Source organism: Haloquadratum walsbyi J07HQW2 (assembly GCF_000415985.1).
Taxonomy (GTDB): domain Archaea; phylum Halobacteriota; class Halobacteria; order Halobacteriales; family Haloferacaceae; genus Haloquadratum; species Haloquadratum walsbyi_B.
Genome location: NZ_KE356561.1, coordinates 2973193 through 3088535, shown reverse-complemented (window position 1 = coordinate 3088535; position 115343 = coordinate 2973193). Strand labels below are relative to the sequence as shown.

The window sequence follows — 115343 nt, the reverse complement described above, 5'->3', positions numbered from 1 at the left end:
ACGACGGTCAACAGATATATTCCACATTGAGGGTAATTCAACGTTTTCTATCGCGGTGAGCATCGGCAAGAGATAGAAGCTCTGAAATACAAATCCAATTCCTGACCGCCGCTCTTCTGTTAGTTCGTCTTCTGTGTAATCTGTTACATTATTCTCATCGAGAAAAACGGTCCCATCTGTTGGTGTGTCGAGAAGACCAATCATATTCAGCATCGTGCTTTTGCCAGAACCAGATGGTCCGATAACGGTTACCATCTGTCCACGATCAGCATGGAAATCAATTCCTTTGAGCGCTTCAACGGTTTGCTCACCACTTTGATACCGTTTAAGAACGTCGTGAAGCTCAATGACACTCATTGTCTTACACTACGCCATCGATACGCACCTAATGCAGTAACTAGCATCACAACGACAGCACCTATTGGAAGGAGTGGAAGACTACTGAGCAATCCACCACTATTTGTGCGATTATCGCGTTCATCACTGGATGATTGAGCTACTGCCGCTGCGTCCTGTGCTTCAACTGATGTATTTATACGCCCTGAAGATAACGGAATCTGCTGAGTTTGCTGAACGCGGTCTCCCTCGACAACATAGCCGACATTAACAGGAACTGCCTCAACACCTGGCTGCACAGATGCAGTGAGCTCAAACGTTGCGAATTCACTCGACTCTACCTCACCAACAAAATATTCGCCCGATGGTGACACGGGAGTTGTTGAATCAGTATCGGCAACGCTAAGTAAGACTCCATCAGCGTTTGTACGACCAAGATTTGCAGCATCTCCAGTGACGGTTACTGTTGTGCTAGTTTGTGTTGTTTCAACACTTGTCAGTCGGATTTCTCCAAGCGCCTGATCGGTTGCTGCAGACACTGAACGTGTCTCACCAGCGGTCTCATATCTTGCTGTGAATTCCAGTGGTCCATTAACATCACTTTCAGGTTCAAATGCAATAGACCGGCTTGTTTCGGCTTTTAAATCTGAGAGCAGTTTCTGAGCAACGATATCTCCATCTGCTGCTGCCTCAACTGTAATATCACTCAAGTAGGTATTCCCAAAGTTGGTGAGTTCAACAGTCGTTGCACCTGATTGATTTGCGTCAGTGCTCACAGAGAGATCAACATTGACGCGCGGACGTTCAACAGTGATTGGGATTGTCTCAGCCGTTCGGTGTGTGACTCCATCACTAGTTTGATAGATTACCGTGCCGATCAATGAATGACGTCCAGGCGATTCGAAATATGCATCATACTGGAATGTCTGCTCGCTGCCGGATGCAATTGACCCACGTGTTCGCTGTGGTTCTTCGATTCGAGCGTCATCAACGGTAAGTTGAACGCCGGTTATTGCTTCATCATCACCGTTTGACACGGTAACATTGATTGGTGTAAGACCTCCGGCAGCGACCGTTTCAGTTTCTGATGATAAAAGCGTGCTATCACGCTCGACAGAGACATATACTGGTTTTTGAATAGAAAACACGCTGCCGGTGTCTTCCTGACCATACATTGTAATCATGAATCTCTTTTGCCCTGGCTCATCGAATGTGACAGAAAATGGCACTGTGACCGATGTCCCTGCTCCAAGTCTTCCAATATCATCGACGTTCTCATCAATTGATGGACCGTCAATCGTTACCTGAGATATCTTCACGCTACCAGCACTTGTTTCGGAGTTCCTGAGTTCTGCATTGATCATGACAACATCACCCGGGGAGGGGTCCGTTGGTGTCACATTGATCGACCCAATCGTCACATTCGATTGTTGAGCAGTCACAAGCGGCGTGACTCCCGTAGTTATGATAACAATTGCTAACGTCAAGAATAATAGATTGCGCGCCTGCCAGCGAGTCATATAACACCTCGCGATACACATAATCGTTCAGATCTAATTATAGTATTATCTAATTGTTGGTATCTTATGATGTTATAAATCATGTATAGGTTGGAGGTGAAAAAATGATTAGCTGTGTTGTCGTGACAGCACTATCGATATGTACTCGCTCGGTGCTATCGAGTATTTTATGCTCACTCATTATTATAATCGGTCTAACTTGGGTATCAACAATAACACTATTCAAATAAATGAATACACTGAATATTTATATTCAATTCGAAGAGTTGCACGGATAGCAACATCCGTGTTGTTTTAGAATTTGAACTGTTTGCACTGAGTGATCAGGCAGTTCTCACGGCGTTGAGTGACACACTGTAGGATCTATCTAAGATTTTAGCAGTTTGTAGGCGCTAAGCCCCCGTTCTCAAGGAGCGAGCCGCAGGCGAGCGAGTAGAGTACGGGCGGGGGCGGGGATACAGCGCCGCCATCATCTATCTTACACTACCTTACTACCAACCCACAAACTCATAACTTTAAGTTTCAACAATGTATATACTGATTGGATGAGTAGACACGAAATCGAAGGCCACGAAGTCATCGACGGAGAAGTGACAGCCACTGGGAATGGAGCTCACGTTCTCGTTCCCAAGCGATGGCGTGGCGCAGACGTGAAAATCGTCCGAACCACAGAATCAGACGAGTAATCTAATCCATGCACTACGCTTACAGGTATCGACTCCACTACACCCAACCGAAGCCCAGCGCGAAAAGCTGGACTCTTACAGAGATACCTGTCGGCAACGGCAACTGTACAACCACGCGCTCACCGAATTCGAGCAGATACCCAACTCAGCATCAGCAGGAACACTCACCAACCGAGTCAGGCAACTCCGCGACCAGCTTCCAGACCTCAAAAACTGGTGGGACGAGCTGACCGACCTGTACTCGACGGTGTCGCAAGCCGCTGTGACGTGATGCGATGCGATGCGATGCGGATCGAAGACAACATTAAATCCCTGCCCTGCCCTGCCCTGTCCTGGCTGAGCTCACACAGAACGGCTACAACGTCGGGAGTCTCAACTGGCAGTCGCCGAGCGAGTTCAGGAGTTTTACATATGTGCAGTCTGGCTTCGAGTTCAAGTTCGAGTTCGAACAACAAAAACGGTCAGACCGTCCTTTCACTCTCAGTTTCGAAACTCGTAGACATTCCAATCACATCACCATCCACCGTGAAGTTCCCGACGGCGTAACCGTCAAAGAGGTCAGTATCAAGAAAGAACGAACAGGTGAATGGTACGCTTCGTTCGCCGCTGAGGGCAAAGGAGAACCAGCCAAGCTTGAAAACCCTGACCGTTGTGTTGGAATCGATGTTGGGATTCTCAAGTACGCCCACGACACGGATGGGCGTGCTGTCGGCTCCCTTGACCTCGACCTCGACCTCCAAAACGAACGAGAGCGACTCACGCGAGAACAGCGCTCGCTCTGTTCACCTCCTCAGACAGTTCTGACGTTGTGGATGTACAGTGCGTCGTTGAAACAGGAAGCGGAAGCGGAAGCGGAAGCCCCACCCTCACCCTCACCGGAGCCGCGTCAGCGGCTGAGTAGGGTGGGGTAGTTCACATTGCCAGACTCAGGCTTCTGACCTAGGATTCATCAGACCATGTCAACTGCATCGAGTGACGCTGAGGTCGGATGAGATTCGAGAAATGACTCGATTCGAGTGAGTGCGGCTTTTAAATCATCCATTCCGGATGCATATGAGACTCGTAGATGACCCTCACCACCGTCTCCAAAGACACGTCCGGGAACAAGTGCAACCCGTTCTTCATGAATAAGTGCCTCTGCAAATTCTTCGTCGTTTTCCCATCCTGGTGGGCATTTTGGAAAGACATAAAATGCGCCTTTTGCCTCAAAACAGTCCATGTCAAGTTCGTTAAATCGTGAAATAACAAATCGTCGGCGACGATCAAACGCCTGACGCATTTTTTCGACAGCCGGCTCACATGAATTAATCGCCTCCATCGCCGCTGCTTGCGCGGTCGTTGGTGCTGAAAGCATCGTGTACTGATGGATCCGATTCATTGCATCAATAACATCCTGTGGACCGAGTGCATACCCTAACCGCATTCCTGTCATTGCATACGCTTTCGAAAATCCACTGAATACGAGGGTTCGCTCGCGCATCCCTGGGAGTGTTGCAATCGAGACGTGTTCATCATCATATCGAAGTGCAGAGTAGATCTCATCCGAGAGGACAAATAAATCATGTTCACGAACAAAGGTGGCAACATCAGCAAGTTCGTCCCGAGTCATTACCGCGCCAGTAGGGTTATTTGGATAGCAGAGAACAAGCGCTGATGCCTCTGATGCATTGGCAGCGACAAGGTCGTCGTATGTGAGTGTAAAATCAGTTTCTGCACGTGTTGGCACCGATCGAACCTCACCACCAGCAAACGTCACCGACGGTGCGTATGAAATGTACGATGGTTTAGGCACAGCAACAGTCTCGCCTGGATCCACAAGCGCTCGCATCGCGAGATCAATCGCCTCACTAGCACCAGCCGTGACGAGAATTTCCTCATCGGGGTCATATTCAAGCCCATACTGTTCGACATGACCGGCGATATTTGCCCGAAGATCACTCCGCCCTCGATTCGCGGTGTATGATGTCTCTCCGCGCTCAAGTGCATCGATCGCTGCGGAACGAGCCGCCCATGGTGCGGAGAAATCTGGTTCACCAACACCTAATGATATTATATCATCCATCTCATCTGCTAATTCAAAGAATCGGCGAATCCCAGATGGCGGCGTCTGTTTTGCTCGTTGTGACAGACGATGCATGTTGTTGGTGCTGTTTACTTCACCGTTTACCTGCTCCGATTCGACCGATGATGCTGGATGACCTTGTTGGTCAGTCATGGTGACACAGCAAGTCTATCATCTTCATCATTATTTTCGAAGTAAATACCACGTTCTTTGTATGTTGTCATTACAAAATGAGTTACAGTTTGTGTTATTTCCGGAATCGGTGCAATCTGCTCGGAGACAAATGTAGAGACATCATGCATTGACTCCCCTTCAACATCTACAGCGAGGTCATAACTTCCTGAGACGAGTCGAAGTGAACTAACCTCAGAAAATTTGGCAATACGGCGTGCGACCTTCTGATATCCTGTCTCACGATCAAGTTCTACGTTTAACTCAACTTTTGCACGAACATGATCCGTGTCGAGGCAGTCCCAGTCAACAACCGCTTGGTAACCACGGACAGCACCCTCAGATTCTAACTCATCAATAAGCGAATCGACCGTTGCTGCCTCAACACCAAGCTGACGTGCAATATCATCTACGCTCTGTCGAGCGTCATTCAGCAACAGGTCAATTAGTTCCTGCTTCGACGTCATACAGGTTTGAGGAGTGCCGTCTTGAAATGGTTTGCTCATAACGATTATGGAGGATTATTAGTTGATTAGATGTAGCTTCGGATGACCACCCTATTGATCATATCACCTACAATTGAATCCCACAGTGATTACAACAGGAATACGGATCATATTAATTATGAGGATAATAAACGCAAATCCACCAATGAGAGGTTCTAACGGACAGAATACACATCGTTTTAACCCTCAGTTCATCTCTAATATGATACAATGGTCTTAGTTGAATCCGATTCTGAATTGTCACACGGTGATCCTGCACCATTTTTTGAGTTACCATCGGCTGCTGGCGACACGGTTGCATTGGATGATTTGATTAGTTATGATGCGCTTCTCGTCGTATTTACGTGCAATCACTGTCCGTATGCTGAAGCGAAAGTTGATGAACTGAATCACTTAACGGAGACATACCCATCGCTCGCTGTTGTCGGTATTAATCCAAATGACGCCGAAGCATATCCTGAAGATAGTCTCGATCGAATGCATGAACGGGTTGCCGCTGATGAGATTAGATATACAGCGTACCTTCGCGATGAATCACAAACAGTTGCTGATGAGTATGGAGCGGTATGTACGCCAGATCCGTTTTTATTCAATCGGACTAACTCTGATGATGAAGATCGATTTGAGCTCGTTTTTCACTCACGAATTGATGATGCAATGTCACCCGGCGAGACTGTGAGTGCTTATGAGATGCGGACAGCTGTTGAAGCTGTGCTTAATGATGAACCAATTCCATTGACGGAAACACCGTCACAGGGATGTTCATTAAAATAGTGTGATATCTAATACCGGATGGTTACCGGGAATTGAGGAGAAAGCCCCGTGCTTTCGCGCGGGGAGGATGTCAACTGGGTATGGATCATAGGTGCATTATTTAATCACAATAAACACGAATTCTATATGTGAAATAGACAGGATAGCTCAGTGACACATTCAATAGTATAATCGATAAGTATGACCCAACATGAAGCGAGTGTGATGAGACAGTTTAGAACACATATTAATTTTTAATCAGAATTATCTGCTGCAAGCAAGGATGCAGCCTGTGTAAGCGCCTCATCTGCGTTCTCCACTGCAGCGGACTTCTTTGCTGGGTATGCTTCGACCTTCGCACGAAGCGTAATCCCCTCTCCACGACGTATCATTCCACCGAATGCAGCCTGTTTATCCAATCGGAGGAATAATTCGGTGTTTTCTGTAACGCGTTCATCAAGCTCTGATTGAAGTGTTTCAAATGAGGGTAATCGTGCAAGTTGCACGAGAACATGTCGTATCGCATCAGCTGATTCCACACGAGTAGAAAACACAATAATCCGATCACCATGATGACCACTACTTTCCGTCCGAGTGAGAGGGAAGTCCTCAGGGAGAAATGTTTGGAGTGCAGAATTGACGCGCTTTTCATCCTCAGTCTCATATGAGAATGTGCGTAAATCAATATAGTGAAACGGTATCTGAGGCATATCACCATTTTAGCCTCACCGTTGAAAAAACTCGCCTACTCGGACGCAGCGCTACTCTCATCCGTGCTTACTTCAGCTTCAGCAGGGTCAAGTTGATCTGCAGAAATGCCAACTTCTTGACCATCGTCAAAACTAACAGTATATGTTGCATCCCCAAACATCGTTTCAACAACCTGTGTGATTGTTCCAGTCTTGCCGTCGAATTCACTGTGTTTGTCGTGTAACACCACGCTATCGTCTTCGTCAAATTCCATATTGTATTCAGGACATGCGTCGGTAAAAAATCGACTGGTTCTGTTGTCTCCTTATCTAGTGCATTTTGCAGATGCGTAATAACATTGTTTAGCACTTGCTAAGCGGACTCACAGATACTCGAAGCGGTACCATCATCATTCAATAACCGCTAAATGACCAGGGTAGCAAAGACCAATCATGCAGTCAACTCGGCGTAAATACCTTGCTGTGGTCAGTGCTGTTGGTGGTGGGGCGATAACGGGATGTCTCGGTGGGAACAACAGTGGTAGCAGCACGAGTAATGAGATTACGGGACCACTCAGTTGCGATGTTGGTGCTATCGAGCGTGTTTCATCGCTCCCAACGCCAGCCCGCGGTCCAAGCGATGCCCCAGTGACTGTTGCTGTGTTTGAGGACTTCGCATGTCCTCACTGTCAGACATTCACCCTAGAGGTCACACCGAAGATTGTGTCAAATTACGTTGACCGAGGAGAGGTTCAATATCAGTATTTTGACTTTCCTATCCCAGTATCACAGTGGTCTTGGCGCGCCGCATCCGCAGCCCGTGCAGTTTATTCACAGATAGGTGATGAGACGAACGATGCGACGTTTTTTGATTTTATGACGCAAATTTATGAACAACAATCTGAACTGGAAAACAATGGGTATCAAATTCTCCATGATACCGCATCCACAACCGAGGTTGACGATTGTTTTGTTGCCGCTTCTGCGAAACAAGAGCCATATCGACCTGTTATTGAGAATGATCGCCAGCAAGGAATTGATCGTGGTGTTGATAGCACACCGACTCTTTTCGTCAATGGAAATGTTGTTTCGGGAACCGATTGGTTAACCGTTGAGTCTGCCATCGAAGCTGAATTGTGATGACACTGCATCGATCCTAATCAGCTACTGTCTTTGGATTGACATCCTCCTGCGTCTAAAGACGCAGGTATTCTCCTCGAATCTGTATAACTTGATTGGGCACAACTATATTCGAATTTTACCAGCGGACACGGCGGATGCCACAGGGCTTGACCCCGAGGCAGTTCACTGGTTGCACACAACATCAGTTGAGCCCAGGAGTTGATCCACGGGGAGTTGGCAACGCGCGGAGTGACCGTGGTGGTATAAGGAAATTTCCACGACGCTTCACGAATATATACTCTAAAATTCCATTATGAACCCGTTGTCTGATTGTCGGTATCTCGGTGAGGTCAGTACCGTTCATCGCCTCTCGGACGTTTTCGAACGTAGATATCTCTCGTTGAAGTGATGGGAAGTGAAGGCTTGCTTCGCCATCATCGGTTGACTCAAAGTGTCGCCGCAGTGTTTTGACTGTTCCATCCTCTTTTCTATTCGCTCGTGCAGCCTTCTGTGCATGCCCGATAATCGCATCCTCGCGAGCCGCTGTTTCAATATTTTCAATAATATCTTCACTAACACCGTTACTTGCTCCAAGATTCACACCAACTCCATCAACACGGTCCTCAGCCGCGTGTGTCGGTGAGAATATTTTTGCAATCCGATCGCTGTTGTCCAGCTCGGTGTACCAATCATCAAGCCGCATACGGAGATTTGAGACATGTTTAGTCGTTCCGCCGGCAAATGGTCCCGTCCTGATAGTCACGTGTGATTCTGTGGCTTGGTTTTGCCGAAAGCCGACTTTAAACCCCATAAATAACGGTGAATTTTCTGGAACCGGATTTGAATCTGGAATCCCCTTGAGACTATCCTGTTTTTTCGCTGGTAGCCCGGGTCCAATAAATCCGCTTCGACGGTCACTGATGCGAAATACATCCGTCAATGCTGATTCAAAATCAATAGTGTTGATGCGCGGTCGGTTTCCGCGGAGTGCCTCCTCAGCAGCGAGAATAACATCTGCTCGGTCAGACACTAAGTGTAAAAGCGCATCCTGTCGATCAAATGTCGGTGTCTCAAATGATGAAAGTGCACGGGGCTCGGGAAGGGTTATTGACCCCGGAAGTGATGAATCAAAACGTGAAAAGTATCGTGGAGAATAGCCAATTGAATATATAAGTCCTGCATGGCTTCGTTCATACGCTTGATCCAGCGTCTGAAATGTCGATTCAATGATTTTTCTTGCGTTGGTATTCGGTGGACCAGACCGCGGAAGTGTGAGATATAATAGTAGCTGATGTTTGGGGAGGACGTGATTACCACTATCGTCAGTTCGAATTCTGTCGTTCCATGCGTGCTGTCGGGTAGGAAGTGATGACAATTTATCTTTTGTCGGACCACGCGGTACCGGCTCTTCAGCACGATCAAGACATGCTGCAAGGGCTCCAACACCACCGGCAGCGACAGCACGTTTTAGTAGCGACCGACGGGTATGTTCATGATCATACCTTGGTCTGTCTTCCTGGCTGTGTTCACTCATATGTATGATTTTGATTCGGTATTATTCGACAATCATAGTTCATTCGGCTTTTCTATATTCCCTGAAGTTATTTTATGTATCGTTATATCGTACTCTTAAACGTGATTTTCAGGCATTAGATCAGATAACGCCTGCTCATCAAGCCACTGACAGAGCTTCACGAGTTGTTCTGTTGCAGATTCAAACATCTCTTCGCCCTTTTTAGCCGTCGCATCAGTTTGGTCTCCAAGAACACCGTTCTCTGTGTTATCGGCAGCATCGTAGTAGGTTCGCGCTCCGAACTTCCGTGTATTGTCATCAGTGAACTCTGTAAGCCCATTATCTCTTGCATCTGCAAGGCGATCATTATTGACCAACTCAGGTTGAAGATACTGAATCATGGCTGTTTCTTTTGGTCCACCGTGGGGACCGTTCTGCTCGAACAGGTCATCAACAAGTTTTGGAATGCTCTCATTCCACATCCATTCAATTGCATACAGTGTTTTATCATCACGGAGACGACGCCCGACCTCACGGAGGTGTTCAACATTTCCTCCGTGTGCATTGACGTACACAATCCGATCAATACCATGATACGCTAAATTCCGCGTGAAAGATTCGACGTAATCACGAAAGACTGGGGCCTCGACCCACATCGTCCCATGAAACTGCCTATGGTGTGGGCTGACTCCAATATTAATCGTCGGGGTGCAAAGATAGTCTGTTCGGTCGGTAGCCTCATGTGCAAACGCTTCTGCGATGAGGTGGTCTGTCGCCAATGGGAGATGTGGACCATGCTGTTCTGTTGAACCAAGCGGAACAACTGCGAGTGATTCTTCATTAACATATGAATCCAAATCAGGCCATGTCTGCTCGGCGACGCGCATATATTGTATAACACAGACCATCGGGATTCAGTTTTCGGTCTGAAGATTCGATACTGACTGTCAATCTGATGCTATCCGATATTCTCAGATTATATAATGAATATTATTACTGTCGATAGATATCACATCAGTCTCTATTATCAGGCTGCTCTTCGGGTGATCTGGAGCACTATCCTCCCATAAGTTATAGAGATAATTGATAGTGGCAATATGATGGGTACACATTTTATACACGAAAAATTTATACCATGGGCTACCCTAGATACTAATATATTATGACCGAATATTATGACTACGTCCTTGGCCTGATCCCACTTGCACTGTTTGGACTTTCGGGCGGGCTAATAGAATTTGGACTGACGCTCCCACAAGCAGTGCCGCTTGCAGCGGGAGTCGCTGCTGGTATCGTCGGGCATGCACTCTTCATCAATGGACCTGTGTCTGCCACCCTTAATACACGATCTGACACTGACCGCTCTCCATCACAATCAGCGACCTCAAGTCGTGGAAACGATAATATGCCGATGAACGCTGACTGAACTCGCTCGCAACACGTTATTTTTCGAATACGTAGAAGATGCGGATTGTACAACGGTTATAGAAGATACAAGATTTTGAACCCCGCCCCTGCGGGGATACAGACCAACAACACCTCCACCTCCACTAACCACGATCGACGCCACTACTGGATATTCTATTCCACACCCAGTCCGGTCGTACTGTGAATATACAACCTCTCATAACAGGGTATGAACACGGCTCAATGCCGATGCTGGAGACAACCCGCGCCTATCGAGCAACAATCCTCAACCACTCCCAAGTGAGCGATGACCACGACCTCGACCAGTGTGGGTTCTCTGCGTCGGCGTCCAAACTGTGGAGCGTCGCCCGATACTACACCCAAGACTGGTGGGACGAAGACGGCGAAATCCCCAACGACAGCGAACTCAAATCTGGACTCAAGAAACACGAACGATACAGTGACCTCCATTCTCAGTCAACTCAGCAAGTTCTTGAAGAGCTTGCTGAGTCGGTCACCAGTTGAGTTGGTATAACACACGCCAACGCGCAGACGAGAACGCCAATCCACCGTCCCGTCACGTGGAAACAGAGAGGTATCAAGCACGATTCCAAGCACAACAAGCCCAGTCTGAGCAAAGGGTTCACTCACAAGTCGAGTCGTCACCGTCGGTTCGGATTTCATCCTCTGTGAGTACGAAACACGACCAGACGTGACTATCGAGAGCATCCAGCAGGTCAGCACCGTCTGGAACGGCGACCGCTGGGAACTCCACTTTGTCTACAAGGTCGAGAGACCCACAGAGGGCGCACCCGGAGACAACACGGTGGGTATCGACCCCAGCATCACATCACCAACTACCTCGCCATCGTCTACGACAATGGTGATGCGGAGTTGTATCCGGGGAACGTGCTGAAGCAGGACAAACACTACTTCACCCGTGATGAGTGACACCGAGGGCGAGAACGGCCCGTCACGCCGTGCGCTCTGTGCCCGTCAGAAGTTGTCCCGTCGGAAAGGCCACTTCCTTCACACGCTCGCGATACATCATTGTGCATGCGTCGCCCACGAGGTCGGTCGCATCGCCATCGGTGAATTGAGTGAGATTCAAGACGATGAGAACGGCAACGGCGAGTCTCAAAACTGGGGTAAGCGTGGAAGCAAGAACAGGAACAAGAAGCTCCACGGGTAGGAGTTCGACCGTTTCACGACGCTGTTAGAGTACAAGGCCGAAGAATACGGCATCCTCGTTGACCGGGTATCTAAGCGAGATACCTCAAAGACGTGTTCGTGTCGTGTTGTGGGCGGAAGCGTGAGGCGAATCGTGTGGAGCGACGATGAAAATGAACGCAGACGTGAATGGAGCAGGAGCAGAGAGCAGTGAATATTCGCAGACAGATAACTCAGAATCCTCCGCCCCCGACTCCGACGGAGAATATAACTAACGGTCGGTTGGGTTGGCACGGTCAGTAGCCTCCCTATTCAATCAAACCTCTGGCTCTGCCTCTGGGTAGTTTCACCTGAGGGAATAGGTAAGTTGCGATACGAATCGTAATATCCCAAACTGTCGGGAATCCTCGCCGTTTACTTTAGGGCGGGGAAGATGTCAAATCAGCATCTAGTAGAAACGCTCGCGTGTGATCCAGTTAGATTATGCGAATGCATGCCACTGTCCACCCGCGAATAGGTGTAATGATAGGTATACGTGGGAGCAGATGTTATTATTGGAGTCGATATCGAAGCAGTGCCGCGATACCGCCAAGATTTCGAAGTCGTTGTCCAGGGTCAAATTCTCCTGAGAGAACCGTCACTGATCCGCCTTGTTGCTCAACGTTCTCAAGAACAGAGTCGACATCTGTTGACCAATCACCGGTGCCGCGTCGTTCCTCTCTAAGTCGGTCATCGACAACAAGCAGATCATCAACAGCACCGAACTCAGCTGCTTCGGCTACTTCATCGATTCCGTATGAAACCTTTTCACCAGTTGCGATTCCCTCCATCAGTTCATCGATTAACTCAGCCTCAGCAGAAATACGCGTCTGCGTTTGCACCTCATCAACAGCTCCGCGTTTCAGTACTTCATGAACGCCACGATCACCAACAGCTGCGGTGTCGACAGTTGTCAATCGATCTGTAACTTCTGGGTAATTCGATTCAATGTAGTCTTCAGCGTCTTGTTTAGTGAATCCTGGTCCAGCCAGAATAATTGCATCAACGTCCATTCGGGCAAGAGCAGACGCTAACTCTGCGAACAATTCTGTTCGTGGCTGTGCGTACTCACCTTTTCCTGTCGTAGCAGTTCGCGAGAATCGCTCCTCGGTTCCATACTGAGCAACGGTGTGGATATGTGCCTCACCCTCCTCAACGGTCGCAACAGCGACATCAGCGTTTTCAGCCGCTTCTTCAGCAGCCTCAATCCGTTTTTGCTGATCGGGGGCGAATCTCTTTGTCACGACGATCTCATCATGAGACTCGACATTGAGCGTGTGATAATGTCCAAGTTCATCCTCACGAGAACAACTAACAATTTCACCCCCCACTCGCAGTCGATTTGCGAATCGAGCAAACTCAACATCCTCTACTTGGATTGTGACGACGAGATGCTCACGCTGTCCGCCGGTATCTCGAAGATTTTCATCATTGCGCTGGATTCGGCGAGTTGTGTCACCGCCAACATGATCACCTGGCTCTAGCACGTGTGAAAGGTGCCATAGGTCATCAACGTTCTCGGGGACAAGCGTCCACTGCTGCTTTCCCTCCTCGCCGCGTCCGCGACTCGGAATGCGCATATTAGTGATTTAATACTGCCAGACAAAGGTGCTACTATTCATCCACAAGATCACTTCCTCCAGGTGGCAGGAATTCTTGTATTTTGTCTGGACTTGCAATTTTACGCACAAATGATTCATCATTAAATCGATCGCGAAACTCTCGATACACTAATTTCCCGGCATCATTCTGCGCATAACGACCCGGTCGAACTCTGATTGTCGTTGGGACTCGATCCTCAATAGCCGATGGCGGACCGCCGATTACTTGTGTTTCATCCGCACACTGCAGTCCAATCGCCACTTCCGCAGCAACATCACGGAGATACGTTCTATCGCCTCGGATTACAAAAGACCCCTTCTCAATATACTCTCCTGATTCTGGAGTTTTCGAAACCTGATCTGGCGTGACGACATATGCATCATCCGCATATCGTCCCTCCTTCCAGATTGACGAGTATGAAATAGCGAACTGTGCTGCTTCACGCCGCGTTTCTGCTGTAAGCTCAATTGGCTCAGCCGGCTCTGATGGACCACTTGCTTTAAGAATCGTAATAGGTCCACCGCGTGCTTCCGTGTGGAAGAACCGATCATGTTTACTCAGGTATTTTTTGACGAGTGTCTCATTCTGATCGGCATTGCGCCCTCCTACGACAAGGTATCCTGTCGATGTGTGAAACCATCGAAACTGTTCATACCAGTCATCACTTGTCCGTAGTGGGATCGATGTCATTGAGAGCCATGCATCATCTGTCGGAGCCATTCGACTCGGATCGTCCGCATTGGTACGTTCACCCTGGGTAGTGTCTGTGTTATCGCCACCAGGTTCATTATCAGGGTCCTCATCGGCACGATCCCATGCATCGCGACGTTGTTTTACCGACTCAAGTTCTTCACGTGTGTTCTCAATGGCAGTAAGTGCACCTTCTTTTTTATTTTCGATTCGCTTGGCTTCTGTATAGCGCTGATCAGCGTTTTTTTCAACACCAACATCAACGTCAACTGGGATGCGCATATCATCAATTTCAACGGTGACCATTGCCTCAGCACCGTCAACATTGACAACAGCCGCAGCAGCATCAATTCCACGTTCAGCTCCTGCTGCGAATGTTTCGCGGATCTCCTCCCATGAAGTATCTTCAGCTCGTGCTGCCTGAATCGTTTCAATTATGTTATCTATGAGTTCATAATTCCCATACAGTAGTTCTGCGCGCGCTCGTTCTGCCTCAGCACGCTGTTCAAAATCATCGATTGCTCCTTTCTGTTGTTCGATGATTCGTTGTTTCTTTTCGATCTCTGACTCAAAGTCAGGGCGCGTCTTTCCGGATTCCTCTGCGGCTGGATTTCGATCAACTTCTCGAAAGTATACATCGAGTGCGCCATTGAACGTCTTACGTGCTGTAGCGTCGAGATTCTGTCGTTTACGCTCCTCAAGTGGGAATGGGGTTACATCAATGACGGCATCATCGTCATTAGTGTATACTCGTGGTTCAAAATCTCCACTTCGAAGTTGCGTCCCTAGTGATTCAAGCGCATCATGAACTGCGCGATAGGCGTCGTCTGAAGCATTCGTAATCTGCATTGCTTTTTCAACGCCAGCTCGTGCGCACACTTCCTCAGCGTAGAGTCCACCGAGATTCAATTGTGTTGCGAGTGTTCGAACGATATCGCTGTCAGATTCATCCATCAGACGGGTAAATCGATCATACGTTATCTGAAGTGGATTTACACGGGAATCCGGGAACTCATATTGTGTTCCAGGAGCAACTGTTCGTGATTTCAACCGAACCGTCTCAAGACTTTGGATAACCTCACCGACCGAATCAACAACAGCGACGTTTCCCTCACCAAATAGCTCAACGATAATGCGCGTCATTTCCTCACCGCGTTCAAAGCTGAGGATCATAATGCGGTCAAATTCAAACTGTTCAACATCAACGAGATCTGCCCCTGAAAGTCGGTTTCGAAGCATCATCGCAAAGTTTGGCGGTCGCTCGGGAGCATCTGGTACATGATCAGGATCGGCTGTGTGTATGCGCTTCTGTTCACCGACCTCAATCAATAACTCAAGCCGCCCGCGATCAAAATCACGCATCCGAAATCGAAGCAGGTCCTCACCATATCGGTATGTCTTATCGACTTTTGCACCCGTATATTGACCTAATTCGGTAACGAGAGCAGCGATATCAACGCTCGTTAGTTCCTGCTTCGGGTCCATATGCAATATCATCCTAGCACATTCAAAAACCGACCGTTCTGTTTGTTTTTATTATTCACACAAAGAGAAACGCTCCGAATCAACGACTTCTGGGGGAGTGAATAGTGCATCTATAGGTTTTGGTACACGCACAGGCGCACGTTCTAGTATAAATCAAAACGTAAGTCTATTTCATCGGCTCCTCTATCAGCAAAATAGATGGCTCGCAGTTTAATCGTAGTTGCCAGTGTTGTATGTATTCTACTTATTTCCGGGTGTTCTGCACTAACTGCCCCAGGACCAGACAATAGCGCATTTGAGTCACTCCCTCAGTCTGATCTCAATGCAACCGATATTACTGATGCACATATTGACGGTCTAACAACAGCTGAGTCATATGTTATTCAGACACAACAACAAACCGTAACAGAGACCACGAACGTGAGCGTTACACAGCAGGTCGAAAGCACTCGTCGCGTTGATCTTAGTACAAACCGGGAGTCGCTTATCGCAACGACAACACAGCGACAGGAAGTGCAGATCAGAGTCACAGCAATCTCAGATTCAGCCACAGAGTCGTTCAGTTCAAAGCACTGATCAGTTTTACAACGATAATGGGACAATATACGTTAATCAAACACAGTCGAATCAGTCACAGTACGCGGTTCAACAGGGACAACAGGCGACTGTCAATACAACCGCACAACAATCACTCATCGAGCGGTTAATCAATACAATCGAATATAATCGCACTGAACAGACACAGCGCAATGGTACAGCAGTTGTTCGATATGAATTACAGTCAGTTACTGACGCAGAGAATCTCACACAATCATCAACCGCTACGGTTCAAAACGCTAACTCAACACTTGTAATCGATGAAAACGGTGTTGTCAGGGAGCTACGACTCGATGGTCGTTTTAGAACTGACAGCCGAACACTTCAGATCAGGTTTAGCACAAACTACAGTCGACTTGGGGAGACAACAGTTTCTGAGCCACAATGGACTGATAACGCGAGACAGACAGATGAAGCAACATGATCTTGCAGCAAATAGCAATATAGGTAGCCACTCTGTACTTTTCCACTTGGATTCATTCATCAATGTAACATTGAACAATGTCAGTTGAATTAGCAACAACAAGTAAGCAGCGAGAAGATGCGTTCAACATACGTTATCGTGTATTTGTCGATGAACAGGGTGTTGATGAAGCAGTTGAGTGGGATGAATATGATGATCCCACAGCCCCTACTGCTCATTTTATCGTTTACACCGAGTCACAGCCAGTCGGTACCGCCCGGCTAAGAGCATTAAATGAAACTGACACAAGTGATGTCGATTCAAACTCTACCGATGCTGATATTGGTATACATGCCACTGAGGAGTCCGGTTGTGCTTTTGAGGAGACAATTACAGAGACTACCACGATCGGAAAAGTTGAGCGAGTGGCTGTCCTTGCTGATTACCGAAATCAAGGGTGGGGAACACGTCTCATGCAGGCTGTTGAAACACATGCACACCAATGTGGACTCTCAATGCTTCGGCTTCATGGACAGACACGTGTCGAGTCATTCTATCATGACCAAGGATATGAGACAATCAGTGATGTATTTGAGGAAGCTGGTATTCCACATGTCTCGATGGAAAAAAGATTATAATTGACCGATTCGTGCCGTCCAATATAAAGAGTGGCTATCACTCCCTCGTGCTCTTTTTAAAGTCCGCAGGTAAGTATATGAGAACTTTTGGATGTGATCACTGTATTTACATCACAGTTGCTTTGCGACGTATGGTCCATCCTGATGATACCCAAGTTTCTGTCGGTAATACTGTCGAGCACCGATTCCAGAGATAATTGCAAGCGAATCATATCCAGCTTCACGGGCAAGTTCCTCAGCATGACCAATAAGTCGCTTTCCATAGCCTTTGTGTTGCCAAGCGGTGTCATCGCTAGATTCAGAGTCATCCGATGCTGCCCTAATTCCCGCCTCAGATCCGTATACATGTAGTTCTCGAACTACAGCAGCATTTTCAAGTTCACGACGGACTGTTGCTCCTGGGAACCGAAGTCGACAGAATCCAATGAGTAGGTCTGCATCTGAGTCCTCAAACGTGAGGAAATGCTCAGTTCCACCAGCCACGTCATATGTCGTTTCATGTAATTCGATATGCCCAGGGTCAGGGTCAGTTTCATTCAATCCTGCTTCACGTGCCCTGATATCACGAATTTCGATTCCTTTCTCATCAGCACGCTGACTTGCTAGTTGTCGCAGGTTTGACTTCCATACACCGGCATCAATGAAGTCTGCAGGGATGTCACGTTGGACACGCTGAAGACGCGTATACTCTGGGATCATCCCCATTACGTCTGCAATTACCTCTGCTGCTGTTTCATTATCAAGTGGCTCAAAGTCATCACGTCGCCACTGGTCATACACACGGGTTCCGCGTACGACGAGTGTTGGATAAATCTTCAGGTAATCGGGTCGATATTCGGTGCGTTCGAAGAGTTGTCGGAAGTCCTCGAGGATCATTTCTGTCGTCATCCCTGGCTGTCCGGGCATCATATGGAACCCAACTTTGAATCCCGCATCGCGGAGTCGCTGGTTTGCATCGATTGACGCCTGTACACCGTGTCCTCGGTGCATCTCGCGGTTGATTCGTTCATATGTCGTCTGCACACCAACCTCAACTTTTGTTGCGCCGAGATCAAGCATCCGGTCAATTTGCTCTGGGTCGCACCAATCTGGTTTCGTCTCAAAGGTTGTCCCAATGTTTCGAATGTCTGCAGTCTCATTTTCCGCAATAACATCCTCAAGATATCGGAACTCGACGTCCTCCGGGTCAGGTTTAAATGACTCATCAGATGCCGGATCCGGCATCGAATCAACATCATAATCATTCATTGCTTCAAGAGCACGTTTAACAAACCACTCCTGATAGTCATGACTCCGCGCGGTCATCGTGCCTCCCATTATGATCAGTTCGACCTTATCAACAGGGTGTCCAATATGTCGAAGTTGCTCAAGCCGAAGTGTCACTTGACCGTATGGGTCATACTCATTTTGCTGACCACGTGCTGCAGCGGGTTCATGTCCAGTGTAGCTTTGTGACGAATCAAACTCACTTGCAGGACCGCCTGGACAGTACAGGCATTTTCCGTGCGGGCACATATGTGGGGATGTCATTATTGCAACAGGTGAGACACCCGATGCAGTTCGGACAGGCTTCCGTCGCACAACCGATTTAACATCATCGCGATTCGCCGCAGAGGAATGTGCAAGAATCTCTGTATTTTTTGGCACCTTCGGTGATCCATACTGCGAACAGGCATCTAATTTTGCCGACTCAAGATTATCACGATCGATATTACCTGCAATAATCTGCTCGATAAGGTGTTCACAGGTACGACGGAATGCGTCTGTTTCCGTTGGGTCGGGTTCTGAATCTGTTTCAGTGCTCATTATTGATCTCCCGTGGTGATTGCGTGGTATCTCCTGTTGATACAGCAAAAAGTAAAATGAGAGCTACAATCGATATGCTGATACATCAGATATTGGCTACCAGACTCACCACTATACTGGCAGGTAGTCATTCGTGGACGTATCAAGCAATTACTCATATTGATATTCGCGCTGTTTTGAGGTTAAGCGTGTCGTTCGATGTGCATTCGATTATCGGAAAGACACTGTGAGTCAATGATGATATCTACTTCTTAGGACAGGCGTCAAATCGTGTCAGTTCAAATAGATTATTTCATCTCGACATCGCACGTTCACATATCGACAGAATATCGTTGTTGATGAGCAGAGACCGGGTATGCTTACAGTTGACCCGATAATTTAGTCATTAATCTGAGCAACAGCAGCATCAACAACAGCATCAACAACGGATTCGCGTGCTCCAGCGAGGAATTCAATTCGATTTTGTCGGACTCCAACAGCTGTTACTCCACCTTCGGGAACTGCATCCGCTGCGGCTGAAGCAACCGCCCGAACATCAAGATCAGTCGTTGCATGCACGAACAGTTCATCAGTTGAGTACACAACTGTCACTGATGACTCACTCCGTGTTTGTCGATGTAGTGTTTCTGAGAGAAGTGCTGTTGGTGGGAAATCAAAGCGATGGCTGTATGCATCCGCATCAAGTCTAATAATCTCAGTATTACCAATACGATGTGTATCAAGATTTGCTTCCGCTGTTTCAACTTCAGCGTCAAGCTTGAGTCTGAACTGTTCAGAAACATGTCCAGCAAGTCCGCCGTCATCTTCAAACATGAGGTCAGTGATTAACTCACGCTTATCTTGATATGATTGGTAATATGCCTCCAACGCAACGGCTTCACGCAGTTCACGTGTCTGCGTGGAATCGTATCCAGCCGCAGCAGCGCGGTCAACATATGCCGATGGAGCTTCTGTTTGATCCCAATAACTTACAGCGGGGAGATGTTCAAGTTCAGACGCAACTTCACTGTTGATAGTTGCAGCTAGGTTTGAACCAACTGCTCCAGTTGAGATAGAGAGTTCACCTAGAGCGTCATCAGTTGCTGTGAGTGGCGACACGATATTATCTACTTCTGTGAGGATTGCCTCATCAAGATCACCGGCATCGACAACAATGCGTGGGGCGTCATAGACACCAAGTAACTCAATGCCGTCAAGTGAATCAGTAGTTCCGCCTACACCGACAAGAACGACTAGCGGCAGTTTCTCATTGTGTCGTTCATTATCCTGAAGCATCTGCGTTACGTCATTTGTTGCCGTGTCCATTCCGTAAACAGGGTCATCAAGCGGTCTTCGAGTGAAGAAATGATATTGTGCGTCTGCACGGTCATGTTCTCTCTTGACCAGTGGGAGCACGGCTCGTTCGATTGCTGCCCCAGCAACGTACCCATCAGCTGTTGCAGCGTGTCGAACGACAATAGGGCGTGATTCCAATACGGCTCGGCGGATTTCTGTTGCAGCATCAACAAACTGTGAACTTAGCGCTGAAAGCGGATCGTCGGTCGCAAGGACTGTTGCCGTATCAGGACGAGCCTCGGCGGTAAGTGCATCAACAAGACGTTGTTCGACGATTTCTGCTTCGGCGCCGGTAAGCGCCGTGAGCTCATTGGTTTCAACTTGAATCTCGCCACGTCGTCGCTCGACTTCGCCATTCAATCGGACAACATCGCCCTCTCCAACATCAGGGTATGCACGGACACCAGCCTCAAGAAAGGCGGCACATTCAACAGCCCCTGATTCATCTCGGAGTTCAAATACCGTTGGACCACCGGTTTGTCTAGCTTCAACAACCTCAGCTTCAATTTGAACGTCACTTCCAACCCGATCAGAGAGTGAGCCAATAGAGACTCGTTGTTTTTGATCTTCGATATCATCTGATAGTTCGGATTCAGACTCAACTTCACTCTCTGCGGTCGCACCCGAAGCAGACTGAGATTGGTTTGCTAGTCCATTGTTATTTACATCTACATCGGTTTCATTTTCGCTTGAGGATGATGATACAGATGTGGCGTCGGTTGTTGTGCTTGAGTTTTCGGTGCTAGCTGACACCGTTTCTGTTTGTGTGTTTGATTTTGTTTCAGTCTCTGTTTGTATTCCCGTATCCGTAGTGACTGTTTCCCCAGATGACTCCTGTTCAGTATGTGTATTAGTGTCGGTTTCAGCACCGGCAGATACAGTATCATCTGCATCTGTTTTTGAGGTATCGTTGGTATCTGTCGCTGCGGGTGTCGGTTTGATTGTTGCCGCATCTCCGTCGGACCCGCCGCGTGAGACAGATGGAGTTGCGGTAGCTTCTGTAGCTAACCCAGCGTCTGCTTCGTCATCGGGGTCAGGTTCAACAGGTTCGCCATCATTTGACCCAGTTGGATCGTGAATCTTTGATCCTCGGAACTCAGATGGTGACTGTCTGATTGACCAGCCAAGGTCAATATTTCCGTTATCGCGAACGTTGTTGACTTGAACAAAAACGGTATCATCAGACTCCCAATCGAGAGTCTCAAGTCGGCGATCAAGTTCGCTTCGATGCAGTAATCCAGTAACCCCTGAAGCCAAATCAACAAAGACACCAAAGTCTGCGAATCCATCGACAGTTCCACGGTAATATCGTCCCGCGGTCAACTGCTGTGGGGAATCTCCCCTGAAATCGAACCAAACATCCTCTTCATGCGTAATAAAATCCATTAATTAACTAGAGCGGTCCATCACTAAAACGACTGTCGAATCTCACTCATCGACATCGTGACACCTACACGGTGTATATCTCAGTAGGAAACCGAGGACGTGAAAACAGCATTGAATTAAGAAGAACGGGTTTGATTCCGAGGTAGGTCCACTGTGCTTGTCTTTTACTCGCTGACAGAGTTAAGTTCTTCAAGACAGAAGTCAGTGTTTTTTAGAGTTTTAGTATATCAGAGATAAGATACTGTAATATGATTATAAAATCCCGAGAGACTGAAACACATCAATACCAGCACTGATACCACCAAGCGCAGACCCAAAAAGCAGCGTCGCAGGAATGCCTGCAGCGATGACTGCGCGCACTGTGCTTGTTGCGTGTACTTCTCGTATCCCAATAATGAGCAATACAGCTGCATACGCTGTACAAATAACCCGGATGGCAGAAATAGGAATACCAGCAACAATACATGGTGCCGCTGCATATGCAACTATCTGTACCGTCTCACTAACGCCCGCTCGACTTGGCACAACAAGGATTAATAGGACCGTCTGAAGCGCAGCAGTGAGATGTAATGTTGCCGGCGCAATCAGGAGCATAACCGCAATGACTGTAATACCGGCTGAAATCGTTGAGCTATCACTCAGCCCAGGGATTTGTGATGGATTGCCAGCGAATAGTCCACCGACGTATGCGGTTGCAACAATGATCCCAAAGACAAGACCTGGTGCTTGGTCGCCGGGTGAAACAGCATTGGCGAAGAACTGTCGGGGAGTGAGTATAACACCAATCCATGCTTGCATGACACCACGTAATCCGCGTTCGCGTCCACCTGTCGGTGTCTCAACCCAAGTCGTCACATCTTGAACTACTCATACTGGAGGCTATGACAGTTACGACATCGTGCTTCATAGGACTCATCGGCACCAACAATGATTGTTGGATCATCAACGTGCGCAGGTGCATTATCAACGAGTCGCTGATTTCGGGTTGCGGGCTCTCCACATTGCGTGCAGATTGCTTGCAACTTATCGACGTACTCCGCGACCGCCATCAGCTGTGGAAGCGGTTTGAATGGTTCGCCACGATATGTTTGATCGGTACCAGATACAACGACGCGATAACCATCATTCGCTAATTCTTCACAAACAGACACAAGCTCGGTTGAGAAGAAATTCGCCTCATCTATGGCAACAATATCGATGGGGTCGTCTTCAGACGGATTCAATTTATTGTTACCAGTCACTTCTTCAGTATCTGTGGATTCAGTGGTCATCTGATGATTCTGCATTCCCGCTTGAATTTCATGCTTAATCTCCCAGATACCATCTCCCTCATTCGGAACAATAGCTGCCTCCCATTGTCGACCAGCATGTGACCCAACAGTCGTCTCTCCGTATCGATCATCAACAGCAGGTTTGAATACAGCAACCGACTGACCAGCGATTTCGGCTCGTCGCAACCGACGGAGCAATTCCTCAGTTTTGCCTGAAAACATTGACCCCGTGACGACTTCGATCCAGCCGCTGTTAGTGATCGCGTGCATACCATTCTGGGTGCGACCAATAGAAAAAATCCTTACGAAGGTGCTTACATGTTGATGTGAATAATCAGTAGGAGAAATTTCTCTGTCTCAATCAACCGCTGAGACTGGTCCTATTCTAAATCGGTTCAATACGAACTCCTGGATCATTATTCAATTATATCGGGAGAGATGTGTGCTCGATGCTGTACAGCAGCCTGGTTGAATTCTCATGCGTTAAGAGTAAATATGAATGCTTAATCGTATGTGCAGTTACGCGTAGTCACATCCATGGTATTACTTGGAGCTGAATGCCTGCGATACGACCGTAGATGGCGATGATATATCAATATCGCTGACACGATTATCCGCAATGTCATCAACAACAGCATCGGAGACGTGTTTCCCATTTATTAAACACATCGGCATGCCAATGCCAGGATCTGTGAATGACCCCGCGTGATACAGTCCAGAGATAGCGTCAGACCGGTGAGCGGGTCGGAAAGGACCGGTTTGTGTTAGTGTGTGTGCTAATCCCAACGCTGTGCCATCTGGGTAACCCATCGCCGCAAATTCGCTCGTGCAGGCAGTTTCTTCGACAACAATTCGATCTCGAAGATCAACACCGGTGTGATCAGCAAGATCTGAAAGAACTTTTTGACGATATTGTTCACGAACGGCGTCGCTATCAGTAAGTCCGGGCGCAATTGGCACAAGAACGACCACTGTCGAATGACCATCAGGGGCGACTGTTGAATCAGTCTGTGAGGGTACGTTGACATAATATGACGGATCTGCTGGCCACGTTGGGTCATCAAATATCGACTCAAAGTGTGATTCCCAGTCAGTTGGGAGAATAAGTGTATGATGCTCAAGCGAATCAAGCTCACCCTCAACGCCCAGATACAACAGGAAAGCTCCCGGTGCATATGTTTGTGATTCCCAATATGAACTATCGTGATCAGACACGCCTTCAGGGAGTAAGTTGCGATCAGTGTATGCAGGTGGGATAGTACTCACAACCCGGTCTGCGATGCGAGCATCCGTATTAGTTTGCACACGGACACCATCGCCATCGTTGACAGTACTGAGTCCGGTTACAGTAGTATTCAGTTCAATATTCACACCCAACTCACGAGCAAGTGTTTCGATACCGTCGACAACACTCGCAATACCACCCGTTGGATAGTATACACCCATATTGAAATCAACATGACTCATCAATGAGTATAATGCTGGAGTATTATATGGTGACCCTCCGAGAAAGACCAATGTATACTCAAGTAATTGCCGAAGTTTTGGTGAGTCAAAGTATGAGGCTATGTGATCGTCCATTGACCCGATAAGAGTAATACCACGTGCTGCTCGGAGCAACCCAGGGTCAACCCAATCACGCAGACGTGGTCGGTGTTTGTACACAAACTCTTCCATGCCAATTTCATACGCGTTCGCAGCCTCCTCAAGATATGTGTCAAGTGCTGCACCCGCACCAGTTTCATATTGCTCAAAGAGTTCGCGTTGACCTTCTCGGTCAGCTGGTAATGTTGCCGTGTCACCATCTTTCCAGAAGACACGATAATTAGGGTCTAATCGTGTCAGCGAGTAATACTCTTTAGGATCATGTCCAAATTCATCAAAGAAACGCTCGAATACGTCTGGCATCAAATACCATGATGGACCGGTATCAAACTGAAATCCTGATCGTTCGATACGCCCAGCGACGCCACCAAGCGTATCCTGACGTTCAAGCATTGTAACATCAACACCGGCGTCTGCAAGATAACAAGCCGTTGAAAGACCACTGAATCCTCCGCCAATAACAATTACAGATGTCTCCTCAGATGTGCGCGTCATATTATCACTTTCCGAAAAAACAGATTGCGATCCAAATGAAATATCCATTAACAATTATATATTGTGTCGTCTGGGAACTATCATCGGCGCCTCAGTATTACGGTCGTTCATGCATAGTCAAAACAGGAGTCAACGCTGAATTCGATCCAGTCACGATGGGTATTTTGAACCAAAGAGTGTTTGAGCACTGGATGCATTAGCTACAGTGCATGACAAATGCATTATTTATCGTTACTGAAGAAGGCTACTGGGGAGAGGAGTGTATTGAGCCCCTTACAACGCTCGATGACGCTGGAGTTTCAGTAACCGTTGCAACACCCACAGGCGAACACCCGGTCATTGATGATCGATCAATTGACCCCGATGAGGTTGGTTCAGAATATGCTGATCATCTTTGTGATGTTCACGAGAATGATCCTCGATTGAACGATCCTGAGACACTCGCATCGATTGATGCAAGTGAGTACGATGCTGTCGTGTTCCCCGGAGGTCATGGGACCGAATTTGACATCACTCATGATCGACACGCCCGAGAAGCGCTTCGAACTGCGGTTGAGAATAAAAACGGTGTTGCACTTGTTGTGTGTCATGCCGTTGGGATTCTTGCGTTCACCCGCGGCTCTGATGGATCAATGCTCGTTGCTGATCGCAGCGTAACTGGATTTCCAAATGCGTGGGAAGAAGGAATCGTTGATGATGATGACCGCATGCCCGACGGCCGAAAGCTTCCATACTGGGTGGAAGATGAGGTCCGAGCCGCCGGCGCAAAGTGGGATGCTGAACTTGATGCTGATACGAGTGTTACAGTCGATGGGGATCTAATTACCGGGCGTGGACCTGGATCAAGCAGTGAGGCAGCACAAACGTTGTTGGATGAATTGGGCGTTGAATCGCCTGAAGCTGGCGCGAAAGCCGACGACTGAATTATAATTGGATCGAATTCGAATAATAATTCAATCTATCTCAGTTTAGAATATTTTATTGCGGCTTGTTGACTTCCGTCTCAGAGCCGAGTTTCAGTTTCACTTCACGAGGTCAGCAAACACAAACTCAGCACTACTGCCAAGTGGATCTGTGACTTGTCGCGTACGGATATTATCGAATCCAGCGTCTTGGAGGTATGTGAGCGTCTGATCTCGTCCAGGTGTGGAAAACAGCATTTCTCCACCCATCCACCCTCGACGAACAGTCTCATATCGTCCGCCTGGAAGTGTCATAAGAAGTGTCCCACCCGGGCGGAGAACACGTGTGAATTCATCGAATACGTCAGGATGGTTACTACGAGGAACATGAAAGACAGCATGATAGGCAGTAATTGCATCGACAGAATCACTCGCGATTGGTAGTTCCGTCATCTCCGCTTGAAGCAGTCGTGCTTGTGGGACAATGTCACGTGCAAGCTCAAGATTCTGCCGGGCGACATCAAGACCAATGTTAATACTTGACTCAGAGAGATTGTCTAGCGTTCGTGCCCCATCACCACATCCAACATCAAGGATGGTCGCATCCTCATCGACCATTGATTGGAGATCAACAACGAGATCTGCATCGGAACCATTTGGATCACGGCGTTGTGCATATGTTTCAGCGACATCTTCCCATGCACGGTGCACGGCTTTTCGATTCATATTATCTGTATGGATTGAACGGAGTTAATTTGCCTGCCAGAACATCACTAATGAGTTGATTATACCGCGTATGGATCAAATGATGGTCGTGTATCAATATCAGAAGTAGGGTCAACCGGGCAGTCATACTGTTGGTAAAATCGTTTTCGAAGCTCCGCAGTTGAGTCGGTGAACAACATAGCAACACCGAATGGTATCTCATGATTGCTTGCATCCGGGCGAGCAGGATCGATAAATAATGCAGTAACGGCTGGGTCATCCGTCCCAGGCACAGATTGTAACACCGACTCAAGCGGAAGTGTGCCAGTAAGAATATTTGGAATGAACGCATCATTAGGGAGTGTCTCCCGAGGTTGGACACAGCAAGCTCCAATAGGATCTCCCGACTCAGCATCAAGATCAGAGCTAGATGGAGCGTTTTCCTGGTCAAGTAATTGTACACATTGTGGTTCGGATTGTCCAGGTTCCCAGCAGGTATCAGCAACCGCCGGGAGGGTTGCATCAACAACAAAGTCCATACGCACGCTATCAATACGGTCAATAGCTGTCAACCGCCACGCTTCTTCATCATCTGCTGGATTGCCTGAGACAGTCGCCTCAATCAAGTCACCAGTTCGGAGCGTGTCAACTGACTGTTGAATCGTTTCATATCCTGATTCATAAACCGTATACAGTCTTGGCTCATCGACTGCTTGTAGATTGAGATGTGGTACTGACGGAACAACACGATACACTCGAAAGCGACCTGATCGCTCAACCATGGGATATATAGAAAAGATACGTGATGACGGCGTATATGTGACTGGATGGGACACTCACACTGTCGCATAGAATAAACGAATATTCACACAATTTGATGTCAATTGACTGTCCTTGAGATAGCAGCTATTCAATTAACAGTTACTCGGCAAAATAACTTGTAAAAAATCCAGAAAGAAATGCTGAGATGGCAACTGCGAGGACAACATCATTCAGATTCCATGTGTCATCGTTATCAGCCATCACAACTGTTGCTACCACACTAATGACGGTCGAAACAATTCCATTGATAATATCGGTTTGCAGTGACATAATTGAGTTATTGCAGTGGACTCACATATATCTACATATGTCTACGGGCGGGGCAGGTCGAGCGCCTCGGGACTTGACCCCGAGGCGATTCACATGGGAAGGTGATTGAGTTGTTATTATCATCATGATACGGTGGATCAATCTACAGAGAAAGCAGGCAGAGTGCCTCGGGGCTTGCCCCCGAGGGTGAATGCCGTAAGCTCGCTTAAACGTGTTCCGTTCGCTCGATAGACTGCTCAATCGTCTGGCTAGATACCTCACCAGCCGTTCCAATGTAGTACGAGTCTTCCCAGAATCCACCGCCCCAGAAGTATGTGAGACGGCAGGCATCGGGACCTGTGGACGGCCCGACCGTGACCCACCACACCGTTGAAGGAACCCAGACCGATGGTGTGTCGGGTGTGTTCGACCAATCCACGGAAAGAAGCTCCAGGTCCAGGGCTTGACCCCGGAGCAGTTCACTATGTGATGTGAGGATACGGTCACATTGGTTCATATATTTCCAGTGAGTCTCAGGCAACGAGAGCCAGCAAAACGCCGGGCGGACCCAACCTGACAGACATGATATGTAAATATGAAGATTGGATGTGGATGCTATCCAAATCAGGATACACTGTATCGAAATACTGCCATTGTCATCATCGACGCAGAAAATGTATCGCAAGAGCACAGAAGCCGCAGCATTAAGAAGTATTACGTATATGTGAAATATGTGGCTGACTCACTGCTCGTGTACGACGGAAGTAACCCGGCGTTTCGTGCGGCTGCGACGACAGTAACGTGTCGTCTCTCTAATATCCGACCAGTACGGTGGGAATCTGAATCAGTGCAGCGAATCCTAGAAGCACAATTCGACGCTTGCCCATTTATATTCGCGCTTATTGAAGATGAGACAATCTATGTTGGCGCTGCAACGATACGGCGTGTTCTTGAAGAATATGATGTTTCAACACCGCTGATAGAGACACTCGAGGGGATATATCCGGTTGCAGCCGGACCATTTGGTCGACTTGTGCACGGTCGTGAACCGGCAAATATCAACGGGTGTTTTCCATTGAAGTCTGAAGCAAAAAACCATCTCACATCTCTACAACAACGTCAGAAAATTCCTGTCAGGGAGGTAGATGCAGAAAGCGGTGATATTGGTGATGATAATTCAAACTGATTCACTATGTCTGATGAAAGTGAAAATTAAATTATCGCACTGCTCTAAATAAAGTATATTATTCTGATTCACTACGGATATATCATTTCCGTTTGATTTGGTTCAGTTTCGCGCGACAGTCGCACGAAATGGATCTGCTTCCGGACGACATGAAATCTGTCGTGTCGAGGCGAACCCGCCTGCTTTGCAGTACCGGTCTACGAGGTCATGTCGTTCATCCATCGAACCTGCCCGCCATGCACGCACAGCTTTCGTCGGAAACATTCGATTAGTAAAACTGACAACCAGTACACCATCATCATCATCAAGCACCCGAGCGAACTCATCAAACACGCGACCTGGATACTGAAGATACTGCACTGAGAGTGCACATGTGACAGCATCAACAGAATTGTCCTCTAATGGAAGGACTTGATTTTGATTCAAATTCTGACAGAACCACTCATCAAGCGCCTCATTTTCCTCAAGTTCAGCTGCGTTGAGTCCGTGACCAATGACATGACCGTATGAAATGTCATCTGGAAGATGTGAGACCCAACTGCCCATTGCATCGAAGATGCGATCGTCGGCTGAGAGAACTGATGAATAAGTATCGGTGAGTTGCGACAAGAATCCATCATCCGCGTGCGTTACGAACCGGGGGGTATCATAAAATCCAGTATCAGACCGAGGATCACGTTTTGTCCGCTCCCGTTCGGAGAGAAGCGGTGATGTGCTCTGTGTCGTCATAAGGTTATTATGAAGTCAATCGGTTTGAGTCAACTGGTGTTTGACAAAATGTCTATGAATATAGAATGGAGAAATCATATCATGACGATAAAAATTTGTCCAACCGAGAAAAGTAAATGAATATGCGGCAGCCGACACTTCGTAATCAACTCATCGCTGCGATTAAGGCCGACCAACAGGGGTTTCGACAAACTCTCTCAGCGCTTATTAGCGACGGTCATCTTAGTGAAATAAATCAGGATATTCTTCAAGACGATATCGATGAGACTAGATTAAATCTTAGTGAGGACGCAGACCCACGTGAGACGATCCTACAATGGCGTCTTCAGGTTCTTGATACTATCCAATTTGGACTCACACTCACTGGACCGACGTACCAAGATAACCCAATTCGGTATGCAAATCAAACATTTCGAGAGATAACCGGCTATAGTTTATTACAGCTTCGTGAATCAAATCCTCGAATACTACAGGGTCCGAAAACGGAATCTTCAGCGGTTGACACGCTGCAAGAAGCAACACAAATTTGGGAACCAGTGACAGTCACACTATGGAATTACCGTCGCGATGGAACGCCATTTCGAAGCCGTCTATCCATTACCCCACTTCGGAGAGGTGATGGCATGATAACGCACTGGCTTGGCGTGCAGACTGTTGTTGACCCACCAACTGGTGTTTTATCACCAAACTCAAAACTAGAGACAGAGACAGAGATAGCTGCTGAAGACACGTCCAATACCGACACGATCTCTCTTCAAAAAAGCCAGAGCGAAGTCAGCTAGAAAGGGACTACATATCGCGTGAAGTGTCTCGGGGACAAGCCACAAGCCGAGGCTTCCTAATTCTACGACGGAACTTGCAAGACCGATTCTATCTCACAGCGGTTCGAGTCCCCACAGGCGTCTCTGTGGAGGCTCCCACTCCGAGTGAGAGATGATATGATCCTTCGAGGGTCTGAACCGAACGTGTTTTTGAACGGTAAGCCAGACTAGGTGACCATCATATCATAGTTAGATGATTGATTATGATTAACTGTTAAATTTTGGAGAATAGTGTCGGCTTCATCCACGACCACGGGGTCATGGTCATAGTCATATCCATATCAATATCAAAGCCCCGTAGCAGTCGTCTTCGTATTTCTGTAAACGGTCACGGGTCGGGTGACCCGTGGAACTCTCGCTGAAATCTCTATATTATCTAGCTATTATCCGGATTCTGTTGTAGCCGAACGATACCTATCGTCAGTTGTGTTGGCTTCAACTTGTGCATCCCATAGCGCTGCATACGCTCCAAATTCTTCAATGAGCGTTTCATGTGTACCAGATTCGATAATTTCGCCATCATCTAACACAATAACACGATCAGCATCCCTGATCGTGGAGAGTCGGTGAGCAATGACAAATGCTGTCCGATCTGCAATCAACCGATCAATACTCTGTTTGATTTCTTCTTCGGTTTCGGTATCAACATCGCTCGTTGCTTCGTCAAAGATAATGATCGATGGATCATTGAGTAGTGCGCGAGCAATTGCAACGCGTTGTCGTTGCCCACCAGAGAGTTTGATTCCACGCTCGCCGATTTGTGTATCATATCCTGATGGGAGACCAGAGACAAATTCATGTGCAGCCGCTGCTTTCGCGGCTTCAATAACCGAATCACGACGCGAGGACGTATCTTGACGCTCAGCAGTAAGTACATCGCTGTCACCATATGCGATATTCTCAGCAACCGTTCCTGAGAATAAATATGGATTTTGTTCAACAACAGCAATCTCATCACGAAGCGCTTGAAGATCGTATTCGCGAATGTCCCGACCGTCAATACGGACCGCTCCTGAATCAACGTCATGAAGACGAGAAACCAGTTTCACCAGTGTAGATTTCCCGGCTCCAGTCGCACCAGCAAGTCCGACCGTTGTTCCTGGTTGGACATCGAGTGATATGTCTGTAAGCACTGATTCGCGATCTGTGTAGCTAAAGTGTACGTTCTCGAATGTTACTCGTCCATCGATTTTATCTGGAATAACCGGATCCGTCGGTTCAGTGACTGTCGGTGTCTGCCCAAGAAGACCGAAAACACGTTCAGCACTCGATTTGGCAAGTTGGTATTTATTTGCAGATCGCCCGATCCGTCGCATCGGTGAGTAGAGTCGGCGAAGATATAGGAAGAACGCTGCGAATGCACCCGTTGAGATAATCGCTTGTTCGCTGGCGGATGCGGTGATAATTGAGCGTCCACCGATGAATAATACGAGGATGAATACAATACCAGTAAGCAATCGAAGCCCAGCAAAAAATGCCCGACGGATACGAAGTGCAGCGACTTGTTCATCATGGTAACTGCGACTCTGTTCGGCAACACGGTCACGCTCAAACGCATATCGATTGAATACCTTGACAACAGCAACCCCACCAAGGTTATTTTCAAGTCGGGTATTAAGTCGAGAAACTGTTTCTCGAATTGATTTATATCGTGGCTCAATCCATTGGAGAAATCCAGCACTCGCAATACCAATCAGCGGGACAGGTGCAAGTGCGATGAGCGCGAGTGTTGGCGCATAATACCAGAGAACGACAGCAATGCCACTGACAGTTGCAACAACTCGAATGAGTTGTCGGAACTCTGTATTGAGGAACTGCTCAAGACGATTGATATCACTATTAAGAATTGATAGCATTCCTCCAGTTTGATGCGATGCGAAGAAATCCATCGAAAGATGCTGAAGATGATCATAAGTGTCGTTTCGAAGGTCACGTTGGATTTTCTGCGCTGATGACTGAAGCAAATAGCGTGAGCCAAAGCGACTGACAGAGCGAATGAGGTATGCTAATGCGGCGATTACTACGAGTTGTTCAAGAACAGCAATTCGCGCTGTGGTGCCTGTGATTTGTCCCGCAGTGAAGAGTCCGAGATCAGACAATAATCCAGGTTCGCCGCTGCCAAGAACAATGCGATCAATTGTTGTGGCAATGATGATAGGTGGGATAAGCCGGGCAATGCGGGTACTGATTGCGGCAAGCACACCGAGCAGAAGTCGAATCCAGTAGGGGCGTGCATATGCGAGTAGATTAGTCATCGGGTGTCCGTCAACATGCTGGCGAATATCGCTAAATCCGCCATCATCGGTATTCTGATCCGTCACGGCTGCAAAATATGATACTGGAAAACAAATATCTGCAGTGAATCGCACATAGTGCGCAGATATGCGCCAGTGTGTTTATTCTGATCTGTCATGTTATCTGAAGTGGATAAACGAGATATGAATTTGAACATCAATTTATTTTAGCGTCCTTTTCTTTGTCGTATCGTTTTCGTTCTTGAGTTGGATGGTTTGTGATGTATACTTTCGTGTGATCAGGAATATCATCTGTGACCCATGAATTGGCGCCAATACTAACATGATCGCCGACGGTTACTGAACCAAGAACTTTGGTTCCAGCACCGATAACAACATGATCACCAATATCGGGATGTCGCTCGTATCCCTTCTTGAGCGCATGTTGCGTTCCCTCTTGTTCCTCAAAATGAAGCGCCCCAAGAGTAACATCCTGATACAGGCGTACCCAATCACCGACAGTCACGGTTTCACCGATAACAACTCCTGTTCCATGGTCAATAAAGAAGTATTCGCCAATCTCAGCACCAGGGTGAATATCAATACCTGTTTGGGTTTTCGCATATTCTGTTAGTTCTCGGGCATATTCAACTGCACCTTCTTCATAGAGAATGTGTGCAACCCGCTGCATTGCAATCGCAAGAAATCCGGGATATGAACGAATGATCTCGGTGTAACTTTTTGCAGCAGGATCGCCTTTATATGCAGCTTCAGCATCACGTTTCAGTAATGTTCGGATCTCTGGAAGCGTATCAAGAACATTTGTGACGACTTCATTTGCGTTAACATCTGGATATGGACAGATGCCTGCATGAAACAGATCGCCAAGCTCATCAAGCATATCAAGTATGGCTAATTCATCACGAACAAGTTCGGGCGCGTTCCAGCAGGTTGGGAAAAACAGCTCTTGAAGATATGCAATCTCTCCACGGCGATGTTCACGCTCCGGAAAGCAGACAGAGACATTTGTCGGGTACGGATCAGCATCCGACTGGTAGGCCTCAAACAATTTCTCGTTGGCGTCGCCAGCGTACCGATATTCCATATTAGCTATATTTACTGCGGAAGTATGATATTAGCGTCTGTAAACAACCCCGGGCGCGGTGACCCGAGGGTTTTGTAATTTCCTCAGCCGTGCGGTGCGCTCGCACTCCCTGCTCGGCAAGCGAGCGGGATGAGGGTGGGCGGCTTACACGACGCGCCCCGACCCGACACCCGGACAAACGCACCAACCGAACCTGCGGGTGGGTTTTGTAAGTCCGGGAATTCGACTCGTTACCGTCGAGTGTCGCCTTTTCGCGCCACACGATATTCACCGATGCGTTCCGGTCGGCGTGGTCTTGCACCACGTCACACTCCTCGTTCGGACACCGGCACCGCCGACCCTGCCGATACCCACGCTCACCATAGCACGAACATGTCTGTGAGTTGTAGTAGGCAGCCACCGTATCTGTCGGAATCTCTCGCCACGTCGCCTTGTACGACACAAACGTCTCGAATTTATCGAACGGCAGTTTGTACAATTGGCGATTCATGTACGACCCGTACTGCATTTCCTCGCGGATACCGCTCATATCCTCGAACACGATGACTGGGTTCGAGAACTGGTCTGCGAACTCCACGACAGCACGAGAGAGACGATGTAACACCCACTCGGTGAACCTCTCTTCGTTGTCACCGAGTTTCCGGTGGATACTCTGCTTCCCGTGTTCCTGACAGCGTTTCGTGATTTCTATCGTGACTCGTCGTTTCAATACACCAATAAATAGTGTTCGTATACAGCATTCACGGAAGCCTTTTGTTATTCTCTCTCTGAAAATCTGGATATATTCGGTGACATTACCGGATTATAGGAGTTATCATCGGACATGCATGAGGTTATGGTCGTTACAGATGAGTCGACATTCAGACAAACAGCAGTAGAGGCGCCTCCAGGCGCACGCGTCCCAGTCGAAATAGAAGTGACTACTGAAGATCCGTTTACTGCATACCGGCAAGCGAGGACAGACGCCGGTGATGGAATATATTTAGCGACCACCGGCGGACAATCTGGGTGGGGATATTTTGCTATTGATCCAGTTGAGCGGATTCAAGTGAGCGGATCAGCAGTATCAATTGCACAGCATTCTGATAACCAAGGTGATATAGCTGAAAAAGATACAACAGAAAGCCAAACTCAGGGACCGACTCTTGATGAGCTTGATAGTATTTTGTCTCGTGAGAGTCTTGTTCGTGGTCCCTGTGCCATCCCATATCCTTGTGGTGCGTTTGGATGGCTCTCATATGACATTGCTCGGGAGCTGGAGTCGATTCCACAGACAACACCACCGAGTGATTTGCCACGAGTACAGATTGGAGTTTTCGACCGTGTCGCTGCATGGGAAGAGCCACGTTCGGATGGACCTGTGACAATGCATATAACGGCGTGTCCTGTCGTTGATGCGGATGCAGATATAGGAAATATATACCAGCGCGGACTCACGCGTGCACATGACCTTGCATCTCAGATTGATACCGGTAGCGCGTCGGTAGATGAGCCAACGGTGTCTGTTCCAGATAATGAAATGACATTCAAGAGTGAATGTGGAACAGCAGCATTTGAAGACCGCGTTCGACAAATTAAGGAGTACGTCCGAGATGGGGATACATTCCAGACAAATGTTTCACACCGCTTGAGTGCACCCGCTGCAATTCACCCTGTTACCGCTTTTGATGCGCTTCAAGAGGTGAACCCTGCTCCATACTCTGCGTTAATTGAGTTCCCTGGGGTTGACCTTGTCAGTGCAAGCCCAGAATTATTACTATCGGTCAACGGCAATCGAGTAAGTACCGAACCAATCGCCGGAACACGACCACGGGGTGAAACATCAGCACATGATGATGAGCTTGAAACAGATCTTACAGAGAATTCTAAAGAACGTGCTGAGCATGCAATGCTTGTTGATCTTGAGCGAAACGATCTTGGGAAGATCTGTGAGTACGGAACGGTGAATGTCTCTGAGTATCGACGTGTGGACCGATATTCCGAGGTAATGCATCTTGTCTCACTTATTGAAGGGCAACGCCAGTCACAAGCAGGAATTGCTGATGCCGTCGCAGCGGTTTTTCCTGGTGGAACAATTACCGGTGCGCCAAAGCCACGAACAATGGAACTTATCGATGAAGTTGAGACAACACGCCGGGGACCATATACTGGGAGCATTGGAATCTTTGGGTTCGACGACCGCGCGGTATTAAATATTATAATTCGAACACTCGTGCGGCGTAATGATGAATATCGTCTCCGTGTTGGTGCTGGAATCGTTCATGATTCTATTCCCGACCAAGAATATCAAGAAACGTTAGATAAAGCACGAGCTCTTGTGAGAGCTGTTGATACAGCACTTGGTGAACAAGGGTCGCTTGCTGTTGGCACAACAGGAGACTCAGCGGGTGAATCAGCTGTAAGACAGAGTGCATCAATACATTCAGAAGGTGATGGAATCGAAAGCGGTGACTCAGTATGATCCTTGTTATCGATAATTATGATTCATTCGCGTATAACCTAGTTCAATACGTTGGAGAGTTCGATGAGGTCACCGTGCAGCGTAATGATGCAGTTGATTTGGATGACATCTATGCATTAGACCCCGATGGAATCGTTATCTCACCAGGTCCTGGGACGCCTCAAGACGCTGGGGTGTCGATAGATGTCTTTGCTGAACTGGATTATCCAGTCTTAGGTGTTTGTTTAGGTCATCAAGCACTTTGTGCAGCACATGGTGCACCAGTTGGACATGCGCCTGCTGTTGTCCATGGAAAGTCATCAGCAGTCCGGCATGATGGAAGTGCTTTGTACGATGATGTATCCGATCCGTTCGATGTCGGGCGGTATCACTCATTAGCAGTTGAGCGCCAGGATGTCCCTGCACCGCTCGTGGAGACGGCTGTGACGGACGACGAACAGGGTGTTGTCATGGGCGTGAGACACCCTGATAAGCCACATCATGGCGTTCAATTCCATCCCGAGAGTATTCTTACCGATGCAGGTAAACAGTTGGTTAAAAACTTTTGTACGTCAGTCGCAGATTAATATACCCGCATCATATTGTCTGTCTGGTACAAATGTCGTAATCTCGGTATCACCGGGTTTGGCAACATTTGACATCCTTCCGCGCCTGAAGACGCGGTATTCTCCTTGTATTTTATAATAGACAGCAGTGGTCAGATATGTCTCAGATCTCCGATCAGAGTAAGCTGCATTGTCAACATATGTGACCTGGCATAACTCAATACAAAAAGACAGAATCCCACCGGTTATCTAAATTCAAGGGAAAGGCCCCTTCCTCAAGGAGTGACCGAAGTGAGCGGGTAGCGAGTATGGAGGAGAGGGGATACGCCCGAAAACACACACGATAACGAATAGTCTGACATATGATACATATACTCGACAGAGTATAGGGAAGCTCAATTCAGTTCTGAGTTGTCTGACTCGGAGGAGGGTGTCAAGTCGAGTCGAGTAGAGTCGAGGAGAGCGGGCTGTGGACGCCACACCACGCCCCACAATGAAGAAACCCCTCTGAGCGTGCATCTCGTATCTGCATCTGGATCTGGGCAGACATTGACGGAAGCTTCGGTTTCGCTGGAATCCCCGTCGGTAAGGAACGACCGGCGACGAGCCGTGAGTGGGTAGATCGGGGGAGTTCACAGGGGTTTACTGCTATCACAGGAATACGATACTGTGTTTTATTTGTATCCTGAGATATAGATGTGCAATCAGGATAGTAACTAACACAATGTTGAGTATAGATCAGGGGCAGTATCAGCAAAAATGGTGGTGAGACAAAGAGATTATATGTTTCCATCAGATGGATTGAGATGGGTAACGCCCAAGATAAATTATGGCACAGCCTGACTCATCCAGTCTAGCAGAAGTTCTTGATCGCGTACTTGACAAAGGGATCGTCGTTGATACCTTTGCACGCATTTCACTCGTAGGTATAGAGATTTTAACTGTTGAAGCACGCGTCGTGGTTGCTTCAGTTGATACCTTCCTGCATTACGCAGAAGAAATCGCAAAAATTGAACAAGCAGAACTCACTGTCGGCGCTGAGGCGTAGCTGAAAAGCCATCAGACGTCGTCCAAAGTGAACTGTGAGTCAATCACCAATTTCCAAATTTTTAATCATAGCTTATAATCACAATCATAATCATGAGTGTAATGAAAAAACGCGACGAAATAGAGACAGCCTCTGAAGAGTTTACAGCGATCCAGCGCGAATTTGCCGGGTATACTGATGAATTCGCAGCGGACGTTAAGACAAAACGCGATGTCAGTGAGTATCGTGCTGCGTTTGAAACATTTGAGACAGATCTTGTAGAAGCAAGGGAGGTGTTTATGCAGTATAATGATATATTCGATGCAACGGTGGCCACATTCCTTCAGGATGTCTCCCGGCATCAGGACGATATTGCTGATCTTCGTACTGCATTTGAGAGGTATCAAGTCACATTTGATACTGATGTTTCTGAGTTACAGGATGTAAGTGACCTTCTTACAGCAATCGATGAGTTTCAGACCGCAATTGTCGAGACAGGCGCGGAGATTGACGCATATACTGACGCATTCGATGCTGATGTTGCTCAGATCCAAGATGTAAATGACCTTCTTACAGCCATCGCATCGGTTGAGGACGCATTTGATGATGTTGAAGATGCATTCGGTGCATACGCTGAAGCATTCACTGCAGATATCGACGATATCAACGCTGATGTCGCTGCAGAACAGGAAGCATTTGCAGCCGTCAATGATGCATTTGAGTCGTATCAATCAGAATTCCACAACATCGAGGTACAAGCGGTGATTGATTCTGTCGGTGCATTTGAAGACGACATCGAGGAGTTTAGCACCAATTTCGAGACAACAGCCGAAGAATTTGCCACATACGTCAAGATGTTCTATGGTATAGCGGACACTGAGGATCATGATGATGTGGATGTGTCAGAAGAAGAACCAGAACAGGCAGAACAAACTCAGGTAAACACAGCGGGTGATGAGGGAAACGTGAGGAGGGCTGAGGCAGGGTCTGACGCAGTCTCGACCTCAGCCGAACCTGATACTGAGGTTGATATTACCATTGGTGGAGATGCGACTGGAGATGCTGACACTGATGCTGATGTTGACATCAGCGTTGATGCTGAGTCGGGATCAAGTGATACGGCAGATACCCCCACTGAGTTATCGATTGATACTCCAGATGGTATGGTCACATGTCGCGTCTGTGGTGAACATTACCATGCAATCACAGAACCGCATCTACAGACGCATGGAATGTCGATTCAAGATTATCGTGCGGAGTATGGTGAAGATGTCCCACTCCGACCAGATGACGAAACACAATGACAGAAAACTCTCACGAGCGGAAGGTACGTGGATCACAAATTCGATCATCGCGTGAAAACAAGAAACGTCGTCGTGAAGACAAATCTATTGAGCGTATGAAACGAGCCGAAAGTGATGGTGGCTCAACTTCCACATCAACAGCAAACCAATCACGAAGGTCCACAAGCCCCGGCGCCGAGGGGCTTGAAGATGAATTCATTCCGAAAACACGTGATTTCATTGAGACTGATGCAGTAAATGATGTTCGCCAACGAATGCAGCGATGGCTTACTGTTGACCGTCCAGTTCATCTGATCGGTCCGACAGGATGTGGAAAAACTGCGCTTGCGATGCACGTTGCCCGTGAGCGTGATCAGCCGGTTGTGTGGATCAACGGTGACGCAGAACTTTCGACAAGCGATCTTGTTGGTGAGTATGCTGAAAAAGAGCGCATCTCAGAACGTGATCAGTATATACACAATGTATTGAAAAGTAAAGAAATAGTCAAAGATCGGTGGGTAAATAATCCACTGACACTCGCTGTTGAAGAGGGTGCCACACTTGTATATAATGAGTTCTCACGAACCAAACCGGTCGCAAATAATGTTTTATTATCTGTCTTCGAAGAAGGGGTCTTAGAGCTTCCAGGACAACGTGGCGAATCACGGTATGTTGATGTCCATCCAGATTTCAGAGCAATATTAACGTCAAACTCTGTGGAATATGCTGGCGTGCATGAACCACAGGATGCGTTATTAGATCGGCTCATTGGCGTCTATATGGACTTTTACGATCTTGAAACGGAGGTTGAAATCGTTGATTCACAGATTAACGGCGATATCGATATTGAAACAAAACAGCTCGTTGAACTGATTCGGAAGTTACGCGACCGACTTGAAATTAATGTTGGGACACGAGCGGCAATTATGGTAGCTGAAGGCGCAAGTACGGTCAACACAGTCGATAAACGAACATTGATTGAGCTTTCTGTCGACGTACTGGCATCAAAAGTCGCTCAGTACAGTGAGGTACAAACGCTTCGAACAGAGATTGAGACTGTCGTTGAGGACACCGACATTAAGTTGTAATAGCGGCTGACAGGAGTCACAACAGCAAAGAGACCGAACAATGTCTGAAGAAAATAAACACGAGGGCGAGACTGAGACAGTAGCTGATACTGAAACCGTTGAACCCATCGGGATTATAGAAGCACAGGAATGTGCGAAGACGGCTGCTGAGGAATTATTTGATCATGATTTTAAATCTGTGATTAAGGCTGAAACAAATGATAATAACGAATGGCGAGCGGTGATTGAACTCGTTGAACGACGTGCCGTGCCAGACACACAGGATATCATCGGTCGATATGAACTCAACCTTACTACAACCGGAAACGTAGCCGGGTATGAGCTACTCGAAAGGTATCAACGCGGTGATATGAAAGAAGAAATATAAGATTGGAAACTAGCAAATACTGATTAGCTGAGTCATTATGATAAGTATGAATATAAACAGAATCCCCACGGGATTAATTCATCAGAATACCCATACGCTTGTCAGCAGGAGAGATACTTTGAAGTTCTCATCCGTGCAATCGTGGAGAGAGGCGTTAGTTGTGTACTCAGCTTTCGATCATCAGTCACCAAAGTAGGTACAAGATCATCATATTAGATACTAACAATAATTAAAATGAACCATCATAAGATCGAACACCGTGATACCGCCTCGACAACGCGTAAATGTTAGTAGAATATTATAACCAATTTAGCAGTGAAGCGATGCAACGATCGTCATATCATACTACCAATAACACATGAGTGATAATATATACACATACGGCGTCATCGAACAGGAAAATATTGAACTCGCTGCTGATGGGGTTGGCGGTGCAGATGAAATATATACAGTTGAGTATCGCTCATTATCAGCTGTTGTCTCCGATATCGATACCACGGATCCAGAGCGGACTGATGAGGCTGTTACAAAGCACAATGATGTACTTCAACAGATTCTTCAGTATGATGATGGTCGGACGATTGTCCCGATGAGTTTTGGAATGGCATTTAAAAACGGACGAACGCTAAAGGGAGTTCTTCGGGGAGCACGGCGGGCACTACGCAGTGCATTAAATGATATTGACGGGACAGTCGAGTTAGGAGTGAAAGTCGTCTCAACAGGTGATGAGTCGATTGACCAATCATCACTCCGTACAGATCTTAGTGAACGTCTGTCATCAGTAAGCATCAATGCAACTGATGATGATCTATTCAGTGATAGATTAATCTTGAATCGATCATATCTTGTCGAACGCGCAGATCGATCTGTGTTTGATGAGACAATCGATGAAATCGAAGCGGACTATGGGAACGATGTGACGATTCAATATACTGGACCATGGGCGCCGTACAATTTCGTTGATATTCATATCGGCGCGGACCAGCAAGCGGGGAGAGGAGGTCGGTAGTGAATGTTAGTCGTTGATGATCTATTGATTAATCCATTCTTATCACTACTGGATATTCTTCAGACGATGGCACTTGATGAACTGTACGACACTGAGGGTATTCGTGATGAACTCAAAGAAAATCAACTGTTATATGAGATTGGTGAACGTTCTGAAGAAGAATATCGTGATCGTAAACAGGAACTCGAGTTACAGCTCAAATTAGCCGATGAAATTAAATCACAGATGGGAGATAAAATTGAGGTGAAGAAGTAATGTCACCAGATAAAAGTAATAATCGTGACAGCAGTGTCGATAATGACTCTTTCAATAGTGATACACAGTCGGGGATATTTCTTACAAAGACACTCAGTCGGCTTCAGACAGTCATCAAAGAACTCGCAGAAATTGAGCAACATGAGGATGGACATCGGCATCGAGCGGGGACACTCACCCGCGGGCGGGTTGCGATTAGCTACGACTATGACGTTTCTATCGGGATTGGCTCACAATTACAAACGGAGCCGAAAGCGGAAGTGAAAATAAATGATGTTTCTAGTGATATATCTGATAACAGCGAATTGCAGGCTGATTCCGCACAACCTGTTCCACATGTCAATGTTCGATCACAGGAAGATGGATTGGATGTCATTGCAGATTTGCCGGGGGTGGATGCAGAGATGGTTGATCTGCAGATCAGTGCAGATCGAGACGAGCTTATTGTCATCATTACTGATGAATCGAATGAAATCAGTGCTACAAAGCACGATGAAAGTCCCAACGCAAGCGAAGTGACACGCCGGGTTGGGATTCCAAGTGGGTTTCAGATTGATAATGTCCACTTTAATAATCATGTCCTCACTGTGCATCTTCACGAGGAACAGATATGAAGGAATTCGACTGTGTCGACATTGATGATTGTGAGTGTAGCAGTAATTACATTGATTACCACACCGACAGTAGAAAAGTAAATAATACTGAAATCAACATGAGAATCGAAATTGGAGAATAATATATGACAGATATGCATCAGCGAAAGGCAAAGCAAGCAATTAAAAAAGCGGAGCAAAACCGTGATAAGGCGCGTCGAAAACTGCTTCAGCAGCGTCAAAAGCTGGCACAGCGACGAAAAAAGAATCGACAACAATCCAGAGAGGCACAGGGTCGTAATGATGATTCAATAAATAGAAATCCCTCAGTTTATTCAACTGTTCCAAAGCAAAAAACGAACAAGCAGAACGCAGCTCGAAACGCTCACTCAACTGTCCCCACAGCACCGCAGTATTCACAGATTCCCCCAAGTGACCGACTCTTTGGTCTTCGGTTCTACCATGCTGAGGAATCTATTGACCCTAACGATGGTAAGTGATCCAAAGCCAACACGCTCTCAGGGTGATCTCGCGGAGATGCTTGAGATGTTGCTCGATAAAGGCGTTGTAGTAAATGCTGATGTTGCGGTTAGTATCGGTGATACCGAATTACTTGGTATCGAGCTTCGAGCAGCAGTTGCATCCTTTGAGACCGCTGCGGAGTATGGACTTGAATTTCCAACAGGAACCGACATGAGTCGTGTCAAGAACGCTGCAAATGTAGATGATAACTCTGAGATCGGCATCGACACAGGTGCAACGGCGGAGTCCAAGATGAGTGCAGAGCATTCCGGCAGATCAAACAACTCATCAGCTAAGCCAGATGCTGCTGATTCAGTGACGGTATCGGAGTCAGGGGAACATGCAATGGAGTCCTCAAGAAGAGAACGCGGTGGCGGTGACGGTGAACACGACTCAGACTCAGACTCAGACTCAGACTCAGACTCAGACCCAGAACGTGAGTAAAAATGGAACTCACACTAGATAATGGGGACAGCGATGTCAGCGGTGGTATTGTTGCGCTCGTTGTGAGTGTCGTTGAGTTACTGATTGAGGCGCTCGAACAAGAAGCGGTAAGACGAATGGAGTCTGGGAATCTGTCGGATGCTGAAATTGAGCGATTAGGACAACAACTCCAGGCACTTGAGACAGAAGTTGAGCAGCTCAAACAACGCGAAGAGATTGACGATGATGTGACTGAATTCAAACGTGATCTGGATGACCTGGTTCGGAGCGCAGTTACACAACCGCACACACAACAGAGTGATGAAATGACAGAAACGATGGAATCAGATGAGTTTAGATCAATATTCGACAATATACAGGTTGAGGATCCATCCTCAAATGATACCCAGTCACGATAATTGGGTGTGGAACCACAGAATATGATTGAGCAAACAAATAAGATAGGTTAGTATACAGGAGAGACAACAAATAGACCTATGCGGACAAAAGGACACGCATAATTAAATAAAATGCATCAATGACTGATGATTCACTTTCCACCGCCGATGAGAGTAACAGCAGGGAAGGCGAGCCACAGGCAGACTCAATATCGAATGACGTTGATAACGGACGGTACATCTACTGCTTAGTCGATTCAGCGTCACAGGCGTCTGGTTCTTTATCTGATGATAAAATTGAGGTAGACGGAATCGACGGATCATCACCGGTGACTACCCATATAAATGGGGACGTTGTTGATTCAACTGGTCGTGTCGGTGCTGTCGTGCATTCATGTACGCAGACATATGAAGCACCGAAATTAGCCACCGTGCAGCAACGGATACTGAGCCATCAGCAGGTCGTTGATGCCGCTGGGTCGGTGTATGGCACACCGCTTCCTCTTCGATTTAATACAGTCTTCGAAGGTGGTGATGAGAGTGTTCGAACATGGGTGCATGATAATTATAATCAGATATATTCAGCGCTAACAAGGCTGTCTGAAACATGGGAATATCGGATCGGGCTTATTTGGGATGCAGACCAGTTTGAATCAGTGATAGCTGAAACTGATGAAGAGTTACAGCGAATTGAAGATCAACAGACGACCGCAGGCGAAGGAAAAGCATTTTTACTAGACAAGCAGTATGAGCAACGACTCGCCACGCTGCGCAACGAACGCCGGGAGGAATTAATTAAGACATTACAGGCAGGTGTTGAGTCACTTGCGGTAGAAATGACTAACCAAGGCAGTAGAGATGTCGACATTGGTGGATCGAGTGGTCGTGATACTGCTGCATCGGGTCATGAAGATGCAGGTGGCACCACCGGAGAATTAATCGAACGAGTAGCTATTCGGATACCGGCGGATGCAGAGGATGACCTTGGGGACCAGTTGGACGAATTTGTCGAACGCGACGGTGTCAGTGTAACTTTCACAGGTCCGTGGTCACCGTACACGTTTGCACCGAATATTGGATAGTTACACGTACTGATACCATTCGATTTGATTTAAAAGCGTATGAAACCAACAAAAAATGATACACACGCGATTGTTGAGTTTATTGATGTGTTGCTTCGAGAGGGTGCAATCATTCAGGCAGATGTGATTATTACTGTCGCCGATATCCCACTTATTGGAGTTAGTCTTCGAGCGGCAATCGCCGGAATGACGACAATGACAGAATATGGAATATTCGAAGAGTGGGATGCTGCCCACAGGACACGGACAGAACGGTAGATGCTGGTTTATACTTAAGATAATTGTATTAAATTAATGATTATTTTTGCCTAATCGATGAGTCATATCTAATTCCATCCTTCTCCCGTTGGTGATACGATCTAAGGGCTGAGTGTGGATGCAGCGTTGGATTATCTATCAGGCAGCCCCATCGTTTGTTGATATAGTTCGAGTATTATTGTGCTAGCTCATATACTGAGTAAGAATGACGAAACTGAAGACTATACATCTTCCTCGATCTGATCATAAGGAGACGATTACTGACAGTAGTGTGAGTGTGAGTGTGCGTTTTTTCTGAAGAGCACAGCATATCACTCAACCGCCAGACTGTGTCGAAGTATGGACTCAACGATTGTACTTTTATACAAATCACATGAATCAACAAACGCATGAAAGAGATAATTGATACAGATGATGCACCTGCCGCAGTCGGCGCATACAGTCAAGCAGCAACAAATGGTGACATACTTATCACAGCCGGACAATTGCCGATGACAGCCGATGGTGAATTGCTCGATGAAGCCTCCGTTGCAGAGCAGACCACACGGTGTCTTGAAAACATTGCTGCAGTTCTTGAATCAGAAGACCTCACAGTTGCAGATATTCTTAAGACAACTGTCTTCCTTGACGATATTGGCGACTTTGATGCGTTTAACGAGGCTTATAGTTCATTTTTCGATTCAGATCCACCGGCTCGAAGTGCTGTTGGTGTTGAAGCTGTACCAAAAGGCGCAGCCATCGAGATTGAAGCGATTGTAGCTGTTGAATGATGGTTACAATATAGATTATTTATGTCAAACAACGTATACGAATACAATGCTGAGTCATCTCGGTTTAATTAACAATTACTGAGACAGTATGTCATTGAAGCGTGATCAGCAAGGAGGCACGTATTTGCGGATAGCTGGACATACTGGTGAAGTGCCTTGGGGACAAGCGCCAAGCCGAGGCTTCATCGTTTTAGCTCAACACCGCACCCGCACCCGCAGGCGAATTTCAGTCAACTCCTCCCGACCTCAATCTTCTCGTTTTCGCTGAGGAGTCGGCTGAAAGTAACACCCGAACACGCAGTGCGCTGTGTCCGTGGGAGCAGGAGTCGGGGCCTCTCCTCCACCAGCCCCCGGTGAAACCCCCGTCCCGTCGCACCGCCAGTTGCGGATGGTGAGAGAGGCCACATTTCCAGACTGTCGCAGCCAGCAGTGGATGAAGATCTTTAACCCGTCTGTGAGGTTTTCTGACTGCATCTCTTGAGAAGATATAGACATGTAGCCTCATAACTTAACTGAACTGTTCATGTCGGCTTCACCCACGGTCACGGGGTCACATCAGTACACAGTATCAAAGCCCCGACTCCCGACTCCGAGGCACTCGCCTTGATTCTGTAGAATTGAGTTTGGTATATTTTACTAGAAGAGTCCAGTGATATCTCCATCAGCGCTGATATCCATATCTGCTGCCGCAGGATCAGCAGGAAGACCAGGCATCGTCAGCACATCGCCGGTGAGTGCAACAATAAACCCAGCACCAGCAGACGGGTAGAGCTTTCGAACAGTAAGAGTCCATCCAGTTGGTGCGCCTTTTTCACTGGCGTCATCAGTTAGTGAGTGGAAGGTTTTTGAGAGACATACTGGAACCGTATCAAATCCGAGTTCACGCATGTGTTCGATATCATTCTCAGCCTCTGTAGAGTAATTGACGCTTCCAGCACCGTATATTTCGGTCGCAACAGTCTCAATTTTCTCCTTGATTGTTGCATCAGCCGGATACAGATACTCGAAATCATCTGGATTACTTGATTCAACAGCATCCATAACACGTTCTGCGAGTTCAACACCGCCCTCGCTACCCTCCGCGAAGACCGTGGACGCTGCAGCTTCGACGTGGAGATCATCTCGACAGTGATTAAGGACAGTTTCAATCTCAGCGTCAGTATCATCCGGGAAGCGATTGACCGCGACAACGACCGGAACGCCAAACTTCTGTAGATTGGTGACGTGTTTGTCAAGATTTGCGAATCCTGCTTTCAGCGCATCAGCGTCGGCTTGATTGATTGTATCGATATCTGCCGGCCACATGTCGAGACCGTGGTATTTGAGCGCACGAACAGACGCGACGAGGGTGACTGCATCAGGAGTCATATCACCAAGTCGACAGACAATATTCATGAATTTCTCTGCCCCGAGATCAGAGCCGAATCCAGCCTCAGTAACGAGGTAATCACCCATACCGAAGGCGGCTTTATCAGCAATGAGTGAGTTAGTCCCGTGTGCGATATTCGCAAACGGACCACCGTGTACGAACGCAGGCGTTCCCTCGATGGTTTGGACGATATTTGGTTCGATGGCATCGCGAAGCAGCATGGTAACCGGACCAGTTGCATCAATATCGTCGACAGTGATTGGTTCCCCATCATTTTCATATCCGATGATAATTCGACTAATACGCGCTTTGAGATCCTCAAGACCACTTGATAAACAAAGGACAGCCATTAATTCGGAAGCAGCCGTTAGGAGGAATCCATCTTCGCGTGGGGTGCCACCACCCTCGCCACCAAGTCCAACGACCGTTTCTCGGAGTGCACGATCATTCATATCAAGTGCTCGAGGCCATGAAATGTCATTGACATCGACATCGAGCTCATCACTTTGAGATAGTTTCGCATCAAGCATCGCCGCAATAAGATTGTGTGCAGACGTAAGCGCGTGTAGATCACCGGTAAAATGAAGATTGATCTCCTCCATCGGGAGCACTTGAGAATATCCGCCGCCAGCTGCCCCTCCTTTCACACCAAACACTGGTCCAAGTGACGGTTCACGAATAGCGATCATCGCTTCTTGATCGAGATGATTCAGCGTTTGTCCTAATCCAACAGTTGTTACAGTTTTTCCTTCACCCATTGGTGTTGGCGTCATTCCGGTTACCAACACAAGATTATTTTCTCGGGTTTGAGCTTCCTCACGGAGATTATCAACAGCATCGTGTGACAGTTTTGCTGTGTACTCACCATAATATGAGAGATCGTCGCTCCCGAGATCCCATGGCTCAAGCAAATTCCAAATAGGAGTCATATCTGCATTCTGTGCAATCTCATAGTCTGTCGGAAATCCGCTATCCTCGGTATCGCTTGCTTCGTCTGTCATCTACCTCAAGATTCAATCATCACTGCCTAAGAGTGTTGGCGAAAGTTACAGAACAAACAAAAACGAGTTTATCGCTCCTATTTCTACCACGTCATGTAATACATCCTAGATAATGAGTATAATGGAGTATGCAAGTGCAGTATCAACAATGAGGTGACGCACGGAGGCGACAATGTAATCACGGGTCAATCAACGATACGTGGTATGGACTATCACGAGGCTGCCGACGTACTCACTGGACTACAACAACGTCGGCCAAAACTTGGGGTCGAGACAACCACACGAATGCTTGCACATCTTGATGACCCTCACGCTTCAATCGATTGCGTACAAATCGCTGGATCGAATGGCAAAGGAAGCACTGCGCGTATGCTTGAACAGATTCTTGATGATGCCGGTCTTCGAGTTGGACTGTTCACTTCACCTGGATTGAACGGGTTTCGCGAGCAAATTCGTGTTGAGGGACGAACAATCGCAAAGCAGCATGTAAGTAAATATGTTGAACGGCTGAACCCGTGTCTTGAGACACTCAGAGCTGATAATGATGAGCCAACACATTTCGAAGCGCTCACTGCCGTTTCGCTCGCACACTTCGAGGCGATGGATGTTGATATTGCCATCTTAGAGGTTGGTATTGGTGGTCGATATGACGCAACAAGTGCTGTTGACCCGATTGCAAGTGCGGTGACAAGTGTGAGTCTTGAACATACGGAATTACTGGGTGAGACCGTCGATGTGATTGCGCGTGATAAAGCACAAGTCGCCCCGAAGGAAGCGCCTCTAATCACCGGAACAACGGGTGATGCACTTGCTGCGATTCGTGAAGAGACAGATGTGATTACCGTTGGAGGTGGAAGTGGAATGGAAGTGGAGATGGAGATAATAACTCTGAGGCGGATATTGTAGCGACGGAAACAGGGATGCCCTCTCCAATTGAGAGTGCTGTTTCAATCGTTGGTCCTGAGTGGGCAGTTGAAACACATACTCCACTTGTCGGGGCTCATCAAGCGACTAATGCGGGAATCGCCGCAGCGCTTGCTCGACAGGTGCAAGATGTCTCGACTGAAGCTATCGAGACAGGATTACGCGGGGCAACGTGGCCGGGTCGATTTGAGCTGATGTCGCATGATCCCCGCGTCGTTCTTGATGGTTCGCACAACCCCGGGGCGACAGCAACACTTGGATCATTACTGGAACGATATGAATATGATGAGCTACACGTTGTCTTCGCTGCGATGGAAGACAAAGATCATGAGGCAATGGTGCACTCGCTGCCTCCAATCTCAACTGCGTACGCAACAGAGCCAGCTGTCGACCGCGCAGAGAAAGCAGATACATTGGCATCTATTCTTGACGCAAATGCAGAAACGGTCGAAACCATCCAGTCAGTTCCCGAGGCGACAGAGGAAGCAATCGAGGCAGCTGGAACTGAGTCGGGTGCTCTTGTAGTGGTAACGGGATCATTATATGCTGTTGCAGAGGCTCGTGACCGATGGACACGATTAGTTGTTCCTATCAACCAGTCATCGGATGTCGCTGCTGGCGTTGATGATGTAAAAACTAACAGTAATCAAACAAGGAATCGAGTACACCCAGCGTACGCAGAAGCAACATTTGAGACAGACACAACGGAGATAACCACACAATGCTTTCGAACGACTCTCCGCCCGACACAAGCCGAAGTGTTTGCCAGTCATGTCAATACCATCGGTGGATTTAGCCATCAAACAACAACTGGGAGTCCACAGAAGCTCACGGCGGTTGTTTTTGGAGGAACAACGAAAGAGTTGCGTTCACTTTCTAACTCGCTTGCTGATGCTGGCCACGGATTACGTTATCTTGGGACACAAATACAGCGACAACTCACAGAACCGGCATCTGCCTCTGTGTCTATGTCTAGACTTAGTGACACACGAACCACAGTAATGGGCATCTTGAATATTACACCAGATAGCTTCTACGATGGCGGTGAATACAATACAGTCGATGCAGCCATGGACCAAGCTAGTACAATGATTGATGCTGGTGTCGACATTCTTGATGTTGGAGGCGAGAGTACTCGACCTGGAGCAGAGCCTGTCTCTATTTCTGAAGAAATTGACCGAGTTGTACCAGTGATTGAGGCGTTGTCCGATTTAGCGGCACCAGTGTCCATTGATACGCGGAAGGCGGCGGTTGCCGATGCTGCGCTATCTGCAGGAGCTGATATCGTCAACGATGTTTCTGGGTTCGAAGACCCTGAGATGCCGTTTGTTGTTGCCGAGCATGATGCTGAATTAGTGCTTATGCACAGTCTCTCAGCACCGGTCGACCCTGATCGACGTGCAACCTACGATGATGTTGTTTCGGATGTTATGAATGAACTTACCGAGCAATTAGTCCGTGCTGAACGAGCAGGCATTCAGCGTGAGCAGATCATTGTCGATCCAGGATGTGGATTCGGGAAGTCACCAGCGGAGTCATTTGAATTGGTTGACCGGATTGGTGAGTTTGAAGCGCTGAGATGTCCCGTGTTAGTCGGACACTCGCGAAAATCAATGCTTGCAAGAATGAATCAGCCAAATGATGAACGGCTTTCAGCAACAATCGCGGTGACCACACTCGCAGCAGACCGTGGAGCCGATGTCGTGCGAGTGCATGATGTTGGAGAGAACGCGGCTGCAGTTCGGGCAGCCGCTGCCGCAAAGCAGCCACATCGGGCTGAAGACAATGACACAAATACAGATGATGCATAATAAGGGTAGATCGTGGTTATAGAATCCATATTTGAGCAACTGCTTGCAGGACCCGGGATTCTCCGCACTATTTGTGCATTCTTCATCGGCGTTGGTGGTGGGGGCGCTGTACAGTATCAGTATGGGCCGCGACTTGAGATTGCGCTTGACCGATCTATGACACAGCCACTTATTGCGAGTATATATGGATTCATTGCATTTGGTTTGGTCAGTTTAGCTATCGTGTACGCGTACACACAACTCGCCCAACTCAGCACTGGAATTGGAAGTATCACAAATATACTAGCAGCCGGTGGTATTGCCGCACTCATTATTAGCCTTGGAACACTCACTGGAGGCGGGTTCGCTGTGCTTGGGACTGGGTTGACTGAGACGATTGAAATGACCGATCCGTGGATCTCACTCGGAGTTATTACGGGCGTTGCTGCTGTTGGGTGGACTATACTTCCTGCCTTACTTGCTGCTGCTGTGTGGGGGATACCTGCAGCGGTTGGAATTGGTGGCTCTGTCCGAGTATGGATCCATGGACCAAATCAGTGAGCTATCAGTGCCTTTGAGCAATCAAGTACCTATGAGATAGCGTCCCGGAAGTTCAGTACGATATTCTAGGTTCATAGTAGATAAACACGATAGTGTTTGACATCCTCCTCAGCTTTTAGGCGGAGGAATCCTGAGCGTGAGTGTGAGTGTTGGAGATTTCAATTTTAGGGTTGCAGTCCCACCGAGCATCCAGACAGGAAGAATCTGAAGGGATGCTCGTGGACTGTGGCGAGTAGAGTGTAGTGGGACAGGACTGCTGGCGATGGGAGTGCCAAGCCCCGGTCCCCGGGACTCCACTCCTATCCTCCGTCATAGCGGACTCCCAGAGTTGGGTTTGCCTCGGGAACTCCAGCAGACCTCAACGACGGACACGGACACCGACACGGACTCGGAGTTCCTGTGAGTTGTGCTTCCAGCAGTCAACTCCAGTCAGTCAACTCCAGTCGAGTATTCTGTGAGAATACGCTGGTTATCGACTGGGTCCGATTCGATTATTGCTTGGTTGCTTGGCTTTGGGGCGGGGCGGGGCGGGGCAGGGCGGGCAGGCCGCCATCGGAGGATTCAGCAGAATCACTCTATTCTGGCTTGATTCGTCTCTTTCAGATGATTGCCTGCCGCTTGAAACGATGGATGGTGAAATCTCGGGCTGGCTCTCACACCGTGGACTGTTACTCGGGTGTCGGATTCATCCTATCCTGTCCTGTCCTGCGGCTCAAGACGCAGGTATTCTCCTTGATTCTCTATAACTATGCAAGATAGCTTCTGGTACTATTCGGTGAAACAATATTTATGAGATCCTGATATGTCAATTCCAGAGCGATCTATTTGAGTTCAGATTTCGTTTTACTTTTTTCAGACAAAATAACAGAATATTTAGATAAATCAAATTATATGATATTAGATTGTTACTCATCCAGCACAATGTAGATGGGATATATAAAATAGGGTATTATTTGTGATAACTCTATGCTATTGTGAGGTCGCCAATCTGCTCAGTCGCTACTTTCGACGTCTGCACCTCCGCCGACGTCCTGTGGATCAACGCCAGAAACAACTTCAACATCATCTGCGTCTTGTGCACGCTCAGCGAACTGCTCTGAGGAGAGTATCTCATATTCATTATCAAGTCCAAGATACACCGTATAACACATTAGCACCAGAATCACCGCGAAAGGAAGTCCAGTTGTGATTGATGCGGTCTGCAGTGCGCTCAGACCTCCACCGACGAGCAACGTCGCCGCCACGGTCCCCTCCGTAACTGCCCAGAAGATTCGTTGTGTCTTTGGAACATCGTGTTTACCACCAGACGTGAGATGATCAATAACGAGTGACCCAGAGTCTGAGGAAGTGACAAAGAATGTGATCACAAGCGTTGTTGCGATCAATCCTGAAGCTGCGCCAAGTGGGAACTGATTGAGCATCGCAAACATCGCAACTGTTTGTCCCTGATTCGCCACTGCAGAAGCAATACCGCCAGCACTTCGAAGCTCAACCCAGAGAGCGGATCCGCCGAATGTCGAAAGCCACATGAATGAGAACAATGACGGAAGAACGAGCACACCCATCACGAACTCACGAACAGTCCGTCCTTTCGAGATTCGAGCAATAAACATGCCAACAAATGGCGACCATGCAATCCACCAACCCCAATAGAAGATGGTCCAACTACCCATCCAGCCTTTCACTGTGTATCCACCTAATGCGGCTGCACCGCCAATTGTGCCGGTGAAGTAGCTCATATCAAGAATGTTTCCAAGATATGCACCAAATCCATCAGCGAATGTGCCAAAGATGTACACTGTAGGTCCGGCGATGATGAGGAATCCAAGAAGTCCAAACATCAGATACAAATTCAGCGTGCTTAAGCGCCGAACCCCATCATCAAGTCCTGCAGCCACAGAAGCGGTTGCAATGAGTGTGATTCCAGCAATAAGTAATACCTGTGGAACTGTCCCAGTTGGAATACTAGCCAATCCAAGTGTATCGCCAAGAACATATGAAAGACCAGTATTAACCTGCGATACACCAAGTCCAAGCGACGTTGACAGACCAAATAGCGTTGCGAAAACTGTTACAAGGTCAATTACGTGACCAGGCCATCCATAAATACGCTCGCCAAGGAGCGGCCAGAAGATTGATCTGAAAGTCAGCGGAAGTCCGCGATTAAATGAGAAGAACGCAAGACCAAGTCCGACAAGCGCATAAATAGCCCATGGATGAAGTCCCCAGTGAAAGAACGTTGTCGCCATTGAGGCAGTTGCGGCCGCGGCCGTTCCTCCAGCAACATCAAACGCAGGTGGAACGACCATGAAATCCGATGCGGAGCTACCGAAATGCCACATTGGTTCTGCAACACTGAAGAACATCAGTCCGATTCCCATTCCGGCACTGAATAACATCGCCATCCAAGAGAAGTCACTAAACTCTTTTTCAGCCTCAACACCACCGATTCGAATATTTCCGTATTTACTTGCAGCGAAATATATAACAGTGATGATGAACAGGTTCACTGAAGTGATATAGAACCATCCGAAATTGCCATTGACGAAATTGAAAATATTATTATAAACGCTCGCTGCCTGATCGCCAAGCGCGATTGTTGCTGCAACAAATGTAATAATCACCACAAGTGAAATAGGAAAGACAATTGGGTGAATATCAAATCCAAGGCGTTGGATATTGGTGTCGCCTGGCTCACGGTCGGAGTCAGGATGAAAGAGTTCAACCTGCAACCCATCGGACATCTCGTCATCTTTACTTGCCATACTGTACCTCCAAAATTATTCGTCCGTATTGTTGATTTGGTATCATCGTTCGAGTGTGTTGGAACATCTACAGGTGTGATCTAAATGATAGTGTGACATCACTTCTCCCAACGATTGTTGCTGAGAGTATTGTACTGACAATCACCAGATCACATCTCACACCAAGCCATCAAGCCATATGTTATACAAGCTCACTATTAGGCAACTGTTTATCTTTGATAAAACTTTGGCTTTTTAGCGTCTGAATTAGTTGATTTCGACATTCTCGCTGTTCGATACTATATGATTAGTATGATATCTCATATAGTGCAGGTGTAGTTTATATTGGTTATATCAAAACAATATCAACATACAGTTCATTCCATATCATTGTTAATATCTGTCATTAATTGTCACAGTAGCAGATTAAAAACTGCGACAATAATCCATTTTCACCAACCCTCACACTTTTATTATTACGTCAGTCACTGCATCGACATGGTAGAGTTGTTTGCGACACTTGCTGCAGGAGCTGTTGTTATTTTGTTTGGTGTTGGGTTAATTGCTTTATCAGGTGGTGATTTTGCTGTAGCCGGTGTCACGTTTCTCAGCGCCAGTATTGTAATCTATTTTAGAGAAACTCGGTTGATTGATGATACAGGTGGCTAACCAGTTCATATGAGCTGATCACTGGTTACTCTTTGATTACGCATCCGAGCAAGCATTTCTATCATAAGAGCACTGGAGCTAGCGGGTCTATGAGAGTTCAGTCGAAACATGCCTGAATCTTCTCATGTTTTAAGATATACATCAGTATGAAGATCAACACATTGATTATAGTACTATTCAGATATTATCTGCGCTCATTCGGTGAGTAATCACAGGCGTCGTTGATGATCGGAAAACTTTCTCTGCGGTTCCACCAATAAGTGACCCAACCTTTCCACGATATGCTGACCCCATTGCAATAACGTCGATATCTGCCATCTCGGCGTAATCAGTGATTTCCTCGCTTGGAGATCCAGTCCGTGTCACTTCTTGACAGGTAACATCATGAGCCGCTGCTAACTCGCAGGCTTCTTCAAGTACTTTCTCGGCATACTCACCGTATTCTTTTCGAACTTCCTCTTCGTTATCACGGATTGACAGCGCACGCGGAACACCAGGCAGATCAATGACGTACAACGCATGAACCTGAGCATCAACAGCGGCAGCTAGTTCAATTCCGTTTGTCGCTCCTTTTTTAGCTTCATCACTCCCATCATATGGAATTAAAATGGTATCATACATTTTCGATTCAATCATACCGATATGGCGCATTCAATAATAACCTTCCGCAGGTACCCCAGAAAATAAATAATTTTGATCAAATCAATTTGTTCACTCTCAAACACAGGGGCGATGAAAACGAATATCAGATTTGCCTTTCAGATCGTATCGTTGAAACTCCCGAGCACTCAGTGTGCATGTTAGATTGTCACTCAACAGTTGCGTGTGACATCTTGCACCGGATATCCAGCAGATTCGATCGCATCAACGATTGTGGCTGCATGCTCAGCACCACTTGCCTCAACGGTGAAGACAAGATATGCCTCACCGACAGCAAGATCAGAAACAGATCGATCATGACGGACATTATGAATATTCGCTTGCTGGTCAGCAATGATACCTGAGATATCAGCCATCTTACCAGGATGGTCATTAATCCGTACCCGAAGGCGGATCCGTTGACGACGCTGTGTCAATGCATGGACCAGGACCGTTTGGAGACCTGTCATATCTAGATTCCCGCCGCAGAGAAGTGGCACTACAGTCTCATCGCGTACATCAATATGATCACTCAACATTGCTGCAACAGAAGCCGCACCAGCGCCTTCAACGACCTGCTTTGCACGCTTCATCAACAAGAGGATTGCCCGAGCAATTTCGGTATCAGACACGGTCACAACTTCATCAACGTTTGTTTCAATCAGTTGAAGAGTCCGATCTGAAATTCCGCCGGTAGCAATCCCATCAGCGATAGTGTCGACTTCATCAAGCGTCACTGGAATTCCCTTATCCAGGCTTTCATGTACTGTTTCTGCACCGGTTGCTTGCACACCAATAATCCGTGTTGATGGTGAAAGATGTTTGATCGCCGTTGAAACGCCGCTAATGAGTCCTCCACCACCAATGGGGACAATTACCGTGTCAGCGTCGGGTTTGTCGTGATACATCTCAATTCCAAGTGTCCCCTGACCGGCTATAATATCGGTATCGTCATACGCGTGCACGAATTCTGCATTACTTTCCTCAACGGCAGCTTTTGCATGAGCCATTGTCTCCTGGAAATCCGTGCCGATGAGTTCAACAATTGCACCGTAGGACCGTGTTGCATCCACTTTCGCCTGCGGGGCACTTTCTGGCATATAAATTGTCGCATCTGCACCACACTTTGTTGCTGCGAGCGCAACACCCTGTGCGTGATTTCCGGCACTCGCAGCAACAAATGAATCAGCACCTGTTTTGACAGCCTGAGTAATCTTGTTATATGCTCCACGGGTTTTGAATGATCCCGTCCACTGGAGATGTTCCATCTTAAGATACACCTCCGCATCAACAAGGTCACCCAGTGAAGTGCTCACTTCAACGGGTGTAGATTTAACAACTGTTTCATCATCAAGTCGTTCGCGTGCCTGCTCAATGTCAGAATAGGTGATTGGAAGCGACTTTTCTGTGCTATCGCCACTGCGATTATCGCCTGTGCCCGGTGGTGCCGATGTCATCTGTGTATTTTGGGGGTAATTATGATCGCTGGTTATCGGATAATCTTCTCTCGTTCTTGATCAAACAGTGGTTCATCACGCACTGTGGCTTCGTAGCTTTCACCTTCACACTGTATTTGGACATTGGTGCCGGCGTCGGCGTACGCTGTCGGGAGGTATGCATATACAATTGATTCACCAATCGAATATCCAAAGTCAGCAGCTTGTACATATCCAATCGCGTCACCACCACCATGAATCGGGCGACCACTCGAAAGGATGTCCGTTGAATTATCGAGAGTTATTGGTGTTAGGATACTATCGATTCCTTCGCGACGGTCAGCCTGAACACCCTCTTTACCGATGAAATCAGTTTCAAGATCTACAGCAAATGAGAGCCCCGCTGCATCCGGCGTTGCTCCGGTATCAATATCAGTGCCCCACAGCGCGTAGCCCTTCTCAAGACGCATCGACTCTAGTGCCCCGGCACCCATCGGTCGAACGTCAAGATCTTGTCCCGCTTCCCACAGTGTTTCCCAAAGTCGTTCGCCATACTCGACAGGAGCCCATAATTCCCAGCCAAGTTCACCAACGTATGATACACGCAGTGCTGTAACCGGTACCTCACCGACATACATCTGCTTTGCGCTGAAATACGGGAATCCGTCATTTGAGACATCCGCGTCCGTAACTCGCTGTAATAATAATCGAGACTGTGGACCCCATAGACCAATCGTGCTTTTAGCACCCTCCTCAACGTGAACTGAAACAGTTTCAGGTGCGTGTTCCCGAAGCCACGTTCCATGCACACCAGGTGAACTGCCACCGCCGGTAGTTACCATATACTGTTCATCATCAAGACCAACGACGGTGATATCCGCAAGGATACCCCCACCTTCGTTCAATAATAATGAGTATCGAACATCGCCTGGGTCAACAGCAACATCATTGCTACACATTCGTTGGAGATATGACTCAGCATCAACACCCTCTACCATGATGCTGCTGAAGGAGGTCATATCAAACATTGAAACTGCATTGCGGGTATGTAGATGTTCGGCTCCTGTAATCGGGGATCGATTGATGCTTTCCCAGCCGTCCTGCTCTGGAATTGCCTCATCATACTCAGCAACGAGATCAGTGTTAGAGTCATACCACTGCGAGGTCTCCCACCCGCCTGATTGATAGAATTCTGCACCTAATTCTGCTTGCTTATGTGAGAATGGGCTTGTCCGGAGACCACGGTGTTCGCTTGGCTGCCATCGCGGTTCAACGATACTATAGACTTGTTGATAGCGCTTTGCTCCTTTATCAACGAAGTACTCGGGTTCGCCGACGTGTGGGGCAAATCGTCGGACATGAATACCACTCGTGTCAACAAGAGTATCATCTAGTCGAGGCACACCGTTTTCCATCCATTCAGCAACAATACGACCATATCCACCGGAGTGTGTCCACCAAATTGCAAGTGCACTCCAAAGACCGTCAACCTCAGCTGTTGGTCCGACTGCGGGCATTCCATCGGGAGTGAACACAAAGATTCCGTTCTCTGTTGCTGCATACTCTGCATCTGCTGTTGCCGGAAGGAGTTCATCAAATGCTTGTTTGGCTGATTTTTCACGGTTAGGATGTGTTGGCTCCTCCCAGTGTTCGCGAGTAAAGCCACGGACTGATGCCTGCGAGTCTTCGGTATTCGTTCCCATAGACTGAGGATTAACCGAGAGTGTTTCGTGATTATACGATCCTAATCCAATTGCATCCCCGTGGGTGCGGAAATAAAGTGAATTGTCCTGATCGCGACCAACAGGACGATTCGGACCTTCACTCATGTGCTCCTGAATATCACGGTTTCCTGGAATCTCAAGTCCCTCAGTGTTTGCACCGATATTCGACTCTGTCGTTGCGAGTTCAGCCATTGGCTCAGTAACGACATATTGATGTTCAACTGGAGCGATCGGGAGATCAACGTCTGCTAATTGTGCGGTTTGATATCCCCAGTTGTTTGTTGCAATCACACAGCGGTCACACTGAATCCGACCTCTATCAGTTTCGACAGCTGTAATCCGTCCATCTGTCACAGTGAGGTCAATGACTTCGGTATCACCGTAGAAGTCAGCTTCCGATTGTTCAATGTACCACTGTAAGGCTGCGATTCCATCAACTCGACCATCAGTCGGTGAGTAGTAGCCGCCAAGAATCTCATCTTCATTTATTAATGGGAGATATTCAGTGACTTCTTGTGGTGAGAGTAACTGCGGCTCTGGGAGTCCGTATGATGTTGCCCACTCGACCCGACGACGGAGGAAATCCATCCGGTCCTCACTACGAGCGACTTCGATCCCACCGACCTCATCATAAACACCAGCATCTGAAAGGAGTCGACTTGTATAATGTGCCGTCTTTGTTTGCAATTTTGACGGTGACGTCTGAAACATAATTCCTGGTGCATGCACCGAGGACCCACCAGTGACCGGTAATGGTCCCTGGTCAACAACAGTGACATCCTCGGCACCAAGTTCACTCAGATGATACGCAACGCTACATCCAACAGCACCAGCCCCGATAATAACGGTCTGTGACCGGCTAGGAAGAATTGAATCTGACGTGTTCATTTATTTCGTCTGTCGATGATTCTGTCAGAAGTATAAAGACAACGATGATACCGAATTTACCGATTGAGCTATGATCATTAAAACTCGGGGTGACAGTTTGGTAAGACGATGAGTCGGTCACATCGCTATCGGTGGATTGAGCGAGATTCGAGAAGACGAGAACGGCAACGGTGAGTCTCGAAACTGGGGTAAGCGTGGAAACAAGAACAGGGACAAGAAGCTCCACGGGTGGGAGTTCGACCGCTTTATTATATTGCTCGAATACAAAGCTGAAGAACACGGCATTCTCGTTGACCGCAAAGTGAGCGAGACACCTCAAAGACGTGTTCGTGTCGTGTTGTGGGCGGAAGCGTAAGGCAAATTGTGTGGAGCGGCGATGAACGCGGACGCGGACGTGAATGGGGCAGGAGCAGGAGCGGTGAATATTCGCAGATAGATGACCCAGAATCCTCCGCCCCCGACTCCGACGGAGAATATAACTAACGGTCGGTTGGGTTGGCACGGTTAGTACCCTTCCCATTCAATCAAACCTCTGCCTCTGGGTCGTTCCACCTGAGGGAACAGGTGGTTGCGAATCGTAATACTCCAGCTGTCGGGAATCCTCGCCAACAGGCGAGGAGGATGTCAATGCAAATGTTAGATATCCAGACGCACTACTTCCCAATTTTCAAGCAGTGATCTAAACAACTGATAAAGGTGATTTAAGATAGTTTACCAGCGGTCACGACGACCGTCAGATAGCTTACTCCGAGACAGTTCACACGAGTGGTTCTTCGCGGACTGTCGCAGCATACCGGTCGCCCTCAAATAGGATTTCAACGTCAGTTCCTGGCTCGGCATACTCTGGCGGAAGATAACTGTAAGCCACGCAGGCACCAACGGTGTATCCGTACTCAGCACTGTGGACATATCCAAGCGTCTCATCGTCATCGACACCGAATACTGGTCGATTATCAAGGATGGATGCATCTGAGTCATCAAGAGTCATACAAGCAACTTGTTTTGCACGCGTGCCCCCATCAGCTGCAGTGGCTGGCTGGTTCTGTTGCTGTCGTTGTTGAGGCTTGATTGAATCCTTACCAATAAAGTCCGTGTCAAGATCAACAGCCCATCCAAGATTTGACTGATACGGTGTGTGTTCCGTGTGGAGATCCTCGCCCCACAGGCGGAAGCCTTTCTCAATACGGAGTGCATCAAGAGCACCATTACCATATGGGCGGATCCCGTACTGATCGCCCGCATTAAGTAATATTTCCCAGAGCTGTTCGCCATACTCCGATGGGGTGTATAATTCCCAGCCAAGTTCGCCAGCATATGATACCCGTAATGCGGTCACTGGAACATTCTTTACATAGAACTGCTGACTGGTGAAGAACGGGAAGGCATCATCTGAAAGGTCCACGTCTGTAACCTCTGAAAGGACTTTTCGTGCGTTTGGTCCAGTGCAAACCATCGCTGCGAGGCTTGAGGTTGCATCGTTGACAATGACACCCTCTGGAGCGTGGTTACGAACCCACGAGACATGGTTATTTCCGACTTCACGACCCGTTGTAAGGATTAAATAGCGATTTCTATCAGTTCGAGTTACAGTAATGTCAGCACGCACACCACCGCCTTTGTTGCACATTAGCGTGTATTTCACCTCACCAATATCGAGACTCATATCATTCGTACAGAGTCGCTGGATGAACGCGCCGGCACCGGATCCTGCAACCTCCATTTTGTTGAATGAAGTCATATCATGCAGTCCGACGTTTTCACGAACATTCAGAGCCTCTGCACCCTCAATTGGCGACCAGTATCTACCTTCCCAGCCGTTTCGTTCTGGGATTTCATCCGCATACCGGTCAACAAGATCAGCATTGGACTCAAACCATTGTGGTTCTTCCCACCCAGCTTCAGCCCACAGTTCGGCATCAAGCTCCTTATGTGAGTGATACATTGGTGTCCGACGGATATCACGCTGCATGTCAGTCCATACCCATTTTGGATGCATCACATTGTAGACAACGCGGTATTCCTCAGCACCAATATCGCGGGCAAAGTCCCAGCTACCCTCATGTTCATCGAATCGGTTGACATCACAATGAGAGACGTCCATTGGACCATCATCAAGCCGGGGAACACCGTTTTCCATCCACTCTGCAAGCGCCTTTCCAGCACCACCAGCGTGGGTCACCCAGATTGCAGCAGCAGTCCAGAGACCTTCATACTGTTCGACAGGGCCCATCACAGGAAGCCCATTCGGCGACTCGGCAAACATACCATTGTATTTGAATTCTAACTCTGAGCCGTCGGTCGCCGGCAGTAGCTCATCGCTTGCCTGTCGAGGAGCCTTGTGTGGTCGGTCTGGATGCGTGGCAGTGTTCATGTGCTCTTCGGTAAAGTCATGAATTGACCCTTGCTCGCCGTCAGGATCGTTTGTGCCTAACTCCTGTGGGTCAGGGACGATTGGGTCATGATTATACGACCCAATGCCGTATGAATCACCGTGCGTCCGGTAGTACATTGCATTATCTTGATCGCGTAGAATCGGTCGGTCAGGACCAACTAACAAACGTTTTGCTTTCTCACCGGAAACGTTCTTATAGTTATCGAAAAGCGGGTGATCAGTGATATCGACATCATTATTCGACAGTTCATCGAGCGACTCTGTCATCGTGTATTGATGTTCGACTGGTGTGACTGGAATATGAACATCAAGTTTCTCACCAAGTTGACGAGCCCAGATATTAGTCGCAACAACGACCTCATCACACTCAATCCGACCGTTTTCGGTCTCAACTGCTGTGATTGAATTGTCTGTGATTTCGACATCTTCTGTCCGAGTGTGCGGGACAAACTCTGCACCGCGGTCGATTGCCTCACGAGCCAGCGCATCACATGCAATGACACCAGATACCTGCCCATCGGTTGGTGAGTAATAACCACCAAGAATCTGGTTTTGATCGACAAGTGGTAGCCGTTCTGTTACCTCCTCAGGCGAGAGGATTTGTGGATCTGGAATCCCCCATGCCTTTGCGTGTTCGACACGCCGCTGAAGAAACGCCATTCGTTCTTCACTACGTGCGACTTCGATCCCACCGGTTTCATTGTACGCTTGTTGCCCGTCGGCGCCCTCAAGATCTGAGTAGAGGCTCCGACTGTAATTAGCAAATTGTGAGAGTTCTTTTGACTCCGCAGTCTGGAACATGATACCTGGTGCGTGCGTGGAGGACCCACCTGTTGTCGGCATCGGACCTTGGTCTACTACAACAACGTCATCACGACCAAGTTTTGTGAGTTGGTAAGCAATATTGCAGCCAACAATACCGGCACCAACGATGACTGTACCAGCTGATTCGGGAATACTATCACTCGGATCCATATATCGAAATGTGACGGTGCAGCGCACAAATAGATGTTGCAAATATATCGCTCTTACACAAAATAACAAGTATCTGTTATGATAAATAGAATAAATTTTATTATTCTACCTGTGATTGGAGTACCAACTCATACAATAGGTGCGTGAGTGCCGATTACTATTCTCACCAGAGCATCTAATATCTTCATTCTTCAAAGATAGTATCTTATAGATATTGTATGCTTCATTTAAACACACGATTGACACACTGAAACCTACTCACGTGGAGTGACATCATGATCACGAACAGCATCAAGCAATGCGCACAACTCATCAGTTGCTTTATCGAGTAATTCTGCTCCTAATTCAGCACTCGCTTCACGGGGGTCTCCAACAACGCCATTATCGGTAAACTCATTTGAATCAACAGCAAGGTTGACTTTGCCCTGCCAATCACCCCATCCATCAGTTGCATCTGTTGCTGCTTCCGTAAGACGGTCAGTATGTACAGACTCCGGACGAGTGTGCTCTAGTAGTGACGTCTCAATTGGTCCTGCATGTCCCATCGAAGAAGTGTGATCTCCAATAGCCTCAAACCAAGTAAACGGGACCGCATATGCATTGTCATGACGAATGATCTGTGCGGTGACAGCTTTGAGTGCAGGTATATTGCCGCCATGTCCATTGACGATTACGACATGATTCCACCCATGACTGGCAAGACTATTCACAATGTCCCGGACATACTGACGAAAAGTCATTTCATCTGTCCAGAGTGTCCCGGTGAAGTTACGATGCTCTTCAGCAATGCCGACAGGGATTGATGGGGCGACCATGACCGAGTCAGAATATTCCTCAGCGGCATTGCTTGCGATAGATTCAGCATCAAACATATCGGTTCCAAGGGGGGCATGGGGACCATGTTGTTCGGTGCTTCCAATTGGAACTAACCCAAGATTTGTATCGATTGTCTCAAGATCGGTCCATGTCTCATCCTCAATATGCATAGTGATACTGCGGATGCAGGAGTTAATTACTCTGGGAAGTTGCGAGCATGCTATGGCGGTTATGATATATCAAGTGAGATTAATTATTATATTAATATCATGATCACGGACTGATGACCGTCCAGAAGTTTTTGTCGCCCACGGTGTTGAAGTTAATATGGGAGTCGAACCGGCGCGACACAAAGTTACGACGCGTCAACTTGGTCAAACGCCAGCAAGGGATGTCTCAGTAACAGTCCATCGCTATTGCGGCGGCGATGGTCCCACAGTCTACGTCCAAGCCGCACAGCATGGAATCGAACTCAACGGTCCTGCAGCCCTTCGTCGACTACATGATCGATTATGCGATATGAAGCTGGCAGGGACGGTGATTGTTGTTCCAGTCATGAACCCATTAGCGTTTGATACTCGATCATATGCAACACCAGATGAATATGATTCACAGTATCCAAATGTAAATCGAGTGTGGCCAGGAGCCGACGATGGAAGTTTTCAACAACGGATTGTAGCTGAATTATGGCCATTAGCAGTTGATGCCGACGCTGCAATTGATCTACACACAGGAACTCCCTCGATGCTCGAACATGTTCGCGTTGTAGAGAATGATGATGAAGCAACCGCATTAGCAACCGCTTTTGGGACGAACTATCGGCTCATCGGCGACGGACCAATAAGTAATGAGTCCACTGGAGAGGGGTCACCTAAGCTGGCGAATGAAGATAATACCTCAGACGCTGATGATAATATACACACGACACAAAATGGAGAAAGCGGTGGATATCCACAGTCTGTAGAAACATTTCGAGTTGCAATGACACGTGCTAATGTTCCAACGATTACCGTTGAACTTGGAAATAGCCGCACTATTGATCGTTCTGTCGCCGAACGCGGAGCTATCGGCGTCTGTCGGGTACTAGAACACCGTGGAATGCTCACTGCGTCGGGTGTGTTAGCTGATCAGCTCCCAGAACCACCAACACAACGTCAGCTCAATGATGATATTCCGGTCTCTGTGACGCCGGCATCCGGTTTGTTCGAACCGGCAGCCAACTGTACTGTCGGATCCGAAGTTACTGATGGGCAAAGACTTGGTGTGGTTTATGACCCAACGACATTCAAAGAACAAGCAACGATTACCGCACCTGAATCAGGTGTCATCTACTCATTATCTCACGGCGGGACAGTCTTTGCTGGTGAACGTGTCGCAAGTGTCGCAACCCCTGTAGAGAGCACTACAAGTATAGATACTTGAATGCCTTCATAGTTTATCACATAGTGTTAGGGGATCACACAGTATGACATAGACTGTACATGTCGATAAGCTTGCAGTCATCGTTCAACGCTCTCTCACGTGTGATCGAACAGTTCGAGTCTGACGGTAACGCCGTGCGACGAGTTGAAGCGGCGACACCGACAACAAAATCAGAAACAGGGGCTCAGCCGTTGACTGCAACGATATACACACCACTGTCATCACAATTGCAGCCACTAGGGACTAATGATGAGAGTACGGATGTCGACTCTGACTCTGAAGTTGATTCCACCCGAATTACAGCTGAAATGACAGATGGACGTGTATGTATCTCATACATGCTTCCATCGTTACGACCACCGGAGATTGATATCTCAGTAAAAATACAGTCAGTCGACGCAGAAGTATCAGGTGATGAAATTATCCTTCGCATTGAAGTAGACATTGGTGAACGTTATGCGAATAGCAACCCTACATCTGATGAGTCTACTACAGCTGAGTCTCGGTTAGATAATCGTGATCACGGCGATGAATCTGACACTGAGAACTCACGAATGAGATATAAGAGTCACAAATCATCAGATTCAGCGTGGTCCCCCCCGTCAGCTGAGGGCGTATTCGGTGGGTCGATAACGAATTCAGAAATGAAGAAGAATGCAACCGATGGCTTAATGACTGCTACTGATACCGTCGAAGGGCGGGTGGATGACAGCGGTATTACAGTCGATGATGAGTTATCGCAGGTTCGTAACGATTCAATCCCTCCGTATGAAGATGAGACGTATCTTCAACGGTTGTATGAGACATGTGATACATTTTCTGAGATGAGTGACAAGATCGAACTTGATGTTGCAGGTGAGACCGTTCGACGGTATATGATTGAGGCCGATGTCCACTCACCAACACGGTATAATGATACTGTAGACGGTGATGCTGAAAGCCCAGAGACGGAATCCAACGATGAAGAGACTGAAGCGGATGGCTCAACATCAACTGACAGTGTGCACATTAAAGATAACTGTACAAATGCTGATAGTAGTCCGTCGACTGATGTGAGCGCTGATTCAGCTGATCAGATGAGTGTTGGCACTGATCATAATGAGCAAAGACATACACCACGTCCAGATGCAGTAGACAACATTACCGGGACAGAGACATTATCAATCCCAGATGAGCAGCTTGTAACGGATGGGGCAGGTTTACCGAGTGAACTCGAGGTTGATGATTTGATTGATGCAGTCGTTGGTGCACGAACAGTGTATGAGGTACAACGACGACTCGGGATTGAGTACAGACAAACACGAGATTTACTTGATCAGTTAGATATTCTTGACCTTGTTCTTAGACGGGTATCAGGCGGACCTGACCCTGATTGTGGTGTGAGCTATGAGGCAATCGCGACACGGATTGAACAATACACACAAACTTGAGAATCCCACGGCACCGCTGCGCTGCACTTCGCTGGATTGGATATTAAAATTTGCAGTCCACCACCTCTGCCCGAGGTTGGAATCCTCGAGAGAGGTCGTGAAGATAGACTCCGGGCTGTGCCAACCAGCCGAGCCGAGCTGGTACTCCTCTCTCCACCCAAATCAGGTGCAGACTCGGAGTTACTTTCGTCAGTAATGTCGAGACGGATGTTCTCCGCCCCCCGCCCCACTCACGTCGGCGTTGAATGCTGCATCGCAGTTATCACAGACGTACAGAACAGACCGCGCTCAACGCGTTGACTCTTGTCTTCCCTCCCACACACGCAACACGTCTTGCTCGCATCGCGCTCAGATACTTCGACGATCTCGATGCCTTCGACTTTCGCCTTGTAGGTGAGACTCTTCTTGAAGCGGTCGAACGCCCACCCGTGAAGATCAAGATTTTCGTGCTTGCCCCAGTTCTTCGAGCTGCTGTTCTCATCTTCACGGACGCCTTCCAGGTCTCCGACATTGATGCGTCCTACTTCCTTCTCGACACGTCGTCGGACAGTGTGTTTCGCCAAGGAGTGGGACAAGTGGGTGCGGCGTTCCGCCCACTTGTGATGTAGACGACTGACCCTGTCACCACCGCTGTCGTCGCAGTTGGCGATTTCTTGCGGGAAGTAGCACCGGTCCTGTTTCAACCGGTTCCCGGGGTAAAGGTCAGCATCCTCAGTGCTGTAGACGACGGCGGCGAAGTTGCTGATGCCGAGGTCGATGCCTGTTGTCTCGTTTCCGGGAGCGGTGGGTGTCTTGATCTCGTCTTTACAGACAAGGTGGAGTTCCCAGCGCTGTTTTGTACTGTCGTAGACAGCACGAACTTGTTGTAGGTTCTCGACGGTGACGCCGGGGCGTGTCTCGTATTCGACAATGATGTACTCCCACACTTTGGAATGTTCCTTGTGATTCGCGCCTTTCGAGAGTCGAACACGGTTGTTCATGATGTCGTGTTTGATACCATTTTGCTTCCACGTCACGGTGGAGCGGGGGTGCTCTTCGTGCGGCGGCCGTGATCGTTGTACTGACATCCTCCACACGGCTAAAGCCGTGGGGTTCTCCCACTGGGGGTTGAGTCCACGAATAGCGAGAGGCTCGCAGGTTCGTCGTCACGTGGGACGATGACCTGCGTGTCGGGCTGTGCCAGTCCAGCCCCCGCTTTGGACAGCGGTTTCGAGAACTTGCCCAAAGCTCGTTTCCCGATATTCAGCGCACCGTTCTTGTCCGCGTTGTCGTCCAGTCCACATTCGGGACACTCGAAGCGTCCCTGCGTTGCTCGGACATCTTCACAGGCACAGCGGTTGCACGTCTTCGACGTGTCGTATTCTTCGACCAACTGTACGTCGATGCCTGCGTTGTGGGCTTTGTACTCGATGTAGTCAAGCAGGCAGGCGAACGGCATCTTGTGGGTTTTGTCGGTGACGTACCGCCCTTTGTCGTTGTCTCTGCGAATCCCACCGAGATCGCCCACCACGATAACAGCGTTCCGTTCGTCGGCATCTTCCACGATGTGGCGAGCAATCTTGTGGAGATGGTCGTCTACTTTCCGTGCTTCGGCGTCTCCGATACGTTCGACCACCTGCTGGCCCTGTCGAGGTTTTGCTTTTCCGATTTGCGGAGTTGCTTGTAGTGTTCGCGGATGCAACGGACTTCTTCGCCGTAAAACGTCGTTTTGCGGTCGGAGAGGAACGCGCAGGTAGCAGGTAGCAGGTAGCAGGTAGCAGGTAGCGACCCACCGTGGCCCATGTCGATAGCCAGTACGTCGTCGGACTCGTCTTGGACGGTCACAGACCGTTTGACGACGAGATGGACGTCCCAATCACCGTCACAACACACCAGTTCGCTGTCTCGGTCTCGAAGGTTCCCGTTACGGACGAGTTGTTCGTCCTTCCGCGGAACGTGGGCCGGACACCAGATGGAGTTGCCCTGTCCTTTGTCGGGGTCGTAGACCGGGACTTTCATGCACCACGACGAGAGAACGGTGTCTTCGTCATGAGACACATCGAACACGTCGTTTCGGAGGACGACGGGTTGTTCCGTCCCGGACCGGGATTGGGGTCTTTCTGCTGTTGTACCTTCGACGCCTGCTGGTCGGTTGCCGAGTACAGGTTGGCGTCTCCGTCTCCGCCGTGGACCGCCGTCTGGAACGTCTCATATTCACGGGTGAGCAGGTTAGATTTCCTGTTGGTGAGCGAGTGGAGTGGAGTGGAGTTTGACTCGCACCGTGGTTTGGACTGTCTGTTGCATGGTTATTCACCTGTTTTGCTTGAGCGTCGATGGACTCCTCAATGACTTCGCTGGATACATCGCCAGCACCTGAGACAAAGTACGAGCGCGTCCACAGCGACGGCAAGCCAAAGTCGAACTCGTCCCGAAGCTGACGTGATGAGTAGGCTTTGACCTGTTGCATGATTTTGTTCGGGGCAAGTGTCGGGTCGCCCGTGATGAACAGATGTACGTGGTCGGGACAAATCGCCAACTCCAGTGTCTCCAATCCGAGTTCGTCGGGTTTCTCCTCGATGAGTTCTTCGAGACGGCCGCGTACCTCGCCTCCGAGTACTGACTTGCGGTACTTTGGACACCAGATGAAGTGGTACTGGAGTTTGTGGACGTTGGTACATTCCCGGTCGAATCCACGAGGCATCGTCAGTATCTAGAATTCTCTCAGCTAAATGTTACACAAACATCTAACCTCAGACGTGGCTACGAGCGTGGATAGATTCCCAGCTGTCGGGTTCATCCACACGCGTAACCGGGTGGGCTTTCGCCTCGATACCGCTGTAATTGCGTTTGCGGTAGCCGGGCAGATTGTCTCGATCGTCGTCGGAGCCGTCCCACGAGTTGAAGGCTTCAGCGAGCTCCTCCAGAACACGCTGACTGGACTTACTGTGCAGTCTGTTGTACTCGTTGTGGGTCTTCAACTCGTCTTTGAGGTCTCCGTGATCGGGATCGGGATCGGGGATTTCACCTGCTTGATTCCACACTTCGCGGGAGTGGTATTTAGCGACATTCCAAAGCTTGCTGGCACTCCACCCGTGCCCGTGCTGGTCGAGCATCTCCTCTACCTGCGACTGTGAGTGGTTGAGAATGTTCGCTCGGTGGGTGCGGTGGACTTCCAGCATCTAGAACGCTCTAATAAACGATAGTTGTGCTTTAAATGACCGTTCTGGCTGAGAACGGTAGCATATCCAAGCCTACTATTGATGATTGATGATGGATTGTGGAGTGGGTTGTCGGATTTATTCCGCGCCTGACGACGCCAGGTATTCGTCTTAGTATTTATAAATGGGTTTGTAAACTCACACATAAAGCGAAGTATGAGTATGTATGACGTATCAAACATGGCACTTGGAGCGCAAAGCGCCGTTGATCAAGATGGCGTAAGCAATCTCCTGCGAGGGGCACGGTTTGAGTTGATGCCATTCGATAGCTTCGGTGACGAGCTGGAATCACTGCCAGCCGGATCGAGCATCGCGATCACAACATCACAGCAGTTAGGCATTGAACAGACCGTTGAGCGTGCGGAGGAGGCAGCAGTTCAAGGATATGAAGTCGTCCCACATATTGCTGCACGGTATGTCGAAGATAAGACACAGCTTGCGTCAATCGCAGAACGGCTCAGCGATGCCGGCGTTAGCGACGTGTTTATTCCAGGTGGAGACAGGGAAGAGCCCGCTGGCGAGTTCACGTCTGCATACGACCTATTAGAGGCACTTGATGAGCTTCCACACTCATTTGAAGAGATTGGAATTACAGGTTATCCCGAAGGACATGATTTTATCGGAGAAGAAGAACTTGCGACGGCGATGGATCGGAAGGCGCCACATGCGACATATGTCGTGACACAGTTGTGTTATGATCCAGAGACAATTCTCGAGTGGGTTGAATCTACCCGTGAACGTGGGGTTGATCTCCCGATTGAGATTGGTATTCCTGGTGTGATGAACTATCAAAAACTCCTCCAGATCTCACAGAAGGTCGGAGTTGGCGATTCAATCAAGTTCCTTCGAAAGACAACTGGTATTTTCGAGTTTGTTCGACAGCTCGTCGGCTCACGAGGAGTATATAAACCGAATGACCTCATTGATGGACTTTCCCCGTATGTCGAAGATGAGTATTATAACATCCGTGGTGTCCACATCTATACGTTCAATCAAACGCCTGATCTTGAATCATGGCGACAGACCCGACTTAGCTAGAATCAGAATAATATAGTGACAAAATAGCCACGAAACTGTCCTTGTATCAATGTGAACTACCCCGACTTACTCGCTCACTTCGTTCGCTCCTTGAGAAAGGCATTTTACTCTTGAATTTAGATAATCTTGCTCTTATCAGTAATTTGTGGATAGTATATTTAATTAGTAGTTACCTCTGCGGGCAGTGCAATCTTTAGCGTAGTTATCTCTAAACAATAGCCCACCGCTATCTCAGATCGCTTCTTGAGGAATGGGACTTAGCCTACAGGGCTTAAACAGTGCCACCAGGCTCTTTCGATATGGCTGTTAGTATATAGATGATGTCAACAGAGTTTGATCCTGACCGTATTCAGACGGTAACATTTGATTCGTATAGCACACTGGTCGATGTTGAGGCGGCTGAGCAAGCGCTCAAAGAGCGCGTTGAAAATCCAAGACCAATCTCACAATTATGGCGATCGCGCTCACTTGCATACACCTTTGTTGCAAATCAGATTGACGCATATCAGCCATTTTATGAAGTGAATCGAGACGCACTTCAATATGCACTTGATGCGCACGATGTTGCGCTATCATCAAGTGAGCGCGATGAAATCCTTGCTGTATATCATGAGCTTGATGTTTTTGATGACGTGCGTGATAGTATCAGTCGACTTGATGCAGCCGGGTATAGCTGTTATGTTCTATCAAATGGGAACCCCGAGATGTTATCTACAATGGTCGAACACACCGGAATTGGGGATAGTATATCCGGGACAATCAGTGCTGCAGAGGTATCGACATTCAAGCCTGCTGCGGAATTGTATCAACATGGCGCAGCTCGGACTGGCACGCCGATTGATGCAATCGTGCATGCCACTGCAGGATGGTTTGACGTTGTTGGCGCTGTACATGCCGGTGCACAGGCAGTTTGGGTTGACCGGAAAGAGAGACCATCTGAGCCGTTCGGTCCTGACCCGCATCTGACAGTCGAGACCCTCACCAAGATGTGTGATGCTCTCGGTGTCTGAATATGTATACTGAGTTTCATTGATTCATCGATTAGCTGCATTACTACACCAGAACAAAATATGATAGAGCAGTCATAGCATGTTGGTGACGAAAGATGAATACCGTCAGATTGCATGAATCGCAATATGGTACTTCCGGATGTTTTTCTTGCGCCAATAGGGCTCCTGGCGCTTGCAGCACTCATACCAATTCTCATTGTCTATTTCATTCAGCCGGATCCACGTCGTGTTGAGCTGCCGACGGTTGAGCTGTTATTTGAAGATACACAACAAGACGCCTCGCGACCACTGTTTGACCGACTCAAGCGGAATCTGTTATTGCTGCTGCAGATTCTTGTCGTTGTCTTGCTTGCAGTATCAGTCGCTGGACCATATATCTCTGTTGCAGAGTCACAGACTGTGTCTGAAACAATAGTTGTAATCGACGGTAGTGCAAGCATGCAAGTTGATACCGACGATGGAACGCGATTTGCAGCCGCGATAGCCGCTGCAAGAGGAACCACGAGCAGCACTAATTCCGTCATTTTTGCTGGACCAACACCATCGGTTGTCCTTCGATCTGGCGGCGCATCAGAGGTACAGACAACACTGGCAGAGTTACGCCCGACTGATGCGCCTGGAAATCTCAATGCAGCAATCTCACGGGCCACTGCTATTGCTGGGGAGAACGCACGGGTTGCGGTATTCAGTGACTTCGCAGGTGACCGTTGGCGTCAGGCTGTGCAGTCAGCGCAAGCACGTGGTGTACAAGTATCACTTCAGCAATTTGATGGTGGAGGGTCAAACGTCGGTATCACCGCGCGGTCATTCAGCCGATCAAATGTAACACTAACCGTGCAGAACTTTGCTGACAGCGAAGTCACACGTACTATCACACTTGGATCAACTCAGACATCGATGAGATTTTCCCCTGGCGGTGTACAGCGAGTGACGCTTCCAGTCCCCGCTGGTGGCGGTCGTGCTCAACTGACACCAAGGGATGATTTTTCGATTGATGATGTCGCGTATATTGCGGCGCCATCAGACCAGCGTGTGGATGTATTGTTGTTAAGTAATGATCCGAATAACTACTTGACGACGGCATTGTCTGTTATTGAGGAAGTATCACTAACGGTTGCACAGCCACCGACAGCGGTTGAAAGAAACTATGATGTGATTCTTTATAGCGATCTTGAATCAGAACGCCTTCTTGAGGGGAATGTCGAAGCAGGGCGTGATGTTCTCGCCGATGGTGGAGGTGTTGGCGTTATCGCACAACAGTCGCCACCGGCGGCATATCGTGATCTTCTATTAATTGATCCACGAGGGACAGGATCAAATCCAACCCTTGATCAATCACAGCAAAGTGAACTTACACGAGGGATTGCATTCACGCCACCAGAGACATACTTATCTGGGTCATTAACCGGAGGGCAATCGCTTTTGAAAACGACAGATGGAACACCGATCCTTGCGACAGAAAGGCGAGCAAACGGGCGAGTACTGTATTATGGAAGCGTTGTCGATAATGATCCGTTTCGATTTAATTACCAATATCCAGTCTTCTGGAAACGTGCTATATTCTATCTTGCCGGGCGTGAGCCGTTATCAGCAATCAATCAAAATACAGGTGCGCAGTTACAGTTTGAGAACGTGACCACGGTTGAGACGCCAGATGGTGATTCTATCGAGGGACAAGTTATCCCGCTCAAACAGACCGGATTTTACTCTGTTGGCGGGTCTCAGCGTGGTGCATCGCTATACAGTGCAACCGAGTCAGCAGTGACAGTTGAATCACTTGATGAGCAATCCTCTGATGTCGACGCGCAGACGCGTGAGCAGGAGTCACAGGTCCCTCGTCCGCTTGGGTGGATGATTATTCTTGGCGGAATCACTGTCGTCATTGGAGAGGTTGTGCTACTTCGGCGACGAGGTGATTTATGATGATATATACCAGCACACTGACTCATATTTCCCCGCTTGCTGTTCGAACGTCGTTCGGTGATATCGGTGTTGGGCTTAATCGACCGCTTGCGCTCATTGCCCTGCCGGTTGCAGTTGTAGTTATTATTGGACTGATTCGGTACCGTGCGTCTGGGACTGCCTCAGCTCGAAGTCGGCGACTCCTTGCTGTATCGCGAATCATTGTTATTGCATTACTCATACTTGCAGCTGCTGGTCCGTTCACTGTGATCACGATGGAAACGACGGGTGATCCATCTGTGTCATTACTTGTCGATCGTTCAAATAGCACTGCTGTTGGTCCAAATCAAACGGAAGAATTAGTTGAAGGAATTGAAGATGAAGGAATACCAGCGACTGTTTCGACGATTGCCCGTGGAGAGCGCTCACCGATTGGTGATGGGGTTGCTGCTAATCTTCAGGAGAATGGGTCGGTGGTCGTTGTTTCCGATGGGCAGACAACCGATGGGCAATCATTATCAGCGACCGCAGAATTCGCACGGTCAGTCGATGCCACCATCAGTAGCGTAACATTCGAGTCAACAGAGACTGAGCGATATATCACACTCACAGGTCCATCGAAAACGAGTGTTGGTGTTGAAACTCAGATTCTAACCAGAGTTCGTGGTGTCGAAGCGACTGATCCAGTGACAGTGACAGTCAGTATCGATGGTGAGCAGGTTACAGAGGAAACGCTTGATAACGGAACTGGACGCGTTCCTGTCAGGCATACATTTGAGTCGGTTGGCGCACACGAGATTACTGCGACAATCGAAAGCGATGACACATACTCGGAAAATAACATCGCTCGCTCAACAGTCCGTGTTGTTGAAAAACCAACAATATTGTACGTTTCACAACAAGACTACCCACTACAATCATATCTCCAGCAGTTGTATACCGTTGAAACGGCTAATGAAGTCCCTGAAACATTGGATCCTTACTATGCGGTTGTCGTTCAGGATACGGCAGCAGATGATCTTGGGAATGTGGAGCGACTCCAACGATTCGTTATCGATGGAAATGGTCTCCTCATGGTTGGAGGTCCAAATGGCTTCGAGGGTGGTGGATATGATTCATCATCAATTGGGACGATACTTCCAGTCCAAGTTGGTGAGGGAACGCCAGGGAGCGCACGTGTTGTACTCGCAATCGATGCGTCCGGAAGTACTGGAAGTGGAATGCAAATTCAAAAAGCAGTCGCACTCAGCGCACTTGATCAGTTAGGTGACTCAACAGGTGTTGGAGTCGTTGGGTTCAGACGACAAGCATATGCGGTATCTGAGCTCAAGCAGCTCACTGAAAATCGCGATGCAACACGTCAACGTATTCGACAGCTTCGCGCCGGTGGGGGGACAAATATCGCGAATGGGCTCCGTGGTGCAGAGGAGATGCTCAATGGACAGCGCGGGACAGTCATACTCATCAGTGATGGTGTTGACGCTCAAAGTCGGGCAACGGTTGTTGCGGAGTCACTTGGAAGACAAGGAGTGCGCGTGATTACTGTCGGCGCAGGACAGCGTGTAAATGAGCCGCTACTGCAACAAATTGCCGATATTTCTGGCGGGACATACTTCCAGGCGAATGAGACCGACCGTCTTCGGATTTTATTCGGCGGAAGTGGTCGGCAATTTGACGGGGAAGGGTTGACAATCGTTGATTCAGGACATTTCATCACGAGTGGTACTGAAGTGACAGCGACCCCTGATCAAGTAAATGATGTATCTGTTCGCCCTGGAGGAACATTCCTTGTTGCTGGCTCAAATGGGGATCCAGCAGTCGCCGCATGGCGGTACGGACTTGGACGTGTTGCGACCATCACAACATATCAGTCGGGCGGCGGTCTTGGTGGACTTCTCAACGAACCAGATTCATTGCTTGTTACGAAGTCCGTCAATTATGCAATCGGAAATCCAGAACGAAAGACAACGGGGATAACCGGCGCTGAGGACACTCGCGTTGGCTCACCAGCTACAATTACATATCGTGGGGATGCTCCGCCAGCAGATGCATCAATCTCATTCCGCGCAGTTCGTGATGGCGTTTATCGGGCAAGTGTCACCCCTGAGACACAGGGATTCAAACAAGCCAGTGGAGCGACATATGCTGCAAATTATGCTGCTGAGTATGCCGGGTTTGGAACGGCGCCAGCCCTGCGCGACGCAGTTAGATCAACCGATGGTCGTCAATTTGAACCGAGTGATACCGCTGAGATTGCAGAGTTTGCACGTCAACAATCAACGCGAGTTCGTGATGTTGAACAGCAATGGGGATGGGTATTTGTGACCCTTGGACTCATTGTATTTGTCACTGAGGTTGTAATTCGGCGGGTTCAAATATACCAGGGTCGTACGCGACAGGAGAGTGGACTCACATGAGTATAATTGGGCGATCAATTAATATTGGATTGGTGCTGATACTGTGTCTGACTATTGCTGGTACTGCCGGAGCAACGTTGTTTTATCAAGAATCAGTCGAGGGGCTTGACACAAAGAACAGTCAGCTTCAATCACAAAACGAACAACTTCGAAGTGATCTATCAGAAGCTCGAACGGATCTACAGGAAACGAGACAAAGAGTACAAGAGCTGAATGAATCATTAGAGACAGCGCGTGGTGACGTGTCACAGGTGTCTGGAAATCTCCAACAAACCGAACAGCAACTGTCAGAGACACAGACTGAACTCGCGAATGCAAAACAAGATCTTCAAGCTGCAGAGCGTCGGGCTAATTCGCTCGAATCAAGGGTCCAAAACCTCCAGTCAACTAATCAAAACCTCCGAGGCGAGGTTGATGACCTCCAATCAGAGGCTGAAAATCTACGAAATGAAGTGTCAGATCTTGACGGGCAGGTCTCAGATCTCCAAAGTGAGGTTTCAAGTCTCGAAAGTAGAAATGATGAGCTTGAGAATCAAAATCAGCTCCTCAGAGAGCGGCTTAATGATGCCTGTCGTGCTATTGAGGGTGATAAGCCACCTGCATGTCGGTGATATCAGATAGTATGACTACTACATTACACGAACCATCTAACACGAATTTATTGACTACATGACAGACGACAACGACCCACCTGTTGATCAGGATCAACATACAGATGGAAATGAGAATCACAATGGTGATCCTGAGTCAGCGCACTTCGACTCCGATCCGTTCGGAATCGATGAGAATCCTGATGATGGTGTCGACACAGAAAACTCAGCGCAAGCGACTGGTAATGAAAGGACCGATAAAACTGTAAATACAGACACTAATGCGCTCACTGGTGGGGTGAGTAACAATTTAGATACAGAGACCACTGATGTGGCACCCGACAATCGTCCTGGCGATGGCATAGAGACCCAGCAACAACAGATCAAGCGCGCACTCAGTGAGATTCGCAAGGAAGGGCTCAAAATCGCAGTTATTTATGCAGTTGTCGACGCTGCTATTGCAACACTTCTTGTAAATGCCATTTCACTGTTTGTGGGGATTCCGTCAGGGATCCCAGCTCGCGTTCCGATACCATCAGGAATCGTGACAGTGCTTCAAGATATCGCTGGAATCGCAGTTACAGAACCAAGTATCGCGACTGGAGCAGTACTTGGAGTTGGTGTCGGATTAATCATTATTCCTATTGAGGTTGGAATTCGAGTCCGACGTCCCTTGGTCGATCAGTTTGCAGCCGCGAATCCATCACTGCAGGAGTCCTTGCGGACCGCTCGTGATGCAACTGAAGCCAATCGGCAATCAACAATTGTCAAACGATTATATGATAATGTGCTCACTGGACTTAATCAAGCCTCAAGTCTTGGGCTAATCGACCTGCGACGGGTTGCAACGGCTGTGGTTATTCTTGTGATTCTCAGCGGAGCAACAGTGCAGTTAGCAGTTGTTGATTTATCACTTGATGAATTTGGAGCAGACTCAACGGTAACTATTGCTGGTGATCGTGAAAGAACTGAATATTCTGGATTGCAGAATGGGTCTTCAATTCTTGGTGAGGAAACAAGTGTTCGCGAGGGACAACAGACACAAAATGCAACTATCTCGACGAGTGGATCTGATGGTGGAGAAGATAGAAATCGTGATTCACCTACCGCGTACGCAAACAGTGGGTTTAGTGCCGAGGATGTCCAGACTCAACAAGCTGCTTTTGAAGGCGAGGAGGCAGTTCAAAATGCAGCACTTATCAGGGAATACAATCTCGAAATTCGGCAAAACAATGATAGAGCTGATAGGTGATACGACGACATCATCTAACCGATCACGGGTCAGGTGACCCGTGGAACTCTCGCTGAAATCTTTAGAAATTGAGTGAGCAAATGATTTTATTATGTTGAGCTACTCAGATGAGCAATATCGATTACGCGTAATGAATCTGACATACTGACTCACTTGTTCGTGAGCTTCAGATAATTAGATGAAGGTTCAGGGATCCCTACTGTGGTCATTTGCATGATAGATATGTTACGCTCCGATTAGATTATATATCTATACTATATATTTACGATTGTCATTTGCCCGGTTTTTGAGTATAATAAGATATCCACGATAGTATATTAGCCAGAATTGAATTATAGCCACTTGTAATGCCTGAATCAGAATTAAAACCAACATCGATAATATCAGTAAGCGTGACAGAAACACTGAAACAGTCAAACCGATGAGTGAGACTAATATCGACGTCGATGTCGACATCGACGGATTACAGGATCGTCTTGCTCGCGTTCGTGAAGAAGTCAGTAAGCGGATTATTGGACAAAAGTCAATTGTTGAGCAACTTTTAGTATGCATTCTCGCAGATGGGAATGCGCTTCTTGAGAGCAACCCTGGTCTCGGGAAGACAACAATGATCCGGACAGTTGCTGACGTGACCGACTTAGATTTTTCACGCGTACAAAACACGCCGGATTTGATGCCATCAGATATCACCGGGACCGAGATAATCCGTGAAGCAGGTGGCGAACGCGAGTTTGTCTTTGAACAAGGACCAATCTTTGCGAACGTCGTTCTTGCAGACGAAATTAATCGGGCAACGCCGAAAACACAGGCAGCATTACTTGAAGCAATGCAAGAAAAACAGGTAACAGCAGCCGGTGAGACATATGACCTCCCTCGTCCATTTTTTGTTCTTGCAACCCAAAACCCAGTTGATCAAGAAGGGACGTATCCACTTCCAGAGGCACAGACGGATCGATTTTTGTTGAAACTTGTTTTAGATTATCCGTCGGCAGGCGAAGAGCGTGATATCGTCACACTATATGCAGAAGGTGAATCGGTTCCACCTGTTGACCGCGTGCTGACGCGTGATGAACTTTCGACGATACAGTCACTTGTTCGGGAGGTACCTGTTGCGGATGACATTCGTGATCAGGCAATCGAGCTTGTCAGATCCACACGAACCGCAAATGCGGTTGATTTCGGTGCCAGCCCACGTGCAAGCATGGGACTTATTCAAACTGCAAAGGCGCGGGCATTCCTTCAGGGTCGTAACTATGTTTCATGGGATGATGTGGCGACAATGGCACGTCCGGTGTTGCGACATCGGATTTTGCTCGATTTCCGTGCTGAGCGTGAAGGCATGTCGAGTGATGATGTGATTGATGATCTACTAATAGAATATACGTGATTGACCCAACATTTCTCTCGGAGGTTGACCGATTTGATGCGAGTCTCGAACAGGAAGCAACGGGGATTCAACGTGGAGAACAGGAATCACCGGATGTTGGTGAGGGACTTACGTTTAGTGATTATCGGCGATATTCGCCAGGTGATGATACACGACTCATCGACTGGCGACTTTATGGACGAACAGGAGAGTACTATATTAAGCAATTTGAAGAAGAACGAAGCTTAACGGTTCATATACTTATCGACGCGAGTGCATCGATGGATTATGGCGATAAGGATATAAATACACATAAATTTGAATTCGGAGCGAAACTTGGATTAGGATATGCATATCTCACTGCCGAAGCGCATGATGATTTTAAATTCTCACTATTTAGAGATAGACCTGAACGGATTGACGCTGGGACATCAACGCGCGGAGAGGTGCTTGGATTAATCGATCGGATCAATGAAACAACTCCAAGAGGAGAGACTGACTTTGCCACGGCATTGGAATCATACGTCGGATTAATCAACTCACGATCACTCGTCGTTATCATTACAGACTGTCTGGGTGACCTCGATGCACTTGAAGATGGACTCGGATCTGTCTCACAAAATAATGTTATTCTCATTCAGTTACTTGCACCAGGAGAGGTTGATCCTGACCCGGCTGGTGATACAATTTTTGAAGGGATGGAGTCTGATGTGAGCCAGCGGACGTATTTTGGTGGACGTCTTCTTGAGCGCTATCGTGATCGTATTGATGCATTCATTGATGATGTAGAGGCTCGGACACAGCGACTGCGGATAACGCACGCATTTGTGCCGACAGATCAGGACTTTTTTGATGCATTTGCAACAACGTGGATCGGATAGGTCGTGATTTTTGAATATAGACACAATGATAAAATATTGAATCAAGATATCGAAAATTGTACGCGATGTTATTTTCAGTTGATACAATTATATTAGTCATACTGACACCGTTCACTCAGAAAGGCAATGATCACTATCTATCATCTCAGAGACTATCAGGAGTGATACAGCAGTGCAACTGCCTGCGCGCGAGCGCTTTCACAACGGTCAGATGGCAGGGTACGTCAGACGCAAGTCAGACAATGGCAGATAACACACACAAGAGTGGCACATTTCGAGGCGAAGATATTTAGCTTTTGTCGCGGTCGATGTAGATATGCAGCGAGAGGATCCAGGCGCAATCTTCCGTGAGATATATCGTCAGCTTATCGGTCCGATTGAGGATCGACGTGAGGTATATCTCGGATTTGGTCTGTTCTTTATTGGTGTCGGATTGGTCCTCGTGTCGATTGTCGCGTTCCTGTGGAGCACGACATACCCGAGTGCTGATCCAGTTAAATACGTTTTTCGAGAGATTGCCGTGACAGCTGGTGCAAGTGGAATCCCCGTTATCTTACTTTCGACCGCCGTGTTATTGCCGGTTTCGCGGCGCGTCGACATTATTGGGACGGGAGGTGTTATTACGTGTTTATTCGCAACCACGCGGTTTGTTGCAGTATATCCACGAGCTACAGCGTGGAATCAAAGTAGTAGTTTTATTGTAAGCGTCTATGCAGTCGGTGCTGTCATTGTATTAACAGCTGCCGGAACGGCTCTCTCCGGGTATCGCATTGAGATGGTCGCAAATGCAACAGCCACACAGAAATCAGAAACGAGCGACAGCGAAGCAACGAGTGAGTCCGATAACAACGAAGATGAGATTTCAGATGAGCGCGTCGAACGACAGATTGAGAACGCGATGGCAGCCGCCGAACTCAATTGGGGCGGCGTTGAGCGTGATGATGGTCAAACACTCCAGTTCACAACCAACGAGGACGAATATGATGCGCGCAACGTCACAGAAGCAGGGGTAAAAGAGTCACGCGGCGGAAGTGTCGACGATGCTGTTGAGGGATTACAGGGTCTTCGAGGCGATAAACGTGAGACCGAGAGCGGATCAGACACCTCTGAGCAGGCAACAGCATTGTCAGATCTCAGAGCGAACCTCGATGAGTCGGCAGATAAAGTCGGTGAAAATGAACCGCGGTCGGACACAGATTATGATGGACCAATCAAGCCATCACCACTCAAACCGGCAAATCAAGGTCCAATCCAGCGGATTCGACGGTTCATCCAGTCACTCATCCGATAAGCATTTACTGACGGTGTGACTGTATTTTAGTATCATCTTCACTCTCAGTATATCCTGAGCTTGTCTGAGCGTCGCCAAATAACAATACTGCTTGGGTGAATCTATCTTAACGGGTCTTGATATGAGAATAAACGGTGAAGGTTTTTATCCATTCATTCTGAGTAAGTGATATGGCCAAAGGCCTAGATGTCGGTACAATGAACATTCTGTCTGCTGAGCCTGAGGACGACGGAACGAAATTTGTTCAGCAGCGCAACTCGTTTGTTGAGATCGAATACAGCGACATGGCAGAACAGATGCTGTCGCGAAGTCAAGTACTCCATATCCGTAAGGAGGATAAGGTGTACGTCGTCGGCGACGACGCCCTCAATTTCGCGAACATATTCAATAAGGAAACACGCAGACCAATGGAGGTTGGGATCCTCTCAAGTGATGAGTCATCAGCAATTCCGATGATCAAACTGATTACGGAACAGGTAACCGGAAACCCATCAGCCCCAGACGAGAAGCTATTCTTCTCCTCACCGGCGGATCCAATCGATTCAGATGTATCAACATTATATCATCAGAAGACGCTCGAATCGATGATTTCGGACATGGGATACGATCCAGAGCCGATCAATGAAGGGATGGCTGTTATTTACAGTGAACTTGCAGATAACAACTTTACGGGACTTGGGGTTTCATTTGGTGCCGGTATGACGAATATTTGCTTGTCATACTATGCGGTACCCGTCATGAAATTCTCCGTTGCCCGCGGTGGGGACTGGGTTGACCAACAGGCTGCACAAGCAACCGGGACACCAGTTGATAAGATAACATCAATAAAAGAAGACGACTTCACGCTTGATTTCACGACTGATGTTGGTGGTGTTGAAGGAGCGCTCTCAATTTATTATGAGAATATGCTCAACTATGTTATCAATAGGATTGCCGAAGAAGTTGATGAGGAAGATGTCGAAGAGAATCTTGACGTACCCGTTGTTGTAACGGGAGGGACTTCAAATCCAGACGGATTTGAAGAGTTATTCGACAAGCATCTCCGTGACGTTTCAATTCCGTTCTCTATCAGCGATGTACAAAGTCCTGATGACCCACTATATAGTGTTGCTCGCGGAGCGCTTGTCGCTGCTAGATCTGAAGAGGAATCTGATAGTTCAACTGTCAGTCAGCCATCGCCTTCTTCTGAGTGATTGGAACATAATAACATTGGTCTGAATTCAATACCGCAGATATGATGCGATTCCGGGATTAGCTGACTCAACAGAGTATGTGCTTGCCGCCTCATCACCAGGATATGTGGATGAGGACATTCTGCTCAACTTTGATATAGATAATGTAGATTTCTGATATGGTCGATTTGAAATTTATTTTGAGATAATAATAGCATACCAGGTTCGTATATGCCATTCAGTCAGTGTTAATATTCGCAGAATCTCGGACTGTCCAGCGACTGCTAGTTTTATAGACGAAATATAATACTGATGTATACGTTCTATGATTAACTATCGGATTCGGAGTCAGCGCATTGAGTTGTGTCACTCTCATCGTCATCGTCATCGTCATGATCATCGGCATCCTCATCCTCATCGTCATCGTCTGTATCCTCGGGACTTGTATCTGAGCCTACATCAGAACGAGACTCAGTGTCTGTATTGACATCTGGGTCATCATCGGCATCAATAGACCCATTTGTATCTTCTGGGTTAGTGTCAGAAGCGGCATCGTGGAAGCGGTCAAGTGCATCATCCCACGTTTCCGACTCTGGCTCGGCTGATACTGGCGATGTCTCGATATCTGCAAATCCACAGTGGTCACAGTACACAGCTGTTGACCCACCGTCGATGGAGATGCTTGTGAGCTCTGTTCCACAACGCGGGCAGTCCATAGATGGTTCTTCTATTCCATGGTACTTCTTGTTTCTCCCCATCATCTCAGTCAATAATCAAGTATGAGTAGAATATCGGTTTGCTCAGATGGATCATTACTGAACTGCTCTGAGGTCAATCACTGAGACAGTCTGTCTGGTTTCTCTGTGAATAACCGCTTCAGGTTCGTCTCATAATTGTAATATATTGGAGCTCTAATTGTGATTTCTAAAGTCATGAGCTTTGGTTTTCATTTAGATCAGTCTAAATTTGTGATATTATGGATACGGGACACACTCTTGACATCCTCCCCGCGCTGAAGCGCGAGTATTCCTTCGCGGGACAGCACGCCGTGTGTCCCCGACCCTGGAGGCACCCTGACCAAGACCACACGGTCACGGGGGTCTCAACCGTGGGTTGTGAGTCGTGCGTCGGACCTCGTTTGAGGCGCGATGTGTTTGAGTATCCGCTTGCACCTCACAGACCGTGCCATCGACCCGACTCAACCACTGCCACTGGGGTTGAGTAGCCATCCGACGCAGGGTTACTGTTTGATGTGATGATGGGGACCAGATCCTAACCCAACTCAACTCCAGTTTTTGTCTGACGTGCTTGCGATGCGGTATGCTATTAGCTATCATAAAACCCGTTGTTGGAGTCTCTACTGTCGATTCATCCTCGCGCTAAAGCACGGGCTTTCTCTTTGTACGGTCCAGCCTGGACCGTAAGATGATCTCTGAGAGCTGTCGAGCGGGGTCTGACAGCATTAACATAAGTAGCCTCTCTCAACAGCCAGTGAGAGCGTAGGCAGGTATAAGAAATATTGCTCTCTAGTATCTAGTATCCAGTTTCAGTTTCAGTCCTGCTCAGCAGCGTTCACCTGTTCGCTCGCTGTCTGTTCTGGATATGATACATTATCTTGAGGCTCAATCAAGAGAGTGCGATCAAGGATGTCCTCCTCAATGGACATGCCTAGCTCACTGCCTGATTCAACACCGTCTTTCGTTGCATTCATTAAGATAGTTTGTGCATCACGGACCGCTTCTTCTGGGCTAGGTGTAATCTGGTCATATGTGCCGTCGCTGTTCATCACCCATCGTCGTCGATTATCGGTGAGTGTCACCGCAAGGATATATCGAAGTTGTCGGCGGATGTGTGGGGCATCCACCGGAGTGACTGCCTCAACACGATTATCAAGATTACGTGTCATCCAGTCTGCAGACCCAGTATACCATGTTGGGTCACCACCATTTTCAAAGTAGAATATTCGTGAGTGCTCAAGAAATCGACCAACGACGGAATGAACTGTAATATTATTACTCACATCTTCAATCCCTGGTCGAAGGCGACAGATGTCTCGAACAATCAGGTCAATGTCGACACCAGCCATTGATGCCTGATACAGTTCGGCAACAATGTCAGGATCTTCAAGTCCATTTATTTTCACCACGATACGGGCAGGGCGCCCAGCACGTGCATGTTCTGCCTCGCGGCGAATACACCGGACAAACCGTTCACGCATTGTCACAGGGGCAATCAATAATTTCCTGAATTGATCACTGAGTGTTGGACCGGTAAAAGAATTAAATACCTTCGTAAGATCCTGTCCCACATCGTGATTAGAGGTCAACACGCCAACATCAACGTATCCCTTTGCAGTCTCAGAGTGGTAGTTTCCGGTTCCAACGTGTGAGTATAGCTGTACACCATCCTCTTCTTCTCGAACGACTAACGCAGTTTTTGTATGAGTTTTCAGTCCAACAGTACCATAAGCAACGTGAATCCCTTCCTCTTCGAGTCGGCGTACCCATTCGAGATTATTTTGCTCATCGAACCGGGCTTTAAGTTCAACCATGACGGCGACTTGCTTGCCATTATCAGCAGCGTCGATTAGACTCTGGATGATTTTTGAATCACTTGCTGTTCGATAGATAGCAGCCTTCACTGCGAGCACGTTGGGGTCATGCGCAGCAGCCTCCAGAAAATGATGGACGGTGCCATCAAATGAGTGATATGGGTGATGAACAAGGATATCATCTTGTTTAATTTCAGTAAAGATATCTGTGGGTTCATCACGAGGGTCAACGCCTGGTCCACGCATAATTCGGGGGTGGGGTTGTGGCGTCCATGATGGGGTTTTGAGATCTGGACGATTGATCTCAGTGAGCTCGAATAACGAGCGGAAATCAATCGGACCCTGACGATAGAATATCTCCGCATCGTTCACATCGAGTTGTTCTTTCAGTACGGATACTGATTGCTTCGGCATATCAGCTGCAACTTCAACTCGAACGACTGTTGCGAATCGTCGTTGTTCAAGTACCTCCTCAATCATATTGATGAGATCCTCAGCGACTTCCTCGTCGCGTCGAACCTCCGCGTTACGAGTGACTTTGAACTTCGAAACATCAACGATATCAAGATTTGGCAGGAGAAGGTCAAGATTTGCCTCAATCAAGTCCTCGATAAGAATATAGTCATGCTCCGTATCAGGAATGTCAACGAATCGTGGTTGATTCTGCGGGATTTTGATTCGGGTGAATGTGAGTTCTTCATCACTTGTTTCACGTGAGAGAACAGCGAGTGATAGCGAAAGATTCGAAATAAATGGGAAAGGGTGGGCAGGATCAAATGCAAGCGGAGTTAATGTTGGTAGCACAGATTCTTCGAAGTAATCTCGAAGTCGTGTTTGCTGTGATTCAGTGAGTTCGTCGTGTGTTTGAATATGAATACCTTCGTCCGCAAGCTGCGGTTTGAGTTCATTTTCCCAGCAGGCAGCCTGTTCACGAAACAGTGGTCGCGCTGTATCGAGGATATCAATCCATTGTTCGCGGGGGGTCTGACCATCTGGTGTTGTCTCCGTTACCCCTGCCTCGATTTGTTGTTTCAACCCACCAACTCGTTTCATGAAAAATTCGTCTGTGTTCTTTGTAAAGAATGCGAGAAAGCGCGCACGCTCGAGTAGTGGATTGCGCGAGTCTAATCCCTCAGACAGCACACGTTGTTGGAATGCAAGTTCTGATAACTCCCGGTTTAAAAAGTACTTCTCGTCTGTAATATCAATAGAGCTCATGAGTTGGGTTCGTAATCGAAATGCGCCTATATTGGCATAAATTTCTGACGACTACTTGATTGTGAGTTTATCTTTTACTCATATTTGTACATACTGCAATGATTTCTCTGTGGCAGGTAGTCACCCCAGTTAGATATTCTGAGGATTAACTTTGAAATCTAACTTGTATTGGTCGCTAGTGAGCTATCAGGATGACTTATCAAGTGAATAAATATATTGTATGGTACATGCGAAGAGGTATCTAAACATGCTTGTGATCAATATGATAAGTCTCTACCAGTGTTGTCAACTTATGGGAAGCGCAATTCAAAAACCACTACCGAAGATCAAGACTGACAGCGCATGTCGCTGCGAGGAGGGGATGGTGACTGCTCCCACAAAGGCGCGGAGAGCAGCGGTGAGGGCGTACAGCGGGAATTGTACTCACAGTTCATAGCGGGTACTGCACCGCCATTTATTATATCTGTATGTAGGTTTAATAATTCACCAGATGGTTCTCTCAACTGGAAACAGAGGATGAGATTCGACAAAGATTGTCTGTCTATCTAATTATTAATTGGGTTTATCTGAATGGCATTGGGTAGGGATAGTTCGTAATTTTGAGGTTTAGGAGATGAAATACCAACTTCATATGCCAATTGTGAAGTAGTTCACATATCGTGTGTGAGTGACCCATCAACACCATCGGTATCAATCTGAATTTCAAATGAATCATGCACAATCCAGAATTCTCGTTTGTGATGACCATCAGACATAGGATTGATCCGAGCATCAACGATGCCTGCGTCAGTGAGACGGTCAAGCCGTCGGTATGCGGTCGGTCGAGACATTGAACACGCCTCGACAAGGGTATCGACCGGCTGTGGATCCGAATTAAGTGCACATAACAGCGCACAAACGTACTCATCTGCAAGGAGATCGATTAATTCTCCACTTGGTACGGATGTTTTTTTATTAGTGGTCTGGAGACCACCCGATTCATCAAGCGAACCAGTTGGATATGCATTTGTCGTCATCACACACATAATAGATATACTCCATCCAAATGCTGATGGAAATACTGACTGTTTGTGAACTGTTGTCACAGCTATCAGTATTGATTATCCAAGTTATTGGGTCATCTGAGGGGGTGTCACATATTTATATTAAATGACGGATCAGTTGTTACATAGCATTAGAGCATCATCAAGCGACTATTGCGGTCATAGTTCAGTAATATTACCATTCATCTGAGCTACTCACCTTCACGAATATCGGTCAAGTCCTCGAACGCAATCACAGGGCAGTTGCTCTCACGAGCTTCCGCGACCAACTCGTTGCTGAGGTGGTGTAGGATCAGTTTGAACCGCCCCTCCTCTTTGCGCCCTATAGACTGGATATTCTGGTGTGCCCAGCGCGTGCCGCACTGCTGAAGCTCACCACGCCGTTTTTTATTCGCGTCGCCAGTGGTCAAACTCGTCGCCCGTCCAGAACGTGCCTGTGCTGGTGACTGCGAGGTTGTTTACGCCGAGGGCAACCCCGACTCGAGAACCGTTCCGCTCTCGGTAGTCGCCTGTTCCAACCTGTCGGACTCTACTTTCGTTTTGCAGTGGATATGAGACATCCAGTCACAGTCTCGATAATGCAGTTCCGCACCTGTGGTTTCGTATTCGTCTGAAAACAGATACTCCGATTGCGGTGTCTCACTATTCTTCTCGGGCAAGATATAGTCGGCTTCAATGCGACCGTCTGTGGTGGCGAGGCTCACGTAATCGTCATAGAACGTGGCGGTTCGGTGGTCGTAGAGTAGACGACGTGAGGGCTGTGAACCGTGGTTTGGACGCTGACGCTTTCTTGCCTTGACTTCTTTCCAGTGTTCTACAACGTTTTTGCAGGCTTTTACTGTCTTGTTCCGCGCGGCCTGCACCAGCCCACCATTGAACCTGTTTGTTTTTTCTCGTACACCGTCATAGGTTTCGTCGTCCAACTGTGTCTTGTTGGTAGTAACATACTTATCTTCAAACGCGTGGTCCATAACGTACTGAGCGCACCAGAGAAATGTGTTGACGGTGGCTTCGAAGAGTGCGGCGTCGGTACTATTCACATCAAGCGCAACAGGTACGCTGCGCTGCAGTTTGATATTTTATATGTATGACGGTTGGTTCTTATCCGGTGGGGAATCAGCGTGCTACAGTGGCGTTTTTTGAATTAAGATTGTCGGCTTCATCCCACGATCAAAGCCGTTGGTTTTCTATAATGTTGATTGAGACCACATAGATTGAATGTTTCTGTGGTAGAAACAGATGATTATTATTTAGACCAGGCAGAAATAATGTGAAGGCGTGACAAGCCATCCTGCAACCGCGCAGTTTGAGCAGGTCAGATGGAGATCTTATATTGAGATTAATCATATCTATGCTGATACTCATACTCCACTACTATCCACTCGAATAGCAGGTGGAAGAGTAATTATGCAGTATCGCACACCTGTACGACCATTCAGGGAAGCGAGTCGAGAATCAACGATCATCGGGTAAAATAGCTCAGCATATCCATGAACATTGGATCATCTCAGAAACAGAAGGATGCAGCGAAAAAAACAGAGACAACGACACCGACGAAGACGGAGACGGAGACGGAGACGAGAATGGGTGGTGACCGTGACCGACAAATTCTGATTGCTGGCGATGGTGTTACTGCGACGCTGACGGCTGGATTTATCAAACAAGCCGGTCTGAACCCACTGCTCGCAAGCGTCGGTGCGGACCCTATCCGAACGGGGAGTGTCGTTTTTTGGAAGCCAGGATTGCAGTTACTTGAGCGGATTGGGCTTCGGCGCCCGATTGAGCGGCATGGGCACGGGTTGAGAGAACTCGTCTATCATGACACGACAAAGTCAACAGAGAAAGTGACTGAACTCAGTAAGACAACCTCAACGGAGCCATCGCTGGTTGCGATTTCACGCTCAGATCTTGAGGATATCTTTGAGTGGTCCATCCGAGAACGTGTCGAGACAACAGATAGAGTCGTGAGTACAATAACAGGAACAACAGACGATGGAGCAGGTCAAACCTCATCAGATTCCACAGCGTGTGCGAGTTTTACTGACGATATTACCGAGCGATTCGACGCGATTGTGGCTGAACATTCCGGTGTGCTTGCAACGAAGACAAACGCTGAAAACTCATACGGCAATGTACATACATGGTCATTTAATTGGCCAGCAACGACACCCGCTCCAGCGAACCCAATTGAACTATGGGATACTCAGACTGCTGCATTTATCATTCCAACTGGGACCGACGTGTGGGTCCGACTTGTGGCTCGAGATGACACCTCAGCGGAGGCAGCAATCGGAGTGACGAAGTTTAAATCACGATTCGGGAAGCTATTCAATACAGTTACAGACCCCTTTGATGAGCTTAATCAGCATGATATTCAATATGGACGAGTGAGCGATAGTCATCCGGTATCAATCGCTATGGACGGTGTTGCACTCGTTGGAGCCGGTGCCCGATCAGGCGTCCCAGGAGATCGATTATGCCCAACGCTTGGGTGTGAAGACGCATGGGTTCTTGCAGATGAACTTGCATACGGTCCTGAGGCGGTTGAACAGGCACTATCAAGATATGAGCAGCGACGACGACAGCGGATGAAAGAACTTGTCAATGCAGTTCCAACATCCCCGTCCCGACTGCCAACAGATTGCTCAACATTTATTCGCCGACTCGCTGGACGTCGGACGATTGCGTTTGGAAACGTATTCGAGTGTTCAATCCCAGCGTCAGTCCAATCAAGTATCGTTTGATCACTCACACCAACACGGATAAGATGTGAACTACCTCGGGATCATGCCCTGTGGGATTCGCCGTGTGGTTCTGTAAATTAGTTCACAACAGGAAATTCGTAGACTTAACCGCATGAAATCCTGATAGACAAATTTTGACCATCTCAGGAGACCTCTAGTGAACTAAAATGAATTATGCTAAATCCCTTATTCGAGTTTCAATCTCGATTCAAAATGCTGAGCTTTGCCTCGTATTTTTGTATGAGTCAATATAGATAGCCTCCGGTTGGTCAGAGGGTAATCTCAGTTGACATCACAACTACATGGGTGTATCAGAGTATTATAGATAGATGTCAACGACACCATCCTTGACTCAGCCTGACGAACAAACAAATGACAAATCTGAATCTGAATCCCAACCCGATCATGACGGTAGAGATGATTCGGTGGATATACAGGAACAACAACAGCCATGCAGTGAAACAGCAGATATTATCACGACAACGGTAACGACGGAATCTGGGGACACCGGTGCGCCCCCACAGCTTCGACTTGTTGACGATGAGTTCGCTCGTGCGATCATCACAACGCTCTGTGATGGTGCAAAACGAGGACGGGAAATAGCATCTGTCTGTGATGCCTCTCGACCAACCATTTATCGTCGACTGAATAGACTTGAATCGGCTGGATTCGTAAAAACAACGCAGACAACCGGACCAGACGGACACGAATGTAAGGAATTTCAACTTATTCGGCATCGACTAACGGTCTCAATTGACGATGGGTCAGTCGTTGTTCGGGCACACCCACAGACTTGATTTCCACCCACGACTGAACTCGTGGGATTCCTCTTGTGGGAGTCTCAGTCGATCTGATACACTCCAAGAGCTACACTCCCGCTCCCGTTCCCGCTTGATGCGGTACTCTGGGTTGTGTATTCCTCGGTGGTTGTTGTCTCCACAAGGGAGGGCAGGCTATGATTTTCCCGCCAGTCATGGTTGTCCCAGTTGAGGGACACGGCACGGACCGTGTCATCGACCCAACTGTGGTGTTTTGCTGTCTCAGGACCGACTTTGACGCTCCCAAGTCAACATATCCCTCACCTCAAACCCGCACGGGCACCCAACGCCAGCGAGTCCTCGTGATGAATCGCCTCTCCGTATGTGCCACAGTCACAGTCGGGACACGTACTGGTCGTTACGGACATACGTGCGAAGCACTGCATTCGTCCGTCGTCTTCGGTGCCCCAGTCCAGTATCCCGGCGGTGATGGTTTGTCTTGGAGTTTTCCAGTGTAGTACTTTTTATTATCGGACAAGAAAGACCGCCACTCTTTCGAGTTCTTGCGGAGGATTTGCTGGGCGACACTACTCTACTGCTGAGAACGGCTTTGATCTTGCCTTCGAGACTGCCTGTGCCGGCGTCCCAGACGCTTTTGTCTTCAAGGAAGTGTTGGTGTGGCGTCGAGCGTAGTTTGTCTCGTTCTAGAGACTCCCAGTCACAGTCCCAGAAGCGTCCAACCACTGAACGAACACCTCACGCTCTGTGACGGAGCGTGGGCGAACGGTGAACTGGTTGGCTCGCTTCATTATCATAGATTACGCAGTATTTGTTTCTAACCGTATGGTATGGATTAGCGTTGGAGGCTCAGGCCTACTATCGAACGTGGATTGTGGAGTGGGTTGTCTGATTTATCTCACAAGTAAACTCGTGGGCTTTCTCCGTGAGTTTCTGTAACTCAGTATATACTGACCGATCATATACGTGCAGTTAGCACAATTTGAGTTGAACTAGTTTGTCTTATGCACTCACGACGCTCACAATTAATCTCAACTCTACAGTATGTCAAGTCGTTATTCCAACCGTATGATGAGTCACGTTCATCTTCAGTCAATACTCTATGTTTTCTTCAGATATACACATGATTTGTGGAGGATAACGTAGATCGCTGTAGGATCCCGATAGTTACCGCTGGTTTCCATTATTAGTATATCAAGTAGCATTGAGTTCCGCCAATTAAGTGAACTACCCTACCCTACTCACTCACTGAGACGGTTGTATCAGTTCGTTCCTTGAGGGTAGGGCTTCCGTGCTCTCGCATTCGACTGTCTGCTTCTACGGCAGTATCTGAAAGCAGTGCATCACGGTGATACTCGCCCTCAGAGATACCAGTCTCCACAGACATTCGTTCGGACTGTCCCAGCCCAGTCCTCACTCTTTCTCTTCAAACTCCACTCCCAAACGCTCTAATCCGAGTCGCTGAACTTCCAAAGACGCATTATACTCCCTGTCTACTGTAAGTCCACAGCTTGGACAGGAATGTTCTCGAACCCACAATGGCTTGTCCGACTCGACACCACACTTCGCACACCGCTTTGTCGTCCCTTCTGGTAGGACTTTCACGAGATGGCACCCATTCTTTTTGCCGTGTCGCTCGAATGCTTGGATTGTCGCATACCACGACATTGCAGCGATATTCCGAGCATTTCTATCCTGCTCAGTCATCGCAGCCACATCCAAATCTTCGAGAAACACGGCATCGTATTCTTGGGTGTCCCAGTGAGCAAGCTTGTCACGATCACGATAATCCTCTTCGTCTCTTCGATTTGTCAATCGCTTATCTGCTCGTGCTAGCGACTGTCGAGATTTGTTCCAGTTTTCGGATTCGTACTGCTCTGCTTGCGAGAAAGTGAGCGGTGTCGTTTCTCAACTCGCTCACGGTCTCTCACCTCACCTCGTCTAGTCGAGCAAAAACCCGATTATCTGAATCGTGAATGAACGTGGTAACACCGAGGTCAATTCCAACGGTATCCTCTACACAAATACTGTCGGCGGCAGGTTTGTCTGGATAGTCAGCGTCGTATTCGACAACAATACTTACCGTCCAGTCGCCTGTCGCCTGTTGTCTGCTTTGTGAGGATAACTTCGGTGATGTCAGCGTTATCTGGGAGCTGTCGATGGTAGTCCAAGTCGAAATCACCAATCTGTGAGAAGTGTCCAATAGCGTGACCAGACTGACCCGTGTTAGTATCCACGTCAAAGCCAGACTGGTTATAGTTGATGCTATGCTACGATACTCTCGTGGTGCTTTCCAGTTGAGACTTGAGACGACCAACATCGAATCTACGTTCTTCGAGCGAGTCGAGAACACTGTCGCTATGTTTGATACGACGAACTGCCATTTGAAGGCATTTCGAGCACACTCCTTTCCACTCAGACCATTTGTGCTTCCATTTGGGAAGCATATTCTGCATCGTGTTGTACGATGGCTTGTTATACTCAGGTGCGGGCCTATACTCTTGTGTGAGTGCGTGGTTATGGTTATATACCTCTCGGCAGGTTTGAATAGCATTCCAAGCACTCTCAGCAGTAGTGGTGTCCTCTGGCACTGCTCGATATTTGAACGCTTCTTCGACCACTGATTTGACGTAAGGACTGCTGTTAGTTGTATTTTTGGGACAATCAGTAGACGGCTGTATCCCATCCCCTCCCTACTCACTTACCGCTTTCGCGGTTCGTTCCTTGAGGAAGGAGACTTAGCCTCGTTATTGTTAAAACGTCGTAATCATGACTGATTCTTGAACAACAACTCGAAGATCCCGTGTTCACCAAGGCGAATATGCTTATTTACTGTTGGCTGAGTGATCCCAAGTGTCGCGGCGACTTCTTCACCACTGCTCTCACGAGGCCAGTCGAAGTATCCCATTGTGTGGGCAGTCTCGATTGCTTCAAGTTGTCTGTCTGTGAGTCGTTGTTCAAGTTGGCTTCGAATTTCCTCTGGTGTTGAGCCTGTTTCATGATGCTGGCGTTGTGCTGTGAGTTCAAGTCCGGGGAATGCTTCTAATATGCGTTCAACAATCGTTCGTGTGTTCGTTTCCTGTGGAAGTTCAATAATGAGTGTTGTCTCTGCTCCTTCAGCACGGCACTGTCGAAGAATGCCACCGCACTCGGATACCAGCGATCCAAACCATGATGAACCTTGTCGCTCGATGACAACTGCATTGTCTCGTTTTGTGACGGTCTCTATATTGCCGGTGAATGTATTCTCCGCGGTCTCAACGAGGGTTGATGGAGTATCATCGAATATCGTATAATACACACTGACAGACCCATTTTGGCGTCTCACTGTTCGATCGTGACGCACGCGCCCATCAGTTTGTGTAGCAACGCGCGCAAAGGGGAGATTCATCTCATGTCCACGAAACTCTAATTCAATTGTTTCATCAGATTCAAGCGCACGCTGGCGTTCAAGTGCGGTGATCGCATACCCAGCTGAGGTACCGAGTTGTGAAAGAATATTGACTGTTCGGTCATCGAAGGCATCAGCACCGGTAGCCACAATTGTGAGGACGCCATACGTTATCCCCTCATATGAGATTGGAACCGCACAGACTGCACCGATACCTTGTCGAAGGAGGACCCGTCGCCAGGATTGCTGTCGACCGGTCTCGACGAGTCCACTGACCGCTACATCTGAGTTTGTCTGCCATGCTTCAATCGTCGGGTGATTCTCAGTCATTATATTATTTTGAGTACTGTTGTCACTTTCAGAGTCTGACAGCTCCTCTTCAACATGTAAGTATCGCTCGACTGTGTCAGTCTCAATCCCCGCTGCCGTCTGGACACTAAGTTGGTCGGTTCCGACCGGTGCTGTCGAGACCCAAGCACCACTGAACGGGTCAACATCGACAAGTTCGCTACACACTGCCTCATATGTACCTGTTCGCGATGACTGTGTGGTAATTGCCGCCTCAACTCGCTGTGTCAGTTTAGTAATTGACTCAAGTCGGCGGGCTCGTTCTGTCTGTTTATCCAGTGCTGCCCGCTGTGATTCAAGTCGCTGTTCACCCCGAAGTCTGTTGAGTGCTGCTTCAAGTGTCGCCGCAAGAATACTTGCAATATCAAGATCGATATCTGCTGACTGCCACACAACTAGAACGCCATTACGCCCGAGAGGAAGGACTGCAGCCGTCTCGAATGTGCCTATATCAAGACATGGGGTTGTCTCAAGATCGACACGCTGGACAGTTTCATCGACAAATGTTTTCCATACGGGCGATTCAGCGGCTGTGAGTGACTGTAGAGAATCAGCCGCCGGGACAGAAGTAGCAGGACCAGTGGCAATTGGATCAAGTGTTCCTGTATCATCATTATAATGATAAACAGCCGTTGCAGGCAGATCAAGCACTGATGCAGCAGCCTCAACGGCAATCTCACCGGCATCATCAACAGTGTCGGCAGTGGTCAACTCTGCTGTTGCATCATGGAACGACTCGATTCGTTTCTGCCGCTGCCGTTGGGCGGTAATGTCACGACCGACGACGACAAGACGTAATCTATCATCGTCCCACTCTGTTGGATAATAATCTGAGTGTATCCAGCGAACTGACCCATCAGGACGAATGATACGATACTCGCGGCTGTATCGATCAGCATAGTCACCAGCTTCCATCTCATCGACGATTTGTTCTTCCCAGCGACGATGTGATGTACGGTCATCTGGATGGAGTGTTTCGAAAAAACCCTCTTCATGAACTTCATGCAGTTCTGAAAGTGTTCGTCCCCAGATATCAGCATACCCCGAACTAATTATTGCACGTTCTGAGTCATCAGTTAACAGATTCCTTGGCGTCGATAAGAAAATTGCCTCATCAATTCGATCAATGATAGCTTGCAATCGACGCTCGTGCTCATGAACCTGCGCAGCTCGCTCAACGCGGTCAAGTGCGGTTGCTGCATGTCCAGCTAATACCTGTGCAGCATCGATAAGATATGATTCATATGTATCACGTTCATGATCACCTGCAATCAATAGTCCATGACTCCCGATTGGGATGGCAATAGCGGCGGTGAGTGGATTGCCTGAGCGGTGGTTTGGTGGTGAGTATGCTGTTGTCTCACCCTCGCTGAATATGCTGTATTCATCTGATTCCGTGTGGAGTATCTGTAATCCGGATATGTCTGCTATTTCACATGCCGTGTCGCTGTTGGATTTGATTGTCTCTTTAGCGGTGAAATTACGATTATCCTCACTCTCGATACCGACAGTGTATTTAGGGGCATCACCACTCGCATATAGTAAAATATCCTCAGCAATCGGCAGGTCATCACCAACCGTGTTGTCTACTATTGAGTCTCGTTCAGAAGTTGGATGAATCCAGCATGTAGTCAATGGAAGATTCAGAGCGTCACGAACTGTCTTGACAACAATCTCATGGATCGCAGCTTTTGATTCCGCATCTTGAATATCATCGATAGCACATTGAAGATTCTTAACCAATGTTTCCCGGCGTTTACGTCCTGTTATCTCCTGTGAGGTCGCAAGATAGCGGGTCTCCCCATCGATTGTCGCTGGAGACCCTTTAATGAGCATCACACGTTCGTTGCCGTCAGCATCCTCTACTACCCACTCATACTTTCTTGACGTTCCAGAATCCATGACCTGGTCAATGATTTCAGCCCCTCGCTTAATCGAGTATGAGTCATCATCAGAGGTTATCCATTCAGCAGTATTGAGGAGCGTTTCGCGATCGTATCCCAGCGTTGAACATATCGTATCATTGACCTCAACTATATCCTTCGTCTCGGGGTCATGAATACTAATTCCTGCACTTACTTTATCGAATATTTCACGGTATGTCTGCTCACTCTCACGAATCTGCTCTTTACGTTCTTTTCGGTCAGTGATGTCACGGACGCTTGCAAGAATCCGTCGACATCCTCTGATTTCAATCGCTCTAAGATGGACTTCAACGGGGAATATTTCACCATTTGATCGTTGTCCGCGCCACTCAAATAGGTTGGACTCGCCGATATCAACCTCTTTGATACGGTTTAATGCCTGATCATAGCCAAATTCAGGGTCATCCGGAAGGACAGTATCAAATGGTTTGTCCTCAAGTTCCTCTCGATCATAGCCGTACATTGAACAAAATTGCTGATTGACCTGAAGAATGTCGCCTTTTTGTGGTTCATGCAAGACAAGTCCGTCTGAGATACTTTCAAATAGCGTCTGATACGAGTTTTTGAGTTGTCGGCGTTCAGTTATGTCCTCGGCAAAACCAACATACCGATCTGGACCAACATCAGTTACAACCGGATACCCGGTCGCCAGAATCCATCTGATGTCACCGTCTGGACGACGAATACGAAATTCAAACTCATAATTATCTGCAGGATTTCCCGCACGGATTTCTTGACGCATTTCCTCAAAGTCCTCTCGAAACGTTTCGCGATCGCGAGGATCGATTCCATCGATAAACGCGGTCGTATCATCATACAGGGACTCAATACTACGACCCCAGATCTCTTCATATGCATCACTTACATATTTAATCTCTGAAAAGTCTGCATCTACCACATAGATAATCTCATCAACATTCTCAGTCACTAATTGGAATCGTCGCTTTATTCTATCAAGCTCCATTTCCTGACGTTTTCGGGCGGTGATGTCTCGTGATACCGTATATACACACCGACCATCATTATCTTTACCAGGCCAGATGTTTGTTGAGAGCCATCGTGTTGTTCCGTTTGCAGTCTCGACTTGCCATTCATGATAACTTGGATTCCATTCGTTACCAGCCTGAATGATAGCAGACTGGATATCAGAGTGAGATTCTTGTGTCTTGGTGTGGGTATAATTATCACCGCTGATATTGTCTAAGTTGGTATTACCGTTGACATCAGTCTCTGTGGTTGATGATGATACCGCGAGTTTTGATATGAGTGATTCATTATCATTCGTTTCAGAGTGATACCCAAGTATATCAACAAAAGCGTCATTGACCTTCCGAACAGCACCTGTCTCTGGATCGTGTGTGGTGGTTGGCTGGTCGAATATTTCAACGACATGTCCGGACTCAGGGTATTGCTGTCTTCTGTCAGTTATTTCTTCGCCGGTGAGTATAATAAACTGATCAGAGGGTTGAATCGGGCAAAGGGTCGCAGAAATCCATCGCGTGCTATTATCTTCACTAATCGGAGTTAATGCGAGATCGCCAGTTTGCTGCGTTTTTGACTCGGCGACTGTCGTGAGTGTCTCCGCGAGCGAATTAAAATCATCAGTAGCTGATGTGTCCCACACCGACTGAAGAGCACGACCAGAACACTGTGAGATGTCGATTGAATTATTTTCGGAACCAGCCGTGTCCTGTCTATCATCATTATGCGTAAGTAGCTCAGCAAACGCATGATTGAGTGTAGCGATAGTACCGGTCGTTACGTCAATGATGGCAGCGGGCGTACAAAGATGCTGAAACCCAATAGCTGATATTTCTGTAGATCGTGCATGAGAGGCTGATATTGAATGTGAGTCCTCAAAGACAGAATCCTGAGTGGTCTGTGATGAAGATGTAACTGATGTATCCGTCATTTCAACTGCACTTGATGACTCAGGAGCTGTATGTGGTGCAATATGAGTCGAAGTGTCAGTGGTTATGTTTAAGATGCGCGTGATGACAAGTTCCGGACGATTGAGGCATAATTCTCGAGGGAAGAATGTCGTTGCACCTGCATCAAGAGCTGTCGTCATCGTCTCAGTTGACGAATCATCCGCAAGAGCAACAATCGGGAGATCAGGATATCGCTCTCGCTGGAGTTGAATAACTGCATCATAATCCGCAGTACAGAGTGATCCGCGCTCGATAAGCAAACAATCAACCGTAGTTGTTGAATCATTATATGTTATTGCATCACTATCCAACGTATCTGAATTCAGATCTGAAGATGAAACCTGAAATGACGTTTCTGTCGATGATGAAGATGCAGATGCATCTGTGTCTATGTCGACGGTTGCTTTTGTGTCATCGCTAGGGCTGTCCTCGGTTGTGTTGGCTGAATGACCACCAGATTTGATACCGTATTCCCGTAGGTTAACTGGAAATGGGATTATTTCGATTGGGTGTCCAGTTGTATCAATCGAATTCTGTAGAGCGGTTATAATGTGTTCATCTGCAACAGTCGCAAGACGCAACGACTGAAAGCTCGGTTCCATGAATGTTTGAGGCTATATTCCTGAGAATAAAAGTCATTTCATCGACAGGATATGCAACCTATATGCTGGTGTATCATTGATATTGTGTCGTGAGATTAGTTCGGTATTTATCATATAATCCCTGTAAACATGCAGTTTGCAAATGACCTCTAAATATTGTAGGGCGGTTCTACAGATCATAAAGCGAGTGGCTTAGGATTTGACCCCAGAGCAGTTTATAGTCCGTCGTTGACGCTGGAACCTGACATCTCAGTGTATTCAATTTTATTCAACATCGGTTATAACGTCTTCAATACGTTCACGAAACTGTGTCATGCGGGCGGTGAGATCACTACACATCGCAAGTATCGGATATGTGATATCGTACTCTCGATAAAAGTATGCAGTAACATCTGTCTCTGCCTGCGATACGTTGTAAAACTCTCGCTGTTGGTGAATCGTCTCCTGACGTGTCTGTGCCGTTGATTCACAGTGATTACCGAGAATTGAGAGGCGATTATGATGCGCATCAAGCGCACCAAAGGATTGTGAATCAAAACTGACGTTCGTGAGTGCAGATACCTCTTCATCAATCGGGATTAACTGATTGGCTGCAGTTTCAATTGAATCACGTTCACGATCACATGATTCAATATGGCTTTGCCGTTCCGATTTGGCAGTCTCAATGCGGTCATGTAGTGCCTTCATAACAGTTGGTCCAAGGCATTCAGGCGTTGTGAGTGCCGTAGCAATCTCAGAGCCAAACTCCTCACAAATGCTTTCAATATAACTATCGCCATATTCGTCCGTATAGAATGAGAGATTCATGACCGTATCTTCATATGCAGACCGAATCAGATTCAGACGTGTGGTCGTCTGTGATTGTGCATACTCCTGAGGTGTTTTCATTACACCACCCGGGGTACCTGTTTGTGGATGTGATGAGCTTACCGATCGTTGATTTGATATACGCTCACCGAACGCAACAAACGCGTCATACTCTGCCTCTGTCCGGGCACGCTCATTCAGAAGTGTCTCAATAATGTCATCAAACACCTCAGTGAATGATCGATCAAAACAGATTGTTGGTGACGCCATCAATATTGAAATCATTGACGTAGAGTGTAATAACAGAATATAATTCTACTCAACTATACCATATTTACATATATACGTCTCATAAATATATATAGTATATTATATTGGAACTTGCAAGCAATAGCTGAGTATACTTATAATATAAATTGATTTACTACAATTCTGATATTTATTATGTGATAATGTATGTTAGCCGAGATTCATATGTATTTATTGAGTGTTAGAATGCTATTACAGAATCGAATAAAATAAGAACCGAATCACTCGCCGGGCGGTTCCGGTGATGAGGCTGGTGGATTTGATAGCCCAGAATCAATGATGAAAAATTAACAGATGTTGAGAGGTCAGCCACGGCATCTGAGACTCTCGCAACCGAAATTAATATGACTAGAATTCTACAGTGTTTCCACTAACTCTGACATTAAAATAAATGCTCTGGAGCGAAAACACAGAAAGTCAATACATCAAGAAGTATACTATAGAGACGTTCGGCTAATGACAGTATTCAAATAGGGGAAATAAATATATGACTCGTAAATCATTTCGCGAATCGATTGAAGAACTCCGTACGTCGGTCTTAGACACGGCTGAGTTGGTTATCGATCAACTCACCAAAGTCCTTGATTGTCTTAAGACAGGTGATAAGACGGTAGCTCAAACGGTTATTGATGCTGATGATAAAGTTAATAATCGATGTCTTGAGATTGAACAAGATTGTATTGATCTGTTCGCACTACAGCAACCACTAGCGGGAGATCTGCGTTTGATTGCGGCTTCATTTAAGATCGCTAGTGATTTAGAACGAATTGGTGATTTGGCAGTGAACTTAGCGGAATACAGCCTTGCTGCCCGGCGGTCATTCGACTTAGAGATTACCGTGGTATCAATCGGGCATGATGCGATAATGATGTTAAATGAAAGTCTCCGTGCGTATGAACACGATGATGCAGAAAAGTGTCAAGCCGTGGTGGCTGAGGATGACAACATCGATACGCTGTGTTTACGTGCTAGTGAAGCGTTGACACGTAGCTTGGTTGAGCACGCGCACAAAGAAGAAGAGAATGACGGTGAAACTGATGTATGGAATATCGAACAAATCCTTGATGATGTGACGCGATTGTTATTGACTATTAGAGATATTGAGCGGATTGCTGACCATGCAGTGAATATCAGTGCGCGTACACTATGGATGATAAACAATGATTCATCATTGATACACTAATTTGAGTCGCCCATCTCATTGTCGATCATTGGAATTCTTATGATTCAAAGATAATGAAATAAATTCAGTAGCTCTGCGACTATCGAACGAGCGTAGCTGAGGGAAATTCTATCTTTTTTAAACAAGGGTCCCGCCCTTTGCCGGACGTGAAGCCGACAACTCCAATATGCTCTACCGTCGGTTGCAGACCGAATACCGCCGTCATTGACATCCTCCCGCGCCTAAAGACGCGGGAATCCACGAAGTGGATATTCAGGTTGCGCGTTTCCTCGGGCTTGGGGTTCAGATACGCTTTCGCGTGACCCCTCAACAGTCACCGTCCAGTTGTGACCAAGGACGTGCGTTCCATCGCGTGTAGCTCTGTCACAGGAGCCTTCCACCCCACATACAGCGGGCGTCAAAAACGGCTGGTTGTTCAACCAGCGAGGTACACGGTTCGACTCGCCCGAAGCGTTAGCCCGTGCATGGTTCTCCCTCTCGTTGTGCAATGTTCTCTGAAGCATTCAAATCAGAATGGCGTTCTCGCCCACACTCCGAACATGAAAACTGATCTCCATCACGGGTTCCCATCGAACCACATGCTGAACACTGTTGGCTGGTATTGAACGGATCAATTTTCTCGACACGAATACCAGCACGTTCGGCTTTGTACATGATGAACTGTTGGAGTTGGACAAACTGCCACGAATGAACACCTGACCATGAGCTATTCTCCCGGATATCTTCGAGGTCTTCAACTTTCATCACAGGATCCTCGAACTGTTCCGCGAACGTGATAAGACGACGAGAGAGTGTGTGGTTCAAGTCCTGAATCCGACGGGTCTCTTTATTACCCACGCGGTTGCGTGCATGAAGTGCACCCGCTTTCGAAAGCGAATCGCGTAAGGACCGATATTTGCGTCGAACGTATTTCGCCTCACCACCTCACCGGACACCAGCATCGACTCACCTTCATCATAGGCAGTCACACCGAGGATGTGCCGTTCGCCAATATCAACACCGATAGGTGTCTCACCTGATGCTTCGGTATCGTACTCGATATTGACCGTGCAGAACCAGTCGTCTCCACGGCGGTAGAGCTGGAGACGAGTCTTGTCAGCATCGTCTTCAAGCAGTCGGTCTCCAGGAGCAGTGATGTCGTCGTACAGTTCAATTGGTGTATACCACCACTGGGAGACGCATGGGAAGCCGACGACGACGACTGTTCCGTTGTCGGTAGTGTCGATTCCCCAATTCTGGTTATTGACTGCGAACGGCTGGCTCTCTCGGTATTCACCTTCCCCATCTTCGCTGTGGTCAGATTTCGCTTCTCAGATAGCGTGGGTCTGAAGAGCCGAGTAAAGCGCATTCTCAATCCTGGATGTGGTCACGGTCGCGGTCACGGTCACGGATTTGTCGAAGTCGCCGTTTTCCCATCCGTCGATACAGAATTGTGTGGTGTCACGGTAGAGACGAGAGCCGTGTTGCCACTCTCTCCGCCGTGCTATCGTTGGTGTTTGTCTGATCAATTATGGGTGTCGGATTCATCCTGACGGTTAAACGGTCAGGCATTCTCCTTGTTATTCTGTAATGACGATGTATGGTTTCGATGCCATTCGATAATATTCACGCTCATTTTGCAACTACTTTATTTCACTGGCGTTCCGAGGTCGTCAGTAAACTATTGTTTTTGTTATATGCGTTTTATTAATAGACTCCCTACTCAGGAATTAGAATGTATTCCCGGTATTTTAAATCACAAAATGTGCTTGAAAATCTGTCACAACAATCGTTCACCTCATCATAGTTGATCGAGCATCTTACTGACATGAAGGTGATAATGAAGACGAAAGTACAGATTTATGTATTATTTTACGATGTTTGTCCGGGTCAACATAGATGTGAGACTCTCAGAAGTGATTTGATTGATCCCTCTTTTTTGGAGATAACTATCGATAAGGTAGTAAAGTTTATAATGATTCACCATATTGTTTACTCGCAAGGCGGGGTAGAAAATAAAATAATCTGCCCGTGCCTCACAGAAGGAGATCATAGATTACTATGGCTGACACATACGTTGGTTCAATCGACCAAGGGACGACAGGAACGCGGTTTATGGTATTCGACCACAGCGGACAGGTGGTCGCAAACGCATATGAGAAGCACGAACAGATTTACCCAAATCCAGGATGGGTTGAGCACGACCCAATCGAGATATGGGAAAACACAAAAGAAGTTGTTACCCGCGGACTTGAAGAAGCTGGTCTTGACGCCGAACAACTCGAAGCACTTGGGGTAACGAATCAGCGCGAGACAACGGTCGTTTGGGATGAAGCGTCAGGTAAACCGGTTAATAATGCACTTGTCTGGCAGGATCGCCGAACAACAGATCGCGTCGAAGAGATTCAAGAGGCTGGTAAGGTTGAGATGATCCGTGAAAAGACTGGATTAGAGTGTGATGCGTACTTCTCGGCGACAAAGACCGAGTGGATTCTCGACAACGCTGAGCCGCTGAAGATGCAGGCATCACGCGGTGGCGATGTCCGTGACCGCGCTGAGGATGGTGAGTTACTCATGGGAACGATTGACTCATGGCTTATTGAAAATCTCACCGGCAATCACATTACAGATGTCACGAATGCATCCCGGACTATGTTGTATAACATTCGTGATCTTGAATGGGATGATGAACTGCTTGAGGAGTTCAGGGTTCCACGGTCAATGTTACCAGAAGTTCGTCCATCCTCAGACGACGAATACTATGGATACACTGACCCGGATGGATTCCTTGGTGCTGAGGTACCTGTTGCTGGCGCACTTGGTGACCAGCAGGCAGCGATGTTTGGACAGACGTGCTTTGATGAGGGAGATGCCAAGAACACGTACGGTACTGGATCATTCTACCTGATGAATACAGGAACTGATGCTGTCAAATCCGATCACGGACTCTTGACGACCATTGGATTCCAGATGTCTGGAGAGCCGGTTCAGTACGCGCTCGAGGGATCGATTTTCGTCACTGGAGCAGCGATCGAGTTCCTTGAGGACGTTGATTTGATTAATAATGCCGCACAGACGGCTGAACTCGCGAGTTCAGTTGATTCAACAGACGGTGTTTACATGGTACCTGCGTTCACGGGTCTTGGTGCCCCACATTGGGACGGGCGTGCCCGCGGAACGCTCGTTGGTATGACCCGGGGAACTGAAAAAGAACATATTGTCCGAGCAACACTTGAATCAATTGGGTATCAGACCCGAGATGTTGCTGAGGCGATGGAAGCAGACTCAGGAATTGAAACAACATCACTTCGGGTCGATGGTGGTGCAGTGAAGAATAATTTCCTCTGCCAACTTCAGTCGGACATTATCCAGACTGATATTGCCCGACCAGTCGTTGATGAAACAACAGCACTTGGATCCGCATACGCTGCTGGATTGGCTGTTGGTTATTGGGATAGCGTCGACCAACTTCGTGATAACTGGCAAGTCGACCGCGAGTTCGAAGCCGAAATGGATAGCGCTGATGCAGACGAAATGTATGACCGCTGGGATGATGCGGTTGAACGGTCCCTTGATTGGGCACAGGAGGAATAACGCATATGTACGAAGCACTCCTTCAATTACCAATTATCGGGGTAGACACACCGGGGCTCATTTTCTTGCTTATTGCAGCATTCGCAGGAGGTGCCTTCGGTGCGGCACTTGGTGCACTGCCAGCATTCTGTTTCACTGGATTCGCAGTCATCGCGGGAGAAGCAGCGAATCTTGTCGGTGTTGAGGGTGCTGGGGCAAGCGTTGCTATCACCAACGCATCAGTGACAGGGACTGTTGGGTTTGGTGCGGTCTTCGGTCCGCACATTTCATTCGCTGCTGGTGCGGCAGCAGCCGCATATGCAGCAAAGAAAGACGGAGCAATGCCAGATCCGGGTGATGGCGATTATCATCCGGCGAAAGATATCGCATATGCACTTGGCACGCGACCAGATGTCCTTGCTGTTGGAGGGATATTTGGTATTATTGGTGCCGTCGGAACCCTCATATCGGCTGGACTCGCACTCCCGTGGGATCCAATCGCAATCATGGTTGTTGTATCAGCAGCGCTCCACCGAATCGCATTTGGATATCCATTGATTGGTGGTGACGATCGTAGTCTTCTTGATATGTCTCCATTCGAGAACGAAGAGATGCGCACGGCCACTGATGGTGGAGAGGTTGCAACCGACGGCGGGTACAAGCGACTCGCTGTTGAACCGTGGCTTCCGCATCAATACAAGTGGGCGAACGTTGGAATGATTGGTCTTGTTGCGGGATTGTTGGGTGGATTCATAGCACTTGAAACAGGAAGCCCGTTCCTTGGTTTCGGTATCTCAGCGGCTAGTTTAACATTCCTTAATCTAGGTGTTGAGAAGATTCCGGTAACTCATCACATGACACTACCGGCGAGTACTGCTGCGCTTGCGGTGTTCCCCGATCCAACAGGGACAACCAAGATCATTGCACTGCTTATCGGTGGTCTCTTCGGAGTATACGGCGCTCTGATCGGAGAGGTCGTCCAACGTGTGTTTTACGCTCACTCGGATACACACTTTGATCCACCAGCTGCTGCGATTGTCGTTGCTACACTGACAGTTGTAATTCTTGCAATTATTGGTATCTTCGACAGTTCAAGTTGGGTTCCGATGCTCGGAATGTAGTAAGACCACTTCTTTCATTCTTATTTGCGGATTGAGCTTGTGTCGGTGTGGTACTTTCTTAAATATACAATGGATATCAAAGCGAGAATTCGGCGACGACGAGATGATGACGCACAACCACAATTCATTCAGCGTTATGAAGCACTCTCGCCTGCCGCACATCTTGATGAACCGGTCGGTCGGGGACAACTATTGGAGCAACTGCTTGATTATTTTGATCCGGTCTTTGATGGCGGACTTCCACCGAATGGATATCTGCATGGACCGGTTGGCTCGGGAAAATCTGCTGTCATTACTGCGCTACTATCTCATCTTAGACAATTACCAGCAGAAACACGAGAGATCATTCATACGAGTACCCGCGTGCAAACGCCATCATCACCAACGTTTGTTTATGTTGATGCTCGATCTGCGACCAGCGCGTTTGAGTTTTATCGAAGTGTGTTGAACAGTCTGATTGATCAGTCAGTGCCCAAGCACGGCGTTGGAACAGATAGTCTCCGCGATCAGGTTCACACTCAGGTGCAAGGAACCCCTGGCGCTACGATTTGTATTGACCATGTCGCTGAGTCACGAAGTCTTGATGAATTGACTCTTATTGACCTCTTAGCGAGCCTTCCGAGTAATGTCAGTTGGCTCGCTGTTGGACGAGAATCGCCTGATCAAAGTCAGTTGACAGCATACACAGGAGCAGAAATTGGTGTCAGTCGGTACCGGCGACAGGTACTTGTTGACATTTTGATGAAACGGGCATCAGTGGGGCTTGCGCGACAAGGTCTTAATCATGATCTTGCGAGACAGGTCGCGAGCTGGGCTGATGGAAATGCACACAATGGGCTTGCAGTTTTGTTTTCTGCTGTCGACAGCGCTGCAGCTGCCGGAAAAGACCGACTCAGTAAGTCTGATATCGACTCAGCAATCGAGTCAGTACCTGAACCCTGCGTCTCATTGTCTGCTGTGCTCTCACTGCCAGCAAATCGACAGCAGGTGCTTCGACATCTTGTCAATCTCAGTCCGGATGAACGTGAGTCAGTGGATATGGCAACAACTGCGCTATCAACACTTGATTTATCTAAATCAACAATCAAGCGATTTCTCTATGAGATGGCTGAAGCAGGCGTCATAAAGCGCGTCCAGACAAAAGGCGAACGACAAAAGGGACGTCCGCCAAGTCGCGTTGTGCCACAGTTTCCGTCATATGTGTTTCAGCGATTATACGATTTGCGCAGGCGAGAGTAACTAAGCAATTCCAATTATTTATTCTAGTTCAATCTTTTTATCATTCTTCTAATTTCTGATTGTGAATACAATATATTTCCGACGTATGTCATAAGTTCTATCAATACAGACTAACCCCTCGTTGTAAAAAACTATATTAGTAGTTCGTGCGGTGATATATTCAAATAAAGCAATTCAGTGACCCAAAAAATAGATTTATTATAACACGTTGATTATTTTAATCGTTAGCTAGATATAATCAGCAATAGCGAGATAATCTCGGATGAATATAATAAGTGAGGGTGCTAACACAGCAACAGCGAGCAGTTCAATGAGATGAGCACTGACAACTGGGGAAAGCGCAAGCGTAATGAACGCCATTTGAAGTCCGGCAAGTGGCCGCCGGACCGAACTCGGTGGAAGTGGTCGGACATCGAGTCCACGACGATGGCGATGGCTCTGACCAAGTTTAAACAAATACTGCGTCACTGGTAGTAATAAATACCATCCGGGGAGTTGCCCCCAGAGAATGGCGACAACCGGCGCAATTAAAAATCCAAGTGAATCGAATGCAAGGTCAAGTTTCGCGCCAAGAACCGTCTGCCTGTCTGCCGTGCGTGCAAGTGATCCATCAACAAAATCAAGTGCACTGCCTGCACCGTACAGAAGTGATGGAAGCCACGCGATACTGTATGCAGGTGTAACTCCAGCAAACCCAGCTAATGTAGCAAAAAGTGCCCCCCGAGCGACCGTCACCGCGTTAGGCAGACCAAGGAATTCATATGATTCGATTTCACTCGTCTTATCACCGTTATTATGTTCAGTATTTGTTGTATGTGTAGCCTCTGGGTTGCGAGTATTATCGCCGGTACTGGTAGGCGGATGGTTCGACTCAAGATGCCGATAACAGTACCATAGCTCAGTTATAGCTACGATTCCAGCAAGCAGTATCCATCGAACGAAATCTAAGCTTAATGATACAGCTGCGAATGAGTCTGGAACCTGATTGACTTGCAGTTCACTAGCAACAAAACATGCCGTGACGCCAACAGAGATAATTACGACAGCAGTTGCGGTAACCCGTGGCTTTCTTAAATAAAGAACCGACGTAGTGATAGGGAAATTCGTATCTCTCATCGCTCAAACTCTGTGTCTGCAAGTGTCTGAAGCATATTTCGGTCCTCATCGGTGAGTTGGACATTCGCCGCTGCGAGATTTGCTGTAATATGTTCTGGTGTTGTGCTTGCAGGAATCGGAATAACACCCCTATCGACATGATATGATATTGCAATAGCCGCCGGTGAGACATCATGCGCATCTCCAATAGTTTCTAATACCGGTTCTGCGAGCAGTCCGGGAGCGGATAGCGGTGAGTGAGCAATCACCCGAATACCATGGTCATGGCATTTGTTAATAAGTTCAGCTTGCGGTCGATAAGGATGGGATTCAATTTGGACAATTGCTGGGGGAATCGATGCAATATCAAGAATCTCCTGAAGCTGTGCGGCGGAGACATTACAAATGCCAATTGTGCGTGTGAGTCCACGGCTGCAGACTTTTTCAAGCCGCTGCCATGCAGATTTAATTGAGACATCAGCATGAGCGCGGTCACCAGATGCGTCAGTCGGGAACGTTATTTGCTCTTGCTGTTCTGGTGGTAGAGTTGCGAGCTTTGATATCGGTCCCTGATACTCCCAAGCATCCGGCCAGTGAAGAAGATATGAATCAAGCGTGTCAATACCAAGTTCTGAAAGTGTTCCTTCACAAGCCTCTGCGATATGTGCATGGTTTGTATTCCAGACCTTACTCATTAATACGAGTTGCTCACGAGAGGGTGTCCCTGGCGTCTCGAGTAGTGATCCAATGCGATGCTCATTACCGTACAGTTCTGCCATATCAAATAACCGATAACCCGCATCAAGTGCTGTTGCAATAGAATCGATACGGTTGATATAATTTCCATCACGGTATCGTGAGCACCCAAAGCCAACCGATGGTAGTCGGTGACTATGATGTCGCTGTGGGGTTAGTTTAGCGGGTTTTGATCCAGTATGTGGTCTGTATGTGTCCTGTTGAAGTGTTCGTGACGATCGGATATGATCATGCTCGGAGTCGGTAAGTCTCGTTTCTGGCACGGAAAGTGATACAGATACATCATTCGCAGCGGCGTATTCGATTGCGTTACAAACGCGAACAATATGTGCCCCACGCTGACCACCTGTCACTGGTCGATTTCCGTGCTTGATTGCCTGTGCAAAACGTGCTGGTCCGGCAATATGTGAATGATTCTGTGATGATGTGACCGGTGGTGAGGCAACATATGATCGACCGTGACCACCGACGCTGACGCTTTGTGGAGTGGCTGTCAGTGCACCGGAATCGCTGAGATACACTGAACCACCATCGCCGTGCAATTCAAGCGAATTAAATTCACGGCTCCGATGTGGGGTGTAGAAACTTGCTGTGAGTCTAATGACTGGACCAGCAGCAAGTGTCAACGTTGCCTCAATATGAGCAGGGCGTTCAGGTGCCGATTCGGCGTGTGACGGATAGATATCGACCGTGTCCGCAACTCGAACTGACTCAATAGGACCAAACCACGCGGTAAGCAATGTGAGTGGATATACAGCACCGTCATATAATGGACCGACGGCGAGAAACGATCCTGGATCATCATGCCATTCTGTAACACGACCTACGTGGGCATGAGCGTACACAACGCGGATTGGATTCAATTGATCATCAGAAAGGAGTGATTCAACATGTCGTTGTGCACGACCGTGATGATTGACGGGGGCACAATCAAGCCCAACTCCGCGTTGTTTAGCTAAATCGACAAGGGCTGCTGCAGTGTCAGCGTCTAGTGCGAGTGGTTTCTCAGTAAATACATGTCGATTAGCGTTCAGACATTGACGCGTGATACTTGCGTGTGCTTGATGACTTGTGAGATTCACAATAAGCGGCGCTGACTCGGCTGCCAACAATGATTCAACATCAGTGTATGCGGTCGTATCAGTTACTTCTGCAAGGTGTCTTGCGCGGGCACTGTCGTGATCACAGACTGCTGTTAGCTCGAGAGAAGTCGAATCAAGGGTATCGAGATAGTGCTCAACGACGGCACCAGCACCGATAAACGCACACTGCATTTAATATAATTTAGACGGAGGTGGTAAAAAGGAGCGCGGACGTTATTTGTTCTTAATTGTAGATGTATTTATGACATATCTTCATAAATGTGAAGAACTGTGTTATCAATAATCGCTGATATAGTGATGTTTTGTGTAGTATGAGCCGCCTGAGAGTGCTTTTGATAGGATATCTTTCTTGATCTCATGAATACAATTGAAGCATCTGTTATCTATTATATGAGCTGTGATTATACTCTTGTATCAATCTGATCATTACATAAAAACATAATTGAGAGAGTGAATCTTCAAATAGCGATATGCATTTTTATCCGGCATCACCAAGTGATATACATATCCTGGATAAAATATGAGTATGGCGGAGATTGCCGTCCTCCACAATACGCTTGACTTTCATGGCGGCGCAGATGCAGTTTGTCTAGCAGTTTGTGATGCGTTACAGGAATCTCATGCGGTTTCGTTGATCACATGCTCCGTAACGAGTCCAGCAACGCTTGCAGATCGATTCGATATTGATCTTGACACTGATGCGTTGGATATTGTGACGCCGCCAGGAGGGACACTGTTTGCTCGCGCACTTGCAGGGGCTGCCCCAGTTGTTGGGTCACAACTACCGTTCAGAAGTGCCGTACTGAGACAGTTTTTTCTTCAGATTGCAGATCAGTATGATGTTGCAGTAAGCACAGCAAACGAATTTTCATTACCACTTCCCTCTGTGCAGTATATTCACTATCCGCAATTTCGTGCCAACATGGATGCGAAAACCGTAGTTGATGATTATATTCAAACAGAGTCTGACTCACAATCTCAACAGCATGTTGATATCGCATCATCATCCACTCACTCTGAATCTCCAGGGCTGAGAGTAAAGAATGCAGATCAGATCGCGAACACGACTCAAACGCAACTTACCGAGACGAGAGAACAAGGAGACGTTATTCGGGATAACTGCGTCGAGGATATAGAATATGATAATCCCAACAGTGACGACGCTGGTAATACTGGCTATCTAAATCAGATATGGACACGACTGGCTGCCCCTGATGATAAGGCAACTGTCTCGGATTCCACAGAGTCTGCTTCGACGACCTTTCTTACAAATTCAACCTGGACGGCTTCCGTCGTTACAAACAGGTACAATATAAACCCAGTCGTTTGTCATCCACCGGTGGATCCGATATACAATGACTCTTCTTGGGGTGAACGGGAGAATGGCGTCGTTGTTGTTGGTCGATTAGCACCGGACAAACGCCCGTTAGACGCGATTTCAATCGTTGATGCGATCCGAGCTCATGGACGTGATTTACATCTTCATATTGTTGGTACTGCACCTGATGCATATCGTGATTATGCAAGGACGATTACCACGGAAGCAGCGAATCGATCGTATGTGAGCGTTGAAGAAGATGTTCCACGAAGCCGATTAGAGACACTTCTTTGCACACATAAATACGGACTAAATCTGAAGCCACGAGAGCACTTTGGTCTCTCTGTTGCTGAGTACGTCGCTGCAGGAATGGTTGCATTTGCCCCAGCTAGTGGGGGTCAAGTCGATGTGCTTGATGGACAGAGTAATCGGTTATTTGAATCATTTGAAGATGCTGTATATAAAATTGATACAGCAATTACGACGGATGAGCGTCCGCAGCTGCCACGAGACCGGTTTAATCGCGACCGATTTGATGAAAGCATCGTCTCTCATGTTGAGCAGATGATATCACGGTGACTGGTGCACTATTTATTTTCTCAGATAAGTGAACTTGATGTAATTAAGTAATACGGTTAGTGGTAAATACGTGATTCAGGTTTAATCTGATATTATTGTATCATGTCACATGACAATTTAATCCAATTCACAGATAATTCGACTTAGTTGATATGACCTTCAGTCCGGAGCTGTTCAGCATCCTGTTCTGAGTAACGCCATTCAATATTTGCTTTTTCATCCTGCCATGCCCATGGTTCAACAAGGACGACATCACCCTCATTGATCCATGTTCGGTATTTCATTCGTCCAGGGATCCGACCCATACGGTTTTCGCCGTCTTGACAACGAACACGGACATGATTACCGCCATTGTGTTCGACGACAACCGCAAACATCTCATCATCGCTCGGCATCCGGAGATTTCGACGCCCTGATTCTTCACTCATAATATATTTTTGATAGGCATGGGGAAAAGTCGTCCGCTGTGATGATAACTATCATTTCTCAAGTTGTTTATGTATTTATCGCAAGCGAATTCTCCGAGTCAGTTGGGTTTGTCTGATTGATCTTGGAATAGAGTATAGCATACATAGTCGTAATTACACAGTTGTGTCGTTGCCACAAATAACGCCTAAGCGACTGATACTGCCCGATAACGGTCGGTTTGTGCGCCATTCGCACAAGTCTTTTATTAGCACAAATGATACATTAAAAATAACGAATGCCCGCTCCGATGTCGGAACAACTTCGTCAGGATATGCAATGTGAGAGTCTGTTGGAGTGTTTTCACGGACTCAAACGGCTCGATAAGCAGTGCTTTCGGATATTGACTCAAGCTGAAGAGCCATTAACTGTGGATGAAATTGCTGAAATCGTAAACCGAGAGCGGTCTACTGCCTATCGGTCAATCCAGCGACTTCTCCAAGCTGGTTTCATTAAAAAAGAACAGATCAATTATGACCAAGGTGGATATTATCACGTTTATTCAGCAACTAGCCCAGATGAAATCGCAAATGGAATGCAGCGGTTGCTGAATGACTGGTATGCGCAGATGGGGCAATTGATTCGTGAATTTGAAGAAAAGTATGCAGAAGCAAAGAGCAGTCAATCGACCCCGGATTCTGGACCTGGCTCTGAATTCGATTCCGATCCGAATCAGGGATCTGAGTCTGGCTCTGATCCAAACGCCGAAACAGAAGTTACCGCTGAGCATTGACATCCACCCACGACTGAACTCGTGGGATTCCTCTCGTTGGAGTCTCAGTCGGTCCGAGATACTCCGAGAGCGACATTCCCGTTCCCGCTCGAAGCGTGACTCTATTCTGGGTTGTGTATTCCTCGTTGGTCGTTGTCTCTATAAGCGAGGGCGGGCTATGGTTTTCCCGCCAATTATGTTTGTCCCAGTTGAGGTACACGGCATGGACCGTGCCATCGACCCAACCGTGGTGTTCTGCTGTCTCAGGAACGACTCTGACGCTCCCAAGTCAGCATGTCCCTCACCTCAAACCCGCACGGGCACCCAACGCCAGCGAGTCCTCGTGACGAATCGTCTCTTCGTGTGTGTCACAGTCACAGTCGGGACACATTTGACTCGTCCACGCTTCGGGTTCTTTCTCGACCGTGATACCGTATTCTTCGTATACGTCTTCGAGACGGTCGATGAACCGACGAAACGCCCAGAAGTCGTGTGTTTTCTCGGTCACAACGGGCGACCAGTGCGTCGAGAGAACAGACTTGATGTCACCACCGTATATTGTCGCAACTCCCTCGTCGTGTCGTAGAGTCGTTCCACGAGGTCACGAACAAGGCAGTCTTGGGCGTGATTGCGTCGGATAGTGCGTTTGCGGTACAAGCAGTCGATGCGCTCGCTGGACTCGCGCTGGTTTTCGAAGAGTGACTGGTAGTATGCGGTGCGTTCGGTGGTTTCACGGAATTTCTCGAACAGGGTGCGTCCTTCGGAGAGTAGAGGTATTGAGTGCCGGTTGAGATGGTGCAAGCGATGAGGTTGTTCGCACCACCGTCCAGAGCGGCTTCTTCAGAAGCCAGTGCCAGCGGTGAGTCCAGTCGAGAATCGGCGATGGTGACTGGTGACTGGTGACTGGTTGGAAAGCCCTGAACATGTCTGCGGTTTTGTCGTGTCCAATCTCGCGCTGGCTCTGCTCGCCGCGCCACTTCGGGTATCCCGATATGTCAACACGAAGGCGCTGATTCCGATTCAACCCGAGTTCGTTTTTGAGTTCGGGTCCAATCGGAACTTCAAGACGGGATCGATTCCCGTACTCAATGGTGTACTGGTCGGTACGGACATACGTGCGAAGCACTGCATTCGTCCGTCGTCTTCGGTGCCCCAGTCCAGTATCCCGGCGGTGATGGTTTGTCTTGGAGTTTTCCAGCGTGATACTTTGTATTACTGGCGAAAAAAGACCGCCACGCTTTCGAGTTCTTGCGAATGATTTGCTGGGCGACACTACTCTACTGCTGAGAACGGCTTTGGAGTTGCCTTCGAGACTACCTGTGTCGGCGTCCCAGACGTTTTTATTTTCAAGGAAGTGTTGATGTGGCGTCGAGCGTAGTTTGTCTCGTTCCAGAGACTCCCAGTCACAGTCCCAGAAGCGTCCAACCACTGAACAAACACCTCACGCTCTGTGACGGAGCGTGGGCGAACGGTGAATTGGTTGGCTCGGGTCATTATCAGAGGCGACGAAGTATTTGTTTATAACCGTATGGTATGGATTGGATAGTATGGGAGAGTC

88 protein-coding genes and 13 pseudogenes (1 of these 101 running past the window's edge) are annotated in these 115343 nt (G+C 47.8%); 52 read left to right on the top strand and 49 right to left on the bottom strand.

The window, feature by feature from the left end:
- Positions 1-357, bottom strand: partial view of an ABC transporter ATP-binding protein gene (locus J07HQW2_RS14465; protein WP_021056342.1) — the 5' portion only. The gene continues 306 nt to the left of window position 1, outside the view; the window shows 357 of its 663 coding nt (coding positions 1-357); its start codon is at positions 355-357; its stop codon lies beyond the left edge, outside the window.
- A complete protein-coding gene (locus J07HQW2_RS14460; protein ID WP_048075322.1) occupies positions 354-1856 on the bottom strand; it encodes a COG1361 family protein in 1503 nt (500 codons plus the stop codon). Before J07HQW2_RS14460 ends, J07HQW2_RS14465 begins: the two co-directional genes overlap by 4 nt.
- 545 nt (positions 1857-2401) lie before the next feature.
- Between J07HQW2_RS14460 and J07HQW2_RS19015 the strand changes: the two genes are divergently transcribed.
- A complete protein-coding gene (locus J07HQW2_RS19015) occupies positions 2402-2542 on the top strand; it encodes a DUF2080 family transposase-associated protein (protein ID WP_021056339.1) in 141 nt (46 codons plus the stop codon).
- Positions 2543-2955: 413 nt separating this feature from the next.
- Entirely contained in the window at positions 2956-3453 is a 498-nt protein-coding gene (locus tag J07HQW2_RS19010) for a transposase (RefSeq protein WP_021056338.1), read from the top strand.
- 38 nt (positions 3454-3491) lie between these two features.
- Here J07HQW2_RS19010 and J07HQW2_RS14450 read toward each other — a convergent pair whose 3' ends face one another.
- A complete protein-coding gene (locus J07HQW2_RS14450) occupies positions 3492-4679 on the bottom strand; it encodes a pyridoxal phosphate-dependent aminotransferase (RefSeq protein ID WP_048075719.1) in 1188 nt (395 codons plus the stop codon).
- A gap of 74 nt (positions 4680-4753) precedes the next feature.
- A complete protein-coding gene (locus J07HQW2_RS14445; protein ID WP_048075321.1) occupies positions 4754-5242 on the bottom strand; it encodes an Lrp/AsnC family transcriptional regulator in 489 nt (162 codons plus the stop codon).
- Positions 5243-5491: 249 nt separating this feature from the next.
- On the opposite strand from J07HQW2_RS14445, the gene J07HQW2_RS14440 reads away from it, so the two are divergent.
- Positions 5492-6055 carry a thioredoxin family protein gene (locus tag J07HQW2_RS14440; protein WP_021056335.1) on the top strand — a complete coding sequence of 188 codons (564 nt, stop codon included), beginning with the start codon at positions 5492-5494 and terminating at the stop codon, positions 6053-6055.
- A gap of 233 nt (positions 6056-6288) precedes the next feature.
- On the opposite strand, the gene J07HQW2_RS14435 is transcribed toward J07HQW2_RS14440, so the two are convergent.
- Both J07HQW2_RS14435 and J07HQW2_RS14430 read right to left on the bottom strand, forming a co-directional pair.
- Complete coding sequence (locus J07HQW2_RS14435; RefSeq protein WP_021056334.1) at positions 6289-6744, bottom strand: RNA-binding protein; 456 nt, start codon at positions 6742-6744, stop codon at positions 6289-6291.
- 35 nt (positions 6745-6779) lie between these two features.
- Positions 6780-6998, bottom strand: coding sequence for a hypothetical protein (locus tag J07HQW2_RS14430; RefSeq protein WP_021056333.1), 219 nt, complete (start codon positions 6996-6998; stop codon positions 6780-6782).
- Between the two features lie 178 nt (positions 6999-7176).
- Here J07HQW2_RS14430 and J07HQW2_RS14425 point away from each other — a divergent pair, with 178 nt between their 5' ends.
- The gene (locus J07HQW2_RS14425; RefSeq protein ID WP_021056332.1) at positions 7177-7863 is read left to right on the top strand and encodes a thioredoxin domain-containing protein; all 687 of its coding nucleotides are present in this window, start codon (positions 7177-7179) and stop codon (positions 7861-7863) included.
- Positions 7864-8047: 184 nt separating this feature from the next.
- Here the strand turns inward: J07HQW2_RS14425 and J07HQW2_RS14420 are convergent, their stop codons facing one another.
- Together J07HQW2_RS14420 and J07HQW2_RS14415 are read right to left on the bottom strand one after the other, a co-directional pair.
- Positions 8048-9379, bottom strand: a complete 1332-nt coding sequence (locus tag J07HQW2_RS14420) for a DUF7405 family protein (RefSeq protein WP_021056331.1) — start codon at positions 9377-9379, stop codon at positions 8048-8050.
- A 95-nt stretch (positions 9380-9474) separates the two neighbouring features.
- On the bottom strand, positions 9475-10245 hold the full coding sequence (locus J07HQW2_RS14415; protein ID WP_021056330.1) for a creatininase family protein: 771 nt from the start codon (positions 10243-10245) through the stop codon (positions 9475-9477).
- Positions 10246-10520: 275 nt separating this feature from the next.
- Here J07HQW2_RS14415 and J07HQW2_RS14410 point away from each other — a divergent pair, with 275 nt between their 5' ends.
- Together J07HQW2_RS14410 and J07HQW2_RS14405 are read left to right on the top strand one after the other, a co-directional pair.
- Positions 10521-10784 carry a DUF8015 family protein gene (locus J07HQW2_RS14410; RefSeq protein WP_021056329.1) on the top strand — a complete coding sequence of 88 codons (264 nt, stop codon included), beginning with the start codon at positions 10521-10523 and terminating at the stop codon, positions 10782-10784.
- 230 nt (positions 10785-11014) lie between these two features.
- A pseudogene (locus tag J07HQW2_RS14405) lies at positions 11015-12279 on the top strand (RNA-guided endonuclease InsQ/TnpB family protein).
- A 207-nt stretch (positions 12280-12486) separates the two neighbouring features.
- Here J07HQW2_RS14405 and J07HQW2_RS14400 read toward each other — a convergent pair.
- Both J07HQW2_RS14400 and rqcH read right to left on the bottom strand, forming a co-directional pair.
- Positions 12487-13554: an mRNA surveillance protein pelota gene (locus J07HQW2_RS14400; protein WP_021056325.1), complete on the bottom strand. Its 1068-nt coding sequence runs from the start codon at positions 13552-13554 to the stop codon at positions 12487-12489.
- 34 nt (positions 13555-13588) lie between these two features.
- Positions 13589-15751: a ribosome rescue protein RqcH gene (gene rqcH / locus J07HQW2_RS14395; RefSeq protein WP_021056324.1), complete on the bottom strand. Its 2163-nt coding sequence runs from the start codon at positions 15749-15751 to the stop codon at positions 13589-13591.
- Positions 15752-15949: 198 nt separating this feature from the next.
- Between rqcH and J07HQW2_RS19005 the strand changes: the two genes are divergently transcribed.
- From J07HQW2_RS19005 to J07HQW2_RS14385, 3 genes are all read left to right on the top strand, one after another.
- Positions 15950-16327: a hypothetical protein gene (locus tag J07HQW2_RS19005; protein WP_021056323.1), complete on the top strand. Its 378-nt coding sequence runs from the start codon at positions 15950-15952 to the stop codon at positions 16325-16327.
- Positions 16209-16772, top strand: coding sequence for a DUF7537 family lipoprotein (locus J07HQW2_RS14390; RefSeq protein WP_303704197.1), 564 nt, complete (start codon positions 16209-16211; stop codon positions 16770-16772). Before J07HQW2_RS19005 ends, J07HQW2_RS14390 begins: the two co-directional genes overlap by 119 nt.
- Positions 16773-16849: 77 nt before the next feature.
- Positions 16850-17389 (top strand): GNAT family N-acetyltransferase, encoded by a 540-nt coding sequence (locus J07HQW2_RS14385; protein ID WP_021056322.1) that lies wholly within the window; start codon positions 16850-16852, stop codon positions 17387-17389.
- A 111-nt stretch (positions 17390-17500) separates the two neighbouring features.
- Here the strand turns inward: J07HQW2_RS14385 and J07HQW2_RS14380 are convergent, their stop codons facing one another.
- From J07HQW2_RS14380 to J07HQW2_RS14360, 5 genes are all read right to left on the bottom strand, one after another.
- Positions 17501-19195: a tRNA uridine(34) 5-carboxymethylaminomethyl modification radical SAM/GNAT enzyme Elp3 gene (locus tag J07HQW2_RS14380; protein WP_021056321.1), complete on the bottom strand. Its 1695-nt coding sequence runs from the start codon at positions 19193-19195 to the stop codon at positions 17501-17503.
- A 378-nt stretch (positions 19196-19573) separates the two neighbouring features.
- On the bottom strand, positions 19574-21916 hold the full coding sequence (locus tag J07HQW2_RS14375; RefSeq protein ID WP_021056320.1) for an OB-fold nucleic acid binding domain-containing protein: 2343 nt from the start codon (positions 21914-21916) through the stop codon (positions 19574-19576).
- A 252-nt stretch (positions 21917-22168) separates the two neighbouring features.
- Positions 22169-22771, bottom strand: a complete 603-nt coding sequence (locus J07HQW2_RS14370) for a YIP1 family protein (protein ID WP_021056319.1) — start codon at positions 22769-22771, stop codon at positions 22169-22171.
- 8 nt (positions 22772-22779) lie between these two features.
- Positions 22780-23457: a thymidine kinase gene (locus J07HQW2_RS14365; RefSeq protein ID WP_021056318.1), complete on the bottom strand. Its 678-nt coding sequence runs from the start codon at positions 23455-23457 to the stop codon at positions 22780-22782.
- A gap of 273 nt (positions 23458-23730) precedes the next feature.
- Positions 23731-25335 (bottom strand): phytoene desaturase family protein, encoded by a 1605-nt coding sequence (locus J07HQW2_RS14360; RefSeq protein WP_021056317.1) that lies wholly within the window; start codon positions 25333-25335, stop codon positions 23731-23733.
- A gap of 161 nt (positions 25336-25496) precedes the next feature.
- On the opposite strand from J07HQW2_RS14360, the gene J07HQW2_RS14355 reads away from it, so the two are divergent.
- Entirely contained in the window at positions 25497-26210 is a 714-nt protein-coding gene (locus tag J07HQW2_RS14355; protein ID WP_021056316.1) for a type 1 glutamine amidotransferase domain-containing protein, read from the top strand.
- A 99-nt stretch (positions 26211-26309) separates the two neighbouring features.
- Here the strand turns inward: J07HQW2_RS14355 and J07HQW2_RS14350 are convergent, their stop codons facing one another.
- The 4 genes and pseudogenes from J07HQW2_RS14350 to J07HQW2_RS18995 form a co-directional block, all read right to left on the bottom strand.
- Positions 26310-26915 (bottom strand): class I SAM-dependent methyltransferase, encoded by a 606-nt coding sequence (locus J07HQW2_RS14350; protein WP_021056315.1) that lies wholly within the window; start codon positions 26913-26915, stop codon positions 26310-26312.
- A gap of 59 nt (positions 26916-26974) precedes the next feature.
- A complete protein-coding gene (locus tag J07HQW2_RS14345; RefSeq protein WP_021056314.1) occupies positions 26975-27676 on the bottom strand; it encodes a hypothetical protein in 702 nt (233 codons plus the stop codon).
- A gap of 139 nt (positions 27677-27815) precedes the next feature.
- On the bottom strand, positions 27816-27986 hold the full coding sequence (locus J07HQW2_RS19000) for a hypothetical protein (RefSeq protein ID WP_021056313.1): 171 nt from the start codon (positions 27984-27986) through the stop codon (positions 27816-27818).
- A 205-nt stretch (positions 27987-28191) separates the two neighbouring features.
- Positions 28192-28299, bottom strand: a pseudogene (locus J07HQW2_RS18995) (transposase); the annotation flags it as partial.
- Between the two features lie 399 nt (positions 28300-28698).
- Between J07HQW2_RS18995 and J07HQW2_RS14335 the strand changes: the two are divergent.
- On the top strand, positions 28699-29151 hold the full coding sequence (locus J07HQW2_RS14335; protein ID WP_048075717.1) for a hypothetical protein: 453 nt from the start codon (positions 28699-28701) through the stop codon (positions 29149-29151).
- Between the two features lie 102 nt (positions 29152-29253).
- On the opposite strand, the gene J07HQW2_RS14330 is transcribed toward J07HQW2_RS14335, so the two are convergent.
- Entirely contained in the window at positions 29254-29880 is a 627-nt protein-coding gene (locus J07HQW2_RS14330; RefSeq protein WP_021056310.1) for a class I SAM-dependent methyltransferase, read from the bottom strand.
- A gap of 122 nt (positions 29881-30002) precedes the next feature.
- Here J07HQW2_RS14330 and J07HQW2_RS14325 point away from each other — a divergent pair, with 122 nt between their 5' ends.
- On the top strand, positions 30003-30662 hold the full coding sequence (locus J07HQW2_RS14325; RefSeq protein WP_021056309.1) for a PAS domain-containing protein: 660 nt from the start codon (positions 30003-30005) through the stop codon (positions 30660-30662).
- A 422-nt stretch (positions 30663-31084) separates the two neighbouring features.
- Here J07HQW2_RS14325 and J07HQW2_RS14320 read toward each other — a convergent pair whose 3' ends face one another.
- The 3 genes and pseudogenes from J07HQW2_RS14320 to J07HQW2_RS14310 all read right to left on the bottom strand — a co-directional run.
- Positions 31085-32956 (bottom strand): ABC transporter ATP-binding protein, encoded by a 1872-nt coding sequence (locus J07HQW2_RS14320; RefSeq protein WP_048075715.1) that lies wholly within the window; start codon positions 32954-32956, stop codon positions 31085-31087.
- A 196-nt stretch (positions 32957-33152) separates the two neighbouring features.
- Positions 33153-34040 (bottom strand): serine O-acetyltransferase EpsC, encoded by an 888-nt coding sequence (epsC, locus tag J07HQW2_RS14315; RefSeq protein ID WP_021056307.1) that lies wholly within the window; start codon positions 34038-34040, stop codon positions 33153-33155.
- Between the two features lie 94 nt (positions 34041-34134).
- Positions 34135-34725 (bottom strand): annotated as a pseudogene (locus J07HQW2_RS14310) (zinc ribbon domain-containing protein); the annotation flags it as partial.
- A gap of 138 nt (positions 34726-34863) precedes the next feature.
- On the opposite strand from J07HQW2_RS14310, the gene J07HQW2_RS14305 reads away from it, so the two are divergent.
- The 15 genes and pseudogenes from J07HQW2_RS14305 (at position 34864) to J07HQW2_RS14235 (ending at position 46121) form a co-directional block, all read left to right on the top strand.
- A complete protein-coding gene (locus tag J07HQW2_RS14305; protein ID WP_021056305.1) occupies positions 34864-36501 on the top strand; it encodes an anthranilate synthase component I family protein in 1638 nt (545 codons plus the stop codon).
- On the top strand, positions 36498-37067 hold the full coding sequence (locus J07HQW2_RS14300) for an anthranilate synthase component II (protein ID WP_021056304.1): 570 nt from the start codon (positions 36498-36500) through the stop codon (positions 37065-37067). Before J07HQW2_RS14305 ends, J07HQW2_RS14300 begins: the two co-directional genes overlap by 4 nt.
- A gap of 808 nt (positions 37068-37875) precedes the next feature.
- Positions 37876-38094 (top strand): gas vesicle protein GvpA, encoded by a 219-nt coding sequence (gene gvpA, locus J07HQW2_RS14295; RefSeq protein WP_021056303.1) that lies wholly within the window; start codon positions 37876-37878, stop codon positions 38092-38094.
- A 101-nt stretch (positions 38095-38195) separates the two neighbouring features.
- A complete protein-coding gene (locus J07HQW2_RS14290; protein WP_303704192.1) occupies positions 38196-39377 on the top strand; it encodes a MucR family transcriptional regulator in 1182 nt (393 codons plus the stop codon).
- A complete protein-coding gene (gene gvpN / locus J07HQW2_RS14285) occupies positions 39374-40444 on the top strand; it encodes a gas vesicle protein GvpN (protein WP_021056301.1) in 1071 nt (356 codons plus the stop codon). Before J07HQW2_RS14290 ends, gvpN begins: the two co-directional genes overlap by 4 nt.
- 40 nt (positions 40445-40484) lie before the next feature.
- On the top strand, positions 40485-40811 hold the full coding sequence (locus J07HQW2_RS14280) for a gas vesicle protein GvpO (RefSeq protein WP_021056300.1): 327 nt from the start codon (positions 40485-40487) through the stop codon (positions 40809-40811).
- A gap of 358 nt (positions 40812-41169) precedes the next feature.
- Entirely contained in the window at positions 41170-41820 is a 651-nt protein-coding gene (locus J07HQW2_RS14275) for a GvpL/GvpF family gas vesicle protein (RefSeq protein WP_021056299.1), read from the top strand.
- Between the two features lie 3 nt (positions 41821-41823).
- On the top strand, positions 41824-42075 hold the full coding sequence (gene gvpG, locus J07HQW2_RS14270; RefSeq protein ID WP_021056298.1) for a gas vesicle protein GvpG: 252 nt from the start codon (positions 41824-41826) through the stop codon (positions 42073-42075).
- Complete coding sequence (gene gvpH, locus J07HQW2_RS14265) at positions 42075-42689, top strand: gas vesicle protein GvpH (protein WP_021056297.1); 615 nt, start codon at positions 42075-42077, stop codon at positions 42687-42689. Before gvpG ends, gvpH begins: the two co-directional genes overlap by 1 nt.
- 125 nt (positions 42690-42814) lie before the next feature.
- Entirely contained in the window at positions 42815-43168 is a 354-nt protein-coding gene (locus J07HQW2_RS14260; protein ID WP_021056296.1) for a hypothetical protein, read from the top strand.
- Positions 43158-43436: pseudogene (gene gvpJ, locus J07HQW2_RS18990) on the top strand (gas vesicle protein GvpJ); the annotation flags it as partial. The gene J07HQW2_RS14260 and the pseudogene gvpJ, both read left to right, overlap by 11 nt.
- Positions 43437-43636: 200 nt before the next feature.
- Positions 43637-44032 (top strand): gas vesicle protein K, encoded by a 396-nt coding sequence (locus tag J07HQW2_RS14250; RefSeq protein WP_021056294.1) that lies wholly within the window; start codon positions 43637-43639, stop codon positions 44030-44032.
- Between the two features lie 119 nt (positions 44033-44151).
- Positions 44152-45093 (top strand): gas vesicle protein GvpL, encoded by a 942-nt coding sequence (gvpL, locus tag J07HQW2_RS14245; protein ID WP_021056293.1) that lies wholly within the window; start codon positions 44152-44154, stop codon positions 45091-45093.
- 39 nt (positions 45094-45132) lie between these two features.
- Positions 45133-45351 carry a gas vesicle protein GvpM gene (gene gvpM / locus J07HQW2_RS14240; RefSeq protein ID WP_021056292.1) on the top strand — a complete coding sequence of 73 codons (219 nt, stop codon included), beginning with the start codon at positions 45133-45135 and terminating at the stop codon, positions 45349-45351.
- Positions 45352-45740: 389 nt separating this feature from the next.
- Entirely contained in the window at positions 45741-46121 is a 381-nt protein-coding gene (locus J07HQW2_RS14235; protein ID WP_021056291.1) for a Rid family detoxifying hydrolase, read from the top strand.
- Between the two features lie 636 nt (positions 46122-46757).
- Here J07HQW2_RS14235 and J07HQW2_RS14230 read toward each other — a convergent pair.
- Positions 46758-48491, bottom strand: coding sequence for a formate--tetrahydrofolate ligase (locus J07HQW2_RS14230; protein WP_021056290.1), 1734 nt, complete (start codon positions 48489-48491; stop codon positions 46758-46760).
- A 204-nt stretch (positions 48492-48695) separates the two neighbouring features.
- Here J07HQW2_RS14230 and folP point away from each other — a divergent pair.
- Positions 48696-51226: pseudogene (gene folP / locus J07HQW2_RS14225) on the top strand (dihydropteroate synthase).
- Positions 51227-51238: 12 nt separating this feature from the next.
- Positions 51239-51766 carry a hypothetical protein gene (locus tag J07HQW2_RS14220; RefSeq protein WP_021056287.1) on the top strand — a complete coding sequence of 176 codons (528 nt, stop codon included), beginning with the start codon at positions 51239-51241 and terminating at the stop codon, positions 51764-51766.
- 992 nt (positions 51767-52758) lie between these two features.
- Here J07HQW2_RS14220 and J07HQW2_RS14215 read toward each other — a convergent pair.
- Complete coding sequence (locus tag J07HQW2_RS14215; protein WP_021056286.1) at positions 52759-54531, bottom strand: BCCT family transporter; 1773 nt, start codon at positions 54529-54531, stop codon at positions 52759-52761.
- A gap of 477 nt (positions 54532-55008) precedes the next feature.
- Here J07HQW2_RS14215 and J07HQW2_RS18985 point away from each other — a divergent pair, with 477 nt between their 5' ends.
- Positions 55009-55179 (top strand): hypothetical protein, encoded by a 171-nt coding sequence (locus tag J07HQW2_RS18985; RefSeq protein WP_021056285.1) that lies wholly within the window; start codon positions 55009-55011, stop codon positions 55177-55179.
- Between the two features lie 177 nt (positions 55180-55356).
- Here J07HQW2_RS18985 and J07HQW2_RS14210 read toward each other — a convergent pair whose 3' ends face one another.
- The 3 genes from J07HQW2_RS14210 to J07HQW2_RS14200 all read right to left on the bottom strand — a co-directional run bounded on the left by J07HQW2_RS14210 (position 55357) and on the right by J07HQW2_RS14200 (position 59866).
- Positions 55357-55800, bottom strand: a complete 444-nt coding sequence (locus tag J07HQW2_RS14210; protein WP_048075712.1) for a universal stress protein — start codon at positions 55798-55800, stop codon at positions 55357-55359.
- Between the two features lie 191 nt (positions 55801-55991).
- Positions 55992-57275, bottom strand: coding sequence for a threonine ammonia-lyase (gene ilvA / locus J07HQW2_RS14205; protein ID WP_021056283.1), 1284 nt, complete (start codon positions 57273-57275; stop codon positions 55992-55994).
- Positions 57276-57307: 32 nt separating this feature from the next.
- Positions 57308-59866, bottom strand: coding sequence for a GcvT family protein (locus tag J07HQW2_RS14200; protein WP_021056282.1), 2559 nt, complete (start codon positions 59864-59866; stop codon positions 57308-57310).
- 136 nt (positions 59867-60002) lie between these two features.
- Here J07HQW2_RS14200 and J07HQW2_RS20105 point away from each other — a divergent pair, with 136 nt between their 5' ends.
- Positions 60003-60221: a hypothetical protein gene (locus J07HQW2_RS20105; protein WP_394324616.1), complete on the top strand. Its 219-nt coding sequence runs from the start codon at positions 60003-60005 to the stop codon at positions 60219-60221.
- A 402-nt stretch (positions 60222-60623) separates the two neighbouring features.
- On the opposite strand, the gene J07HQW2_RS14190 is transcribed toward J07HQW2_RS20105, so the two are convergent.
- Positions 60624-63233 carry a GcvT family protein gene (locus J07HQW2_RS14190; protein WP_021056280.1) on the bottom strand — a complete coding sequence of 870 codons (2610 nt, stop codon included), beginning with the start codon at positions 63231-63233 and terminating at the stop codon, positions 60624-60626.
- 254 nt (positions 63234-63487) lie between these two features.
- Positions 63488-64219, bottom strand: coding sequence for a creatininase family protein (locus tag J07HQW2_RS14185; RefSeq protein ID WP_021056279.1), 732 nt, complete (start codon positions 64217-64219; stop codon positions 63488-63490).
- 157 nt (positions 64220-64376) lie between these two features.
- Here J07HQW2_RS14185 and J07HQW2_RS14180 point away from each other — a divergent pair, with 157 nt between their 5' ends.
- Together J07HQW2_RS14180 and J07HQW2_RS14175 are read left to right on the top strand one after the other, a co-directional pair.
- Positions 64377-65471: a succinylglutamate desuccinylase/aspartoacylase family protein gene (locus tag J07HQW2_RS14180; protein WP_021056278.1), complete on the top strand. Its 1095-nt coding sequence runs from the start codon at positions 64377-64379 to the stop codon at positions 65469-65471.
- Positions 65472-65530: 59 nt separating this feature from the next.
- Positions 65531-66901, top strand: a complete 1371-nt coding sequence (locus tag J07HQW2_RS14175) for a DUF8073 domain-containing protein (protein ID WP_021056277.1) — start codon at positions 65531-65533, stop codon at positions 66899-66901.
- Between the two features lie 43 nt (positions 66902-66944).
- On the opposite strand, the pseudogene J07HQW2_RS14170 reads toward J07HQW2_RS14175, so the two are convergent.
- The 4 pseudogenes from J07HQW2_RS14170 to J07HQW2_RS14150 form a co-directional block, all read right to left on the bottom strand.
- Positions 66945-67950 (bottom strand): annotated as a pseudogene (locus J07HQW2_RS14170) (RNA-guided endonuclease InsQ/TnpB family protein); the annotation flags it as partial.
- 29 nt (positions 67951-67979) lie between these two features.
- Positions 67980-69184 (bottom strand): annotated as a pseudogene (locus J07HQW2_RS20100) (RNA-guided endonuclease InsQ/TnpB family protein).
- 16 nt (positions 69185-69200) lie between these two features.
- Positions 69201-69581, bottom strand: a pseudogene (tnpA, locus tag J07HQW2_RS14155) (IS200/IS605 family transposase); the annotation flags it as partial.
- A gap of 136 nt (positions 69582-69717) precedes the next feature.
- A pseudogene (locus tag J07HQW2_RS14150) lies at positions 69718-70059 on the bottom strand (RNA-guided endonuclease TnpB family protein); the annotation flags it as partial.
- A 219-nt stretch (positions 70060-70278) separates the two neighbouring features.
- Between J07HQW2_RS14150 and J07HQW2_RS14145 the strand changes: the two are divergent.
- From J07HQW2_RS14145 to J07HQW2_RS14100, 10 genes are all read left to right on the top strand, one after another.
- Complete coding sequence (locus J07HQW2_RS14145; protein WP_048075709.1) at positions 70279-71136, top strand: methylenetetrahydrofolate reductase; 858 nt, start codon at positions 70279-70281, stop codon at positions 71134-71136.
- Between the two features lie 317 nt (positions 71137-71453).
- Entirely contained in the window at positions 71454-72146 is a 693-nt protein-coding gene (locus tag J07HQW2_RS14140; RefSeq protein ID WP_048075316.1) for a haloacid dehalogenase type II, read from the top strand.
- Positions 72147-72272: 126 nt separating this feature from the next.
- Positions 72273-74069 (top strand): vWA domain-containing protein, encoded by a 1797-nt coding sequence (locus J07HQW2_RS14135; protein WP_048075315.1) that lies wholly within the window; start codon positions 72273-72275, stop codon positions 74067-74069.
- Positions 74066-76465, top strand: coding sequence for a VWA domain-containing protein (locus J07HQW2_RS14130; RefSeq protein WP_303704181.1), 2400 nt, complete (start codon positions 74066-74068; stop codon positions 76463-76465). Before J07HQW2_RS14135 ends, J07HQW2_RS14130 begins: the two co-directional genes overlap by 4 nt.
- Entirely contained in the window at positions 76462-77076 is a 615-nt protein-coding gene (locus J07HQW2_RS14125) for a hypothetical protein (RefSeq protein ID WP_021056267.1), read from the top strand. The genes J07HQW2_RS14130 and J07HQW2_RS14125 overlap by 4 nt, the downstream gene beginning before the upstream one ends.
- Before the next feature lie 58 nt (positions 77077-77134).
- On the top strand, positions 77135-78307 hold the full coding sequence (locus J07HQW2_RS14120) for a DUF7502 family protein (RefSeq protein WP_021056266.1): 1173 nt from the start codon (positions 77135-77137) through the stop codon (positions 78305-78307).
- A gap of 421 nt (positions 78308-78728) precedes the next feature.
- Complete coding sequence (locus J07HQW2_RS14115; RefSeq protein WP_021056265.1) at positions 78729-79694, top strand: AAA family ATPase; 966 nt, start codon at positions 78729-78731, stop codon at positions 79692-79694.
- On the top strand, positions 79691-80554 hold the full coding sequence (locus J07HQW2_RS14110; protein ID WP_021056264.1) for a DUF58 domain-containing protein: 864 nt from the start codon (positions 79691-79693) through the stop codon (positions 80552-80554). Before J07HQW2_RS14115 ends, J07HQW2_RS14110 begins: the two co-directional genes overlap by 4 nt.
- A gap of 316 nt (positions 80555-80870) precedes the next feature.
- Positions 80871-81845: a cell division protein CdpA domain-containing protein gene (locus J07HQW2_RS14105; RefSeq protein ID WP_021056262.1), complete on the top strand. Its 975-nt coding sequence runs from the start codon at positions 80871-80873 to the stop codon at positions 81843-81845.
- A 170-nt stretch (positions 81846-82015) separates the two neighbouring features.
- Positions 82016-83038, top strand: coding sequence for a disk-shape morphogenesis protein volactin (locus J07HQW2_RS14100; RefSeq protein WP_021056261.1), 1023 nt, complete (start codon positions 82016-82018; stop codon positions 83036-83038).
- A gap of 308 nt (positions 83039-83346) precedes the next feature.
- On the opposite strand, the gene J07HQW2_RS14095 is transcribed toward J07HQW2_RS14100, so the two are convergent.
- The 4 genes and pseudogenes from J07HQW2_RS14095 to J07HQW2_RS14080 form a co-directional block, all read right to left on the bottom strand.
- Positions 83347-83733 carry a hypothetical protein gene (locus J07HQW2_RS14095; protein WP_021056260.1) on the bottom strand — a complete coding sequence of 129 codons (387 nt, stop codon included), beginning with the start codon at positions 83731-83733 and terminating at the stop codon, positions 83347-83349.
- A gap of 836 nt (positions 83734-84569) precedes the next feature.
- Complete coding sequence (ppk1, locus tag J07HQW2_RS14090; protein ID WP_021056259.1) at positions 84570-86786, bottom strand: polyphosphate kinase 1; 2217 nt, start codon at positions 86784-86786, stop codon at positions 84570-84572.
- A gap of 650 nt (positions 86787-87436) precedes the next feature.
- Complete coding sequence (locus J07HQW2_RS14085; protein ID WP_303704179.1) at positions 87437-87802, bottom strand: ArsR/SmtB family transcription factor; 366 nt, start codon at positions 87800-87802, stop codon at positions 87437-87439.
- A 227-nt stretch (positions 87803-88029) separates the two neighbouring features.
- Positions 88030-88905, bottom strand: a pseudogene (locus J07HQW2_RS14080) (RNA-guided endonuclease TnpB family protein); the annotation flags it as partial.
- 414 nt (positions 88906-89319) lie between these two features.
- Between J07HQW2_RS14080 and J07HQW2_RS14075 the strand changes: the two are divergent.
- The 3 genes from J07HQW2_RS14075 to J07HQW2_RS18965 all read left to right on the top strand — a co-directional run bounded on the left by J07HQW2_RS14075 (position 89320) and on the right by J07HQW2_RS18965 (position 91849).
- The gene (locus J07HQW2_RS14075; RefSeq protein WP_021056256.1) at positions 89320-90573 is read left to right on the top strand and encodes an FAD-dependent oxidoreductase; all 1254 of its coding nucleotides are present in this window, start codon (positions 89320-89322) and stop codon (positions 90571-90573) included.
- 329 nt (positions 90574-90902) lie between these two features.
- A complete protein-coding gene (locus J07HQW2_RS14070) occupies positions 90903-91370 on the top strand; it encodes an ArsR/SmtB family transcription factor (protein ID WP_021056255.1) in 468 nt (155 codons plus the stop codon).
- Between the two features lie 158 nt (positions 91371-91528).
- Complete coding sequence (locus tag J07HQW2_RS18965; protein WP_021056254.1) at positions 91529-91849, top strand: hypothetical protein; 321 nt, start codon at positions 91529-91531, stop codon at positions 91847-91849.
- Between the two features lie 737 nt (positions 91850-92586).
- Here the strand turns inward: J07HQW2_RS18965 and J07HQW2_RS18960 are convergent.
- The 5 genes from J07HQW2_RS18960 to J07HQW2_RS14055 form a co-directional block, all read right to left on the bottom strand.
- Positions 92587-92736 (bottom strand): hypothetical protein, encoded by a 150-nt coding sequence (locus J07HQW2_RS18960; RefSeq protein ID WP_021056253.1) that lies wholly within the window; start codon positions 92734-92736, stop codon positions 92587-92589.
- Between the two features lie 26 nt (positions 92737-92762).
- Positions 92763-93164 (bottom strand): zinc ribbon domain-containing protein, encoded by a 402-nt coding sequence (locus J07HQW2_RS18955; RefSeq protein ID WP_021056252.1) that lies wholly within the window; start codon positions 93162-93164, stop codon positions 92763-92765.
- Positions 93165-93276: 112 nt separating this feature from the next.
- Positions 93277-93531 carry a hypothetical protein gene (locus tag J07HQW2_RS18950; RefSeq protein ID WP_303704174.1) on the bottom strand — a complete coding sequence of 85 codons (255 nt, stop codon included), beginning with the start codon at positions 93529-93531 and terminating at the stop codon, positions 93277-93279.
- Between the two features lie 585 nt (positions 93532-94116).
- The gene (locus J07HQW2_RS14060) at positions 94117-99546 is read right to left on the bottom strand and encodes a PAS domain S-box protein (RefSeq protein WP_021056250.1); all 5430 of its coding nucleotides are present in this window, start codon (positions 99544-99546) and stop codon (positions 94117-94119) included.
- A gap of 264 nt (positions 99547-99810) precedes the next feature.
- Positions 99811-100638: a DUF7260 family protein gene (locus J07HQW2_RS14055; protein WP_303704172.1), complete on the bottom strand. Its 828-nt coding sequence runs from the start codon at positions 100636-100638 to the stop codon at positions 99811-99813.
- A 511-nt stretch (positions 100639-101149) separates the two neighbouring features.
- On the opposite strand from J07HQW2_RS14055, the gene phoU reads away from it, so the two are divergent.
- Positions 101150-101845, top strand: a complete 696-nt coding sequence (phoU, locus tag J07HQW2_RS14050) for a phosphate signaling complex protein PhoU (protein ID WP_021056248.1) — start codon at positions 101150-101152, stop codon at positions 101843-101845.
- 221 nt (positions 101846-102066) lie between these two features.
- Here the strand turns inward: phoU and J07HQW2_RS18945 are convergent, their stop codons facing one another.
- Entirely contained in the window at positions 102067-102225 is a 159-nt protein-coding gene (locus J07HQW2_RS18945) for a hypothetical protein (RefSeq protein WP_303704171.1), read from the bottom strand.
- Between the two features lie 73 nt (positions 102226-102298).
- Positions 102299-103353: pseudogene (locus J07HQW2_RS19640) on the bottom strand (RNA-guided endonuclease TnpB family protein).
- A gap of 532 nt (positions 103354-103885) precedes the next feature.
- On the opposite strand from J07HQW2_RS19640, the gene glpK reads away from it, so the two are divergent.
- From glpK to J07HQW2_RS14030, 3 genes are all read left to right on the top strand, one after another.
- Positions 103886-105418, top strand: a complete 1533-nt coding sequence (glpK, locus tag J07HQW2_RS14040) for a glycerol kinase GlpK (protein WP_021056245.1) — start codon at positions 103886-103888, stop codon at positions 105416-105418.
- 5 nt (positions 105419-105423) lie between these two features.
- Positions 105424-106518, top strand: a complete 1095-nt coding sequence (locus J07HQW2_RS14035; protein ID WP_021056244.1) for a DUF7973 family transport facilitator — start codon at positions 105424-105426, stop codon at positions 106516-106518.
- A 69-nt stretch (positions 106519-106587) separates the two neighbouring features.
- Complete coding sequence (locus J07HQW2_RS14030; RefSeq protein WP_021056243.1) at positions 106588-107757, top strand: Cdc6/Cdc18 family protein; 1170 nt, start codon at positions 106588-106590, stop codon at positions 107755-107757.
- Positions 107758-107985: 228 nt separating this feature from the next.
- Here J07HQW2_RS14030 and J07HQW2_RS14025 read toward each other — a convergent pair whose 3' ends face one another.
- Entirely contained in the window at positions 107986-108873 is an 888-nt protein-coding gene (locus J07HQW2_RS14025) for a CDP-alcohol phosphatidyltransferase family protein (protein ID WP_021056242.1), read from the bottom strand.
- Positions 108870-110882, bottom strand: a complete 2013-nt coding sequence (locus J07HQW2_RS14020; protein ID WP_021056241.1) for an aldo/keto reductase — start codon at positions 110880-110882, stop codon at positions 108870-108872. The genes J07HQW2_RS14025 and J07HQW2_RS14020 overlap by 4 nt, the downstream gene beginning before the upstream one ends.
- 355 nt (positions 110883-111237) lie before the next feature.
- On the opposite strand from J07HQW2_RS14020, the gene J07HQW2_RS14015 reads away from it, so the two are divergent.
- Positions 111238-112608, top strand: coding sequence for a glycosyltransferase (locus tag J07HQW2_RS14015; RefSeq protein ID WP_048075314.1), 1371 nt, complete (start codon positions 111238-111240; stop codon positions 112606-112608).
- Between the two features lie 143 nt (positions 112609-112751).
- Here J07HQW2_RS14015 and J07HQW2_RS14010 read toward each other — a convergent pair whose 3' ends face one another.
- Positions 112752-113036 (bottom strand): translation initiation factor eIF-1A, encoded by a 285-nt coding sequence (locus tag J07HQW2_RS14010; protein WP_021056239.1) that lies wholly within the window; start codon positions 113034-113036, stop codon positions 112752-112754.
- A 275-nt stretch (positions 113037-113311) separates the two neighbouring features.
- Here J07HQW2_RS14010 and J07HQW2_RS14005 point away from each other — a divergent pair.
- Positions 113312-113713 (top strand): annotated as a pseudogene (locus J07HQW2_RS14005) (helix-turn-helix domain-containing protein); the annotation flags it as partial.
- Positions 113714-113906: 193 nt separating this feature from the next.
- Here J07HQW2_RS14005 and J07HQW2_RS14000 read toward each other — a convergent pair.
- Positions 113907-115279, bottom strand: a pseudogene (locus J07HQW2_RS14000) (transposase); the annotation flags it as partial.
- Positions 115280-115343 lie beyond the last annotated feature (64 nt).

Bases quoted from the DNA above. Each gene is read 5' to 3' on its own strand.
- J07HQW2_RS14460 (WP_048075322.1), bottom strand. From the start codon at position 1,856: ATGACTCGCTGGCAGGCGCGCAATCTATTATTCTTGACGTTAGCAATT.
- J07HQW2_RS19015 (WP_021056339.1), top strand. From the start codon at position 2,402: ATGAGTAGACACGAAATCGAAGGCCACGAAGTCATCGACGGAGAAGTG.
- J07HQW2_RS14450 (WP_048075719.1), bottom strand. From the start codon at position 4,679: ATGCATCGTCTGTCACAACGAGCAAAACAGACGCCGCCATCTGGGATT.
- J07HQW2_RS14445 (WP_048075321.1), bottom strand. From the start codon at position 5,242: ATGACGTCGAAGCAGGAACTAATTGACCTGTTGCTGAATGACGCTCGA.
- J07HQW2_RS14440 (WP_021056335.1), top strand. From the start codon at position 5,492: ATGGTCTTAGTTGAATCCGATTCTGAATTGTCACACGGTGATCCTGCA.
- J07HQW2_RS14435 (WP_021056334.1), bottom strand. From the start codon at position 6,744: ATGCCTCAGATACCGTTTCACTATATTGATTTACGCACATTCTCATAT.
- J07HQW2_RS14430 (WP_021056333.1), bottom strand. From the start codon at position 6,998: ATGGAATTTGACGAAGACGATAGCGTGGTGTTACACGACAAACACAGT.
- J07HQW2_RS14425 (WP_021056332.1), top strand. From the start codon at position 7,177: ATGCAGTCAACTCGGCGTAAATACCTTGCTGTGGTCAGTGCTGTTGGT.
- J07HQW2_RS14420 (WP_021056331.1), bottom strand. From the start codon at position 9,379: ATGAGTGAACACAGCCAGGAAGACAGACCAAGGTATGATCATGAACAT.
- J07HQW2_RS14415 (WP_021056330.1), bottom strand. From the start codon at position 10,245: ATGCGCGTCGCCGAGCAGACATGGCCTGATTTGGATTCATATGTTAAT.
- J07HQW2_RS14410 (WP_021056329.1), top strand. From the start codon at position 10,521: ATGACCGAATATTATGACTACGTCCTTGGCCTGATCCCACTTGCACTG.
- J07HQW2_RS14400 (WP_021056325.1), bottom strand. From the start codon at position 13,554: ATGCGCATTCCGAGTCGCGGACGCGGCGAGGAGGGAAAGCAGCAGTGG.
- rqcH (WP_021056324.1), bottom strand. From the start codon at position 15,751: ATGGACCCGAAGCAGGAACTAACGAGCGTTGATATCGCTGCTCTCGTT.
- J07HQW2_RS19005 (WP_021056323.1), top strand. From the start codon at position 15,950: ATGGCTCGCAGTTTAATCGTAGTTGCCAGTGTTGTATGTATTCTACTT.
- J07HQW2_RS14385 (WP_021056322.1), top strand. From the start codon at position 16,850: ATGTCAGTTGAATTAGCAACAACAAGTAAGCAGCGAGAAGATGCGTTC.
- J07HQW2_RS14380 (WP_021056321.1), bottom strand. From the start codon at position 19,195: ATGAGCACTGAAACAGATTCAGAACCCGACCCAACGGAAACAGACGCA.
- J07HQW2_RS14375 (WP_021056320.1), bottom strand. From the start codon at position 21,916: ATGGATTTTATTACGCATGAAGAGGATGTTTGGTTCGATTTCAGGGGA.
- J07HQW2_RS14365 (WP_021056318.1), bottom strand. From the start codon at position 23,457: ATGCACGCGATCACTAACAGCGGCTGGATCGAAGTCGTCACGGGGTCA.
- J07HQW2_RS14360 (WP_021056317.1), bottom strand. From the start codon at position 25,335: ATGGATATTTCATTTGGATCGCAATCTGTTTTTTCGGAAAGTGATAAT.
- J07HQW2_RS14355 (WP_021056316.1), top strand. From the start codon at position 25,497: ATGACAAATGCATTATTTATCGTTACTGAAGAAGGCTACTGGGGAGAG.
- J07HQW2_RS14350 (WP_021056315.1), bottom strand. From the start codon at position 26,915: ATGAATCGAAAAGCCGTGCACCGTGCATGGGAAGATGTCGCTGAAACA.
- J07HQW2_RS14345 (WP_021056314.1), bottom strand. From the start codon at position 27,676: ATGGTTGAGCGATCAGGTCGCTTTCGAGTGTATCGTGTTGTTCCGTCA.
- J07HQW2_RS19000 (WP_021056313.1), bottom strand. From the start codon at position 27,986: ATGTCACTGCAAACCGATATTATCAATGGAATTGTTTCGACCGTCATT.
- J07HQW2_RS14330 (WP_021056310.1), bottom strand. From the start codon at position 29,880: ATGACGACACAGAGCACATCACCGCTTCTCTCCGAACGGGAGCGGACA.
- J07HQW2_RS14325 (WP_021056309.1), top strand. From the start codon at position 30,003: ATGCGGCAGCCGACACTTCGTAATCAACTCATCGCTGCGATTAAGGCC.
- J07HQW2_RS14320 (WP_048075715.1), bottom strand. From the start codon at position 32,956: ATGACTAATCTACTCGCATATGCACGCCCCTACTGGATTCGACTTCTG.
- epsC (WP_021056307.1), bottom strand. From the start codon at position 34,040: ATGGAATATCGGTACGCTGGCGACGCCAACGAGAAATTGTTTGAGGCC.
- J07HQW2_RS14305 (WP_021056305.1), top strand. From the start codon at position 34,864: ATGCATGAGGTTATGGTCGTTACAGATGAGTCGACATTCAGACAAACA.
- J07HQW2_RS14300 (WP_021056304.1), top strand. From the start codon at position 36,498: ATGATCCTTGTTATCGATAATTATGATTCATTCGCGTATAACCTAGTT.
- gvpA (WP_021056303.1), top strand. From the start codon at position 37,876: ATGGCACAGCCTGACTCATCCAGTCTAGCAGAAGTTCTTGATCGCGTA.
- J07HQW2_RS14290 (WP_303704192.1), top strand. From the start codon at position 38,196: ATGAAAAAACGCGACGAAATAGAGACAGCCTCTGAAGAGTTTACAGCG.
- gvpN (WP_021056301.1), top strand. From the start codon at position 39,374: ATGACAGAAAACTCTCACGAGCGGAAGGTACGTGGATCACAAATTCGA.
- J07HQW2_RS14280 (WP_021056300.1), top strand. From the start codon at position 40,485: ATGTCTGAAGAAAATAAACACGAGGGCGAGACTGAGACAGTAGCTGAT.
- J07HQW2_RS14275 (WP_021056299.1), top strand. From the start codon at position 41,170: ATGAGTGATAATATATACACATACGGCGTCATCGAACAGGAAAATATT.
- gvpG (WP_021056298.1), top strand. From the start codon at position 41,824: ATGTTAGTCGTTGATGATCTATTGATTAATCCATTCTTATCACTACTG.
- gvpH (WP_021056297.1), top strand. From the start codon at position 42,075: ATGTCACCAGATAAAAGTAATAATCGTGACAGCAGTGTCGATAATGAC.
- J07HQW2_RS14260 (WP_021056296.1), top strand. From the start codon at position 42,815: ATGACAGATATGCATCAGCGAAAGGCAAAGCAAGCAATTAAAAAAGCG.
- J07HQW2_RS14250 (WP_021056294.1), top strand. From the start codon at position 43,637: ATGGAACTCACACTAGATAATGGGGACAGCGATGTCAGCGGTGGTATT.
- gvpL (WP_021056293.1), top strand. From the start codon at position 44,152: ATGACTGATGATTCACTTTCCACCGCCGATGAGAGTAACAGCAGGGAA.
- gvpM (WP_021056292.1), top strand. From the start codon at position 45,133: ATGAAACCAACAAAAAATGATACACACGCGATTGTTGAGTTTATTGAT.
- J07HQW2_RS14235 (WP_021056291.1), top strand. From the start codon at position 45,741: ATGAAAGAGATAATTGATACAGATGATGCACCTGCCGCAGTCGGCGCA.
- J07HQW2_RS14230 (WP_021056290.1), bottom strand. From the start codon at position 48,491: ATGACAGACGAAGCAAGCGATACCGAGGATAGCGGATTTCCGACAGAC.
- J07HQW2_RS14215 (WP_021056286.1), bottom strand. From the start codon at position 54,531: ATGGCAAGTAAAGATGACGAGATGTCCGATGGGTTGCAGGTTGAACTC.
- J07HQW2_RS18985 (WP_021056285.1), top strand. From the start codon at position 55,009: ATGGTAGAGTTGTTTGCGACACTTGCTGCAGGAGCTGTTGTTATTTTG.
- J07HQW2_RS14210 (WP_048075712.1), bottom strand. From the start codon at position 55,800: ATGTATGATACCATTTTAATTCCATATGATGGGAGTGATGAAGCTAAA.
- ilvA (WP_021056283.1), bottom strand. From the start codon at position 57,275: ATGACATCGGCACCACCGGGCACAGGCGATAATCGCAGTGGCGATAGC.
- J07HQW2_RS14200 (WP_021056282.1), bottom strand. From the start codon at position 59,866: ATGAACACGTCAGATTCAATTCTTCCTAGCCGGTCACAGACCGTTATT.
- J07HQW2_RS14190 (WP_021056280.1), bottom strand. From the start codon at position 63,233: ATGGATCCGAGTGATAGTATTCCCGAATCAGCTGGTACAGTCATCGTT.
- J07HQW2_RS14185 (WP_021056279.1), bottom strand. From the start codon at position 64,219: ATGCATATTGAGGATGAGACATGGACCGATCTTGAGACAATCGATACA.
- J07HQW2_RS14180 (WP_021056278.1), top strand. From the start codon at position 64,377: ATGGGAGTCGAACCGGCGCGACACAAAGTTACGACGCGTCAACTTGGT.
- J07HQW2_RS14175 (WP_021056277.1), top strand. From the start codon at position 65,531: ATGTCGATAAGCTTGCAGTCATCGTTCAACGCTCTCTCACGTGTGATC.
- J07HQW2_RS14145 (WP_048075709.1), top strand. From the start codon at position 70,279: ATGGCACTTGGAGCGCAAAGCGCCGTTGATCAAGATGGCGTAAGCAAT.
- J07HQW2_RS14140 (WP_048075316.1), top strand. From the start codon at position 71,454: ATGATGTCAACAGAGTTTGATCCTGACCGTATTCAGACGGTAACATTT.
- J07HQW2_RS14135 (WP_048075315.1), top strand. From the start codon at position 72,273: ATGGTACTTCCGGATGTTTTTCTTGCGCCAATAGGGCTCCTGGCGCTT.
- J07HQW2_RS14130 (WP_303704181.1), top strand. From the start codon at position 74,066: ATGATGATATATACCAGCACACTGACTCATATTTCCCCGCTTGCTGTT.
- J07HQW2_RS14125 (WP_021056267.1), top strand. From the start codon at position 76,462: ATGAGTATAATTGGGCGATCAATTAATATTGGATTGGTGCTGATACTG.
- J07HQW2_RS14120 (WP_021056266.1), top strand. From the start codon at position 77,135: ATGACAGACGACAACGACCCACCTGTTGATCAGGATCAACATACAGAT.
- J07HQW2_RS14115 (WP_021056265.1), top strand. From the start codon at position 78,729: ATGAGTGAGACTAATATCGACGTCGATGTCGACATCGACGGATTACAG.
- J07HQW2_RS14105 (WP_021056262.1), top strand. From the start codon at position 80,871: ATGCAGCGAGAGGATCCAGGCGCAATCTTCCGTGAGATATATCGTCAG.
- J07HQW2_RS14100 (WP_021056261.1), top strand. From the start codon at position 82,016: ATGGCCAAAGGCCTAGATGTCGGTACAATGAACATTCTGTCTGCTGAG.
- J07HQW2_RS14095 (WP_021056260.1), bottom strand. From the start codon at position 83,733: ATGGACTGCCCGCGTTGTGGAACAGAGCTCACAAGCATCTCCATCGAC.
- ppk1 (WP_021056259.1), bottom strand. From the start codon at position 86,786: ATGAGCTCTATTGATATTACAGACGAGAAGTACTTTTTAAACCGGGAG.
- J07HQW2_RS14085 (WP_303704179.1), bottom strand. From the start codon at position 87,802: ATGACGACAAATGCATATCCAACTGGTTCGCTTGATGAATCGGGTGGT.
- J07HQW2_RS14075 (WP_021056256.1), top strand. From the start codon at position 89,320: ATGAACATTGGATCATCTCAGAAACAGAAGGATGCAGCGAAAAAAACA.
- J07HQW2_RS14070 (WP_021056255.1), top strand. From the start codon at position 90,903: ATGTCAACGACACCATCCTTGACTCAGCCTGACGAACAAACAAATGAC.
- J07HQW2_RS18965 (WP_021056254.1), top strand. From the start codon at position 91,529: ATGATTTTCCCGCCAGTCATGGTTGTCCCAGTTGAGGGACACGGCACG.
- J07HQW2_RS18960 (WP_021056253.1), bottom strand. From the start codon at position 92,736: ATGTCTGTGGAGACTGGTATCTCTGAGGGCGAGTATCACCGTGATGCA.
- J07HQW2_RS14060 (WP_021056250.1), bottom strand. From the start codon at position 99,546: ATGGAACCGAGCTTTCAGTCGTTGCGTCTTGCGACTGTTGCAGATGAA.
- J07HQW2_RS14055 (WP_303704172.1), bottom strand. From the start codon at position 100,638: ATGATTTCAATATTGATGGCGTCACCAACAATCTGTTTTGATCGATCA.
- phoU (WP_021056248.1), top strand. From the start codon at position 101,150: ATGACTCGTAAATCATTTCGCGAATCGATTGAAGAACTCCGTACGTCG.
- glpK (WP_021056245.1), top strand. From the start codon at position 103,886: ATGGCTGACACATACGTTGGTTCAATCGACCAAGGGACGACAGGAACG.
- J07HQW2_RS14035 (WP_021056244.1), top strand. From the start codon at position 105,424: ATGTACGAAGCACTCCTTCAATTACCAATTATCGGGGTAGACACACCG.
- J07HQW2_RS14030 (WP_021056243.1), top strand. From the start codon at position 106,588: ATGGATATCAAAGCGAGAATTCGGCGACGACGAGATGATGACGCACAA.
- J07HQW2_RS14025 (WP_021056242.1), bottom strand. From the start codon at position 108,873: ATGAGAGATACGAATTTCCCTATCACTACGTCGGTTCTTTATTTAAGA.
- J07HQW2_RS14020 (WP_021056241.1), bottom strand. From the start codon at position 110,882: ATGCAGTGTGCGTTTATCGGTGCTGGTGCCGTCGTTGAGCACTATCTC.
- J07HQW2_RS14015 (WP_048075314.1), top strand. From the start codon at position 111,238: ATGGCGGAGATTGCCGTCCTCCACAATACGCTTGACTTTCATGGCGGC.
- J07HQW2_RS14010 (WP_021056239.1), bottom strand. From the start codon at position 113,036: ATGAGTGAAGAATCAGGGCGTCGAAATCTCCGGATGCCGAGCGATGAT.